The sequence below is a fragment of the Enterobacter cloacae complex sp. 2024EL-00227 genome (genome assembly GCF_043945315.1).
Classification (GTDB): Bacteria; Pseudomonadota; Gammaproteobacteria; order Enterobacterales; family Enterobacteriaceae; genus Enterobacter; species Enterobacter roggenkampii.
On the sequence record NZ_JBIMQP010000001.1, the window covers coordinates 515,040 to 604,107 of the forward strand.

The 89,068-nt window shown below is 52.0% G+C and carries 118 protein-coding genes, 5 tRNA genes and 1 pseudogene (1 of these 124 running past the window's edge); 94 read left to right on the top strand and 30 right to left on the bottom strand.

Annotation, left to right across the window (positions count from 1 at the left end):
* The 7 genes in view from ACHH0Z_RS02340 to ACHH0Z_RS02370 are tightly spaced (at most 46 nt apart) and all read right to left on the bottom strand, a layout consistent with a single transcriptional unit that may run on beyond the window.
* Positions 1 to 522: the 5' end (the start) of an AAA family ATPase gene (locus ACHH0Z_RS02340; RefSeq protein WP_023294199.1), read on the bottom strand. The gene continues 582 nt to the left of window position 1, outside the view; only the first 522 of its 1,104 coding nucleotides appear in the window; its start codon is at positions 520 to 522; the stop codon falls past the left edge of the window.
* A gap of 17 nt (positions 523 to 539) precedes the next feature.
* Positions 540 to 824: a host nuclease inhibitor GamL gene (gene gamL / locus ACHH0Z_RS02345; protein WP_045407503.1), complete on the bottom strand. Its 285-nt coding sequence runs from the start codon at positions 822 to 824 to the stop codon at positions 540 to 542.
* Positions 821 to 1,330: an HNH endonuclease gene (locus ACHH0Z_RS02350; RefSeq protein WP_045407500.1), complete on the bottom strand. Its 510-nt coding sequence runs from the start codon at positions 1,328 to 1,330 to the stop codon at positions 821 to 823. Before ACHH0Z_RS02350 ends, gamL begins: the two co-directional genes overlap by 4 nt.
* A 46-nt stretch (positions 1,331 to 1,376) precedes the next feature.
* A complete protein-coding gene (locus tag ACHH0Z_RS02355; RefSeq protein ID WP_131622775.1) occupies positions 1,377 to 1,823 on the bottom strand; it encodes a hypothetical protein in 447 nt (148 codons plus the stop codon).
* Positions 1,810 to 1,980 carry a host cell division inhibitory peptide Kil gene (locus ACHH0Z_RS02360; RefSeq protein WP_045407497.1) on the bottom strand — a complete coding sequence of 57 codons (171 nt, stop codon included), beginning with the start codon at positions 1,978 to 1,980 and terminating at the stop codon, positions 1,810 to 1,812. Before ACHH0Z_RS02360 ends, ACHH0Z_RS02355 begins: the two co-directional genes overlap by 14 nt.
* Entirely contained in the window at positions 1,977 to 2,135 is a 159-nt protein-coding gene (locus ACHH0Z_RS02365) for a hypothetical protein (RefSeq protein ID WP_045407494.1), read from the bottom strand. The genes ACHH0Z_RS02360 and ACHH0Z_RS02365 overlap by 4 nt, the downstream gene beginning before the upstream one ends.
* A gap of 1 nt (position 2,136) precedes the next feature.
* Positions 2,137 to 2,346, bottom strand: coding sequence for a hypothetical protein (locus ACHH0Z_RS02370; RefSeq protein ID WP_001281305.1), 210 nt, complete (start codon positions 2,344 to 2,346; stop codon positions 2,137 to 2,139).
* Positions 2,347 to 2,617: 271 nt separating this feature from the next.
* Between ACHH0Z_RS02370 and ghoS the strand changes: the two genes are divergently transcribed.
* Entirely contained in the window at positions 2,618 to 2,896 is a 279-nt protein-coding gene (gene ghoS / locus ACHH0Z_RS02375) for a type V toxin-antitoxin system endoribonuclease antitoxin GhoS (protein WP_045407492.1), read from the top strand.
* Here the strand turns inward: ghoS and ACHH0Z_RS02380 are convergent.
* A complete protein-coding gene (locus ACHH0Z_RS02380) occupies positions 2,886 to 3,059 on the bottom strand; it encodes a hypothetical protein (RefSeq protein WP_157916909.1) in 174 nt (57 codons plus the stop codon). The genes ghoS and ACHH0Z_RS02380 overlap by 11 nt on opposite strands.
* 348 nt (positions 3,060 to 3,407) lie before the next feature.
* Here ACHH0Z_RS02380 and ACHH0Z_RS02385 point away from each other — a divergent pair, with 348 nt between their 5' ends.
* Positions 3,408 to 3,605, top strand: a complete 198-nt coding sequence (locus tag ACHH0Z_RS02385; protein WP_032665526.1) for a hypothetical protein — start codon at positions 3,408 to 3,410, stop codon at positions 3,603 to 3,605.
* A 151-nt stretch (positions 3,606 to 3,756) separates the two neighbouring features.
* On the opposite strand, the gene ACHH0Z_RS02390 is transcribed toward ACHH0Z_RS02385, so the two are convergent.
* Together ACHH0Z_RS02390 and ACHH0Z_RS02395 are read right to left on the bottom strand one after the other, a co-directional pair.
* The gene (locus ACHH0Z_RS02390; RefSeq protein ID WP_045407489.1) at positions 3,757 to 4,599 is read right to left on the bottom strand and encodes a BRO family protein; all 843 of its coding nucleotides are present in this window, start codon (positions 4,597 to 4,599) and stop codon (positions 3,757 to 3,759) included.
* A 149-nt stretch (positions 4,600 to 4,748) separates the two neighbouring features.
* Positions 4,749 to 5,438: a helix-turn-helix transcriptional regulator gene (locus ACHH0Z_RS02395; RefSeq protein WP_016042178.1), complete on the bottom strand. Its 690-nt coding sequence runs from the start codon at positions 5,436 to 5,438 to the stop codon at positions 4,749 to 4,751.
* 110 nt (positions 5,439 to 5,548) lie between these two features.
* Between ACHH0Z_RS02395 and ACHH0Z_RS02400 the strand changes: the two genes are divergently transcribed.
* The 39 genes from ACHH0Z_RS02400 (at position 5,549) to ACHH0Z_RS02590 (ending at position 33,620) form a co-directional block, all read left to right on the top strand.
* Positions 5,549 to 5,776: a helix-turn-helix domain-containing protein gene (locus ACHH0Z_RS02400; protein WP_016042179.1), complete on the top strand. Its 228-nt coding sequence runs from the start codon at positions 5,549 to 5,551 to the stop codon at positions 5,774 to 5,776.
* Between the two features lie 39 nt (positions 5,777 to 5,815).
* Positions 5,816 to 6,037: a CII family transcriptional regulator gene (locus ACHH0Z_RS02405; protein WP_045407486.1), complete on the top strand. Its 222-nt coding sequence runs from the start codon at positions 5,816 to 5,818 to the stop codon at positions 6,035 to 6,037.
* Positions 6,038 to 6,163: 126 nt separating this feature from the next.
* On the top strand, positions 6,164 to 6,901 hold the full coding sequence (locus tag ACHH0Z_RS02410; RefSeq protein WP_395149489.1) for a helix-turn-helix domain-containing protein: 738 nt from the start codon (positions 6,164 to 6,166) through the stop codon (positions 6,899 to 6,901).
* Positions 6,902 to 6,903: 2 nt separating this feature from the next.
* Positions 6,904 to 7,674 carry a replication protein P gene (locus ACHH0Z_RS02415; protein ID WP_045407481.1) on the top strand — a complete coding sequence of 257 codons (771 nt, stop codon included), beginning with the start codon at positions 6,904 to 6,906 and terminating at the stop codon, positions 7,672 to 7,674.
* A complete protein-coding gene (locus ACHH0Z_RS02420) occupies positions 7,671 to 8,015 on the top strand; it encodes a winged helix-turn-helix transcriptional regulator (protein ID WP_045407478.1) in 345 nt (114 codons plus the stop codon). Before ACHH0Z_RS02415 ends, ACHH0Z_RS02420 begins: the two co-directional genes overlap by 4 nt.
* Complete coding sequence (locus ACHH0Z_RS02425; protein ID WP_032655972.1) at positions 8,012 to 8,290, top strand: hypothetical protein; 279 nt, start codon at positions 8,012 to 8,014, stop codon at positions 8,288 to 8,290. Before ACHH0Z_RS02420 ends, ACHH0Z_RS02425 begins: the two co-directional genes overlap by 4 nt.
* On the top strand, positions 8,287 to 9,324 hold the full coding sequence (locus tag ACHH0Z_RS02430) for a hypothetical protein (protein WP_239519681.1): 1,038 nt from the start codon (positions 8,287 to 8,289) through the stop codon (positions 9,322 to 9,324). Before ACHH0Z_RS02425 ends, ACHH0Z_RS02430 begins: the two co-directional genes overlap by 4 nt.
* Positions 9,325 to 9,885: 561 nt before the next feature.
* Positions 9,886 to 10,341 carry a YbcN family protein gene (locus ACHH0Z_RS02435; RefSeq protein WP_032619423.1) on the top strand — a complete coding sequence of 152 codons (456 nt, stop codon included), beginning with the start codon at positions 9,886 to 9,888 and terminating at the stop codon, positions 10,339 to 10,341.
* Complete coding sequence (locus ACHH0Z_RS02440; RefSeq protein ID WP_045407476.1) at positions 10,341 to 10,511, top strand: NinE family protein; 171 nt, start codon at positions 10,341 to 10,343, stop codon at positions 10,509 to 10,511. Before ACHH0Z_RS02435 ends, ACHH0Z_RS02440 begins: the two co-directional genes overlap by 1 nt.
* A complete protein-coding gene (locus tag ACHH0Z_RS02445) occupies positions 10,504 to 11,136 on the top strand; it encodes a recombination protein NinG (RefSeq protein WP_045407473.1) in 633 nt (210 codons plus the stop codon). The genes ACHH0Z_RS02440 and ACHH0Z_RS02445 overlap by 8 nt, the downstream gene beginning before the upstream one ends.
* Before the next feature lie 112 nt (positions 11,137 to 11,248).
* Positions 11,249 to 11,746, top strand: a complete 498-nt coding sequence (locus tag ACHH0Z_RS02450) for an antiterminator Q family protein (RefSeq protein ID WP_045407471.1) — start codon at positions 11,249 to 11,251, stop codon at positions 11,744 to 11,746.
* Positions 11,747 to 11,843: 97 nt separating this feature from the next.
* Positions 11,844 to 11,918, top strand: a tRNA-Asn gene (locus ACHH0Z_RS02455).
* 5 nt (positions 11,919 to 11,923) lie between these two features.
* Positions 11,924 to 11,998: transfer RNA gene (locus ACHH0Z_RS02460), tRNA-Thr, on the top strand.
* Between the two features lie 182 nt (positions 11,999 to 12,180).
* Entirely contained in the window at positions 12,181 to 12,429 is a 249-nt protein-coding gene (locus ACHH0Z_RS02465; RefSeq protein WP_008499363.1) for a class II holin family protein, read from the top strand.
* 1 nt (position 12,430) lies between these two features.
* Complete coding sequence (locus ACHH0Z_RS02470) at positions 12,431 to 12,970, top strand: lysozyme (protein ID WP_045407469.1); 540 nt, start codon at positions 12,431 to 12,433, stop codon at positions 12,968 to 12,970.
* On the top strand, positions 12,967 to 13,356 hold the full coding sequence (locus tag ACHH0Z_RS02475; RefSeq protein WP_045407466.1) for a DUF2570 domain-containing protein: 390 nt from the start codon (positions 12,967 to 12,969) through the stop codon (positions 13,354 to 13,356). Before ACHH0Z_RS02470 ends, ACHH0Z_RS02475 begins: the two co-directional genes overlap by 4 nt.
* The gene (locus ACHH0Z_RS02480) at positions 13,244 to 13,492 is read left to right on the top strand and encodes a hypothetical protein (RefSeq protein ID WP_239519682.1); all 249 of its coding nucleotides are present in this window, start codon (positions 13,244 to 13,246) and stop codon (positions 13,490 to 13,492) included. Before ACHH0Z_RS02475 ends, ACHH0Z_RS02480 begins: the two co-directional genes overlap by 113 nt.
* 64 nt (positions 13,493 to 13,556) lie before the next feature.
* A complete protein-coding gene (locus tag ACHH0Z_RS02485) occupies positions 13,557 to 14,600 on the top strand; it encodes a terminase small subunit (RefSeq protein WP_045407464.1) in 1,044 nt (347 codons plus the stop codon).
* Position 14,601: 1 nt separating this feature from the next.
* Positions 14,602 to 15,933: a terminase large subunit domain-containing protein gene (locus tag ACHH0Z_RS02490; RefSeq protein WP_045407463.1), complete on the top strand. Its 1,332-nt coding sequence runs from the start codon at positions 14,602 to 14,604 to the stop codon at positions 15,931 to 15,933.
* Positions 15,934 to 15,944: 11 nt separating this feature from the next.
* Positions 15,945 to 17,366, top strand: a complete 1,422-nt coding sequence (locus ACHH0Z_RS02495; protein ID WP_045407460.1) for an anti-CBASS protein Acb1 family protein — start codon at positions 15,945 to 15,947, stop codon at positions 17,364 to 17,366.
* Positions 17,363 to 18,187: a hypothetical protein gene (locus tag ACHH0Z_RS02500; RefSeq protein WP_045407458.1), complete on the top strand. Its 825-nt coding sequence runs from the start codon at positions 17,363 to 17,365 to the stop codon at positions 18,185 to 18,187. Before ACHH0Z_RS02495 ends, ACHH0Z_RS02500 begins: the two co-directional genes overlap by 4 nt.
* Before the next feature lie 12 nt (positions 18,188 to 18,199).
* Positions 18,200 to 19,804, top strand: coding sequence for an NUDIX domain-containing protein (locus tag ACHH0Z_RS02505; RefSeq protein WP_045407455.1), 1,605 nt, complete (start codon positions 18,200 to 18,202; stop codon positions 19,802 to 19,804).
* A gap of 15 nt (positions 19,805 to 19,819) precedes the next feature.
* A complete protein-coding gene (locus ACHH0Z_RS02510) occupies positions 19,820 to 20,680 on the top strand; it encodes a hypothetical protein (RefSeq protein WP_045407452.1) in 861 nt (286 codons plus the stop codon).
* A 16-nt stretch (positions 20,681 to 20,696) separates the two neighbouring features.
* Positions 20,697 to 21,728, top strand: a complete 1,032-nt coding sequence (locus tag ACHH0Z_RS02515; RefSeq protein ID WP_045407450.1) for a hypothetical protein — start codon at positions 20,697 to 20,699, stop codon at positions 21,726 to 21,728.
* Between the two features lie 68 nt (positions 21,729 to 21,796).
* Positions 21,797 to 22,279 (top strand): hypothetical protein, encoded by a 483-nt coding sequence (locus ACHH0Z_RS02520; protein WP_032656017.1) that lies wholly within the window; start codon positions 21,797 to 21,799, stop codon positions 22,277 to 22,279.
* A complete protein-coding gene (locus ACHH0Z_RS02525) occupies positions 22,276 to 22,704 on the top strand; it encodes a hypothetical protein (protein ID WP_045407447.1) in 429 nt (142 codons plus the stop codon). Before ACHH0Z_RS02520 ends, ACHH0Z_RS02525 begins: the two co-directional genes overlap by 4 nt.
* Complete coding sequence (locus tag ACHH0Z_RS02530) at positions 22,701 to 23,135, top strand: hypothetical protein (protein WP_045407444.1); 435 nt, start codon at positions 22,701 to 22,703, stop codon at positions 23,133 to 23,135. Before ACHH0Z_RS02525 ends, ACHH0Z_RS02530 begins: the two co-directional genes overlap by 4 nt.
* Entirely contained in the window at positions 23,119 to 24,060 is a 942-nt protein-coding gene (locus ACHH0Z_RS02535) for a hypothetical protein (RefSeq protein ID WP_045407439.1), read from the top strand. Before ACHH0Z_RS02530 ends, ACHH0Z_RS02535 begins: the two co-directional genes overlap by 17 nt.
* Positions 24,061 to 24,064: 4 nt before the next feature.
* Positions 24,065 to 25,459, top strand: a complete 1,395-nt coding sequence (locus ACHH0Z_RS02540; protein ID WP_045407437.1) for a hypothetical protein — start codon at positions 24,065 to 24,067, stop codon at positions 25,457 to 25,459.
* A gap of 4 nt (positions 25,460 to 25,463) precedes the next feature.
* Positions 25,464 to 25,901 (top strand): hypothetical protein, encoded by a 438-nt coding sequence (locus ACHH0Z_RS02545; RefSeq protein WP_023327272.1) that lies wholly within the window; start codon positions 25,464 to 25,466, stop codon positions 25,899 to 25,901.
* Positions 25,902 to 25,903: 2 nt separating this feature from the next.
* Positions 25,904 to 26,506: a hypothetical protein gene (locus ACHH0Z_RS02550; RefSeq protein ID WP_045407740.1), complete on the top strand. Its 603-nt coding sequence runs from the start codon at positions 25,904 to 25,906 to the stop codon at positions 26,504 to 26,506.
* A gap of 123 nt (positions 26,507 to 26,629) precedes the next feature.
* Positions 26,630 to 28,450: a hypothetical protein gene (locus ACHH0Z_RS02555; protein WP_045407434.1), complete on the top strand. Its 1,821-nt coding sequence runs from the start codon at positions 26,630 to 26,632 to the stop codon at positions 28,448 to 28,450.
* Positions 28,450 to 29,166, top strand: coding sequence for a hypothetical protein (locus tag ACHH0Z_RS02560; RefSeq protein WP_045407429.1), 717 nt, complete (start codon positions 28,450 to 28,452; stop codon positions 29,164 to 29,166). The genes ACHH0Z_RS02555 and ACHH0Z_RS02560 overlap by 1 nt, the downstream gene beginning before the upstream one ends.
* Positions 29,163 to 29,438, top strand: coding sequence for a phage baseplate plug protein (locus ACHH0Z_RS02565; protein ID WP_032656038.1), 276 nt, complete (start codon positions 29,163 to 29,165; stop codon positions 29,436 to 29,438). Before ACHH0Z_RS02560 ends, ACHH0Z_RS02565 begins: the two co-directional genes overlap by 4 nt.
* Complete coding sequence (locus tag ACHH0Z_RS02570; protein WP_045407426.1) at positions 29,438 to 30,457, top strand: hypothetical protein; 1,020 nt, start codon at positions 29,438 to 29,440, stop codon at positions 30,455 to 30,457. The genes ACHH0Z_RS02565 and ACHH0Z_RS02570 overlap by 1 nt, the downstream gene beginning before the upstream one ends.
* Positions 30,454 to 31,170 carry a hypothetical protein gene (locus ACHH0Z_RS02575; protein WP_045407424.1) on the top strand — a complete coding sequence of 239 codons (717 nt, stop codon included), beginning with the start codon at positions 30,454 to 30,456 and terminating at the stop codon, positions 31,168 to 31,170. The genes ACHH0Z_RS02570 and ACHH0Z_RS02575 overlap by 4 nt, the downstream gene beginning before the upstream one ends.
* Complete coding sequence (locus ACHH0Z_RS02580) at positions 31,167 to 31,499, top strand: hypothetical protein (RefSeq protein ID WP_045407421.1); 333 nt, start codon at positions 31,167 to 31,169, stop codon at positions 31,497 to 31,499. Before ACHH0Z_RS02575 ends, ACHH0Z_RS02580 begins: the two co-directional genes overlap by 4 nt.
* The gene (locus ACHH0Z_RS02585) at positions 31,496 to 32,914 is read left to right on the top strand and encodes a ubiquitin-activating E1 FCCH domain-containing protein (RefSeq protein WP_045407418.1); all 1,419 of its coding nucleotides are present in this window, start codon (positions 31,496 to 31,498) and stop codon (positions 32,912 to 32,914) included. The genes ACHH0Z_RS02580 and ACHH0Z_RS02585 overlap by 4 nt, the downstream gene beginning before the upstream one ends.
* A 1-nt stretch (position 32,915) precedes the next feature.
* Positions 32,916 to 33,620 carry a hypothetical protein gene (locus tag ACHH0Z_RS02590; protein WP_045407415.1) on the top strand — a complete coding sequence of 235 codons (705 nt, stop codon included), beginning with the start codon at positions 32,916 to 32,918 and terminating at the stop codon, positions 33,618 to 33,620.
* Between the two features lie 4 nt (positions 33,621 to 33,624).
* On the opposite strand, the gene ACHH0Z_RS02595 is transcribed toward ACHH0Z_RS02590, so the two are convergent.
* A complete protein-coding gene (locus ACHH0Z_RS02595; protein WP_145974675.1) occupies positions 33,625 to 34,059 on the bottom strand; it encodes a hypothetical protein in 435 nt (144 codons plus the stop codon).
* Between ACHH0Z_RS02595 and ACHH0Z_RS02600 the strand changes: the two genes are divergently transcribed.
* From ACHH0Z_RS02600 to yedD, 5 genes are all read left to right on the top strand, one after another.
* A complete protein-coding gene (locus tag ACHH0Z_RS02600; RefSeq protein ID WP_239519683.1) occupies positions 34,058 to 34,696 on the top strand; it encodes a hypothetical protein in 639 nt (212 codons plus the stop codon). The two genes, ACHH0Z_RS02595 and ACHH0Z_RS02600, sit on opposite strands and share 2 nt — an antisense overlap.
* Positions 34,697 to 34,698: 2 nt before the next feature.
* Positions 34,699 to 35,112, top strand: coding sequence for a tail fiber assembly protein (locus tag ACHH0Z_RS02605; protein ID WP_052672909.1), 414 nt, complete (start codon positions 34,699 to 34,701; stop codon positions 35,110 to 35,112).
* Between the two features lie 909 nt (positions 35,113 to 36,021).
* Positions 36,022 to 36,411, top strand: coding sequence for a S24 family peptidase (locus tag ACHH0Z_RS02610; protein WP_045407407.1), 390 nt, complete (start codon positions 36,022 to 36,024; stop codon positions 36,409 to 36,411).
* 400 nt (positions 36,412 to 36,811) lie between these two features.
* Positions 36,812 to 37,324, top strand: a complete 513-nt coding sequence (locus ACHH0Z_RS02615; protein WP_072050655.1) for a DUF4823 domain-containing protein — start codon at positions 36,812 to 36,814, stop codon at positions 37,322 to 37,324.
* Between the two features lie 173 nt (positions 37,325 to 37,497).
* Entirely contained in the window at positions 37,498 to 37,911 is a 414-nt protein-coding gene (gene yedD / locus ACHH0Z_RS02620) for a lipoprotein YedD (RefSeq protein WP_023293875.1), read from the top strand.
* A gap of 93 nt (positions 37,912 to 38,004) precedes the next feature.
* Here yedD and amyA read toward each other — a convergent pair whose 3' ends face one another.
* From amyA to fliD, 4 genes are read right to left on the bottom strand one after another with little or no spacing between them, the layout of a single operon-like run.
* Positions 38,005 to 39,492, bottom strand: a complete 1,488-nt coding sequence (gene amyA, locus ACHH0Z_RS02625; protein WP_021241382.1) for an alpha-amylase — start codon at positions 39,490 to 39,492, stop codon at positions 38,005 to 38,007.
* 51 nt (positions 39,493 to 39,543) lie between these two features.
* Positions 39,544 to 39,918, bottom strand: coding sequence for a flagella biosynthesis regulatory protein FliT (gene fliT / locus ACHH0Z_RS02630; protein ID WP_008500332.1), 375 nt, complete (start codon positions 39,916 to 39,918; stop codon positions 39,544 to 39,546).
* A 5-nt stretch (positions 39,919 to 39,923) separates the two neighbouring features.
* Positions 39,924 to 40,328, bottom strand: coding sequence for a flagellar export chaperone FliS (gene fliS / locus ACHH0Z_RS02635; protein ID WP_025912252.1), 405 nt, complete (start codon positions 40,326 to 40,328; stop codon positions 39,924 to 39,926).
* 21 nt (positions 40,329 to 40,349) lie between these two features.
* Positions 40,350 to 41,774, bottom strand: a complete 1,425-nt coding sequence (fliD, locus tag ACHH0Z_RS02640) for a flagellar filament capping protein FliD (RefSeq protein WP_025912253.1) — start codon at positions 41,772 to 41,774, stop codon at positions 40,350 to 40,352.
* 401 nt (positions 41,775 to 42,175) lie between these two features.
* Here fliD and ACHH0Z_RS02645 point away from each other — a divergent pair, with 401 nt between their 5' ends.
* From ACHH0Z_RS02645 to sdiA, 9 genes are all read left to right on the top strand, one after another.
* A complete protein-coding gene (locus ACHH0Z_RS02645; protein ID WP_045407404.1) occupies positions 42,176 to 43,000 on the top strand; it encodes a flagellin in 825 nt (274 codons plus the stop codon).
* A gap of 62 nt (positions 43,001 to 43,062) precedes the next feature.
* Complete coding sequence (gene fliB, locus ACHH0Z_RS02650; RefSeq protein ID WP_045407402.1) at positions 43,063 to 44,268, top strand: flagellin lysine-N-methylase; 1,206 nt, start codon at positions 43,063 to 43,065, stop codon at positions 44,266 to 44,268.
* A gap of 129 nt (positions 44,269 to 44,397) precedes the next feature.
* Complete coding sequence (locus tag ACHH0Z_RS02655; protein WP_008500338.1) at positions 44,398 to 45,117, top strand: RNA polymerase sigma factor FliA; 720 nt, start codon at positions 44,398 to 44,400, stop codon at positions 45,115 to 45,117.
* Positions 45,118 to 45,171: 54 nt separating this feature from the next.
* Entirely contained in the window at positions 45,172 to 45,723 is a 552-nt protein-coding gene (fliZ, locus tag ACHH0Z_RS02660) for a flagella biosynthesis regulatory protein FliZ (protein ID WP_008500339.1), read from the top strand.
* Positions 45,724 to 45,809: 86 nt separating this feature from the next.
* A complete protein-coding gene (gene tcyJ / locus ACHH0Z_RS02665; protein WP_021240470.1) occupies positions 45,810 to 46,610 on the top strand; it encodes a cystine ABC transporter substrate-binding protein in 801 nt (266 codons plus the stop codon).
* A 106-nt stretch (positions 46,611 to 46,716) separates the two neighbouring features.
* Positions 46,717 to 47,703, top strand: coding sequence for a D-cysteine desulfhydrase (dcyD, locus tag ACHH0Z_RS02670; protein ID WP_045407399.1), 987 nt, complete (start codon positions 46,717 to 46,719; stop codon positions 47,701 to 47,703).
* 21 nt (positions 47,704 to 47,724) lie between these two features.
* Positions 47,725 to 48,393, top strand: a complete 669-nt coding sequence (tcyL, locus tag ACHH0Z_RS02675; protein WP_008500342.1) for a cystine ABC transporter permease — start codon at positions 47,725 to 47,727, stop codon at positions 48,391 to 48,393.
* A complete protein-coding gene (gene tcyN / locus ACHH0Z_RS02680; protein ID WP_008500343.1) occupies positions 48,390 to 49,142 on the top strand; it encodes an L-cystine ABC transporter ATP-binding protein TcyN in 753 nt (250 codons plus the stop codon). The genes tcyL and tcyN overlap by 4 nt, the downstream gene beginning before the upstream one ends.
* Before the next feature lie 221 nt (positions 49,143 to 49,363).
* Entirely contained in the window at positions 49,364 to 50,086 is a 723-nt protein-coding gene (gene sdiA / locus ACHH0Z_RS02685; RefSeq protein ID WP_045407396.1) for a transcriptional regulator SdiA, read from the top strand.
* A gap of 66 nt (positions 50,087 to 50,152) precedes the next feature.
* Here sdiA and ACHH0Z_RS02690 read toward each other — a convergent pair whose 3' ends face one another.
* A complete protein-coding gene (locus tag ACHH0Z_RS02690; protein WP_008500345.1) occupies positions 50,153 to 50,377 on the bottom strand; it encodes a DUF2594 family protein in 225 nt (74 codons plus the stop codon).
* Between the two features lie 465 nt (positions 50,378 to 50,842).
* On the opposite strand from ACHH0Z_RS02690, the gene uvrY reads away from it, so the two are divergent.
* The 6 genes from uvrY to ACHH0Z_RS02720 all read left to right on the top strand — a co-directional run bounded on the left by uvrY (position 50,843) and on the right by ACHH0Z_RS02720 (position 54,379).
* Entirely contained in the window at positions 50,843 to 51,499 is a 657-nt protein-coding gene (uvrY, locus tag ACHH0Z_RS02695; protein WP_008500346.1) for a UvrY/SirA/GacA family response regulator transcription factor, read from the top strand.
* Positions 51,496 to 53,328: an excinuclease ABC subunit UvrC gene (gene uvrC, locus ACHH0Z_RS02700; protein ID WP_045407394.1), complete on the top strand. Its 1,833-nt coding sequence runs from the start codon at positions 51,496 to 51,498 to the stop codon at positions 53,326 to 53,328. The genes uvrY and uvrC overlap by 4 nt, the downstream gene beginning before the upstream one ends.
* Positions 53,329 to 53,384: 56 nt before the next feature.
* Positions 53,385 to 53,933, top strand: coding sequence for a CDP-diacylglycerol--glycerol-3-phosphate 3-phosphatidyltransferase (gene pgsA / locus ACHH0Z_RS02705; RefSeq protein ID WP_008500348.1), 549 nt, complete (start codon positions 53,385 to 53,387; stop codon positions 53,931 to 53,933).
* Positions 53,934 to 54,085: 152 nt separating this feature from the next.
* Positions 54,086 to 54,161 (top strand) — tRNA-Gly (locus ACHH0Z_RS02710).
* Between the two features lie 46 nt (positions 54,162 to 54,207).
* Positions 54,208 to 54,281: transfer RNA gene (locus ACHH0Z_RS02715), tRNA-Cys, on the top strand.
* 11 nt (positions 54,282 to 54,292) lie between these two features.
* Positions 54,293 to 54,379: transfer RNA gene (locus tag ACHH0Z_RS02720), tRNA-Leu, on the top strand.
* Between the two features lie 107 nt (positions 54,380 to 54,486).
* On the opposite strand, the gene ACHH0Z_RS02725 is transcribed toward ACHH0Z_RS02720, so the two are convergent.
* The 13 genes from ACHH0Z_RS02725 to ACHH0Z_RS02785 form a co-directional block, all read right to left on the bottom strand.
* Positions 54,487 to 55,497, bottom strand: a complete 1,011-nt coding sequence (locus tag ACHH0Z_RS02725) for a tyrosine-type recombinase/integrase (protein ID WP_045407392.1) — start codon at positions 55,495 to 55,497, stop codon at positions 54,487 to 54,489.
* Positions 55,497 to 55,724, bottom strand: a complete 228-nt coding sequence (locus ACHH0Z_RS02730; RefSeq protein ID WP_045407390.1) for a DUF4224 domain-containing protein — start codon at positions 55,722 to 55,724, stop codon at positions 55,497 to 55,499. The genes ACHH0Z_RS02725 and ACHH0Z_RS02730 overlap by 1 nt, the downstream gene beginning before the upstream one ends.
* Positions 55,725 to 55,962: 238 nt before the next feature.
* A complete protein-coding gene (locus ACHH0Z_RS02735) occupies positions 55,963 to 56,295 on the bottom strand; it encodes a hypothetical protein (RefSeq protein WP_045407385.1) in 333 nt (110 codons plus the stop codon).
* Entirely contained in the window at positions 56,288 to 56,644 is a 357-nt protein-coding gene (locus tag ACHH0Z_RS02740; RefSeq protein ID WP_045407383.1) for a hypothetical protein, read from the bottom strand. Before ACHH0Z_RS02740 ends, ACHH0Z_RS02735 begins: the two co-directional genes overlap by 8 nt.
* Positions 56,641 to 57,063, bottom strand: coding sequence for a hypothetical protein (locus ACHH0Z_RS02745; protein ID WP_223861872.1), 423 nt, complete (start codon positions 57,061 to 57,063; stop codon positions 56,641 to 56,643). Before ACHH0Z_RS02745 ends, ACHH0Z_RS02740 begins: the two co-directional genes overlap by 4 nt.
* On the bottom strand, positions 57,053 to 57,460 hold the full coding sequence (locus ACHH0Z_RS02750) for a Lar family restriction alleviation protein (RefSeq protein WP_223861873.1): 408 nt from the start codon (positions 57,458 to 57,460) through the stop codon (positions 57,053 to 57,055). Before ACHH0Z_RS02750 ends, ACHH0Z_RS02745 begins: the two co-directional genes overlap by 11 nt.
* Entirely contained in the window at positions 57,460 to 58,257 is a 798-nt protein-coding gene (locus ACHH0Z_RS02755) for an ORF6N domain-containing protein (RefSeq protein ID WP_045407379.1), read from the bottom strand. Before ACHH0Z_RS02755 ends, ACHH0Z_RS02750 begins: the two co-directional genes overlap by 1 nt.
* Positions 58,258 to 58,269: 12 nt before the next feature.
* Complete coding sequence (locus ACHH0Z_RS02760; RefSeq protein WP_045407377.1) at positions 58,270 to 58,773, bottom strand: hypothetical protein; 504 nt, start codon at positions 58,771 to 58,773, stop codon at positions 58,270 to 58,272.
* Positions 58,773 to 59,129, bottom strand: coding sequence for a hypothetical protein (locus ACHH0Z_RS02765; RefSeq protein WP_045407375.1), 357 nt, complete (start codon positions 59,127 to 59,129; stop codon positions 58,773 to 58,775). Before ACHH0Z_RS02765 ends, ACHH0Z_RS02760 begins: the two co-directional genes overlap by 1 nt.
* Positions 59,122 to 59,346 (bottom strand): hypothetical protein, encoded by a 225-nt coding sequence (locus ACHH0Z_RS02770; protein WP_045407373.1) that lies wholly within the window; start codon positions 59,344 to 59,346, stop codon positions 59,122 to 59,124. The genes ACHH0Z_RS02765 and ACHH0Z_RS02770 overlap by 8 nt, the downstream gene beginning before the upstream one ends.
* Positions 59,347 to 59,452: 106 nt before the next feature.
* Positions 59,453 to 59,839, bottom strand: coding sequence for a S24 family peptidase (locus ACHH0Z_RS02775; RefSeq protein WP_045407370.1), 387 nt, complete (start codon positions 59,837 to 59,839; stop codon positions 59,453 to 59,455).
* 66 nt (positions 59,840 to 59,905) lie between these two features.
* Positions 59,906 to 60,337 (bottom strand): helix-turn-helix domain-containing protein, encoded by a 432-nt coding sequence (locus tag ACHH0Z_RS02780; RefSeq protein WP_045407368.1) that lies wholly within the window; start codon positions 60,335 to 60,337, stop codon positions 59,906 to 59,908.
* Between the two features lie 201 nt (positions 60,338 to 60,538).
* Positions 60,539 to 61,237 (bottom strand): helix-turn-helix transcriptional regulator, encoded by a 699-nt coding sequence (locus ACHH0Z_RS02785; RefSeq protein WP_023150198.1) that lies wholly within the window; start codon positions 61,235 to 61,237, stop codon positions 60,539 to 60,541.
* On the opposite strand from ACHH0Z_RS02785, the gene ACHH0Z_RS02790 reads away from it, so the two are divergent.
* From ACHH0Z_RS02790 to ACHH0Z_RS02810, 5 genes are all read left to right on the top strand, one after another.
* A complete protein-coding gene (locus tag ACHH0Z_RS02790) occupies positions 61,230 to 61,574 on the top strand; it encodes a helix-turn-helix domain-containing protein (RefSeq protein WP_023150197.1) in 345 nt (114 codons plus the stop codon). The two genes, ACHH0Z_RS02785 and ACHH0Z_RS02790, sit on opposite strands and share 8 nt — an antisense overlap.
* 1 nt (position 61,575) lies before the next feature.
* The gene (locus ACHH0Z_RS02795; protein WP_044901834.1) at positions 61,576 to 61,773 is read left to right on the top strand and encodes a DUF4222 domain-containing protein; all 198 of its coding nucleotides are present in this window, start codon (positions 61,576 to 61,578) and stop codon (positions 61,771 to 61,773) included.
* Positions 61,770 to 62,702, top strand: coding sequence for a hypothetical protein (locus tag ACHH0Z_RS02800; protein ID WP_032621743.1), 933 nt, complete (start codon positions 61,770 to 61,772; stop codon positions 62,700 to 62,702). The genes ACHH0Z_RS02795 and ACHH0Z_RS02800 overlap by 4 nt, the downstream gene beginning before the upstream one ends.
* Before the next feature lie 107 nt (positions 62,703 to 62,809).
* The gene (locus ACHH0Z_RS02805) at positions 62,810 to 64,681 is read left to right on the top strand and encodes a toprim domain-containing protein (protein ID WP_045407364.1); all 1,872 of its coding nucleotides are present in this window, start codon (positions 62,810 to 62,812) and stop codon (positions 64,679 to 64,681) included.
* A 3-nt stretch (positions 64,682 to 64,684) separates the two neighbouring features.
* Complete coding sequence (locus ACHH0Z_RS02810) at positions 64,685 to 65,521, top strand: antitermination protein (RefSeq protein ID WP_045407361.1); 837 nt, start codon at positions 64,685 to 64,687, stop codon at positions 65,519 to 65,521.
* 111 nt (positions 65,522 to 65,632) lie between these two features.
* Here the strand turns inward: ACHH0Z_RS02810 and ACHH0Z_RS02815 are convergent, their stop codons facing one another.
* Complete coding sequence (locus ACHH0Z_RS02815) at positions 65,633 to 66,553, bottom strand: hypothetical protein (RefSeq protein WP_045407358.1); 921 nt, start codon at positions 66,551 to 66,553, stop codon at positions 65,633 to 65,635.
* Positions 66,554 to 66,697: 144 nt separating this feature from the next.
* Here ACHH0Z_RS02815 and ACHH0Z_RS02820 point away from each other — a divergent pair, with 144 nt between their 5' ends.
* The 28 genes and pseudogenes from ACHH0Z_RS02820 to ACHH0Z_RS02955 all read left to right on the top strand — a co-directional run.
* Positions 66,698 to 67,084 carry a phage holin family protein gene (locus ACHH0Z_RS02820; RefSeq protein WP_001283165.1) on the top strand — a complete coding sequence of 129 codons (387 nt, stop codon included), beginning with the start codon at positions 66,698 to 66,700 and terminating at the stop codon, positions 67,082 to 67,084.
* The gene (locus ACHH0Z_RS02825) at positions 67,071 to 67,352 is read left to right on the top strand and encodes a phage holin family protein (RefSeq protein WP_065187067.1); all 282 of its coding nucleotides are present in this window, start codon (positions 67,071 to 67,073) and stop codon (positions 67,350 to 67,352) included. The genes ACHH0Z_RS02820 and ACHH0Z_RS02825 overlap by 14 nt, the downstream gene beginning before the upstream one ends.
* Positions 67,352 to 67,894 (top strand): glycoside hydrolase family 108 protein, encoded by a 543-nt coding sequence (locus tag ACHH0Z_RS02830; protein ID WP_023315880.1) that lies wholly within the window; start codon positions 67,352 to 67,354, stop codon positions 67,892 to 67,894. The genes ACHH0Z_RS02825 and ACHH0Z_RS02830 overlap by 1 nt, the downstream gene beginning before the upstream one ends.
* The gene (locus tag ACHH0Z_RS02835; RefSeq protein ID WP_045407354.1) at positions 67,891 to 68,160 is read left to right on the top strand and encodes a hypothetical protein; all 270 of its coding nucleotides are present in this window, start codon (positions 67,891 to 67,893) and stop codon (positions 68,158 to 68,160) included. The genes ACHH0Z_RS02830 and ACHH0Z_RS02835 overlap by 4 nt, the downstream gene beginning before the upstream one ends.
* Before the next feature lie 345 nt (positions 68,161 to 68,505).
* Positions 68,506 to 69,963 (top strand): glycosyltransferase family 2 protein, encoded by a 1,458-nt coding sequence (locus tag ACHH0Z_RS02840; protein WP_045407349.1) that lies wholly within the window; start codon positions 68,506 to 68,508, stop codon positions 69,961 to 69,963.
* Positions 69,945 to 70,535 carry a hypothetical protein gene (locus tag ACHH0Z_RS02845; protein ID WP_045407343.1) on the top strand — a complete coding sequence of 197 codons (591 nt, stop codon included), beginning with the start codon at positions 69,945 to 69,947 and terminating at the stop codon, positions 70,533 to 70,535. Before ACHH0Z_RS02840 ends, ACHH0Z_RS02845 begins: the two co-directional genes overlap by 19 nt.
* On the top strand, positions 70,532 to 70,873 hold the full coding sequence (locus tag ACHH0Z_RS02850) for an HNH endonuclease signature motif containing protein (protein WP_045407336.1): 342 nt from the start codon (positions 70,532 to 70,534) through the stop codon (positions 70,871 to 70,873). The genes ACHH0Z_RS02845 and ACHH0Z_RS02850 overlap by 4 nt, the downstream gene beginning before the upstream one ends.
* On the top strand, positions 70,873 to 71,076 hold the full coding sequence (locus ACHH0Z_RS02855) for a hypothetical protein (RefSeq protein WP_045407334.1): 204 nt from the start codon (positions 70,873 to 70,875) through the stop codon (positions 71,074 to 71,076). The genes ACHH0Z_RS02850 and ACHH0Z_RS02855 overlap by 1 nt, the downstream gene beginning before the upstream one ends.
* Positions 71,077 to 71,260: 184 nt before the next feature.
* Complete coding sequence (locus ACHH0Z_RS02860; protein ID WP_045407331.1) at positions 71,261 to 71,746, top strand: hypothetical protein; 486 nt, start codon at positions 71,261 to 71,263, stop codon at positions 71,744 to 71,746.
* Positions 71,747 to 71,752: 6 nt separating this feature from the next.
* Positions 71,753 to 73,267, top strand: a complete 1,515-nt coding sequence (locus ACHH0Z_RS02865) for a terminase large subunit (RefSeq protein ID WP_045407329.1) — start codon at positions 71,753 to 71,755, stop codon at positions 73,265 to 73,267.
* A complete protein-coding gene (locus ACHH0Z_RS02870; RefSeq protein ID WP_045407327.1) occupies positions 73,267 to 74,541 on the top strand; it encodes a phage portal protein in 1,275 nt (424 codons plus the stop codon). Before ACHH0Z_RS02865 ends, ACHH0Z_RS02870 begins: the two co-directional genes overlap by 1 nt.
* 17 nt (positions 74,542 to 74,558) lie before the next feature.
* A complete protein-coding gene (locus ACHH0Z_RS02875) occupies positions 74,559 to 75,236 on the top strand; it encodes an HK97 family phage prohead protease (RefSeq protein ID WP_016063561.1) in 678 nt (225 codons plus the stop codon).
* A 2-nt stretch (positions 75,237 to 75,238) separates the two neighbouring features.
* Positions 75,239 to 76,396: a phage major capsid protein gene (locus ACHH0Z_RS02880; protein ID WP_047747470.1), complete on the top strand. Its 1,158-nt coding sequence runs from the start codon at positions 75,239 to 75,241 to the stop codon at positions 76,394 to 76,396.
* Between the two features lie 34 nt (positions 76,397 to 76,430).
* Positions 76,431 to 76,757 carry a head-tail connector protein gene (locus ACHH0Z_RS02885; protein ID WP_084832237.1) on the top strand — a complete coding sequence of 109 codons (327 nt, stop codon included), beginning with the start codon at positions 76,431 to 76,433 and terminating at the stop codon, positions 76,755 to 76,757.
* Positions 76,757 to 77,095, top strand: a complete 339-nt coding sequence (locus ACHH0Z_RS02890; RefSeq protein WP_016042205.1) for a phage head closure protein — start codon at positions 76,757 to 76,759, stop codon at positions 77,093 to 77,095. Before ACHH0Z_RS02885 ends, ACHH0Z_RS02890 begins: the two co-directional genes overlap by 1 nt.
* Entirely contained in the window at positions 77,092 to 77,541 is a 450-nt protein-coding gene (locus ACHH0Z_RS02895) for an HK97-gp10 family putative phage morphogenesis protein (RefSeq protein WP_006809157.1), read from the top strand. The genes ACHH0Z_RS02890 and ACHH0Z_RS02895 overlap by 4 nt, the downstream gene beginning before the upstream one ends.
* Complete coding sequence (locus ACHH0Z_RS02900; protein WP_045407322.1) at positions 77,538 to 77,885, top strand: DUF3168 domain-containing protein; 348 nt, start codon at positions 77,538 to 77,540, stop codon at positions 77,883 to 77,885. Before ACHH0Z_RS02895 ends, ACHH0Z_RS02900 begins: the two co-directional genes overlap by 4 nt.
* A gap of 59 nt (positions 77,886 to 77,944) precedes the next feature.
* Positions 77,945 to 78,364 (top strand): annotated as a pseudogene (locus ACHH0Z_RS02905) (phage tail tube protein); the annotation flags it as partial.
* Between the two features lie 32 nt (positions 78,365 to 78,396).
* Positions 78,397 to 78,780 (top strand): phage tail assembly chaperone, encoded by a 384-nt coding sequence (locus tag ACHH0Z_RS02910; protein ID WP_001549114.1) that lies wholly within the window; start codon positions 78,397 to 78,399, stop codon positions 78,778 to 78,780.
* An 8-nt stretch (positions 78,781 to 78,788) separates the two neighbouring features.
* Positions 78,789 to 79,067: a DUF4035 domain-containing protein gene (locus tag ACHH0Z_RS02915; RefSeq protein ID WP_006809154.1), complete on the top strand. Its 279-nt coding sequence runs from the start codon at positions 78,789 to 78,791 to the stop codon at positions 79,065 to 79,067.
* 55 nt (positions 79,068 to 79,122) lie between these two features.
* A complete protein-coding gene (locus ACHH0Z_RS02920) occupies positions 79,123 to 79,458 on the top strand; it encodes a zinc ribbon domain-containing protein (protein ID WP_032665364.1) in 336 nt (111 codons plus the stop codon).
* A 46-nt stretch (positions 79,459 to 79,504) separates the two neighbouring features.
* Positions 79,505 to 83,008 carry a phage tail tape measure protein gene (locus ACHH0Z_RS02925; protein WP_395149490.1) on the top strand — a complete coding sequence of 1,168 codons (3,504 nt, stop codon included), beginning with the start codon at positions 79,505 to 79,507 and terminating at the stop codon, positions 83,006 to 83,008.
* A 2-nt stretch (positions 83,009 to 83,010) separates the two neighbouring features.
* Positions 83,011 to 83,349: a phage tail protein gene (locus ACHH0Z_RS02930; protein WP_000963855.1), complete on the top strand. Its 339-nt coding sequence runs from the start codon at positions 83,011 to 83,013 to the stop codon at positions 83,347 to 83,349.
* Positions 83,346 to 84,104, top strand: a complete 759-nt coding sequence (locus ACHH0Z_RS02935) for a phage minor tail protein L (RefSeq protein WP_045407314.1) — start codon at positions 83,346 to 83,348, stop codon at positions 84,102 to 84,104. Before ACHH0Z_RS02930 ends, ACHH0Z_RS02935 begins: the two co-directional genes overlap by 4 nt.
* Position 84,105: 1 nt before the next feature.
* Complete coding sequence (locus tag ACHH0Z_RS02940) at positions 84,106 to 84,816, top strand: C40 family peptidase (protein ID WP_045407310.1); 711 nt, start codon at positions 84,106 to 84,108, stop codon at positions 84,814 to 84,816.
* A gap of 29 nt (positions 84,817 to 84,845) precedes the next feature.
* Positions 84,846 to 85,187, top strand: a complete 342-nt coding sequence (locus ACHH0Z_RS02945; RefSeq protein WP_032624416.1) for a hypothetical protein — start codon at positions 84,846 to 84,848, stop codon at positions 85,185 to 85,187.
* Positions 85,188 to 85,230: 43 nt separating this feature from the next.
* The gene (locus ACHH0Z_RS02950) at positions 85,231 to 85,836 is read left to right on the top strand and encodes a tail assembly protein (protein WP_045407307.1); all 606 of its coding nucleotides are present in this window, start codon (positions 85,231 to 85,233) and stop codon (positions 85,834 to 85,836) included.
* A gap of 53 nt (positions 85,837 to 85,889) precedes the next feature.
* Positions 85,890 to 89,068 (top strand): host specificity protein J (locus ACHH0Z_RS02955; protein WP_395149491.1); only part of this gene is annotated, 3,179 nt, incomplete at its 3' end.

Genomic DNA, 89,068 nt, shown 5'->3' on the forward strand with positions numbered 1-89,068 from the left:
TTGTTTCTTGCCGTCATCGCCTTCAAAGAAGTCGTATTCATACCCGGCTCGGCCGCACATGATGATATGCGCCTGGCTGTTAACAAATCTGTCTGTAAACCGCCGCCATTCCTGCTTGAGCCATGCCCAGTCCGAGAACTCAAGCCCGCGCTTGCGATTGCGTCGTTTGGCGTATTCGTCGCATAACCCCGTCCAAAAGTGGCTAATGGAGTCAATAATCATCACAGAGCCATTGGCTTCTGCTTCGTTGACAGCTTCAAGAAGATCGACGAATGAGCGGGTTTTTGCAGTAAACAGTTCGATGTTTTCAGCGTCAAATCTTGGCTTAACCCAGTCAGAACCTGTTTCTGTATCAAGGAACATGACCGGTCGATCACCTGCCGCAATACCACGCTGTCGCATCAGCAGCACAAGGCCAATTGCTAACTCGCTGGCTGTGTAGGTCTTGCCGTCACCGGCAAAACCCATAATTCCGGCCTTGAGAAAAGCCTGTGTATTGGTGGCGCGTTGGAATAATGCCATTGTTCAATCCTCAGTATTCAGAACGGGCAGCCGGTCCGGTGTTCCCAGTCGTATTCCGCCTGGGCATAAGCAACTGCCGAAATGAAATCGTTGTAGGCCTTACCAGCGTCATCGCTGCGAAGTCCTTCGTATGGGCTGGAGTCAATCGGGACCGAGAAGTGGAAGAGGCCGGACGGCTCTTTTGGCATCATGTCGATGATTTGCTGTGCCCGGTCGTCGATCCACTTTTCTTTCTCGTCTGTGAGTTGCTGTTCAACCCAGCGCCGATCTTCGATGCGGTCGTAAGTGAGGTATGCGTTCATAGATTCTCCGGTTTTCTTTCTTCATGAACGGCATGCTTGCCGTGCATGCGCTCTCTTGCTGCAACGACAACGGCCCTGGCCTCATTAAGGTCGGTGAAATTGCCAAGGTGGTATTTTTTGCCGTCGATAGAGCAGCGTGCGTGCCAGCGTTTATCTTTCTTATTCCAATAAACGCCTTTGACGCCGCTTGTGTTGTTTTTTGGAGAGAGCTTATTTAGCTGATTAATGCAGTGAGGAACGTCCCTGAGGTTGCATAACCTGTTGTCAGTTCTTATGCCGTTTATGTGGTCTATTTCGTGCTCGGGCCATGAACCATAGGAATAAAACCATGCAAGCCGGTGGCACAAATATCTTTCGTGGTCGATTGAGATACGAAGATAGCCAAAGGGATTTAATGATCCGGCTATAGTTCCAGGAACCATTCCACCTGCTGTTTTGAGCCTGGTGAAAATCCCTGTCTCTGCATCGTAGTGAAACAATTCCTTTAACCTCTGAATTGAAAGCATGGCAATGCCTCCCGGTTAGGCCAGGCCGATCGGTTGAATAGGGTGGTTACTTAGAAAGTTTTGAGTTCCATGACTCTATGGCTGTGATTGGTGAATCGAAGGTGACAGGAGCTATCCAACCACAGCACTTCAATTGGAACTGATTTAGGATGTATGGCTCAGGAGCAATCCTGCATCCGCGATTCCATTCGAACGCTTTAATTACTGGCTGTCGTTTGCAAAATGGACATTCTGTTGCTTCAGGGAGATTTTCGAAAGAAATGTCAGGTAGCGAGCCATCATCATCAGACCATTGAAGTTCGCCTGGCACAATAACGGAATATCCATCCCAACGGTCAAATTCAGGTGAGAGAACATCTTCATAACCAGCGCCGCGAAGGCGAAATTTCGCCCGGGCAATAACCGTAAGACCTTTAACTTTTCGGCTACCCATTCGCCACATATAAACGCCGGCGGAATCAGGCTTGCGTTCAGAGTATTTAACCCATTGCATGCTCACCTCCACGCTGATTCGACTTTCCCCGATGCCACGGATAACCGATGGCGACCTTCATTTCGTCGTAGGCTGCCATCCACATGGCGCCATCACCGATAAACAGAGCGATGGCTGCTTTGCTCTGCGCGGCGCGCAGCAAGTGATGATTGATCATACCTTCACCTCAACCTGTTTCAGGAGGCCAGCGATATTCATCTGTTGGCGGTTAAGCGTCATCTTTTCACGCGGGTTCGATACCGACGTCAGCTGCCACTCGTTATCGTTGAGCTTTTTGGCGGTGTACTGCTTGCCGTTGTGGGTGACTGTCATCTCACACCACCTTGAATAAGAACCAGCCCATACCGCACACAATCAGGCCCACAATGGTTATTGCGGAAGACATGCGTACATGGTCAATGGCTAGTTTTGAAAGTGGCTGGCGATGCTCTTTTTTCGTCAGCGAGTTGATTGCTATGTCGAGCAGAAACGTCCCGACAAACCATAATGCGTATATCTTTAAGCCCAACTCCAAATCACTCATAAATCCTCTTGGCCTTATCGCGGCGAACGGAACGGTTAATACAAGACTTCAACGCATTTATTCAGTGTTTTAATGGGCGGTGGATGGCCGCCGTCTCATAACTTAGAAACCTCTGCGAAGTTTCTTAGGTATGAAAAAAGCCGCTCAGGTGGCGGCTTTGCGATGGTTGGTGCCGGGATTTTTATCCACGCCCGGCCCGTGTCCCTTTGCTTTCCACAGTCAAAGGAAACTGATATGTTGCTCATTCCACAGTCAATATAGGAATCTTCTTATGGCAAGATATATTGTTCGAGTTGAGTTGCGCGGCGCTGATTCTGAAGACTATGAAAATCTTCATGAAAAGATGAAAGCAAAGGGTTATTCGCGTGAGATACAGGATGGTAATGGCACTTGGTTTAACCTCCCAACAGCTGAATATACAACCGTAAAAACATCAACTGCATATAACGTTAGAGAGGAAGTCAGAGGTATAGCTAGTAGTGTAAAGCAAAGCTATTACGTACTGGTTTCCGAAGCCGCAGACACCTCTTGGTACTTGGCTAAGAAGTAATTGCAGAGCCATCACAAGCAGCTTCACCGTTAAACGATTTTCTGCGCTCTACCTCATAACGCAGCGCTTTAATCGAAACATCTAGGGCATCGGAAAAGCTGATGCCTTCTTCATCAGCAAGTTCCTGAACAACCTTTCTTAACTCATTATCCTGATTATCCATATACCGTCTCTTTTAAATAAGTGGAGTAGATTTGCCGTCAGCCCCTCGCAAAGAGCTGCCGGTAAATCGTTTAGCCATAATTGCCGCTCTTCCTGAGCCCGCCTATGGTCCGACGCATGGTTTACTGTCGCGCCGTTCGACTGACCGAATCTCCACTTCGCCGCTGGCTAACTTCGCTCAGCTGTCGATGTTTCGTTTCGATGGATTAAAGATAACCTTAGTTATGAGTGATGGCAATAACCTAATTTATAATATCAATCACATAAGTTATAAATTAATGATAACTAAATGAATTTATTTTTGTAAATCATGAGTGCTATGCTTAAAAAAACAGCAGGAGGGATGTGCATGGTTCTGGATGAAGAGCGTATAAGCATGAAAATTCAGGCGATGGGGCGGGCGGTGATGGAATTGTCACTGGCTGATTTACCCATGACCCAGCAAAACATCATCGACAAGCTGGAGCAGTACCGGAAGGAAACAGGAAACGTGACAGGGAAGGGAGCTAACAGGGATGCTGCGGAGTTGGTGAGGAAGGGGCAATAAAAAAGCCCGCACGGGCGGGCAGGTCGTGTTGCGATAGTTATTGTTATCAGCTTCAGGCTGAATAGTTATCGGCAGAATGGCGGATAGCTTTATGGGTGGGCAATAAAAAACCCGGCGCGGGGCCGGGTGTTTAGGCTATTCTACTGTAGGATTAAGGCTTGTTTTTGTCGTGCTTTACAAGCGCCTTGTGTGTTTTTTTAATGCTGCTTCTAACTTTCTGGATTTTGTCCTGGGAAAGCTTAATATTTTCAGGTGCTGTACCGGTGTTGGATATCATTACATTGCGAACCGATCTACCAACGATCTCAGCAGCATTTTCTAACTGGCCCTGACCCTGAAGGTTCTGGTTCCTGATTCTGGCTTCAGTTTGCGTGATGCGGAATATATTAGCCGCCAACTCTTCACTTCCCATAAAATCAAGCATGGTGCCATCTTTGTCAGAAAGACCTTTCTTGGCCTTCAGTTGTCGTAAGTTCATGTTATACATGCCCCGATAACCGGCATTCTGGAACAGTCCATAATCTACAACCCCATGCTTATGGGCTACGTGGCTAAGAGTTTTTTCTCGTGATGTGATTTCGCCACGTAAATATACACGGTTGACGGCGTCATGGTTATGGTACGCCGCTTGTATCTCAGCTGCTAGCCCAGCAAAATATGCTTGTGCATTAGCGACTTTACTGTTTCCAATGTCACCATTCATAACAGTCAGATAGCATGCAAACCTTGTGAGCTTAAAATCATTGACCGCATTTTCAGATGGCATCTGGATAAAGTTGTCATACACGGGAATGTCGAGATTCACGCATACTGACGTGGCCTTATTAATGGCTTTGAGGATTTGATCCATCCCATTGTAACCAAGCATCATAGCCAAATCTGATGCGAGCCAGTAGGTAACTCCATTTTCCCTGGCGAAGTCATCAAAAGTCATGGGTGATGTTTCATCGAAAACGGTAAGTTGCCTGCTCATATCACATCCAAATTTGCTCATTTTAGATCCTTTATTTTAACATACTTAAGCATTTCACATGCTTTTTTGTGCTGTGTTTTTATCGAGGTGCTTGTGTCTTTTTATGTGAACCTTAAAGCAGTCATTACCAGCTATGCGCCGACCAGAACACCTTGCAGAAGCCCCAGCTGTCAAAGCTTGTTGTAAGCAATGGACTCATGGATCAGCGCCTTACCCATGATGTACAACTGGTCCTGATTTTCTTCTGTCACATACCAGTCTTTGTAAGCTGGATTGTCAGATAGCACAGCCAGTTGCAAACCTTGCATTTGCAAGCGTTTAACATGGAAGTGTTGGCCGAAAACAAAAGCGTACACCCCGTCAACTTTGAAGTTCCTCACTGAAACGTCAAAGAAGAGGCGATCGCCAGACTGTATTGTCGGGCACATGCTGTCGCCGTCTACGGTCATCACCTTCACATCATTTTGAGTGCGGTTCCCGAAAAGAGATCTGGCATGCTCAGTTGTGAACTCAATAGCATGCAGGACCTCAACAAATTCAGAAATCATAAAAGACCCCGGACCAGCGCTTACTTTCAGGTCTAAAACATCAACCCGAAAGACATCAATTGTTTCCGAGACCGGTTGGGCCGCCGATGGCACATTACCATCAATCCGCATTTCCCCCACTCCAGAACTAAGCCATTCCGGCCTTACACCCAGAGCATGAGCTAGCTCGACCATCTTACGGCTGCCGCTCGTTTTACCTGACGTCATCTTTTGAATTGCAGGCTGGGATATACCGACTTTATCAGCCAACTGTCCTTGAGATATGTCAGCGGCCGACATAGCCGCGTTCAGTCGTTCTGCAAATGTTTTCATCTTATCAATATATAACCGAGGTTATGCAGAGTAAAATAACAAAGGTTATGGACAATGCCCATAACTTGGGTTATCTTTTCATTAATCCAGTAATCGGATAGGTAAAATCCATGAACAAAGTTATTCAACGAGCTTTAGAAATCGTTGGCAGCCAGAAGCGACTCGCAGATATTTGCGGAGTTAGCCAGCCAGCGGTTCACAAGTGGCTTAACGGTGGTTCCGTATCTCCGGAAAAAGTAACAGCCATCGTAAACGCTACTGGTGGCGAGATTAAGGCACACGAAATTCGACCTGATCTTCCCGACCTGTTTCCACACCCAGAGAACCATGCCGCTTAACGGCGGCCATAACCAATTACATGAGAGGAAGTATCGCAAATGGAAACCTTAACGACACGCAACAAAGCGGAGGCACGACGAATTGAGAGCTGGGTGCAGCGGCAAATCGCAGATCTTGGGACAACCAAGATCGCTGAAGTAGCTGGCGTGAACAAATCAACCGTAAGCCGGTGGCGGGAGAACCTGGTGCCGAGCATGTCGCTGCTGCTGGCCATCCTGATTTCTAACAGGGATGGAGTGAAGGGAGATTTTGAAGCATGAACGCAGAAAGGGCGAAAGCCGCGCTGTTGGTAGCAGCAACGGCTTTCAAGACACTGTGTTACGCCAAGTAACGGGAGTAATTATGCCGGGCAATTTCAAATATGTAAATCCTCAGGAGGACAACAAGTGAGCATGTCATTAATGGTCAGAGTGATGGGGATGAAAGTAGGGAACCCATTGCGCAAGCTTGTTCTCCTGAAGTTAGCTGACAACGCCAGCGACGCAGGTGAGTGCTGGCCGTCATACCAATACATAGCTGATCAGTGTGAAATCAGCCGCCGAACAGTAATGACTCATATCGAAGCCCTCTGCGACTGTAGGTTGCTCAAAAAGGAGACAAGGAAGGGGCCAAAAGGAAATTCCAGCAATGTCTACATCCTCAATCTTGATGGTGCGGCAGATTCACTAGGGGGTGCGGCAGATTCACTAGGGGGTGCGGCAGATTCACTAGGGGGTGCGGCAGATTCACTAGGGGGTAGTGAAGGAGATTCACCCGGAATCAGTCACTCTTTTGAACCAGTCAAAGAACCTAACTCTCTCTCTGGGCGCGATGGTTTTGTGAGCGAAGCAGCGAAGACCAGAATGGGTCTGCCAACAGGTAGCGGAATTCCTTTCCCCGCTCAATTCAAACCCTCTGCAGAGCATATCTCCATGGCTGCCGAGAAAGGGGTAAGCATCGAAACCGAGCTGCTCAACTTCCGTGACTACCACACAGCGCGAGGCACAACCCTGATTGACTGGAATTCAGCCTTCCGTGTCTGGATCCGAAACGCCCGCGTTAACCCCCTGGCATCAAAGCGCAGCCGCAGTGAGCCAGAAACCCCGCACTGGAATAGCCGTGAAGGCTGGGAGGACTTCCTGTGACAATGCAACTGATGGCAGCAATTCAGAACCGTGACGGCGAGGCGTTTGCCCGGATGTCCGGTAGTTACGACCCCAAAAACGTAATCAACATCGAAGCTGAGAACCTGGTCGATTCGCTGTTTCGCCAACTGAAGCAGATCTTCCCGGCGGCATCTCAGACCAACCTGAAGACCGACGCTGACGAGAAGACGGCAAAGCGTCAGTGGATCGCGGCGTTCTCCGAAAACGGCATCAGAACCAGAGAGCAGCTATCGGCTGGCGTTCGGCATGCCCGAGCAAGCGCCACGCCGTTCTGGCCGTCTCCTGGGCAGTTCATCAAGTGGTGCAAAGATAGCGGCACGGTGCTTGGCATTGGCCTGGCTGACGTGATGAATGAGTTCCATCGGTATAGCCGCGAAAAAGGGCTGCATACCGGCGGAGCAGAAGCTTTCCCGTGGTCTCATGACGTCATGTACTGGATTGTTACCGACACGCGCAGAGCCATGTACCAGCGCCAGCTGAGCGAAGCTGAAACTGAAAAATACGCGTCAAAAAAACTTGAGGAATGGGCGCTGAAAGTTGCTGGTGGGGAAAAAATACCGTCTCCCGTCCTGGCGCTCGAGAATTCTGATGAAGTGATCCCGACGAATCACGTGAGCCGTCAGGCCGGTTATCACCCGGAAGGAAAAAGCTTCGGGTGCATGCCAAACGCAGCGACTCTCGGGGCTCTGACCCCAGCCCAATGGCTCTGGGAAGAGTATCAGCGCGGGAAAGATAGAGGGCTTATCCAATGACCATAACAATCCGTGAGCAGGTACTGGCCGCCCTGCGCAACAACCCAGGGCTGAACAACGCCAAACTGGCAGCGCTTATCGGCATGGACACCAAAAAGATATCCGGGACGGTTAGCACGCTGCTGGCCGATGGGCTGATCAGCTGCGAAGGCAAATACGGCCAGCGCCTTTACAGTCTGACCAGCTATGGAATGCGCTTCGCCCCTGACACGATACCGGGCATGAAACAGGGCAAGTCGAAGTTAATTCAGCGGACGGACACAAACGTGATCTGCCAGGAGTGCCGGAACAGTCCGGCGATGAAGCGAGTATTGATGGTTTGGGGGAGGGTAGGGGTATGAGCAATCAAGAGTTAACTGAAATTATCGTAACAAAGTACGCGCTTTCAAGTGGTCCGTTTAAAATTATGGCCGATGTATCACATGGCGGAACAATGGCTTCGTACAGGCTTCCTGGGTGCTATTTAACGACAGCTCACGGTAAGGATTTTTGGCTGAATGAGGCTGATGCTTTAGCTGATTGCGAGCGTCGTCGATTGGCGAAAATAAAGTCTCTTGAGAAGCAAAAAAAGAAACTCGAAAGCATGACTTTCCTCATTGAAGGAGCCGACCAATGAGCGACATCGACAAACATGCCGTCCAAGCAGTTGCCGATTTGAAAGCTGGTTACACCCTCGGTCACGCTGATGTGGCAATCCTGAATGAACTGGCGCGTATTGCGCTGGCATCGCTCGAAGCGGAGGCTGTGTGCGTTATCGACCAGTCCAATCTTGATTATCTCAAATCTGGCGCTGATGCAGATGTATGGCCAGCATCCAGAAAAGAGATGGGTGATGTGCTTCTGTATCGCACCGCCCCTCCAGCGCCAGCAAAAGCAGAACCCGTAGCGTGGCTGTGGTCACACAGAAAACACCCGAGTGAAGTTTCTCTCATTAGGCCGGAAGATGATGAGAGGGCTGAAGGTGCCCACTGGTCCGGTTGGAGTTGTCAGGCGCTTTATGCAGCACCGCCAGCGCCGGTATCTGTGCCGGATGGATACAGGTTGCAGCCAATTTCTGAATATGACGCAATGTGCGCCGCCATGCTTCAGGGTGCAGATGGTACCCTCACCAATGAAGGTACCATACCAGTCACGCAATTTAAGCCGGTAGCAGACCTGTACGGCTTAACCTCACCAACTGGCGGTGAAACATCGTTCACTTTCGACGCTGTTGAAGCGCGCGATTTTATTGATGGCGGGTGGTCATGTCAGGAGTACGTGGAACTTGGACGCTATCAGGAAGCGCTAACGGACCATTCCGAGGGTGATCTCGACATGGTTCGACCGGTAATGTTTATCGACGGTAATCTCTTGCCGGGTGATGCAGAAAAGCTGAAGGCGGCGATTGAAGAATTCAACCATTCCGGTGAACCCACCATTATGATCGCTGGCAACTCTCCGGTGATTCCGGATGGTTGGGTTCTGGTGCCGATTGAGCCTACAGAAGACATGATCGTCAATGGGTTCGAATCAGAGCCTGATGAGAGCTTCAGTGACGAGAAGGAGTGGGAAGCATACGACGCCATGAGTGGGTGCCAGCAAGCAGCGCACCGGGCGAAACTTTGCTGGGAGGCGATGATTTCAGCAGCGCCAAAGCCAACTGTGCGGTAATTCCTATCAATAATCACTGCATGTGCGATAACCGCGTTTAAACAATATTATACTATTGAAATAAAAAGATTATTTTGTAAATGAGCTTTCCCTCCGGATTTGAATTGGTACCATCATAATGCAGTTAAATTCTAACCGGAGGGTGTTATGGTCTGTCCTGATTGTGGTTCAATCGCTATCGGAAAAGAAGTTACTCGCAGAGGGTGGAGTGGCGACTACGTTTGCCATCAATGCGGATGCAACAATGCAAAAGATGCATTTGAAAGTGAGAATAAATCGAAGGAGAAAGGCCCCAAGTGGAAGTTAAAAAAAGCGTCCGCCATTTAATTTTGTCGAACCATCCCTAAGTAGCCATTCGACGCATAACTAAACGTCAAGCAACGTTTGATTTCCAATAATCATCCATCCATAATTAAGTCATCGGAGCCTGAACAACTCCGGTGACTTCTTCGCATTTAAGGGGACTTAAATGCGACAACAATCTGAACTCCTCACCTTGTCACAGATGCAGAAATGCACCTGCGATTTTCTGCATCCTGCGGTTTCCGTTAGGGAGGCCGTATGACTCTTCCAGTAGACGGCATCAAACTCCATCGCGGCAACTTCGCGGCCATAGGTCAGCAGATTCAGCCATTGCTGGATGCCGGCCAATGCTTCCGCCTGCAGGTTAAGCCGTGGCGCGAGAAACGCAGCCTGTCGCAGAACGCGCTCAGCCACATGTGGTACACGGAAATTAGCGAGTACCTCATCGCCCGCGGCAAGACCTTCGCCACGCCTGAGTGGGTCAAGGACGCGATGAAGCACACCTATCTCGGATACGAAAGCAAAGACCGGGTAGACGTCGTGTCCGGAGAGGTCACCACCGTCCAATCCCTCCGCCATACCGCCGATCTTGAAACCGGCGAGATGTACATCTTCCTGTGCAAAGTCGAAGCCTGGGCGATGAATATTGGATGCCACCTGACCATTCCGCAGAGCTGTGAATACCAGCAGCTGCGCGATAAGCAGGAGGCCTGATGTCTACTCCACTTTCCCGCGTCATCACCAATGAAATCTTCCGCGTTCCGGCGCGCCGCCAGAGCAAGCCAGCGGTTAAGCCGTCCGACGTCCCGACCCTGAAAGACTACACCGCCCGTCTGGTGGATCAGAAATGGCTGCGCCTAGCGGCACGGAGGAGCCATGCGTAAGCCATCCCGCCGTAAGTGCAAAGTATGCGGTGAATACTTCGTGCCGAAATTCCACGACATCCGGATCCGCTGGTGCTGCCCGGAGCACGGCGCAATCCTCGCGATGGAAGAGCGTCAAAAGGAGAAGGTGAAAGCCGCGGCTAAGCGCATCAAGGAGAGCAAAGATAAAGAGCGCGCGGAACGCCGGGATCTGAAAGCGAGAAAGGTGGCGCTAAAAACGAAACCGCAGTGGAGATCGGAAGCGCAGGCGGCATTCAACCGGTATGTCCGTCTGAGGGATGCCGGTAAGCCATGCATCAGCTGCGGCAGGCTGCCGGAGCAGAAGTTTGGTGGAACGATGGACTGCGGCCACTACCGCACCCGCGGCGCAGCTGCGCACCTGGCTTTCAACCTTCACAATACCGCTGCCCAGTGTGTCTATTGCAACCGGGATCGGGACGGCGCGCAAAAAGCATTTGAACAGGGCCTTATTGAGCGCATCGGTGCCGAAAAAGTCGAGGCGATAAACAACGATAACTCTGTCCGCCGATTCGACATCCCATACCTGCAGCGCATCAAATCCATCTTCACCCGTAAAGCCCGCGCGGTGGAAAAACGCCGGGCCCGCCGACAGGAGGCCGCATGAACCATACCGACTTCCTCCGGTACCAGGCAGAAAGCGTTAAGCGCGCCAACCTGCCGCCAGTAGCAAAGCACAGCAAGACCAAAACCAATCAGCCACAGAAGGAAGCCGCATAATGAAACTGGAATTAACCAACGACCAGCATCAATGGGTAGACCAGTGGCTCCAGTTGTGGGGCGCATGGTGCCAGACCGGCAAGATTGATAAAGCGATGATCAACATGATTGCCAGATTCATGGCTACCGTCGAGCCCCAGCAAGCATCACGGCCGGTATGTAGTGATGATGACGGGATGCTCATTGATGCTGTCATTCGCCACTACCTGAAGAATGTGGATGAAAATGCCTGGCGGGTTATCTTCGCCTACTACGTCTGCAACTCCAGCGAGATCCGAATTGCATCATGGCAGCATGCAGTAAGTAAGCCTCGCCTGATGAAGACTCGTGGCGGCAACCAGTATAAACACCCAAGCATCTCGACAATCCGGAGAGAGGTGAAGCAAATCATCAATGCTTCACTGTTCTGTTTATACCAGCCTCTGCAAAATGCGTTTATCGATCGCGAAAATGTGAGGAAAATTGCAAATAAATCACACAACGTGCTTGCAATTTAATGAACAAATGAGCAAACTAATTCGTATATGTTGCCAGTGTTGTGTGTAACATGAATGAATTCGAAGCCTCGCCATCGTGCGGGGCTTTTTCTTTTCAGGGTCAGAAGCACAGCGGTTGTGCGTTCGGCTGTTAACCGAATGGTCGAAGGTTCGAATCCTTCCTGTCCCGCCAGATTCGCCGGTCTAGTTCAGTGGCAGAACGGCAGCCTTGTAAGCTGCGCGTCAGAGGTTCGATTCCTTTGCCCGGCACCAGAACCCACTGCCTGGGACCCTTCGGCCAACGAGCCGACATTGCCTTACCCCCATATTGCCCGCCTGTCGCGGGCTTTTTTATTTCAGGCTCCGGGAACCATCCTCGACATGCCTTCTTGTTAAATCGTCCCGAGGGCCTGACCCATTACACACAGCTCCCGCCAATACGCGAGGAGAAAGAGATGATCCGATATATGCCTGACAAAATCGCATCCGCAGTCTCGTATTGCGTGTCTGGCAGTCTTATTTGTGGAGGCGGCATTTTGCAATGGTTGCACGACCTCGACTGGAACAAGGTTGCAGTGATTGGCGGTTTTCTTATCGGTATAGCCACTTACCTTACCAACCTCTACTTCAAAAGACGCCAGACCAAGGCATACGAGAAGGCCCTCAAGAAGGGCTACATTACCGCTCCACCACAGGATAATTAACATGGCATCGACAAGAGCAAAACTCAGCGCCGCCATGCTATCCCTGCTCGCCGCTGGAGCATCAGCGCCAGTCCTGTTTGACCAGTTCATTAGTGAGAAGGAAGGCAATGCTCTCGTGGCCGTCATGGATCCTGGTGGAGTCTGGTCGCTATGCCATGGCGTGACGGTTATTGACGGCAAGCGTGTCGTGAAGGGCATGACCGCCACCGAAGCGCAATGCAAAAAAGTGAACGCTATTGAGCGTGACAAAGCACTTGCCTGGGTCGACCGGAATATCAAAGTGCCTCTGACAGAGCCGCAGAAAGTTGGCATCGCATCGTTTTGTCCGTACAACATCGGCCCCGGAAAGTGCTATCCATCCACCTTTTACCAGCGAATCAACGCCGGAGACCGGAAAGGTGCCTGTGAGGCTATCCGCTGGTGGATTAAAGACGGCGGACGGGATTGTCGCCTTACCAAAGGCCAAAAGAATGGATGTTACGGTCAGGTTGAGCGTCGTGATCAGGAAAGTGCGCTGGCGTGCTGGGGGATTGATCAGTGAGCCGCCTTACCGCCATCATCGCCGCGGTTGTGGTTTGCCTGATTGTCTGCCTTAGTTGGCTGGCAATGCACTACCACAACGCCGCCAGTAAGCAGCAGACTCGCGCTGAAACCGCTGAGCAGCAGATTACCGCTGCTGAGTCAGTGACCTCTAACGTCCTGACCACCATGACCATCTTCAACACCATCTCCGAGGCAAATCAGCATGCAAAAGAGCAGATCGCACTGGACGCATCGGGAGCCTCGGAAGATATCAAGGTTGCTGTTGCGAACGATGACTGTGCTCGCCGTCCTGTTCCTGATGGCGCAGTTAAGCGGATGCAACAATACGCGGACAGTTTACGTCAGGGTGCCGGTGGTGCCGCTCCCGGCAAACCTGACAGCTGAGACGCCTTACCCGGCAATCCCGGATCCGATGTCATGGAGGCAAAGCCTGGACTTGAATGTCAGCCTGCTGTCTGCTCTGGGGCAGTGCAATCGCGACAAGGCCGACATCCGGGAAGCGGAGGCGAAGAGGCAGTAGCTAAGCGGCATTACAGGAGCCCTTCACTGAGGGGCTTCGATAATGTCAACGTGAGGTAAGTATTATGGCAAAACCGGACTGGGGAGCACTGCAAGACCAGTTCCTCGCCGAGCATGCCAGAACAGGTATTTCCCCCAAAGACTGGTGCCAGGCTCAGGGACTGAATTACGCATCTGCGAAACGCTACATCAAGGTAACCTCGTATGGTGCGAAATCGCAGAAAGAAGCTGCGAAAAAAAATGCGAATTCGCAAAAGGGAAAGGGCGAGAAAGAGACCGTAAAGCCAGAGCCTGAAGTGCAAAAAAAAACTGCACAAGAGCGCTCAGTTGCTCCGTTGTCAGCACCAGATGATTTCGGACTTTCTGACCAACAGATGATATTTGCGCAGCATGTCGTCGAAGGGAAAACTCGCGTCGAGGCATATCGCCTGGCCGGTTATACGGGTACGGGAAATGCTGCCTATGTGACAGCCAGCCAGCTCCTCAGAAACCCTAAGGTTTCACGCTATGTGCATCACCTGCGCAATGAGCGACAGAGACGATACGCAGCAGAGCTTGATGATGTGATCGGGCAGCTGACAGCAATCATCAACGCGGACCCTAACGAGATAGCTCAGTATCGACGTGTTAACTGCCGGTACTGCTGGGGGAGCGAGCACAAATATCAGTGGCGGGATATTGCCGAGCAACTTGTCGCTGAGCGCAAAGCTGAGGCTGACGGTGCGCATCCCCCGGATACATCGGGAGGTATTGGATTTGTCGATAACGGCGACCCAAACCCAGAATGCCCGCGCTGTAATGGCGAAGGTGTGGGAGAGCCATTCTTTGCCGATACACGGGATCTGGAAGGTGATGCTCGCTATTTGCTGCAGGGTGTGAAGCTTGGCAAATTCGGTATTGAAATCCTGACTGCTGACAAAGACAGCGCTCGAAAAGAGCTGTCCCGACTAATCCTCTTGCGGAATACAAGCGAGCGTCAATCGCTGCTCGATGTAGAGCGTCTCGAGTTGCAGAACGAGAAACTACGTCACGAAATTAGTGCCCTGAGAGACGGCGACAAAGATAACGCGATCGTCGTACACAACACCCTGCAGATACCTGGAAGATGATATGGCCGACATTTACCTCCCGACGCTGCATGACGGGCAGTTAAAGGTCTGGTCCGATTCCTGGGAAGGTCAGCTGCATGCGGTCCGGTGTGGCCGCCGCTGGGGTAAGACCTTCATGCTGTCCAGCGCTGCCGTGACCTACGCTACAGCGCCGTTTAAGCGCCCGGGCATGGACATTGAGCTCGGCGGCCGCGTCGGTATCTTCACTGCGGAGTATCGCCAGTATCAGGAGATCTACGACAAGCTCGAAGAAATCCTGCTGCCGCTGAAGAAAAGCTTTAGCCGTCAGGAGAAGCGCCTGCTGCTGAAAAATGGCGGGAAGATCGACTTCTGGGTCACCAATGACAACAAACTCGCTGGCCGTGGACGTGAGTACGAAATCATCCTGATAGACGAGGCGGCGTTTACCAAGTCGCCGGAGATGCTGAGGGAGATCTGGCCGAAGTCGATTAAGCCAACGCTGCTGACGACGAAAGGCCGGGCCTACGTGTTTTCAACGCCGGACGGGGTGGACGAAGAGAACTTCTTCTACGCCATCTGCCACGATAAAAGCCTTGGCTTTATTGAGCATCACGCGCCGACATCTTCCAACCCGTTCGTTCCGCCGGAAGAACTGGAGAAGGAGAAGGCCAACAACGACCCGCGCGTGTTCCGCCAGGAGTTTCTGGCCGAGTTTGTAGACTGGTCCGCCGCTTCGCTGTTCGACGTCCGCAAATGGTTCGAGGGTGAGAATCAGGATCAGCCTGTTGATTACCCTGAGATGTGCCAGGCCGTCTTCGCTGTCATGGATACCGCCGTCAAAGGTGGCTCTGAGCATGACGGTACGGCGGTGGTGTATTACGCCGTCGACACCCGGCCCGGGATTCAGCGACTCACCATTCTCGACTGGGATGTGGTGCAGATTGACGGCGCGCTGCTGGAAACGTGGATGCCGTCGGTATTCGACCGGCTCAACGAGCTTTCCGGGCAGTGTGTTGCCATTAACGGCAGCCTGGGCGTGTTCATCGAAGACGCCGGCATGGGCAGCATCCTCCTGCAGAAAGGCGAAAGCCTGGGATGGCCGGTCAACAAAATAGAGTCCGCCCTGACCAGCAAAGGAAAGGACGAGCGCGCCATTATGGCCTCCGGTTACCACTACCGCGGCCTGGCAAAAATATCCCGACACGCCTACGAGAAGACAGCCGTCTTCAAGGGCGAGACAGCAAACCATCTGCATAAGCAGGTTTCCCGATTCCACCTTGCCGACAAGAAAGCGCATAAGCGCGCCGATGACCTGCTCGATGATTACACCTACGGGCTGATCATCGCCTTCGGCAGCGGCGACGCAATCTGACGAGAGAACCAATGAACGAAGACGATTTCGAAATCGGCAGCTGCTCTCACTCAGAGTTGATGGCATTGCTGGACAGCGACGACATCCAGCCCGGCTCCACGGCTGGCTATCAGACCTGCAAAACGGTTTACCTCTACCACCCACTGGGCGGTAAGATGGTCGATCGCCCGATTAAAATGGCGATGAACGAGCCGCGCACCGTGCATGTTGCCCAGTCCTATGGTCTTGAGCAGCGCCTGCGCGACGCGTTCGAACGCGAATGGAAAGCGATGGGCGCTAACCAGCACATCGCCAACGCCGCGCGCATCGCCCGAATTTATGGCGTATCAGCGATCGCAATGCTGGTGGATAACCAGGAACCGAATGAATCGCTGGATTACCGCACGCTGTACAAGCACAACGTCAGCTTTAACATCCTGGACCCGCTTAACACCGCGGGCAGCATCGTATTGAATCAGGACCCGAACGCCCAGGACTTCCAGAAAGTCGACGGCATTCGGGTGGCGGGCAAGCCGTATCACAAATCACGCTGTGTCGTCGTGCAGAACGAGGATCCGATTTACCTTGCCTACAACCCGGCGGCGTTCGGCTTTACCGGGCGCAGCGTATACCAGCGCGCGCTCTACCCGCTGAAGTCTTTCATCCAGACCATGCGCACAGACGACATGGTTGCGGTGAAAGGCGGCCTGCTGGTGACGAAAATCAAGGGGCCAAGCTCCGTCGTCAACAACATGATGCAGAAGCTCAGCGGCATCAAGCGCATGATGCTTAAGCGCGGGAAAACAGGGGAAGTCCTGCAGATCGGCGAACTCGACAACATCGAGTCAATCGACCTGAGCAACCTGGAAAAGCCTCTCGACTCCGCACGTAAGCATATTCTGGAGAACACGGCCGCCGCCGCCGACATGCCAGCGATCATCCTCAACTCCGAGACGTTCGCCCAGGGCTTCGGTGAAGGCACGGAAGATGCCCGCGCCGTGGCGGTGTACATCGACAACATCCGCGAGTGGCTTGACCCGCTTTACGCGTTCTTCATCCGCGTATGCCAGTACCGCGCCTGGAGCATTGAATTCTTCCAGTCGCTACGTGCTGACTTCCCGGAGCTGAAAAACACCTACAGCCTGTATTTCTCGAGCTGGATAAACAACTTCGAATATCGCTGGCCGTCCTCCCTGAAAGAGCCGGAAAGCGAGAAGGTGAAGGTCGACGAGATACGCTTTAAGGCTATCGTCAGCATGCTGGAAACGGTGCTTCCGCAGCTCACGGCGGATCCGGAAAACCGCGCGACGCTGATCGAGTGGGCGTGCGAAAACGCCAATGCCAACGAGAGCCTATTCCCTCAGCGGCTTAACCTTGATTACGACTCGCTGAAAGATAACCCACCGCCGGAGCCGCCGAAAGCTGAAGAGCCTGGCGGCGGGATGATGCTATGAACACTTTCACCAGAACAGTGAGAGATGCGGTGAAGTTCTTTCTCCGCAACGGCTACTCGTCCCGGGAAGAGCTGGAACGCTGGCAGGCGATTATCCGCCAGGCCGCCGAAAGCGAAACAGCCGATGACTACATGGCGATGGTCACCCGCAACCTGACGAAGGCATACGACATGCAGGTGGGCCGCGCTGGCGCGCTGAAGCGCCATCATGGCATATCCCGGTTCACGCTCAACTACCTTGAGCCGAAGCTGAGGACGGAGCTCGACAGGCGGATCCTCGCCAGCGCCGACCTAATCCAGCTCAACCGCCAAAAAGCCATCGACACCACGTTGTCACGGTTTAGCGGCTGGGCCAGCAGCATCCCTTCAGCCGACAGCATTGCGCTGACCGGCATTCAGGGAACGATGCGGGAGACGGCAGCGCACATTCAGAAGGCCGCAGAGAAGGTGGACTATGAAGCGCGCCGGGTGATGATCGACCAGAACCATAAGCTGATAGCCAACATCGACAACGTGATCGCAACGAGCAATAACGCGATTGCAGCGATATGGCACAGCCACTGGCGGCGGCCGGGTTATGACTTCCGCGAGGACCACAAGGAACGCGATCAGCTTTATTACCTGATCCGCGGAAACTGGGCGCAAAAAAACGGGTACGTGAAATCCGGGCCTGCCGGTTACCTCGACGAAATCACCCAGCCTGGCGAAGAGGTTTTTTGCCAGTGCTACGTGACCTACATCTACAACATCCGAAGCATTCCAGAATACATGCTGACCCAGAAGGGGCAGAAGTTCATGGAGTCGATGAAGAAAGCAGCATAGGAGCGTTAAAACGTGGCTATTTTTGGCAGCGGGATAATGTTCCGTCAGGGTAAGTTCGTCTTCCTGATCCAGCGCTCGGATGATGGCACATGGTGCCAGCCTGGCGGAACGGTAGAGCCGGGCGAGCTGCCCATTGATGCCGCGCGCCGCGAGGTGCTGGAAGAGGTGGGCTATCAGTACGATGGCCCGCTCACTCCACACAGCGTATACGGCGATTATCTGACGTTTCGCGCTGAGGTGCCGGAGAGGTTCGAGGCGAAGCTTAACGACGAATCGCTGGCCGCCGGATGGTTCCACATTGACGATCTGCCCAAGCCGCTTCATCAGCCCTTCGCTGAGATGCTGGCGCAGCAGGCGCTCAATGAAACCGAAGTGGCCGCGCTAATCGCTGACGGGACGCTAAGCAGCCCGCAATTCTTTATCAACATGTGGATGTTCGCCATCCGGGTAACCGGAACAGGGGTTACCTGGCGCTCTGCAGATCAACAGATGGCCTTCCGTAACCCGGACGACTATCTCACCCCAGAGTTTCTCCAGCGAGTTGCCGGTGTACCGCTTATCTGGCTGCACCCGGAGAAAAACAAGCTCGATAGCGATGAATTTGCGAAGCGTGTTATCGGCACCCTGACGAACAGTTGGGTTGCAGATAATGGCGAAGTCTGGGCTATTGCCCGGGTGTACGACGCTGAAGCCGCCGAAATTATGGCGACACAACAGTTGAGTACCTCGCCAACCGTCACGTACAGCGAAGCGCAGGACTCAATCATCAAAATCGACGGTCAGCCTCTATTGGTGGAAGGTTCCCCGGTATTGCTCGACCACGTTGCAATTTGTGAACAGGGCGTATGGGACAAGCTCCTTGCCCCTACTGGTGTTAAATCTGATTCCATTCCAAACGAGGCTGAAAAGATGGACAAAGAGGAATTGAAGGCCCTAATGCGTGAGTGCTTGGCAGACATGCAGAAAGAAAAGGCCGACTCCGACGCGAAAGAAAAAGCTGACGCAGAAGAGCGCGAAGCTAAAGAGAAAGCTGACGCTGAGGAAAAAGAAAAAGCGGATGCAGCTGAAGCTGAAGAAAAGGCTGCCAAAGAAAAAGCAGACGCCGACGCCAAAGAGAAGGCCGACGCGGAAGAGGCTGAACGCATGCAGAAAGAAAAGGCTGACTCTCAGCTGCGCCAGGAGATCGCCGACCTGCGCTCCCGCATCCCAACCGAGTTGAGCGATGAAGAGCGCAACGAAGTCGCCGACGCACAGGTGAAGGCCGATAGCGTGTTCTCCTGCTTCGGCAAGCGCGCTCCGGTGCCGCTGTCTGGTGAAAAGCCGCTGGCATATCGCCGCCGCCTGATGATCCAGTTGCAGGAGCATTCTCCTGACTTCAAATCCGTCGACCTGTCCTCTATCGCTGACTCAGCCCTGCTGAGCGTGGCCGAAAAGACCATCTACGCCGACGCGCAGAAATCAGCAAGCCTGTCTGTTGGCCCTGGCATGCTGCGCGAAATTAAACGCGCTGATGCGACCGGTCGCCAGATCAGCACCTTCGAAGGCGATCCTGCTGCCACCTGGGCTCCGTTCCAGTCCGGCAAGCGTCAGGTCACCAGTTTCAACAACCAGGCTTAACGGGAGCTCTCAAGCATGGCTACTTTATCTCTTAACCCGATGGCAACCACGAACGCGCTGGGCTCCTTCGGTGTGCAGTCCGACGGTTATATTCAGGGCGTGGCGCTCGATGACCCGGCCAACCGCTTTAACCTGGCGGCGGGCACCGTGGCGGCAACGGAAACCAAACCCCTGTGGGGCGGCCTGCCGGTTGCCGAGCTTCTGCCTGGCACCAGCTCAAGCCCTCGCGGTTCTTATATCCGTCGCGCTGTGTCTGTTGCCGAGCTGGAAGGCTTCACCGTCTTCAATCAGGCTCATAACGGTCTGACCACTCCTCAGTCACCGGTCCCGCTGTACGCATCAGGCATGAGCGTTTCGTACTATCGCCTGGGCTCTAACATGCGCGTGCCGCTGAAAGCCTCTGCACAGGTTGTTGCGCTGGGCACTTCCGGCGCGTCGGTTAAAACGCCGCTGGCCTGGGATTTTGTGAACAACCAGATCACCACCGCGGCGGCGGCCGGTTTCACCGGTTCTGATATTGCGACAACTGCAGTGACCTATGCCAATGGTGTGGCGACAGCGGTAACCGATTCAGCTCATGGCCTGACTGCTGGTCAGTACGTGAAAATCAGCGGCGTTGTTCCTGCGGCGTACAACGGCACTGTGGTCGTGCTGTCTGTTCCGAGCTCAACGACCTTCACCTATGCCCCGGCAACTGCACCAGGCGGCGCTGCAACAACGCAGGGCACCATCGGCGCAGTTACGCTTTCCGACATCACGCTGCCGGTAAAAGTGCTCGCCATCGAATCAGGCAACTCCAAGACTGTCAGCTATGACAGCGCGACTGGTTTCCTGACCTGGAACAACACCGACAGCTGCGCGCTGGTCTTACTTTAATCGGGAGCTGAATTAAATGGCTGCAATTACCCCCAGCTACACCATCGTCAATCCGTCGTACATCGCGCCGGAGATGATCATTGGTTACCAGCAGGCGTCAGGTGCGTTTGAAACCATCGCCAGCGGTAACCCGCAAGTCCGTCTCGGCGTAGGCGATCAGTACGTCTACATGCGCCGTCTGGACATTCGCACCCAGACCACTTCCAGCCAGTCCGGTAACGGTAACCAGCTGCCGAGCGTGGCGCTGGATGCGAAGATGATTTCCACCCCAACCTATCTGTTCCGCTGCCGTGGTATCTACGATCACCATGACATGGCTGCTGCCGGTAACTGGAACTTTGCACTGCCGGAAGCTCAGCGCCTGGGCATGCGTCAGGGCATTTTCCAGCAGCTGCGTTCTGCTCTGCTGTACGGAATGAACCCTGCTGGCGGTGAAGGCCTGCTGAACACCGCTGGCGCGACTACTGAGTCTCTGCCTCCGGACAGCAACGGCAACACCACTGTGCTGACCTATGACCACGGCCAGATGGCGGTATATCTGCTGGGACACGTACAGGCCGCACTGACCCGCACCATGCAGCTGGGCCGCCAGCAGCGCGTCGTTATCCTGGGGCCGCAGCGCGTCCTCGGCGCCATGGAGATTCAGCAGATCGTTCAGCTGACTTCTTATCAGCGTCCTGGTGGTGGTACTGACACCGTCGGCGGCACGGTGAAAGAAGTGCTGAAAGGCGCAAACGTCCAGGTTGACTGGGTGTATGACGACACTCTGATCGGCGCAGGCGCTGGTGGTACAGACGCGGTGGTAATCACCATCCCTGAGGTCGAAGTGCCAATGGTCAACTCGACTGTGAACACTAACGAATTCGCCAAGTTGACTCCGTCTCTTGCCGCGAACGCGCTGATGTTTACCGACATGGCCGCGCCGCGTGAGATTCCGACGCCGATCGCTGGTGGTGCCATCGATGTTCTGTCCGAAATGCGTTCTACCGCAGGCTGGGCAGTTCGTCCGGAAGCAATCACCATCCTGTCCATGGCGTACAGCGCCTGATCCATTCTTTGAAGTGGTTAAGCCTCTGCCGGGGAAACTCAGCAGGGGCTTTTTTACGAGGGTAACCAATGAAACTCTATATCGCTAACACCACCAAGCAGCGCCAGATTTTCGCCTATCGCAAGCTCGAGACCGGCCGCCTTATTCAGATCCCGATTAACCACGGCGACCAGATGATGGTACTGGATGGCACAACTGAAGAGATTGAAGCGGTGGTGCAGCACCATCAGGTTTATGGTCTGGTTGACTCGACAAAAATCGACCAGAGCCAGGCGTTTGTCGGCCTGTGCTACAGCCTGAACAAGCCTGTATCAGCGTCGGTAATCGAAAAAGCAATCCGCGATAACGATATTCACCTGACCCGTGGCGCCCACGGCCGCCGCCAGGCATCCGTAGCGGCTTTGGACAGCTCTCTGCGCGAAAGCGGTACCGGCTATTCCGGCGAGATGGAAGTCAGCGCTGAGCAAGCGAAAGGCCGCGAAGACAGCGAAGACACCCCAACGGTTAACGAAACAATCGTGACTGAAAAATCCGGGAGCAAGAAAAAATGACAACGAGCCTGTCGGGATTTATCGAATTCGTTCGAACTGACATGGGCGTGACCGCCGCGCAGGTTCCCGACGACTCGCCGTCTTTCACCCTAGCGTATGGCGGCGCGGTTGAGTGGGTAAACCCTGATATCGCGTGCGTCACGCCGAATCTGTACACCGTTGCCGTGTACAACCTGGGCGCGTCTTTCCTTGTCAACTACGGTACCGAATCGGTATTCGCCGAGTTCAGGAAAGAGTATGGCCTGAATAATTTCAAGGCTGGCGTAATTACTGGCGTCGGGGATAACTCAACCAGCGCTCAGCGCCTGGTTCCGGACTTCTTCAAAGACCTGTCGCTGGCTGACCTGCAGATGTTGCAGGACCCGTGGGGGCGCCGGTACCTGATGATTGCCCAGCAGTTCGGCAGCCTGTGGGGGCTGTCATGATCACCTTCCACCTGGGGGTGATTGATGTCCCGTATGAGGACGAAAACACCACGACCGGAGACGTCGCCGAGTATCTGGAGGAAAAGTACCAGATCATGCAGACGTTTTTCGACAGGTACAGCAAAGACATCGCTGACCTGATGGCGAATGACATGGCCGCGTCGCTTGAAAACATGATGGCCGGCGCGCCGCCAGCCAAAGACCCTCTGGCAGAGTCGATGTCCCGGATCCATGACCTGTTTGTCGCCTTCCTCGACAACACCGAAATGAACGGATTGCCGGGCGTGCCTACGCGCCGCGCGCTGGAGGGTATATCCAAGCGATTCAAAAACAAAAAAGGGCCACCGCGTCCGTCATTCATTGATACCGGAACCTATCAGGCCGCGATGCGCGCCTGGGTAAGCGGGGTGCTGAATGCCTTCCCTGAGTGAGTTGCAGCAGACTGCAAAAACAGAGCTTAACGCCACGCTGACGCAGGGTCTTGATGACCTGAGCCGCTTTCAGGTGGTCACGTTCACGAAGTATATCCGCAAGGTGCTGCCCCTCGATGGTTTCGTCTTCTGGGTGAAAGCCTCTGTTCTGTCAGACGACCCCAGCAGCGAGCCGGATACAGTTGACGTTAAGGGCTATCTGCACCTGACGACCGAAACCATTCAGGACGATGAGCAGTTATACGACCGGAACGTCGTAACGTTTACCGCGCAGGCGGACATCGACCCGTTCAACGATATCGGATCTGATGTCCTGTATATCGGCGAGTTCTTTGGCCTTCAGTTTTCCTTCTCCCGGCGCACCGGGCTGAACGAACCGGCCAACCTCTACCACTACACAGGGGAGGCAATCTTCCCCTACATGCGTTCGCAGATCATCAACTCTGCAGATGACATCGATCTGGCTGATGTGGTGGTTTCGAGTTCATTGCCGGTATGGCTGACGCTGAGCCAGTACATGCCAATGTTCCCGGCCATGCTGTCGACGCAGAACCTGTCTCCGCCGTATGCAACGGTGAAGTGCAGCAACACCGCGCCGATTGCCGGGAGCTTTTACCTCGATGAGCAGCAGAACCAGTATCAGCTGGTTTCCGAGGATGTGACGATCTCCATCACTGGCCTGCGCAATGCCGGAGTTGAAGATTTCCTGAGGTACGTACAGCAGTACACGCTCGGCGATGACGCGGAAATGGGCGTGATGAATATCCCGGTCGTTCAGGACGAGCGCGTCACGCAGAACGAGCTGAACATCATCGCCATGAGAAAAACCATCAAGTTCAAAGTCAACTATTACCAGCAGCGCATGCGGAATGTCGCGCGCAGGCTGATCACGTCAGCGATTCCGTCCATTTACCCGGAGAAATAAATAAATGGCAATTGTTAACATTAACGTATCGGTGACCAATCCACCGAAGCCCTCTCAGCTGCTTAAATCCGGCGCGATGATCTCCATGGGCGGAACGACCCTGGCGGCAGGAGAATATCAACTCCTCACTACCAAGGACGATCTCAAAGCAATCACATCCCCGGGCAAAACTATCGCATCAATCGCGTGGGCTACCGGCGTTGTGACAGTGACGCTGTCAGAGGCGCATGGCTGGAACGTTGGCAACACTATCCCGCTGGTTGTCTCTGGTGTTACTCCAGCAGCTTATAACCGCGCCGTAACCGCCACTGTGACCACTTCTACCGCCTTCACTTATCCGTTGGCTACAGACCCAGGAACGGCAACAGTTATGGGTACGGTGAAAACCGTAGCGGCAAACGAAATCATCGAGATGAACACCACGTTCTGGTCCCAGGGCACCACCCGCGCGGTCTATGTGCTGGAACTGGGCGACGTGTCTGTTGCTGCTGCTGTTGCTGCTCTGGCCGACTTCATCGATGAGGATATCTCTCTGGGCAACACCTACCAGAAATTCTTCTCGTACCTGGTGCCGCGCGAATGGGATGGAGAAACGACGTTTAAAACCCTGACAGGTCTGTATACCAGCCCGGCGTCACTGGTTTATTTCTTCGTTACCACCACGATCGCCACCTATTCGGCCTGGGTCGCCACCAAAAACAAATCTGTGTTTGCAGGTGTGGAGTCGACAAACATCCCGGCTGGTGAGTTTTCCATGGCGTTCCCGTTCCAGTCATCTCTGGCAAACGATCCTGGCTCATCAAACATGGTGCCGCCAATGGCGTACCGCTTTGGTTACGGGGTTACAGAATACCCTGTAGAAGGAAATGGCACGCTGCTGAAGCAGCTCCAGGACAACAGCATCAACTACGTCGGCACCGCCGCGGAAGGTGGGCTGAGCAACAAAATGCTGGTGGCTGGCCACATGCTGGACGGCAATCCGTTCAACTACTGGTATTCAGTGGCGTGGACTGCAATCAACCTCGAGCTCGATCTGGCCAACGAAATCATCAACGGTTCAAACACCACGGTTAACCCGCTGTACTACGAGCAGAACGGCATAGACCGCCTGCAACGCCGCGCGCTGAAGACGCTGCGCAACGGTATCAGTTACGGCCTGATCCTGGGGCGTGTAATTGGTACCGGACTGACGCAGCAGGATTTCAATACCGAGTACGAGAAAGGCACGTATGCCGGGAACGCGGTGATTAACGCCGTGCCGTTCGCGAATTACACCAGCCTGAATCCGTCCGATTACGCCGATGGCAAGTATAACGGCCTGAGCGCCGTAATGACGCCGCGCCGCGGCTTCGAATCCATCACGTTTAACGTGAACGTAACCAACTTTGTAGGGGCGTAAAAAAATGGCAAACCCATTAGTACCGCAGGGATTCCTCAATCGTGTACGCGGCGCGGTGTCGGTAACTGACGTGCCAGCGCTGAACATCACCGCCTCTTATCTTGGCAAGGACGCCATCAGCATGCGTCCTGATGGCCCTGCGACGGACATTATCCCGACGCTGACCGGCACCGTAGGTAGCCAGGCGCCATATCAGCAGGTGACCGTCACCGTCCATCTGCTGCGCACCCAGGGCCTGAGTGACAGCTACAAAAACCGCTTCGCCACCGATACGGCACTGGGCGAGGTTGTAATCACCCCGGACGCGAACACGCTGAGCAATTTCACCGTGCTTAACGCTTATCTGGTGAACTTCAACGAACTGCCGTTTACCGGTATGGATGCCGGGTACGTGGTTACCATCAGCGGCTACATCCTGGCTAACGACAACATGTGGGTCTGATTGTGAAAATAGACAAAAAGCTCAACCTGGTAACAAACATCACCCGGGAAGACGGGTCAATCGTGTACCTGCATGTGACCCCGTTCCCGTATGAGGTGGTGGAGGAGCATTGCCTGCTGCTGGGCAACCTCTTTACCAACTTCATCTCACAGGTCGGCGGCCTTGGCGCGGCGCGCGTTGCCGCGATGATGCTCCGTAAAAAGCTTCAGCGCGAGCAGGAGTTGAGGGAAGAGGCTAACCAGCAGGCCCAGCAGGCCCAGCAGGCTCCAACCATCGTAGACGAAATCCAGCGCCTTACTTCAGTGGTGTGGAATGACGGCGGTACATGGAAAACCACATCTTTCGAAGTCGCGATGAAGCAGGGGATTATCTCTCCTGACGAATACCGCGAAGTTGAAGGTGAGGTGGTTTTTTTTATGGTTTCCTCTGCCATTCAGAAAGCTCACCTGATCGCCCCGACGGTGGGCTCAGTGATCGGCATGTTCGGTGGGCAACTCGTATCATCGAGCGTTACGGCGTTCCGCGATTCGTTGCTGACGTCGAATCAGCCTACCGATACCCAGACCCAGAGTGCCCAGCCGGAAACGTCATACATACCCTCCTAGACTGGGCGTCTAACGAGGGTTTCTGGCGGGTGATCAGGGAAATTACCGGCGAAGAGTTCGCCAGCCCGGCGCAGTACCGCCAGCGTTACATTATTTCCGCGCTAAAAGACAGGGGTTCCTTCAATGGTGGCTAAGTCTATTGTCGATATTGACGTAAATGACGACAAGTTTGTCGCGTTTATGGAGAAGTTCAAAGAATATCAGGCTGCACTTGAGGGACTTCCTGAAGCATGGCGCGGGCTGGCGCATGGCGCCACTGATGCCACCAAAGAGACGGCGAAAGCGAAAACAGAGGGCGACCTACTGGCTAAAGCCTTTTCTGAGGGGGCAAGCGCGATTCTGTCGATAAACAGCGGCCTTGAGCGGCTTACCGACAGTCTGGACAGGGCCAACAAGAGTCAGGAAGACTTCAACAAGAAAACTCGCTCATCAAAGGGGTTTTTGAGTGACGCCACGAAGGACGCGAAATCGCTGGCCGGGCACATAAGGGATGCAACCACAAGCCTGCTGTCATGGGGTGGTATCGTCGGCCTGTTCACTGGCGTGCTTGGCGTCGGCGGTCTCTTCGGGCTTAACCGCCTGGCGGCCACAACCGGATCCCAGCGTTTCACCTCTCTCGGGATCGGGACGAGCATCGGCGCGCTGGACTCCACAGCCATTAACTACCAGAAAGCACTAGGCAACCCGACAGGGACGCTGGGGGCCATCCGAGACAGCCAGATGGATCTGTCAAAGCGCTGGCAGTTTCAGGCTCTCGGGATCAATAACCCCGACCAGGACCCGGCGAAACTCCTGCCGCAGCTGATTCGCAATGCGCGTGACATTTTTGTCAAAAACGGCAGCACCCTGCAGGGGGCCAACGCCTATGGCCTGACGAACTTTTTCAGCCTTGACGACCTGAATCGCTTTAAAAATATGAGCGATGAAGAAATCGATGCGATGGAGCGCCGGGCGCAGAAGGATGCGAAGTTACTGCAGATCACCGATCAGCAGGCGCGGCAGTGGCAGGACTTCAACGTCCAGTTGGATTACAGCGGACAGAGCATCCGTAACACGTTTGTGCGCGGGCTTGGACCGCTCACACCGCAACTGAGCAAGCTTTCTGACGCGCTGGCTGGTGCCATTGATACTGTGCTGCAGTCTCCAGAGTTGGGTAAATGGATTGACGGGCTGGCGGGCGGTATTGAGCGCTTCGGGAATTACCTGGCATCGCCAGAGTTCACCAAGGACGTTGACAGCTTCATGGCTGGCATTGAAAAGCTTGGGGCGCTCATCGGGAAGGTTTACGACTGGGTTGTGGGTAAAACCGACATCTCAGTATCGGATGTGACTTCCGGATCCTCAATACTGAGCGACAAGAAGGTCACGGACCCGAAGACTGGACAGACTTACACGCCGGGTTCAGAAGATGACCCGCGGGTGTGGGGATGGCTGAAGGGCGTTAAGAGATTCTTCTCCAGTGGCGATGTTAAACCTGTCGACCCAACTCCTGCGGATGTCTCCGCTAAAGGACGGACGATCGCTGACAGGTTCAATAACCCGACCAATCTGCGCTGGGCTGAGGGGTACGGTACGCACAACACGAAGAGCGGGAAATTTGCTGTCTTTCCTACTCTCGATGAGGGCGTGCTGGCATCGGCGAAACAGCTGCAAATTTATGGCACCCGCGGCATCAACACAGTCAGCGAAATAGCGAAAAAATGGGCGCCGTCGAACGAGAACGACACAGCGGAGTACATCCGGCATGTCGTTAAAACGACCGGGCTTGGCGCTAACGACAGGCTGAACCTCAACGACCCTGCAATTCTGGCAAAACTCATCTCCGCTATGTCCACGAAAGAGGGGGCCGGAAACCGGGTTAGCGAGGGCGCGGTTATCCAGATATTCAACAACACAGGCGGCAATGCCATCGTTTCATCATCACAGCTTGGAGTGACTGGATAATGGCATTTACTCGCGAACTCTACCGGCTTGGCTTCGAAATATCCCCTGTTATCCTCTGCAATGGAGTTGCGGAGGCTATCCCCGGCGGCATGCTGCCAATAGTGGCATTAACCCAGAGCGCCAGCTTTGTAACCGGGCTGATCGGCGGGGCAATCAGCCTTACCGATCTGGACAAATATTTCTGTCACTGGCGGCCAGTTCAGGGCGCAACGATGGTTGACTATGACATCGCTCGCTATCCGTTCGCTAACCAGACTGTCGCAGCTAACGCGCTTCTTGCACAGCCGCTGAGGGTCAGCCTGATGATGGATGCGCCAGTGAACGAGAATACCGGCGCCATGACCAAGCTGGTAACGCTGAGCGCGCTGCAGGCGGTGCTTCAGGCGCATGCCAACCTGGGCGGGACTTACATCGTGGCCACGCCGTCAATCATCTACAACAACTGCATCCTGAAAACTGTTAAGGACAGCTCAACCGGTAATGATCCGCTTCCGCAGCGGTCCTGGCTCTGGGATTTCGAGCAGCCGCTGATTAGCGAAACTGCAGCTGATCAGGCAGTAAACAGCTTCCTCAGCAAAATTGATGGTGGTGACCAGAACAACAGCAGCGCATGGACAAACACTGTCAGTGCACTGGGTAACACATCGCTTGGCGGTTCGGTTACAGAGGCGATAACGGGCGTGATCGGCAAGCTGCAGGGGGTATTTGGCATATGAGCACCGTCAATTACCCGTTTACCGGGCTTGAGAGGAAGAGCATGACGTTCTCGCCGGTTCTCGACGGGACGGTATACACCTGCCAGATGAAATGGAACATCGCCGCGCAGCGCTGGTATTTGCTGATCACCAACAGCGCCGGCAACCCGGTGCTGAATACTGCCGTTGTTGGGTCGACATCATCAGGTGGAATAAACCTCCTGAATGGGGTGTTCACATCGACGACCATGATCTGGCGTGAAAAAAACGGGCAGATTGAGGTAACGAGCTGATGCGCTATTACGAAATTAACATTTTTGATGGCGACACCTTAATTCAGCAATATTCCAGCCTGAAGAACGGAGTCTATAACCCAGGCGCGCTGATGGTCGAATTCGACATCATGCGCTTTGGTGAATCAACGCCAGCAGGGGAAACCCATCTCACTGTGTGGGGCATCGGCCCTAAAGATATGCAGCAGGCCAGACAGAACCTATACGGTAAGCGAATTCAGATCTTTGCCGGAATGTCGAAGGGGTTGCCGCTAGCGGGAGTGTGGGACAAAAAGCTTGCCATAGAGGGGACCATTTTCCAGGTGTTCGGCAACTGGCAGGGCACAGAGCTACGGCTTGACTTCATCATTGTTGCGGGCCCTGTTAACACCACGGCCCGCGGGCAGATGGTGCCTCTTCAGGTGACCATGCCATGGTCTATGGGGCAGAAACTCTCCGTTGCGCTGACACAATGTGTCATGACGATGGGGGGATTTACACCGAACATAAGCATCAGCGACAGGCTGACGCTGAATTACGATCGCCCCATGTTTTGCGGCTCCCTCACTGAGCTGGCAAAAAACCTGAGGGCGTTTTCGCTATCCCGCATCAAAGACCCCGGCTATACGGGGGTGGAAATTGCCGTGGTCAATGGCAACGAAATCCGGGTGTGGGATAACGACTACGCCAACCACCCGGATCAGGGTTCAAAAACCAGCGCGACGGAAAGGAGCAAAAACCCTGTCCAGATAAATTTCAATGACCTGATAGGTCAGCCAACGTGGATCAGCTTTGGTGTCGTCAGCGTCATCTGCGTTATGCGAGCTGACCTTCAGACCGGCGATCACATCCTGATGCCGGAAAAGGCCAGGCCGATGATTCAGGCATCCTCTTACTCGCAGTTTCGCGATGACTCAGCGTTTAACGGCGAATTTGTCGTTCAGTCGGTGAGGTTGCTGGGTAACAGCAGGCAGCCGACAGCAGAGGCGTGGATCACGGTGATTGAGGCATACCCGGCGGAGGCGGTTAAGACAAAATGAGTGTTGACCAGAAGCTTAATTTCGGCCGGAACATGAACCGGTTCGCGGAGCAGAAATTTAATGAGGCGTTTCAGGCGGCCGGGAAAATACTGCCTGCCAGCATTGTTGAGCAGAAAGGAAATATGGTCACGGTAGCTTTCGAGCTACATGACACGCCATACGTTTTCCCTAATGTCACGATCCCACTCTTCGGGCCGCAGTACATTCGATATCCGATGCAGCCAGGAGATAAAGGGATTGTTATTCCTGCAGACACCTATCTTGGCGGCGTCAGCGGGCAGGGCGGTGGTATCGCCGACCTAACCCCCCCCGCCAACCTTAGCGCCCTGGTATACCTGCCGATAAGCAACACCGAATGGGAGGCCGTCGACGGGAACGTTGTCACCATTTACGGGCCTGAGGGAGTGACCATTCGGGATCAGGGTAGCAACACGACGTTTCTGCTGACGCCTGACAGCGTAACAATCGCTGCCGTGGACCAGTTCAAGGTCACTGTCGGCAGCACGGTGCTAACTCTTACGCAGGGAATGTGGAGCATCACCGGAGAGACCGGGAATCTGCAGGACTCAACCGCCAGTACCAGCCCGGCGATTATGCATACCGGTTGGGCCGCCCTGGTTGCATGGTTGAATGCTCATCAGCATTCAAACGGTAATGGCGGTTCAAACACCGGAGCCCCAATCACGACTTTCAACGGGAATATCACGCAATGAGAACCTACGGAAGAGAAGCGGGCGGCAAGTGGGTGCTGGTGGTGCCGGATGAAAATGGCTTTAACGACTCCATCTATCTTACGACGCTGATCCAGAATCTGAAGCTGGCGCCGCAGGAGTCGCCGTTTTTTGCAAACAACGGAATCCCGGCTCAGAGCTCGGTCATTCAGCAGGTGCTGCCTACCTACTATGTCGACAGGCTTCAAAGGCAATTTAGCCAGTATTTTTCATCGCTGCAGATAGCCATGGTAAGTGATGACCCGCCCGTATACAACATTTCGGCGATAACTAACGCCGGTTCTAAAATTATCACAACGGTGAACGTATGAGTGATTTGTCCGTTAGCTATGACGCAGTCGGGCCCGTGCCGAAAACATCCGAAGAACTGCGCGCAGATTTAGTTTCCAGAGCCACTGAGTTATCACCGGGCATCACTACGGACCTTCCTGGATCGCTGATTGAGGATATCGTCGGTACCGACGTTGGCGCGCTGCTTATTGCTGATCAGATCCGCGTCGACCTCATAAACTCTGTTGGCCCGCTGAAAGCGAATATGTACATGCTGAACCTCCTGGCGCAGCAGGCAGGAATTAGCGCACAAAAAACGGAGGGATCGACTACCGTTCCTGTGACGTTTAGCGGTCCAGCAGGATTCGTCATACCGCAGGGGTTTCTGGTCAGCGACGGCACTTATACCTACCAGATCGCTGATGCGACAGTGGTCCTGTCTTCAGGCGTCAGCTCGATGGTAACAGCTGTTGCGACAAACACCGGTTCGTGGGCCGTTCCGGTCGGTTCTGTTAACCAGATCCTCACCAGTCTGCCGTCTGACATTGCCCTGACCTGCACCAACCCGGTTGCCGGCACCCCTGGTGGAGCGCCTGAAACTAACTTCGAGTTTCGCGAGCGCGTCTGGGAAGCTCAGATGTCGACTGTGCAGGGATATCCTGGCTTTATCCGCCAGAAGTTAACCGACCTGAGTGATGTTCAGGCTCGTCTTGTTTCCGTAGTTCAGAGCGGTAATGCATGGATTGTGATGTGCGGTGGCGGTGATATCTATGAAATGGCCGGGGCAATTTATAAGTCAGCTGGCGATATCAGCAGGCTCAAGGGAGCAGACCTGAATGTCACCGGGATCACCAATGCGAACCCTGGGGTTGTCACGACTGACATCACTCATGGTTTCAGCTCAGGCCAGGTGATTCGTATCGCCGGCGTAACAGGGATGAGTGGCGTCAATAACGTTGACCTTACCATTACCGTACTGAGCCCCCACACTTTCTCTATTGGCATAAATACCACTGCCTCAGGGGCATGGACAGGCGGCGGAATTGTAACTCCGAACCTGAGGAATAACGTTGTAACGATCAACGACTGGCCTGATGACTACCTTATTCCTTTTGTAATTCCGCTGCAGCAGCTGGTAACGATAAAATTTGAATGGGCAACAGAGAGCGTGAATTATCTCACGGATGCGACTATCGCCTCACTGGTGTCTCAACCTGTAATCAACTACGTAAACGGGATATTCGCTGGCAAGCCGATGAACATCAACAACGTCAAGGATGTTTTCCTTCAGGCCATTAACGGTACGCTGGACATGAGCCTGATCTCAACCTTGAACGTTATTGTTACTGTGAATGGCATTATCACAGACGTGGACGCCGGGACAAATATCATCAGCGGTGACCCATACAGTTACTGGTATATAGCCTCAAATGGGGTGATTGTCGACGGGATATAACATGCTTGAAGATATCATTAAATCATACTTGTATACGCAGTATAAAGACGATGATGACCTCCAGGCATTCGTCAGCGCATATAACGCCATGGCTCAGGAAATTTATTCATGGATGATTAACGCTAATCTGCCGATTTTTGTCGGTGGTTATAATGTTGGTGATCAGCTGAAATGGACAGCCAGAGGGATATACGGCGTGAAGCCACCAGTGCTGGTTAGCGGAAAGCAGAGCACATTTGGCCCATTCAATGCCGTAATGTTTAATCAGTTGCCTTTTAACGGAAGAAAGGTAGTCAACCAGTCAGAGCAGGTTGTTGTGTCAGACGATCTTTTCAAGCGCATAATGACATGGAATTTCTATAAAGGTGACGGATATTACTTCACAATCCCATGGCTGAAGCGTCGCATAATCCGATTCCTGACGGGCATTGATGGCATGGATGTTGTTAATGATCAGCGATGGAGTGTTTCAGTTTTATTCTCTGGTTCTGGCGCCAGCATCTCTATAATCAAAGGATACCGACGACTTACTAACTCTTCCCTTTACAATTCATTTGGATTTAACAACAGAGTTTTCAATCAGAAAACTAGCGGCGTGATAAAGAGTACGAAATATGAATATGCAGAATTATTCAAGCAGGCCTTTGATAGCGGCCTGCTCCACATGCCTTTTTATCAACCCGTTTCAGTCACAATAGTTGGCTAGCGATTCATTGGTGGACTGAAGAGTTTCCTTTGATTAGAATTTTATAATTCCTGCTGCTAACTACCATATCCAGGAATATTTTCAGGCATAAAGAAATTGTCAAAAGCATAATAACTACAAAAAACAACATCACAACAAACTTGATGTTCTCAAGTGGCGGGACTCCTTCCTGCGCCCACATTTGAATAGCAAGAGTGATAAGAAATGCAGAAAGAAAAATAGTTAGCGTTGCAACTCCAGAGAGGATTGTGCGGAAAAAGGCTACAGATAAATTAATCATAGAGAACTCCTGTTTATAAGATTCAGCAATCATAACACTGCCAGCAACCAATAGCGGCAGATAATACCATCCCGGAGGAATAATGGCACTTTTACTGTTGGCTGCTAATAACGCCCAAAGCGTTCTGGCTGCCGGGATAAGCGCGTCCGCAACAACCATGACGCTGAATACTGGTACTGGTGCTCTTTTCCCTGCGCCAGTTTCCGGTACCAGTTTCTTCAAGTTAACGTTGATTGATGCTGCAACAGGTCAGATAAGCGAGATCGTGCATGTCACCGCCAGAACAGGAGACACGCTTACGATTGTGAGAGCCCAGGAGGGCACGCTGGCTCGCGCGTGGTCTGTAAACGACATTGCTGCCAACATGATGACTGCTGGCACGTTGAGCTATATTTTCGATAACTACGCAACAATTGCCAGTCTCGGAACAGCAGCAGAAAGGAACGTAGGTACCGGTTCTGGTCAAATCCCCGACATGTCATTTTTTGCAGGAACCAGTGCTAGTAGCGGATATCAATATTTCCCAAATGGGAAATTGATCCAGTGGGGTACTATCGGCCTTAACTCTTCACCCTCAGGAACTACTATTGGAGTATTCCCTATAGCATTTCCCTCAACTGGCTACCAGATAGTCGTAACACATGACAACCCACTCGATGGTACGCTTGCGTATGGAGCCGCAAGCATTATTAGCCCGACACAATTTAGAGTGAACGCATGCGCAATTAACACGAGCACATTTACCCTGAATCCAGGCTATGCAATGACACTTCGCTGGTTTGCTATCGGAAAATAAAAATGAACAGATATCTGTATGATGCGGTAACTAATGCCTTTTATCCATTAGCATTGAAGTCCATCTACCAAGAAAGTGGCTCCTGGCCTGCTAAGGGAGTAGATGTTGACGAAGAAACTTACGAAGAGTTTCAAAATCCTCCGACCGGGAAAGTGAGAGCGCCTGATAGCGAAGGCAACCCATCTTGGGTAGATATTCCGCCCGCTCCTAATGAAGATTTACGAAAAGCAGCTCTTTCTATGCTAAGCAATACCTATCAGGATGATATAGAAAAACTCAACAGGGCGTGGCTGGCTGCTGCCGTTAATGATGGTGTAAATGAAACGACAAAAAAAGATGCAGTTTTAGTGCAGATTAATGCAAGAAAATCGCAGTATGCAACAGACAGGGCAGCAATTATTGCTCAATACCCATAGCTGAGTGGAGAAACGCATGCAAGACAATGAATCCTCACAAACTAACGAAGTACAGTCATCTTCTGAAATAACTGAAGTTAGATTCTGCCCTATTTGTGGAACACAAATGTATCAAGGGATGCGCTATGGATTCCTTTGTTGGATTTGTCCTGAGTGTGACTTTGATGAGCCTGTGTGAACAATAGCATTTTTAAAGAAAGTTAAGCCCACTTCGGTGGGCTAATTGAATTTTACCGGAACTTATCAATCTGAAGGTATCTCATTAGCCCTAATCTAGACGCCTCTTCTGATGCGTCATCATTTGCTTTCAGATAAAAAGAACGTGCTACTGGGTATGGTGCCATCTCGGATGGTAAAACAGAATATGTAAATGACTTGCCTTTATCTTTTATATTACATTTTATGCTCCACTGATGTTCGTTGCTTACAGCGCCGGAGCATTCGGTTGGGCCATAATAACTCGATAGGTATGAACTTAGTCGAGTAACAGCATCCTGAACATAATCAGGTTTGCTCTGCATATAGCCGATAGAACCCATAGAAAGTACAACAAACGAAATTGCTGATGCTGATAAAATTAGATTCCGATTCATACAAAGAATTCCTAGCAATGTGAATATGAAAAGCCGCTGATGAGCATTCGCAGATCGTAGCTATATACATTTTAATGGCTTGATAATAGCCACCAATGACTTCGTACTTAAAGTTGGTTTTGCTGATCAATCACCTTCCATTGATCGTTAAAAGCTATCACGCTTAAGAAGAAGACAAACTTAATGAGCGGTTAAACCCAGGACGGGAGAGGAGGATAGTGAAAATCCAGCTTGGGATTTTTTTCTGTCTGCATATTGATCACCGCCACCGATCAATAATACTGTATTTACATACAGTAACTATCGGAGGTGCATCATGGGATTCCCGAGCCCGGCAGCAGACTACGTTGAAGAACGCATATCACTCGACAAGCGCATCATAACCAGGCCATCGGCTACGTACTTCATGCGTGCAGGTGCTACATACTATCGCGAAGGCATACTCAGCGGGGCGATTCTCGTTGTCGACGCATCACTTAGCCCGTGTGATGGTTCATTGCTGGTTTGTGCTGATGAAGGAGAGTTCAGAATTAAGCGATACAGAACGCACCCGCAACCCCATCTTGAGAATCTGGAAAATGGTAAGCGAGAGAGTCTGCCGGATAAGAACGAAGCATCAGACACATCGCGTCAGGTGTTCGGAGTGATAACGTACATCATCAACGATGCGCGTTCTGGAGAGTTCGATGACTGCCCGGTGATGTGATGGGGCATGGGTGGGACACAAAACAGCACTCGCTCTAAGGTGAACTTAGACGACTGATGTTTTCGACGACTCTAACCATCTGTTATTTGGTGCGCTCTTGGACGATCTTTGTCGATTATGAAAAATGTATGCTCATATCATGGGGATGCAGGTCTAGGTTTTCTAACCTGATGCTATTAATAGTTGATTAACAACCTTACCCCCGATGCGGGGCATGAGCGGGACAAATCCGCTTACGTTTTGGTTCTGGAAAGGTGCTTTACCTGTTCATTTTCCGCCTTCCAGAACCGAACTCTCTGATTCATATCACGCGATATGTTGCGTCTTCATGATGCAGACATAGGTTTTAACAGGACTGCCCTGATAAAATGTAACTTCTTTATTTTACAGGGATAGAAAAGTGAACAGAGTATTTCTGGTTTTTTCTGCAATTTTCCTGGCAGGTTGTTCTGCCAAATACAGCACAAATAATATTCAGGAGCGTACAGAGCACCTGATAAAAGATGTCCCGGTTGTGATATCCCAGCCAACTGATGGCGTTTATGAGACACACACCTATTCAGGTTCTGGCAAAGCAACGGCAGATGCAGCAAAAGCAGCATTTTTACGGCATTCCGATAATGTTATTGTTTTTGCTGACTGCGATGATGTTGCATGTCTTAAAACTAACCATTCAATCAATCGCGGGTATTATGTGGTACCGCAGATACTGCATTGGGAAGATCGCGCAACTGAGTGGTCTGGAATACCTGACAAGATTGAAGTAAAAATCACAGTTTATAATGCTGAATCCAATAATCGGGTTGCATCAACCATTATCAATGGCAAAAGCAAGTGGGCTACCTTCGGTGGCGATCACCCGCAGGATCTGTTGCCGGAGCCGATAAACACCTTCGTCTCAAGCCTCTATTAATTATCTATCAGACCTCTTGCAAAAATCCCGTACAACCGCGTTTTTGTCTGCACGTTGTAGAACGGGGCATCAGAAGAATGCTTGATAGTTATAGTTTCAGACCTGTCGATCTTCGCTGGCAGCCACAGCGCTTTAATGCCACAATATTTTTTTCTTCGAATGCAGGAAAGATGATGAAAAAAATAGCAATTGCTGGCGCGCTGCTGGCACTGACCGGGTGCGTTCAGGTCGATAATTATAAAGAGGTGATCAAGCATCCTGTCCCGGCGCATCTGGCGGGATACTGGCAGTCAAAAGGGCCGCAGAGCAAAATGGTCAGCCCTGAAGCGATTGCCACGCTGGTGGTGACGGAAGAAGGCGATACGCTGGACTGCCGTCAGTGGCAGCGCGTGATTGCCGTGCCGGGTAAAATCATGCTGCGTTCAGACAGTTATTACAACGTGACGCGCAAGCTGGATATCTATCCGCTGGAGCGCGATGGCTCGACGCTTGAGTACGACGGGCTGGAGCTGCAGAAGGTCGATCGCCCAACGGTTGAGTGTGCCGATTACCTGAGCAAGCATCCGCTGGAGAGTAAACTACCGTAGCCGTTTGTTGCCGGGTGGCGCTGACGCTTACCCGGCCTACAAAAGTGCCTTCCCGTAGGCCGGGTAAGGCGAAGCCGCCACCCGGCATGGTTTCTACAGCGCATCCTCAATTACCCACACGCTCACGCTTCCGCCTTTGCAGGTAAAAGTCCCTTCGCCATCCGCCGCCGTGGTGACCGTTTCTTCGCGATTGCCGAGAAAATCACGCCACGTTTTGTTGCCGTAGTTTTCCCCAAGACAAATTACCTTCTCGCCGTCGTCCCCGTTCGACATCACCACCACGCAGCCGGGATCGTCTTCCGTGCCGCTGCGGCTGAAGGCGATGCAGTTAGGATGGTCAAAAAAGAGCGTCTGCACGCCGTGGGCAAATCGCTGGCGCGCGAGGATCAGCTCGTGGAGCTGCTCAATCACAGGCATATCAATATGGTACGTTTCACCGTCTCCACCCGTATCGTCATAGCTGGCGCCAAAGAGGTCAGGATAAAAGACGCTCGGCACGCCATTTTCCCGCAGCAGGATCAACGCATACGCCAGCGGTTTAAACCAGGCTTCGACCGGGGCTTCCAGCGCCTGCAAAGGCTGGGTGTCATGGTTTGCGACGAGGGTGACCGCATGAAACGGATCGGCTTCCACCAGCGTGCCGGTAAAGATTTGGCTCATGTCGTAATCCCGGCCCTGACGTGACGCCTCGTGGAATTTCATCTGCAGGGGGGCATCAAACAGCATGGTTTTGCCTTCGACCTGGTCGATATAGGCCTGAAGTTTATCCACCTCGTGAGACCAGTATTCCGCCACGATAAACAGCGGCTGGTCGGCGACCTCCTGGACGTGCTCAATCCACTCTTTGTAGAACCAGGCGGGAATATGCTTGACGGCGTCCAGGCGAAAACCGTCGCAGCGCGTCTGTTCCATGACCCAGCGGGCCCAGTATTTGATCTCCTCGGTCACGGCGTGATTGCGAAAGTCGATATTTTCGCCCATCAGATAGTCGAAGTTACCCATCTCATCATCAACCTGATCGTTCCACCCTTCGCCGGTGTAGTCGTTGACGATTTTAAAAATGCCGTCTTCATCGGGGTTTTCAATGTGGTCGACGCCGCTGAAGCATTTGTAGTCCCAGATAAACTGGGAATATTGCCCGGCGCGGGCAGGGAAGGTATAGCGGGTCCAGGCTTCGCACTCGATGACCTCGTCATCGATTTGCGTGCGATCCTGCTCGTTCACGCGCTGAACGCGGACAGGCTCTTTTTCATCGGCACCCATTTTGTGGTTGACCACTACGTCCAGCAGCACGGCAATGTCGTTGCGCTTGAGGGCGTCGATGGCTTCCAGAAGCTGCGCTTTGTCACCGTATTTCGTGGCGATACTGCCTTTCTGGTCAAACTCGCCCAGATCGAACAGGTCATAGGAGTCATAGCCGACAGAATACCCGCCTGACGCGCCTTTATAGGCGGGCGGGAGCCAGATCATGTTAATGCCGATTTCGTTAAGATTGGGGGCTAACGCCGTGACCTCTCGCCACAATTCACCGCCAGCAGGGTAGTACCAGTGAAAACATTGTAACAGGGTGGGGTTTTTCATCATCCTTGCTCCAGAAGCCATTGGCAGACTTCTGGAGTATGGATGAAGAAATCATAGTTGTGTGTCGCGGGTAAAACTTTCTGGGTAAAGAATATTCCCTGACAGCTTTCCATAGGTAGACGTGATGGATTGCTGTTTGCCGGTTTGATCGATCAGATTGCGCAGTTCGTCCATTCGGACTTTCAGCAGCGCTTTTAGCGCATTCTCATTTTCAAGGATCATTTCCAGCAGCGCACGCGCTTGCTCAACCTGAGCCGGAGGGCATGACATAATGGGTGTTTGAGAAATCCTCTCCACCAGTTGTACATAATGCATTTCCTGCTCGATAAGCGCATCCCATTGACCAGAATGTGCGAGATTTAGCATAGCAATGCTCTGAGCATGTAACGCCTGCCAGTGGCTAAGCGCTGCGCTGGGATTATTCATCAAAATTATCCTGAAATAGAGGACGCATTGGGGCCGATTTGCTTCCACGCATCCGCAATGTTGTTTAATAAACCCTCGACTTCAACAATTGCGTCTACGTCATTACTGACATTCGCCAGTAACAAACGTCGAACCATATATTCGTACAAGGAGGCAAGGTTACCGGACAACTCGCTCTCAACCTCCATGTTCAGTCCTGCTTTTAAACCGTTGTCGATGATGTTGATGGCTTTGGATAACGCTTCGCCTTTTTCACGAATTTGTCCGGCTTCCAGGAACAAACGCGCGCGGACAAGGGCGCTATGCGCCCCGTCGAACAACATGACAATCAGCTGGTGTGGACTGGCATTCATCACTGCGCTTTCGACTCCTATCTGCTGATAGGATTGAACACCAGAGGTGTTATACATATCCACTCCTCAATGCGACGACTATTTCTGTGAGAACTGTTGGGTCAGGTAGTTGGCTGTATTGGTCATTTTGGTGACTAATACGTCCAGGCTGGTGAACTGGGTTTTGTAACGCGCCATGGTGGCTTCAATTTGGGCATCCATGGCATCGTAACGTTCACCCAGAGTTTTCAGCGTTTTGTTGATCCCGTCTTTCGCGTTCTGGATCACACCGGCGCTGCCGGTACTGGTGCTGAGCATGGAGGTCAGCGTGTTATTCATCTGAGTCGCCATGCCGGTTTTCTTCCCGTCACCGACAAAATACTGCTGTACGGCGTTCGGGTTTTCGGTCAGCGCTTTTTTCAGCTTGTCGGTATCGACCTTCAGGTTACCGACGGTACCGTCTGCGCCTTTTACCGGGTCCTGGGTAATCCCCAGTTGGGCCATGATTTGAACAGAGCCGGCCTGCACTTCGGTCAGCAGACCGCGCAGCTGAGACTGGATCCCACGCACGTTCGCATCACCGACCAGCGCGCCGTTGCTGGTAGACTGGCTGCCAGAGCCTGCATCGACCGGCACATATTTTGTCAGGCTGTTAATGGTGGACTGCAGCGAGTTGTACGCCGTGACCCAGTCCGTAATCGCCTTCTGGTTAGCATCCGTTGCGCGAGTCACCTCTAGTGTTTCATCTGCCTTGCTTTCTGCTTTCAGCGAGAAAGTCACGCCAGGCAGCGCATCGGTAATGGTATTCGACTGGCGCTCGATAGAGATGTTGTTCACCACCACAATCGCGTTCTGCGCGTCGGTGTTCACCGTCAGCGCGCCCGTTTTGGTGGTTGAATCGTAGCCAATTGCGCTTTGCAGCTTGGCGTCGCCGGTGACGCTGACGGTCATCGCACCATCGGTACCGGTGGTTTTTGATGACAGCATCAGGCGGTAATCACCGTCTTTCGCTTTAATAACGCTGGCGGTGACGTTGCCGTTCGCTTTGTTAATAGCGCTCGCGATCCCGGCCAGCGACGTATCACCATCGGCCAGTGTGACCTCTAAAGGCGTTTTCGTGCCCGGCTGGGTGATGGTGATTTTACGGGTCGTACCTGTCGTATCGCCTAACAAATCCGTGTTGTTTGCATAGGAGCCGGTTGTGAGCGCCTGTGCCTTTGCAACCTGGTTGACGTTAACCACAAAGGAACCCACGGAGGCGTCAGCCGTCGTCGTGGCGGTAAAGGCCGTGTTGGTGCTGCTCACGGACGTTGAGTTCCAGGTGGTGGCTTTACCCAGTGCAGCGGTGGCAGTCTGCAGCGATGTCATGGCGCTCTGCAGCTTGCCGTAAGCGCTTAACTGTGCGTTATACGTTGATTGCTGGGAAGTAATCGTCGTCAGCTTGGTTTTCTCTGCCGCTTCCAACTGATTATATAAATCCCCGAGTCCTGCAGAACCTATCCCGAGGTTACTGATAGTAGCCATGCATATTTTCCTTAAAATACGAAAGTAGTTCAGGACTCTTATCGGCCTCTTAACGCAAAAGTTTACGATGGTGAGAAAAAAATAATCCAAAGAATAGGCACGTCCTGGCGGGGTTAATGAAAGGATTGCACTTTAGGATCATTATCCGCGCATTTAAAACATGAATAAGTGTGTGCCCTTTTGGTCATCTGTTTGCGCGTTAAAAAAGCGTAAATAATAACGCTTTGGCAAACCTTAATTGATTTTTTAAAAATAAATCTGTTAGTAATCAGCTGGTTGTAATTTTTTCAAAATTGATTCTAAAGTCTTTTGGGGACCCGTCGATAACCTTGTTGACGGTGAGAGACGCTGTGAGTGTTAGGCACCGGACCTAAAACCCAATTTTTGAAGGAAAGAAAATTATGGCAGTTATCAATACTAACCTGTTGTCCCTGACCACTCAGAACAACCTGAACAAATCTCAGTCTTCTCTGGGCACTGCTATTGAGCGTCTGTCTTCAGGTCTGCGTATCAACAGCGCGAAAGACGATGCCGCTGGCCAGGCGATTGCAAACCGCATGACCTCCCAGATCAAGGGGATGAATCAGGCAGCACGTAACGCCAACGACGGTATCTCCATGGCGCAGACTGCTGAAGGCTCCCTGAACGAAATCAACAACAACCTGCAGCGCGTTCGTGAACTGGCTGTTCAGGCAAGCAACGGCACCAACAGCACCTCTGACCTGGCTTCTCTGCAGGATGAAGTAACCGCTCGTCTGGCTGAAATCAACCGCGTTGCGGGCAAAACTGACTTCAACGGCATCAAACTGCTGGATGGTTCTGCTGGTGCAGCTGGCGTAGTTAAAATTCAGGTTGGCGTGAACGACGGCGACACCATCGATCTGGACCTGAGCGGTGCTAAAGCTGACACCACCACCCTGGGCGTGAACGCTATCGACCTGAAAAGCGTACAACCTACCGACCTGGCAACTATCGACGCAGCTATCGCTAAAGTTGATAAAGCACGTTCAGGCCTGGGTGCTGTGCAGAACCGCTTCACTTCTGCCATCAACAACCTGAACAACACCTCTAACAACCTGTCTGCTGCTCAGTCCCGTATCCAGGACGCTGACTACGCAACTGAAGTTTCCAACATGTCTCGCGCGCAGATCCTGCAGCAGGCTGGTACTTCTGTTCTGTCTCAGGCAAACCAGGTTCCACAGACCGTTCTGTCTCTGCTGCGTTAATTTTACGCGTGAAACCCCGCTTCGGCGGGGTTTTTTTATCTCTGCTATTTGAGAATCCGCCTGTGAAACAAATCAGTGTCACTCAACCAAAGCTGGTCGCAGATTTTTCATGTGTCGGTGGGGAATGCCGTGAACATTGTTGTCAGGGCTGGACCATCGCGTTTGATAAATCCTCCGTTAACCGCTATCTGAACAGTAAAAATGCCGCCATTCGTCAGACTGCAAAAACGGCGATAAAAGTCACCAAAAAAAACTATGACCACTGGGGTGAAGTGATTTTCCATACGGAAAGTAAAAACTGCCCGTTTATGGATACGGAAAAACTCTGTTCTGTTCATGGCGCCATGGGCGTCCAGGCCTTAAGCCCAACCTGTTCGACATTTCCACGGACAAGCCGGGTCTATAAAAATGAAATCGAAAAATCGCTGAACCTCTCGTGTCCGGAAGTGACCCGACTTCTGTTGAACGATCGGGAGTCTATGTCGATGATGGAATCGGTTATTGTCCAGCAGGACGTCAATAACGCGCCAATGATTGATTTGAAGGCCAAGGTCATCAATCTCTTCTGCCAGAATATATTCAGCGTTGAAGGTGTTAGCGTTGAAGAACAGGTTTACGCCGTGGTGAAATTCCTCATGGTGGCTGAAAAGCTCGATAATCTCGAAGAGAATATCGGCACGCTCGAAACAGTCTATTTCTCGCTGGTTAACGAGCTGGTGAGCGGTAAAATCAAGACGGAGCTTGGCGGGTTTAATCAGAACTACAGCCTGAAATTCGCGCTAATTTCGCTCATCCAGAGCTATTTTACGAAGAAAGCGACAGCCCGCGGCGGTGCGGTATTAAATCGTTATTTTACCCAGCTTTATCAACAGTTTGAGTCTACTGGTGACACCGTTCCGGCAGAGAAGGTCATGGAAAACATCGAGTCCGTCTGGCGCGATGTGGCAAGCGGTTACCTGGCGACCAATGACCATTTATTTAAGAACTTTTTTAAATACAAACTCTGGGAGCAGGCCTTTCCGCAGAACAACGGCCGCAGCATGCTGAATAACCTTTATTTAATCGTCGCGGAGTACTATTTCCTGAAAACGTTACTTGCCGGTCAGGCTATCGTGGCGGGGAAAATTGAACAAGATAATATCATTGATGTTATTTACAGCTTCCACTCCCTTAGCCAGCATAATCAGGAAGCGGGAAAGCTCTTTCATCAACATATAGATAGCGTCAAACTGGGCGACGATCTTTCATTGTTGCAACTGTTAATTTAGGCAGAAAAGTTGCCCCGGTTGTGGGCAACCTCAGAATAACCTCACTTTATCCCGCTTTTTCATCCAATTGAACGCCCTGCAGAATCGGATAATCATGCCGATAACTCAACTAACGCAGGGCTGTTTATCGTGAATTCACTCTATACCGCTGAAGGTGTAATGGATAAACACTCGCTGTGGCAGCGTTATGTCCCGCTGGTGCGTCACGAAGCATTGCGCCTCCAGGTGCGCTTGCCGGCGAGCGTGGAACTCGACGATCTGCTACAGGCGGGCGGTATCGGGTTATTGAATGCAGTTGACCGATACGACGCTCTGCAAGGAACGGCATTTACGACTTACGCAGTTCAGCGTATTCGTGGTGCGATGCTGGATGAGCTGCGCAGCCGTGACTGGGTACCGCGCAGTGTTCGCCGCAACGCACGCGAAGTGGCGCATGCGATGGGGCAGCTGGAACAGGAACTGGGACGCAACGCAACGGAAACCGAAGTGGCGGATCGTCTTGGCATTGCTGTTGAAGAGTATCGTCAGATGTTGCTCGATACCAATAATAGCCAACTCTTCTCTTATGACGAGTGGCGAGAAGAGCATGGCGATAGCATCGAGCTGGTGACGGATGAGCACCAGCAAGAAAACCCGTTACACCATTTAATGGAAGGGAATTTACGCCAGCGCGTCATGGAAGCTATTGAAGCTCTGCCTGAACGCGAACAGCTGGTATTGACCCTTTATTACCAGGAAGAGCTTAACCTCAAAGAGATTGGCGCTGTTCTGGAGGTGGGAGAGTCGCGGGTGAGCCAGCTGCACAGCCAGGCCATTAAACGCTTACGAACCAAGCTGGGTAAGTTATAGGTGATTGATTCACCTTAAAAATGCCGCACAACGTATTGACAACCAGGAGTTATCATGACGGTGCAGCAATCTAAAAGACGGCCTTTAAGCCGCTACCTGAAAGACTTTAAACACAGCCAGACGCATTGCGCCCACTGTAACAAGTTACTCGATCGTATCACGCTGGTTCGCCGCGGCGAAATCGTCAATAAGATCGCGATTTCTCGCCTCGACACGTTGATGGACGAAGCAGCATGGCTCGAAGAGCAAAAAGAGTGGGTGGCGCTTTGCCGTTTCTGTGGCGATCTCCACTGCAAAGAGCAAAGCGACTTCTTCGACATTATCGGCTTCAAGCAGTTCCTGTTTGAACAAACGGAGATGAGCCACGGCACCGTTCGCGAATACGTGGTTCGCCTGCGCCGCCTCGGGCAACATCTGACCGTGAACAACATTTCCCGCGATCTGCTCAAAACCGGTTATCTCGACGAGAACCTGGAGCCGTGGTTGCCTGCGACCAGCACCAACAACTACCGGATTGCGCTGCGCAAGTACGCACAATATAAGGTACAAATGCCGGGTGCCATAAAGCAGAAAGCCCACGCCGGAACAACTTCTGATATATATTAAAAAAGAATAAGATGTAGCGCAGTCGCCTTTGACGTTGCAGGCGATTTCTCTACACTACGTAAAAATTCCACTATATCGGGGTATTTATGAAATTTGCACTTCTGGGTCGTCAGGCGCTGATGGGTGTTATGGCCGTTGCGCTGGTTGCGGGCATGAGCGTGAAAACGTTCGCCGCAGAAAACCTGCTGAATAAAGTAAAAGAGCGCGGTACGCTGCTGGTCGGGCTGGAAGGAACCTATCCTCCGTTCAGCTTCCAGGGCGATGACGGCAAGCTGACCGGTTTTGAAGTGGAGTTTGCTGAAGAGCTGGCGAAACACCTCGGCGTGAAAGCGTCCCTGAAACCGACCAAATGGGACGGTATGCTGGCGTCGCTGGATTCGAAACGCATTGACGTGGTCATCAACCAGGTCACCATCTCTGACGAGCGTAAGAAGAAGTATGACTTCTCCACCCCGTATACCGTGTCCGGTATTCAGGCGCTGGTGAAGAAAGGCAACGAAGGCACCATCAAAACGGCTGCGGACCTGAAAGGGAAGAAAGTCGGTGTCGGTCTGGGAACCAACTACGAAGAGTGGCTGCGCCAGAACGTTCAGGGCGTGGATATCCGCACCTATGATGATGACCCGACGAAATACCAGGATCTGCGCGTGGGCCGCACCGACGCCATTCTGGTTGATCGCCTGGCAGCACTGGATCTGGTCAAGAAAACCAACAACACCCTGGCGGTAGCGGGTGATGCGTTCTCTCGTCAGGAATCCGGCGTGGCCGTTCGTAAAGGTAACGAAGACCTGGTGAAAGCGATTGATTCCGCGATTGCTGACATGCAAAAAGACGGTAGCCTGAAGGCGCTTTCCGAGAAGTGGTTCGGGGCAGACGTCACGAAATAAGTTTCTGACGTAAAAAAAGGCGCTTTTAAAAGCGCCTTTTTTATTTCTTACGCGTCTGCGTGCATAATGAAAAATATCACATTTTGTCTGAGTTACCGGAGCATCCATGTCACTACAGAATTTAACGCGCTTTCCCCGCCTGGAGTTCATCGGCGCGCCGACGCCGCTGGAGTATCTCCCGCGATTTTCTGATTATTTAGGGCGCGATATTTTTATTAAGCGTGATGACGTGACGCCCATGGCGATGGGGGGCAACAAGCTGCGCAAGCTGGAGTTTCTGGCGGCGGACGCCCTGCGCGAAGGCGCGGATACGCTCATCACTGCCGGGGCCATCCAGTCCAACCACGTTCGCCAGACGGCGGCCGTGGCGGCAAAACTTGGGCTTCACTGCGTGGCATTGCTGGAAAACCCGATTGGCACGCGGGCTGAAAACTATCTCACCAACGGTAACCGCCTGCTGTTAGACCTGTTTAACGTGCAGGTTGAGATGGTTGACGCGCTGACCGACCCGACCGCCCAGCTCGATGAGCTGGCGACGCGTCTGGAAGCGCAGGGTTTTCGCCCCTACGTTATTCCCGTCGGCGGGTCGAATGCGCTGGGCGCGCTGGGGTACGTGGAAAGTGCGCTGGAAATCGCGCAGCAGTGCGAGGGGGCGGTGAGTCTCTCCTCCGTCGTGGTCGCGTCCGGCAGTGCGGGCACCCATGCCGGGCTGGCGGTGGGGCTGGAGCAACTGCTTCCGGAGGTCGAACTGATTGGCGTGACGGTGTCCCGCAGCGTGGCGGATCAGAAGCCGAAAGTGGTTACGCTACAGCAGGCGGTTGCAGAGCAGCTGGAGCTGAAGGCCACGGCCGATATTCTGCTCTGGGATGACTATTTTGCGCCGGGTTACGGCACGCCGAACGAAGAGGGAATGGAAGCGGTGAAACTGCTGGCGAGCCTCGAGGGCATACTGCTCGATCCGGTCTATACCGGCAAAGCGATGGCCGGACTGATCGACGGCATTGCGCAAAAACGCTTTAAGGATGAAGGGCCGATTTTATTTGTCCATACCGGCGGAGCGCCTGCGCTGTTTGCCTACCATCCTCACGTTTAAAAATCAGGTCGAAAAATAATAATGCAAGAAAGTATTCAACTGGTTATTGATTCTCTGCCGTATCTGCTGAAAGGTGCGGTATTTACGTTGCAGCTCAGTATCGGCGGGATGTTCTTTGGGCTGGTACTGGGATTTATACTGGCCTTAATGCGCTTGTCGCCTGTCCTGCCGGTGCGCTGGCTGGCGCGCTTTTATATCTCCGTGTTTCGCGGTACGCCGCTTATCGCCCAGCTCTTTATGATCTACTACGGCTTACCGCAGTTCGGAATCGAGCTGGATCCGATTCCGGCGGCGATGATTGGCCTGTCGCTCAATACCGCGGCGTACACCTCCGAAACCCTGCGTGCGGCCATCTCCTCCATTGACAAAGGGCAGTGGGAAGCGGCGGCCAGTATCGGGATGACGCCCTGGCAGACGCTGCGCCGGGCCATCCTGCCGCAGGCGGCGCGCGTGGCGCTTCCGCCGCTCAGCAACAGCTTTATCAGCCTGGTGAAAGATACCTCCCTGGCGGCAACGATTCAGGTTCCGGAGCTTTTCCGTCAGGCACAGCTCATTACCTCCCGTACGCTTGAGGTCTTTACCATGTATCTGGCCGCCTCGCTGATTTACTGGGTGATGGCGACGGTGCTGTCTGCTCTGCAAAACTACTTCGAAAACCAGCTTAACCGCCAGGAGCGTGATCCAAAATGAGTGCAATTGACGTCAAAAACCTGGTGAAGAAATTCCACGGTCAAACGGTGCTCCACGGGATCGATCTGGAAGTCGAGCAGGGCGAAGTGGTGGCGATTATTGGACCGAGCGGTTCGGGTAAGACGACGCTGCTGCGCAGCATTAACCTGCTTGAACAGCCGGAAGGCGGTACCATCCGGGTCGGGGAGATCACGATTGATACCGGGAAATCCATCAGCCAACAGAAAGGGTTGATTCGCCGCCTGCGCCAGCATGTCGGCTTTGTTTTCCAGAACTTTAACCTTTTCCCGCATCGTACTGTGCTGGAGAACATCATCGAAGGGCCGGTGATCGTTAAAGGTGAGCCAAAAGAAGAAGCGACGGCGCGGGCTCGCGAACTGCTCGCCAAAGTCGGGCTGGCGGGGAAAGAGACCAGCTATCCGCGTCGCCTGTCGGGCGGGCAGCAGCAGCGCGTGGCGATTGCGCGCGCGCTGGCGATGCGCCCGGACGTGATCCTGTTTGATGAACCGACCTCTGCGCTCGATCCGGAACTGGTGGGCGAGGTGCTGAACACCATTCGCCAGCTGGCACAGGAGAAACGTACGATGGTGATCGTGACCCATGAAATGAGCTTTGCGCGCGATGTCGCTGACAGAGCCATCTTTATGGATCAGGGACGGATCGTGGAGCAGGGGCCAGCGAAAAGCCTGTTCGCTAACCCTCAACAGCCGCGAACCCGTCAATTCCTTGAAAAATTCCTTATGCAGTAGCATTTTTGCACGCATTTGCTCCAGAAATTGACTCTGGAGCAAATTATTCTCCCTCTGCGCGAGGGCTTCTGTTTTTTTATTCCATCCAGATCGGATAAACCTTATCGATAGTAAAGTTAATTGTGCTATTGCCGATATTTTGTGGCTAGAAAAAAGTTTTATGTGTTAGCTTATATTCACCATAATAATGATTATCTGTTCAGAGGCTTCATTTAGTAAGTATGAAGGATTTAGACTTTTTCACCTGGCGACGGGATTGCTCCCTCCGGTTTCAGGAATTGACCTGTGCCGCCGAGGTATATCAGGAGCTGGAGCGACAAACTCAGGCGCTGGAATTCGATTATTACGCGCTCTGCGTGCGCCATCCCGTGCCATTTACCCGCCCTAAGATCTCCCTGCAAACCACTTACCCAAAGTTGTGGATGGCGCAATATCAATCCGCGAACTATTTCGCGATTGATCCGGTTTTAAAACCGGAGAATTTCATTCAGGGCCATCTCCCCTGGACAGATGCATTATTCGCCGAGGCGCAGGAATTATGGCACAGCGCCCAGGATCACGGTTTACGCTCGGGAATAACGCAGTGCCTGATGCTGCCAAATCATGCGCTTGGTTTCCTGTCCGTGTCTCGTACGCGTGTACAGGAAGGGCCATTAGACCATGAAGAAATAGAGCTGCGGTTGCAAATGCTGGTGCAAATGGCCTTAACCTCGCTGATGCGTTTTGACGATGAGATGGTCATGCCGCCGGAAATGAAATTCAGCAAGCGCGAGCGTGAAATTCTGAAATGGACTGCGGAAGGGAAGACGTCAGCGGAAATAGCGATCATTCTCTCGATCTCAGAGAATACCGTTAACTTCCATCAGAAGAATATGCAGAAGAAATTCAACGCGCCCAACAAGACGCAGATCGCGTGCTATGCGGCGGCAACGGGACTGATTTGACGCAGTAAAACGTTCTGCGTGACAGACGAGCGAACGGCTGAATGCACTGCATCCAGCCGTTTTTTGTTACTGACGGTACGCTTGCTTGATTTGCTTAACGGTGTTAGCAAATACCGCTGATTCAGCCTGGTCTTCCATCTCCGCGATTTGTTTTTCCATTTTAATGATCACACGACCGGCATCAGCCTGGCCCATCGCCTGCAGCATCAGCGTTAGCAGCGCTTTCAGGCAGTTTACTTCCTGTGCCAGTTCCTGGTTATTCTCCGCAGTGGCAAATTCAGGTGTGCTCATTTATTTTCCTCATTATTAAACGGCGCTAAAGCGCGACGACGAAAGTCAAGGCGGCGGAGTATACCACAAGCTGAAGCAAAAAATGCAGCGGTTGTTTTTCGTACTTTTACGCCGATGTTTAATTGCGTAAACAGATCGTACCGGTAAACTCAACCCGCTTAATGATTATTAATTGTTTAGGTCGGGTTCGCTGGCCGTTAATTATTGTTACAAAAAGTTGAACCCTGTTTTTGCGCAGGTTAAGCCAGCCCGTTTTTTGTAACTTTTTGAATACAGATGGTTAAAAAAAGCTGCAAGAGCCCAGAATGCACGGGCTCTCTTTCCACCGCCTGTACAGCCTAATTTCCAAAAACGAGAGCAAAATCGAATAGCCGGTTTTTTAACGTTTTAATCTTGTCAGGAAAACCGTTAATATAAACCAAATTATCACACAGTAGCGTTATCCCTATTCTGGAGACATTTCCTTTGATCAACGTCCTTCTTGTTGATGACCACGAACTGGTGCGCGCAGGGATACGACGCATTCTTGAAGATATTAAAGGTATTAAAGTTGCCGGTGAGGCATGCTGTGGCGAAGATGCGGTAAAATGGTGCCGTACCCACTCCGCCGATGTGGTGCTGATGGATATGAACATGCCCGGTATCGGTGGTCTTGAAGCAACACGCAAAATCGCGCGTACCTTTGTAGACACCAAAGTCATCATGCTGACTGTGCATACCGAAAATCCACTGCCCGCGAAAGTGATGCAGGCGGGGGCCGCGGGTTACCTGAGTAAAGGTGCTGCACCGCAGGAAGTCGTCAATGCTATCCGTTCCGTGTTTGCCGGACAGCGTTATATTGCGTCCGACATCGCTCAGCAGATGGCGCTGAGTCAGATCGAGCCCGAGAAAACCGAATCACCCTTTGCCAGTTTGTCCGAGCGTGAATTGCAGATTATGCTGATGATCACCAAAGGTCAGAAGGTGAATGAGATCTCGGAACAGCTGAATCTCAGCCCGAAAACGGTAAACAGCTATCGTTATCGGATGTTCAGTAAACTGAACATTCATGGTGACGTCGAACTGACGCATCTGGCCATCCGACATGGTTTGTGTAATGCGGAGACGTTGTTAAGTCAGTGAGGGATGTGTTCGATTCAAAAGCATTTCTGAAAACCGTAACCAGCCAGCCTGGCGTCTATCGCATGTATGACGCTGGCGGTACGGTTATCTATGTGGGGAAGGCAAAAGATCTTAAAAAACGTCTCTCCAGCTATTTTCGCAGTAACCTGGCCTCCCGTAAGACCGAAGCGCTGGTCTCACTCATTCAGAATATTGATGTTACCGTCACGCATACAGAGACAGAAGCGCTGCTGCTTGAGCACAACTATATTAAGCTCTACCAGCCGCGCTACAACGTCCTGCTGCGTGATGATAAATCCTATCCGTTTATCTTTCTGAGCGGCGACACCCATCCGCGCCTCGCTATGCACCGTGGTGCAAAACATGCGAAGGGTGAATATTTCGGGCCGTTCCCCAACGGCTATGCCGTGCGAGAAACGCTGGCGCTGCTGCAAAAAATCTTCCCGATCCGCCAGTGTGAAAACAGCGTTTACCGTAACCGTTCGCGCCCGTGCCTGCAGTACCAGATTGGCCGCTGCCTGGGGCCGTGCGTGGCCGGGCTGGTCAGTGAAGACGAGTATGCCCAGCAGGTGGAGTATGTGCGCCTGTTCTTAGCCGGCAAGGACGATCAGGTCTTAACCCAGCTGATTGCGCGGATGGAAAAAGCCAGCGCCGCACTCGAGTTCGAAGAGGCCGCGCGTATCCGCGACCAAATCCAGGCGGTGCGCAGAGTGACTGAGAAACAGTTTGTCTCAAATACCGGTGACGATCTCGACGTCATCGGCGTGGCCTTTGACGCCGGAATGGCCTGCGTGCACGTGCTGTTTATTCGCCAGGGCAAAGTGCTCGGCAGCCGCAGCTATTTCCCGAAGGTCCCTGGCGGTACCGAACTGGGCGAAGTGGTGGAAACCTTTGTCGGCCAGTTCTATCTGCAGGGGAGCCAGATGCGCACGCTGCCTTCTGAAATCCTGCTCGATTTTAATCTTGACGATAAAACCCTGCTGGCCGATTCGCTCTCTGAACTGGCGGGGCGCCGGGTCAATGTTCAAACCAAACCGCGCGGCGATCGCGCGCGTTATCTGAAGCTGGCGCGGACCAACGCGGCAACGGCACTCACCACTAAGCTGTCGCAGCAGTCGACGGTGCACCAGCGTTTAACGGCCCTGGCGGCGCTGCTGAAGCTGCCGGAAGTGAAACGGATGGAGTGTTTCGACATCAGCCATACGATGGGTGAACAGACGGTCGCGTCCTGCGTGGTGTTTGATGCTAACGGTCCGCTGCGCGCCGAGTATCGCCGCTATAACATCACCGGCATCACGCCGGGCGATGACTATGCGGCGATGAATCAGGTGCTGCGTCGTCGCTATGGTAAAGCCATAGAAGAGAGCAAGATCCCCGATGTGATCCTGATTGACGGCGGGAAAGGGCAGCTCGGCCAGGCGAAAGCGGTATTTGAATCGCTTGATGTCAGCTGGGATAAAAACCATCCGCTGCTGCTGGGCGTCGCAAAAGGGGCCGATCGTAAGGCCGGTCTGGAGACACTGTTCTTCGAGCCGGAAGGTGAGGGCTTCAGCCTGCCGCCGGACTCTCCGGCGCTGCACGTCATTCAGCATATTCGCGATGAATCGCACGATCACGCCATCAGCGGTCACCGCAAAAAACGGGCGAAGGTGAAAAACACCAGCTCACTCGAGACGATCGAAGGCGTGGGGCCAAAACGTCGCCAGATGCTGCTGAAGTATATGGGCGGATTGCAAGGATTACTCAACGCCAGCATGGAGGAAATTGCAAAAGTGCCGGGTATTTCGCAAGGGCTGGCAGAAAAGATCTACTACTCGTTGAAACATTGAGGGCTCTGTAGCAACATAGAGCTAAATTTTACTGACAACAAATAGTTACCGTCATTATGCAATATAACATCCCTACGTTGCTCACTCTTTTTCGTGTCGTACTCATCCCGTTCTTTGTGCTGGCGTTTTACCTGCCAGTTGTCTGGGCACCCTTTGCCTGCGCATTGATCTTCCTTATTGCAGCGGTAACAGACTGGTTTGATGGCTATCTGGCGCGCCGCTGGAATCAAAGCACCCGTTTCGGTGCCTTCCTCGATCCGGTGGCGGATAAAGTGATGGTCGCGATTGCGATGGTGCTGGTGGCTGAGCACTATCATACCTGGTGGGTAACGCTGCCTGCGGCAACCATGATTGGCCGTGAGATTATCATCTCCGCGCTGCGCGAGTGGATGGCGGAGCTGGGAAAACGCAGCAGCGTGGCGGTCTCCTGGATTGGGAAAGTGAAAACGACGGCGCAGATGGCGGCGCTGGTCTGGATGCTCTGGCGTCCAAACGCCTGGGTTGAGTGGGCGGGGATTGGCCTCCTGTGGGTGGCGGCGGTGCTGACGCTGTGGTCCATGCTGCAATATTTGAACGCTGCGCGCGGGGATTTGCTTGATCAGTGATCGTTTCGACGTAATTTTCAGCAAACGATCCGGGGATGCAAAAAATAACGTTGACTCATAACGTCATATCAGTAGAATGCAACGCATCGAACGGCGGCACAGCAAGCCGGACGATAATGAAATCAAGTGGTTAGACATTTACTTGATGACATGCGGGAATAGCTCAGTTGGTAGAGCACGACCTTGCCAAGGTCGGGGTCGCGAGTTCGAGTCTCGTTTCCCGCTCCAGATTAAAGACATGCGCAGTAGCGGGTGTCAGTTTGAAAAGTTTTACGGCGCGTTAGCAAAGCGGTTATGTAGCGGATTGCAAATCCGTCTAGTCCGGTTCGACTCCGGAACGCGCCTCCACTTTCTTCCCTGGCCGGATGGTGGAATCGGTAGACACAAGGGATTTAAAATCCCTCGGCGTTCGCGCTGTGTGGGTTCAAGTCCCACTCCGGCTACCATGGGAAAACTAGAATAAAATCAATGATAAGCAGTGTCGTATAAACCACCGAAAGGTGGTTTTTTTATGCCCGAAATCTGCTGTTTCATAATATCACTTCATAATATTTTATTGACCGCCGACAACCGGAACGACTGCAATTTTGCGATCATATCGTGCTGTTTGCTCCACGTTTTTGTGTCCTGAGATAGCCTGTTTCTCGTAAATGTTCCCCTGCAGGTCTGAGATACCTTTCGCTTTCAGGTCATGAAATGTGAAGTCAAAACTCAAATGGGGGTATTTAACCCGCGCTTCTTCTTTGGCTTTTCTCCATCGACTGTTGAAGCCATCCCTGGTGTATTTGTGCCCGGTGGATTGATGAAGAATAAACAGACTACTCATCCCTTCGTTGAGAGGGAGGGCTTTAGCAAGTTCAATTGCTGCCTTCAACCGGTCTGACCATGCTTTAATTTGTGCTACTGCTGTTTTGCTCTGCTTAATCAGTATTCCTTCAGTCATAAGTTGGCTTTTCTTCATCTCAAGTACATCGTTTTGACGTGCGCAGCACAGATAAGCCAGCTCCATTGCGACACGTACGACATCAGGCGAAACGCTGTATAAGGCGTTGTACTCTTCGTGCGTGATATAGCGATCCCTGCCAGTCTCTTTAAATTGCTTAACGCCTTTTGTGGGGTTGCTATTGGCATACCCGCGTTCGTAAGCCCAGCGATACACGCGCGACATAAAAGCCTTTTCCCGGTTGGCCTGGGTGCGACTCTTTACGCCACGCTTATCGAGGTATTTACGCACGTGCTCAGGCTTAATGCTGTCTGGTGGCATCTGCCCGAAAACATCGATTATCTTTTTGGAGTATTTGCGGTAATCCTTCTGTGTTTCAGAGGCCAGTTCGAAAAAATCTCCCGACTGGAAAAATTTTTCAACCAGTCCAGAAAGTGTTGATTCATCCGGCCTGTCATTAATCAGTGCTTCCCATGCTGTCCAGACCTGCGCCTGTGTGCAGGTCTTATCACAAAGGCGGATGTTTCCGCCTCCTTTTGGGTGATACTCATAGGCTGAACGTCCGAGGTAAACCCTCGGGGGCATCCAGGCATCGTCTTTGTTTTTACGTGCGCGTGGCATTAGTCAAGAGCTCCAAAGTTAGGCTGAGGACCGTTAGCATCAATAGCTTTCTGTCGGTGAGAAAGCGGATTGTTGAAATGAGCCCACGTTGTGCGAGGGCGTCCATCGCGCCTGGTTATAAAAAATATCCCGGCATCACGCAAGCTTTCGCATTGCTTTGAAGGAATTTTATAACCGGTCAACTTTTCAATATCGGCGTCAGAGATAATGTCTGTTTCGTTGTTCATACTTCCACCTCACACTGAACCAATCGCTTTCTGAACTACCCGATAACCCCGTTTCCGGGGCTTTCTCTTCGCTTCAACTCGCACTGCTGAAACCTTTGGCGCTGGAGGGATCGGTACTGAAACGCCATTACGCATATCTCTGCGTTTACCCATCCTCCATACCAGTTGGGCGGTATAGTCCCGGCCATCGTCAACGGTGACGACTGAGCGAACCAGTTCGTCGTTTATGTCAACCATTTCACCCATTTGCCGCCTCCTTGCTGAATCCCGCGCTGATTACGTTTTTAGCGATGATTACCGCATCAGCGCCGTCAAGCTCACCATCCTCACCGATAACTGCTTTCATCAGTTCATTCTGGAGAACGCTGTCATAATTGCGCGGCCAGAATTCCGTGGGCATATCGTAGGAGTTGCAGTAGAAGAACGTGTCAATAGTTATCTGAGCGGCTTCCTCGGCAGTCCGCTCAGGCTGGCGATAACCAGCCTCCCAGATAGCATCTGTCATTGCCGATGGATCACCGGCAGCAGATTTAATCAATTGAACCAACTCAAACAGATTCGATTCAGTCACCACACACCTCCATTTCCCTTTCCACAGACTCACAGCAGCGGCGAAAAACTTCAGCTGATACCTCATTTCTCAGGGCTCTGATGAGCAATTCATCCCGCGATTTTTGACGCTCAATATTTTTCTCTCGCTCCAGTTGACGCAGTACGGCCAGGCGGGAAGTAATGCGTTTCCGTGTGTTCTTCCACTTAACCAGAGCTACGTTTGCCCTGTGCCGCCAGCCATATTCGTTATCGATAACGTTTTCAAGTTGCGAGCTGATACTGGCAATGACATCTTCAGCCGTGACCAGAGCCTGCAGGTGGTCGCTTATGGTTACCAGTTGGTTAACATCAATGGATTCAGCTTTCATCCGTTCACCTTCCTGTCTGCCAATGTTTCAACGTAATCCCAACCACCACAGGCATTAACCATTTCTCCCAGTCTTGAAAAACAGGCATTCATCCAGCGCAGCCCGCGAGGTGTTAGTGATGGCACCGTTCCCCAGTCGATGAAGTCCGAATTGCTGCGATGCATATATTTGATAAGGTCCAGAATGTTGATGTAATGGGCCCGGCGTTTTTCCATATCCCAGCCTTTGTTTTCCAGATACGAATCGATGAATTCCTGTAATGCTGGCTGATTAAGCGAAATATCACCGTACTGGTGGCGATAAACCGGGCGGCGGTGCAGGCTGACCAGATAAAACAGATACGCATCGCATACCCATGTCAGAGCTTGCTGGTGGGCCAGCTCAACAGAGCCAGCCGGTACGAATGCGCTAATTTCCACTGCTGCTCTCCATGTCACGCTGGTTCCAGTCATGGATGGCTCGCTGTTTGCTGTCAGGCAACTGGGAAGCGTTGCAACAGCCACAGTTAACGAGGTACATATTTTCGTCACCATCTTCAGGCAGGGTTTCGACCAGGCTCACGTTTGGGTTGCCGCAGAAGGGACAGGGCTTGAGCAATCCGTCGCTGTTCATATTGTCTGTGGCTGGAGGATACGAATCAGGGACAACGGAGATCAGCACCAAGTTGGTTGCCTCTATACGGTCATCAACGATAGATTCAGTTGCAGCACAAATAGCACCTGACACATCAAAGGAGTTTGTTTTTACTGTAAGCGGATGGCGGCCACCGCAGGGGTAATCCCCCATAAATGTCACGATGTAGTCAACTTTCTGCATTATTTTTTCTCCCCGAAGAGTGATTTGAGTTCGATCCCATAAACAGCCAGCCATGCACCCGCAGGCCATGACTTCACGCTACCGTAGCGTTCGTCAGGAACGTTCTTGGCTTCAATGCCTTTATCTCGGCACCAGCGACGCAGTGGGGCGAATTTAAATTCACCTTTGCGACCTGTTGCCTTTTCTACTTTGGTAATGGTTGCGTGTTTTTCGCTTTCACCGAGTTGTTCTTCCAGATCTCGGCAGCGTCGTGTTGCGGCGCTGAGCTTTCCGAGAGCTGAGGCTTCGCGTTTGCGGCTAATCTGGGCTTTGGTTCTTTCGGCATGATCTGCGCGTTCTTTTTCTGCCAGTCGCCCCTCTTCGGACTCTATTGCCATTTTGAGGATTTCGAGCTTTGAAAGCTCAGTTGGGGCAGGCAGATAAGTTGCCTCCCTATAGCTGAAATAAAACTCAGTAAGATCGTTGAAGTAATTCCACGCCTGATCGGTTTCCAGCATCTTTGCGTGGTTAGCCGCTCCACGTTCCGTCCACAAAATCAGAGAGCGGGCATTCTTTCCAACTAACCCACTTAAAGAGGGTCTGTTCTTCAACCCCCGCAGCTCTTCACCCTCAACCTTGAAGTAGTGTTTACCTTCAACGAAGCGGGATTCGTTACGAGAATAGTTATTACTGATCATCTTCTCGGTCGCACCATATCCGGCCGCCAGCTGCTCAGTGGTCACTACGCGTTGACCGCGATACTCGATGATCTGCAAGTCGCGAGCCGCTACTGGTGCTAATTCAGTTTTCATTGCCATTTTCGTTTCTCCTTAATGCAAAATTGGTTTTACTGGAGGCTTTTCACCGGCACGCAACCGGCGCGCGACATCTAAAAAAATCCCATCCAGGAATTCGTTGAACCATGACGCTTCACCTGCTTGAACGCGCTGCTCATTTGCCCAGTAGAACTGGAACACGGCCATATAGCGCTCTGTTGGCTTGTGCAGGAGAAGGTCTTCTTCCACGTACTTGATTAGTACGTTCTCAATCAGCGCTCTTGTAAGGCCTAAGACTCTCTCTTCACTTCTGAACACATACTCACCCTCACGCAGCCCCCAGCGCTTTTCGCATTCAATCAGGTAGAGGAGGGCGACAGTTCCGCGCATGGACTCACAGATGATTTCAGCCCATTCATGCTGCTCGGCAGCACTAAGCTCGTGGTCTCCGCTGCGATTTTCATCCATCATCCATGCAGGGAAATTCATACCTGTCCTTTCGTGGATATCTTTCAGCCTGGCGACAAGCCGCTTGATGCTGTCGTTATTTTCTGCCATCAGTTAATTCCTCTGCTTACATGTTTCTGCTTCACGTAATCAACAACCTCGTTCAGAAGTTCGTCGATAATTAATTTCCCTGAATCTGTCAGATATTCGGTGTGTTTATTAATTCCTATTGCATTTTGATATGCGGTTTTGATAGTAGCGTCACCCTCATATCGGTTAAGCCCTCCGCGAGTTAATCCTTCAAACCGTAATAACAGCTGATTCATGAAATGCTCTTTTACTTCTACGGTTTCAATTTTGTTATCTGGCAGTTTTATAATGAGTAGGTTTCCACCAGTCTTACGTTTGAGTCGCGCCAATGCCGCGTTTGCAATTCTGCGTCGATAGGTGTTGATTAAATTATCCATTGCGGCGCGCCTCCTCCTCTAAGCTCATAACAATTTCCTCTTCTTTTTCTGTCCAGTTATGAATGTCAGAAGCAATGTCATAAACAAGAGCGCAAATCGTTTTAAGTTGAAAGTGGTCGAGATTGTCTCGATGTTCAAATAATGTTTGAGATAGGCCCGCCAGTTGCTCAGCTTTGATATTCACACACTGAATATCATGTCTTTTAAATACGCCCATAATTAACGTCCATATGCCTTTTTAAGATACAAGCGCGCAATTACCTCATAACCACTAGCGGCATAAAGGCATGCTGTTCTATATGCCGATTTATCAATGATGAAAGTCATACGAAGCGCCTCACGGCCAAAGAAGCGACCACCCGACCGTGAATTTTGATTTCTTTCTGTTCATCGGTGTTAAGGGTGAAAGTTTCGTAATGATGGTTATCAGAGATGATTTTTAATGAGCCATCAGCTAATGGCTCAATTCTCTTAATGAAAAGGCATGGGCGACCAAAAGCATCCATTGTGTAAACATAAATGCCAGAGGTAAGCGCATGTCCACCGCAATCAACGAAAGCCACAACCTCACATGGTTCGATGGTCGGCTGCATTGAATCACCTTCCATCCGGCAGCTTTGAACGCGGTTGCCAAAGTCATTAATGTTGTCAGATCCGAACAGCATCTGAGGCGTTTTAATTGGCTTATTAATTGCGACGGAATTTTGCATTTTCATTTCCTCAGGGTGAGTTTGGCCCCACCAAGAAAGGTGTTAATTAAATAATGTTAATTAATTTTAAATCTTGTCGGCTTGCTTGCAGATGGTTTCTTGCAAGTCGTCTAATTTTTCATAAACGATAGTTAGCGTACCGATAGCCGACAATTCCTGAGGCATACAATCCATAGCGTTGGATAAAGCCATTCTGCAATTGCCAATATCCGCAGACCATGAATTAAGTTGATTGGAAGTTATAATGCTTGTTGGCTCTGTAAATTCACCACACTGCTCGTTTCCTGAAATGAGCCACAGAACATCAGAATGAAGAATGTTAGCCAATTGGATTAACTGGTCAGCAAACGGAACAGTTTTTTCCGTTTCCCAGTTGTTAATGGTTTCAGTTGTTAAACCAAGATGATCAGCCAAAAAATCCTGAGACAGTCGAAGCGAAGATCTTTGATTTAATATTCTTTTGCCGATGGTTTTGGCTACGGTGATTTGAGTATTCATTTCATTGGCTCCGTTGTTTGCCGATGAATGAACTTTAAGTCATGCAATAACTTATTGCAATAACAAAACTTATTTTTCTTTTGCGATTTAGTTTAATGCATTGATTTTTTTGATTAAATTTTGTTATTAAACTGCATGCTTACAGCTACAGACAAAGAAAAAGCCGCTTTTAAGCGGCTTCAAAAGGTGGGGTGTTGAAGGTTAGAGCCTATTGTAATTGATTGATTCATGCATTATGGCTTTACCCATCACGTAAAGGTCATCTTGGTTTTCTTCCGTGATATACCATTTCTCATATGCCGGATTATCCGATAAGACTGCCAGCCTGTTTCCCTGCATCTGGAGACGTTTTAGGTGAAATGTTTTACCAAAAACAAACACATACACACCATCCGTTAGAAAGTGTCGGACGGAAATGTCTACGAAGACACGATCACCGGAATTGAACGTGCTGGCCATGCTGTCGCCATTGACGGTCATTACTTTTACGACATCTTCACTACGATTCCCGAAGAGGGATTTTGCATGTTGAGTCGTGAACTCAATAGCGTGTAAAACCTCCACATATTCTGAAAGCATGAACGTGCCAGGCCCTGCACTCACTGAAAGGTCAAGAACCTCGACCCTGAATATGCCAGCGTTATCCTTTACCTCCCTTTCGGGCATGGTCTCTATCACATAGCCCTGTCTATGAGGCACATGATTTTTTCCAGTTGATAGCCACTCAGGGCTCACACCCAGCGCATTAGCAATCTCAACCAACTTACGTGTTGTGTTGGTTTTTCCTGCAACAAGACGCCAGATAGCTGGTTGCGAAACCCCAACTTTCATCGCTAATTCTGCCTGTGTAAGGCCTGCGTCAACCATCGCTTTTTGAAGACGATCTGAGAATGTGTTCATACCAATAAGCCTATACAAAAAGTTATTAAGTGGCAAATACGATAAGTTATTGCATAAAGTTATTCAAGGCTATACTCTTTCCCTATGTTCAATAACTTTTGGTATTTTTATGATCAATCAACATGTCAAGAGAGCTATCGATATTCTCGGCGGCCAAGCTGCATTAGCAAGGGCGTGCGGGGTTACTCAACCGGCTGTATTTCGCTGGCTTAATGGTAGCCGGGTTAAGGCTGATCATGTCATGTCCATTGTTAAAGCTACTGGTGGCGAAGTTAAAGCCTACCAGATCCGCCCAGACCTTCCAGATACATTCCCTCACCCGGGCAATGAGGTGTGATATGTCGCACTCAATCACTACCGAAAACCAAATTAAGCCATTGGATATCGATTATCGCGATCCGCGCGGTGTGATTGTGCATGTCACCGGCTGGAATCGGGATAAGCAGCAGGTGTATTTCACCAGGCAGAATTATCCGCATGAATGCATGCAGCCTGTCTGGAAGTTTCAAAATTATTTCAGGAGGGTTGTGGAGTGAGCAATTTCTTACAGCTCGTTGATCGTCCAATAGCCTTTCAACGGTCCTTCGTTCGCCTTGGCGTGGGTATTACAGGTGCATTGCTATTGTCACAGATTGTCTATTGGCAGAACCGCATGGAAGGGAATTGGTTCTACAAAACCCAGTCAGATCTCGAAGAAGAGACTGGATTAACGCGTTACGAACAAGAGGGAGCGCGTAAAAAGCTGGTTTCCTGTGGCGTACTGGAAGAAGCAAAACGTGGCATCCCAGCAAAATTATATTTCAGAGTAAACCAGGAGCGCTTGGAAGAACTTCTACTCGGCGAAAACCAGCATGCAGGTATGGGGAAAACCAACAAACAAGGATGCGGAATTTCCGCAAACAGTGATGCGGAAAACCAGCATGCAGGTATGGGTAAAACCAACGAGCAGTCATGTGGAAATTCCGCATCCATTCATACAGTAGATTACCAGGAGACTACACAGAAGATTAATACAGAGAATAAATATCTTGGTGCATCGGCTGAAGCCGACACACCGAAAGTGAAATCTTCAACTGATTATTCTCCTGCATTTGAAGAAGCCTGGCAGGCATACCCAAAACGTAGCGGTGGAAATAACAAGCTAAGCGCATTCAAAGCCTGGAACGCACGTATTAAACAGGGCGTAAAACCAGAGACGATGCTGGAAGGGGTTAAGCGCTACGCAGCTTTCATGGCCTCTGAGGGAAAGATCGGTACTTCGTTCGTCAAGCAGGCGGCGACGTTCTTCGGGCCGGATAAACATTTCGATGAACCGTGGCTGGTAGAGACCCAGGAAAACAAAGTCCCTACCCGACAAGACCAGTCCCGCTACGAGTGGTACGCAAAGTCTGATGACGGCTCTGCCGAAGTGTTTATCAATCAGTCAGCGATCGATCGCATGAACCGTGGCGGGTATCGCCCATGAAAATACTCCTCAAGCGTTTGCTGGTGGCCGGATATAACCACGGCGTTCTGTGCGAGGGATTTGTGAGATGGTTTTTTGTTAAATTCGATTTACGGAGTTTGTGAGTTATGAGCCCAGCTGAAATATCAGAAAAACTATGGGATAACGCTGAACGCGTCGCTAAGTTTCTCCTTCCGAAAGGACATCTGGAGGGGAAGGAGTGGTGTGCTGGCAATACGAACGGTGACTCAGGCAAAAGCCTCAAGGTCAATATCGGCGGTAAAAAATCATGGGCTGACTTTGCCAGCGGAGACAGTGGTGACCTGCTGGATCTCTGGGTGCTGGTGCGTAATTGCCAACTGCACGATGCAATGCGAGAGGCGAAAGAGTTTCTTGGCCTGAAAGATGACGATCACCACTTCGAAGCGAAGAAAAAAACGTTCTCTCGCCCGACGAAGAAGGGCGTTAAATCGGCCAGCAAATGCTACGACTATCTTGCTTCACGTGGCATTACCCGTGAAACGGCCGATCGTTTTAAAGTGACAGATGCGGTGGTCTGGTACCACGACGAAAACCGAGAGGTGCCTGCCGTGGCATTTCCGTATATCCGGAACGGCGAACTGCTTCAGGTAAAACGTATCGGTACCGAACGGCCAAACGGCAAAAAGCTAATTATGGCTGAAGCTGATTGTGAACCATGCCTGTTTGGCTGGCAGGCGCTGGATAAAAATACCCGCCTGGTAGTGCTGTGCGAGGGGGAGATTGACTGCATGACCTTCACGCAGCTTGGCTATGATGCCCTGTCTGTTCCCTTTGGCGGCGGTAAGGGTGCCAAACAGCAGTGGATTGAATATGAATACCATAACCTCGATCGCTTCCAGGAAATTTGGCTGTGCCTGGACAACGACGATGTAGGCCGTGAAGCTGCAAAAGAAATCGCCAGACGTCTTGGGGAACATCGTTGCCGCATGGTTGAACTTCCCCACAAAGATATCAACGATTGCCTGATGAACGGCATGGACAGCGACTCCATTCTGGAATACATGGAGCGCGCCAAATTCTTCGATCCCGATGAGCTTTGCTCAGCAGGTGACTTGCTTCAGGAAACTATCGAGGCATTCGAACATCGGGATACCGGTCTGTTTACAAGCCCATGGGCTTCGCTGAACAACAACTTTAAGTTCCGTGCCGGTGAACTGACCCTCGTCAATGGGGTGAATGGACATGGAAAAACAGAGCTCGTTGGACATATCGCGATTGATGCGATGAGTCAGGGCGTCAGGACGTGTATTGCTTCTCTGGAGCTTAAACCAGGCAAAATGCTTGCCCGACTCACGCGGCAAACCATCTGCACTTCCTCACCGAAACGTGAAGAAATCATTATGACCAACGAATGGTTTTCTGACCGCCTTTGGGTATTCAAACTTACCGGAACGGCCAAAGCAGACCGGCTTCTTGAGATTTTTGCCTATGCCCGGCGCCGCTATGGCATTGAGCTGTTCGTCATAGATAACCTGGCTAAATGTGGCTTAGACGAAGAAGACTACACAGGTCAGAAGGACTTCATCGATACGCTGTGCGACTTCAAGAACGAGCATAACTGTCACGTCCTGCTGGTTACCCACGCCAGAAAAACAAACGACTCCGCTCCAACCGGAAAGATGGACGTAAAAGGCACTGGCGCCTTAACCGACATGCCCGACAACGTTATGGCCGTCTGGCGCAACATTCCCCGTGAGCTGGCGCAGAGAAAAGCGGATCGTATGGGTTATGAGAGCCTCGACAAAGACGAACAGGCCGCGATCAATCTCCCCGCCTCAATGATTCGTTTGTTGAAGCAACGAGAAGGCGAAGGGTGGATCGGAGACATCGGAGCTAATTTCGACTCTCGCTCTCACCAGTTCCTGGAAGGCGAGAAAAAACCATTTAACTACCTGGTCGGTAAGCCGCAAAGCGAGCTTGATCTCGAGTGGGAAGCCAGCAACGTAACGAGGGTTTGAGATATGGAACTTGAAGCATCACTAAAACACTTTAGCCCTCAGGGTATGCACATCAGCGACGACGTGAAAGGAACCTCTCCGGACCGCCTTACAGGAACAGATGTAATGGCGGCGATTGGCACCACCAGCAGCCGTGCGCGCTTCGGCCTGGCGGCGTTCTTCGGTAAAGCGGGAATCAGCAAAACCGATGAACAGCTCGCAGTTCAGGCGCTGGCGCGATATGCGATGGATGTCGCACCGAAGAATGTTCGCAAAGCAGCTGGTGGCCAGTTCGGATGGTGTATGCAGATATTGGCACAATTTGCCTTTGCTGATTACTCACGTTCTGCGGCTACCAGCGTGACGTGTCACAGTTGCAGTGGTACCGGACGAACAACCCGCGAGCAGATTATCCGCAAGGTTTCGTACCCATGGGGTAAAGCTCCATACTGGGCCTGCCGCTCTCGTGCTGTTCGACCGTCTGACTGGGAGCAGTGGACGGAGGTAACAGAGGTTGTACCGGCGGTCTGTGATGCTTGCGAAGGCAAGGGAACGATCAGCGCCCGTTGTCGTTGCGGCGGTAAAGGCGAGGTTCTAGACCGCAAGGCCACAAGCGAGCGCGGCGCTCCGGTGTTTAAAACCTGCGAGCGCTGCAGCGGAAATGGATTTTCTGCGGTGCCGTCTACCGCAGCCTATAAAGTGATACTGAAGCGCGTTCCGGATCTGCACGTCAGAACATGGACTCGCAACTGGAAACCGTTTCTTGAGGCGTTGGTGAGCATTTGCCAGCAAGAGGAGGGGAAGGCGGCAAGGGAATTTCAGGCTGTAACCAGTAGCTGTGAAGAAAGCAGCAAAGTTTAGTTTTTTCACTACATAAAGCTTGATTTTGTCCGAACTTGTCATGTATGCTTCTAATCATGCGGAGTAACGCCTAAAAGATTTCAACATGAAGCCCCTCTCGGGGCTTTTTTATTACTTAAGCCAACCTAAAAAGCCCATAAAGTTTTTAAGCTCGATTTCTTCTGCTGTCGAAGAGTATTTTATTTTATTTGCTATAGGTAATAGGTTCTTTTTAGTTAAGAACTTACCGGCTTGATGTTTTAGGTTTTTTAGTTGTTTGATTCGTTCTTCAATTGTGGCCGCGATTCTGGCAGTTTCAGCAATCTCAGGGCTTGGTGCTGTCGATAGGTCAATGGTACGAATTTTTTTGATGTCTTCACTTATAGATACAAATAAATTTCGAAGATTATTTTCGGGTAGCAGCACATGGGTAAATGATACTTTCCCCATGTCGTACTCGCTTGTTGCCTCTCCAGAATCCCGCATATGCTTATTCATTGCAAAAAGAATGGTTCTTGTCTTCTTATCAGTTTCAACTTCTGAAAGAGTCACAAAGCCACTCTGATTTTTTTCTAATAGACGGATTTCTGCAGCCCCAAGCCTGCCAGAAAAATTGGAGTTTTTACTTTTTTCAATAGCAAACGACAGATAATCGATAGTGGGCTTGACGCTTCGTAGCGCTTCAATATTTTTTTTCCATGCATCACACTTATCTTTTGCGGTGCTAATAATTTCTCGGTTTGTTTCGATCTCCATGAATTTATTGAAACTGAGAACGTTTTCACCAAACTCAACTCCAAATTCGTTTTTTCCACATTTGTTGCCGATGTTGGTTTCTATACCTCTTGAGGTTTTGACGATGTAACCCATTTGGTGTGGCTGGTTGCATCCAGTTAAACCACAGTGGATTTCTTCCTTAAATTTATAGTAACCAATAATCTCCTCAAACTGATGATCGCCTTTTGCTATTTTGGCAACAAAATTTGGTCTTGAAGTGATTAGCTCCCAGTCGTCAACTTTTTCGCTGCCATTTTCTGTTCGAAGAAAAATCATGAATCGCTCCATTCGATAGTGGACCGTTTATTTTATCGCCATGCAATTGAGATCACCATATCTTAGTTTCACTTTTGAAATTGATTCGTTTGGCTGCCTTACTTCCCCTCATATTGAGAGGATTCACAGCATTGAGGGGGACCGATGTCCGATCCGATTTCCGGCACTGGCTTAGCCGGTGGCGCTCTGACGGGTGCCAGTATCTATGGCCTGCTTACAGGCACCGATTATGGTGTGGTATTTGGCGCATTTGCAGGTGCCGTATTCTATATCGCCACAGCAGCTGATCTGAGTGCAACCCGCCGGCTGGCATATTTCATAGTGTCGTATATCGCCGGGATCTTATGCTCCGGGCTGGTAGGCTCAAAGTTATCTGCCTGGACCGGTTACAGTGATAAACCTCTGGACGCCATCGGTGCCGTAATCATTTCTGCATTAGCCGTCAAAATCCTGACGTTCCTGAATAACCAGGATGTCGGCTCGCTGGTGGCGCTGATAACGCGCCGGGGAGGTTCAGGTGGTACTAAATGACCCAACTGCAACATTAAATGCTCTGCTCTGCGCCGGGGTGGTGATTACCCTGATGTTTTATCGTCGTGGCGATTCCCGGCATCGCCCGTGGGTTTCCCGTTTAGCCTGGCTGATTACTGTCACGTACAGCGCTGTGCCGTTGGCCTACCTGTGCGGGATTTATCCTCATTCGTCATGGGCCACTATTGGGGCCAACATCATTTTCCTTTCCGTGCTGGTGGCCGTCAGAGGCAACGTTGCGCGCCTGGTTGATCATCTGAGGCACTAATGACCAAAGACGAAATTTTTAATGCCATCCTCGGCAAAGAGGGCGGGTATGTTAATCACCCCGACGACAAAGGCGGCCCAACAAACTGGGGAATCACACAAGCGGTAGCTCGCGCCCACGGATTCACCGGAGATATGCGAAACCTTACCCGCCAGCAGGCGCTGGATATCCTGACGGCTGACTACTGGACAGGGCCACGCTTCGACCTTGTTTCAGAGGTATCACCAGCTATCGCTGCAGAACTCTGCGACACTGGTGTAAACATGGGCCCATCGGTTCAGACCAAATGGTTCCAGCGCTGGCTGAACGTGTTCAACATTCAGGGCACGCTCTATCCCGATCTGATTGCAGATGGTTTTATTGGTCCGCGAACTATCAGCGCGTTAAAAAGCTATCTTTCCCGGCGCGGAAAAGAGGGTGAGCTGGTTATGCTTCGGGCCCTGAATTGTAGCCAAGGTCAGCGTTATCTTGAGCTGGCAGAACAGCGCAGCGCGAACGAAACGTTTGTTTATGGCTGGGTAAAGGAGCGGGTAGTTATATGACGCTTGAGATGATTACCGGACTCGTTGTCGCGGTTTTTGCTGCTATTGCCGCCGCGTTTGGCCTAGGTCATTCACGCGGCACCAGCAAAGCGGAAGCCAAAGCAGAGCAGCAGCGCACCGAAGAAAAGGCCGCAGCCACTGAAGCAGTAGCCGAACGCCGGGTAGAAGCAACCAAAGAGGCCAGCAATGTACAGCAGACTGTTAACCATATGTCTGGCGACGATGTTGATCGCGAGCTGCGGGACAACTGGACCCGTAAAGGTTGAGGTAGTGGACACGGCTTGCGACTGGGTTAAACCCATCTACGGAACGGATCACGACTGGGATGTACTGGACCCCCAGACGAAGAAAGACATCCTGACGCATAACAAAGCGTGGCAGGCAAACTGCCAGAAAGAAACCAGATCCTCGCAATAGTTCTGATTATCCCCTTCAGCGGATAAGACAACGCTTATCCCCTACAAGGTATAAAACGGCCTCGCACCCGCGGGGCTTTTTAATGCGCATCGCACGCGCACATCAAAGAAAGTCTTTCAGCTGTGAGCCTGGGCAAACCGTTAACTTTCGGCGGCTTCGCCGTGCGACAGGCTCACGCCTAAAAGGAAAATCATATGCAGGTCACTATTGATGGTGTCCCGTATGTGCCTGCCTGCGCCTCAGCGACTCGGATCGGCATTGCCATCTCTACCCACAATAGAGCCGACGTTCTGAAGCGGGTGCTTGAGCAGCACATGAAGCATTTGCCCGCCGGCGCGCTGGTGGTTGTTATAGATGATGGTTCTAAACCTTCCGCAGTCGTTCCGAACGGCGTGCAGCTGGTACGCCATGAAACATCACTCGGCATTGTTGCTTCGAAGAATGCCAGCATGTCAGCGTTAATGGATGCCGGATGCGAGCATCTTTTCTTATGGGATGACGATGCTTATCCAATCGCCGATAACTGGCATCTTCCCTACATCGAATCACCCGAGCCACATCTGGCTTACCAGTTTCTCGATCTGGCTGGCCGCAACAAGTTGAATGACCTTTCGGTGCTTTACCGTGACGATCAGCATGTGGCGTATACCGGGCAGCGCGGCGTGATGCTGTATTACCACTGTAGCGCTATCGAGATGGTTGGCGGTTTCGATCCGGTTTACGGTCGCGGCATGTACGAACACAGCGACCTTGCCCTGCGCATCCATAACGCTGGCCTGACGACCTGGGCTTACGCTGATGTCGTCGGTTCAGAAAAGCTGATTCATTCTCTCGATGAGCATGAGGCCGTAGAGCGTTCAGTACCGAGGCCCGACCGCCAGGCGCTGGTGGAACGTAACGTGAAGATCCACAACGAACGACGTGATGCCGGGTTTACCGGTTACGTTGAATACCGCAAGCGGCGCGACGTGGTTATCACTACGCTACTGACCAGCCAGCCCGACCCGCAGCGCGGCAAGAAAATGGTGGCTTCGCCTGACATGCTGAGCAAATGGGCGGCCTCGCTTCAGAATTGTGGTCGTATCGCGCTGGTGGATGAACTGCAGACAGCCCCGGCAGACGTTGAGCTGTACCGCGTGCCTGACGTGAAGATGAATGTTTACTTTCGGCGCTGGCTTCACATCTGGCAGCATCTACGCGATCACCCAGAATACCGGTTCGTCTGGTGTACCGATGGTACTGATGTCGAAATGCTGCGCGCGCCATGGGATGAAATGCAGCCCGGGAATGTTTACGTCGGTTCTGAACCGAAGACGTACTCCGACACTTGGGCAAAGCAGAATCATCCGGAGCGTATCTATCAGGATTTCATTGAAGCGCACAGAAATCATGTGATGCTTAACGCTGGCCTGCTGGGCGGTACCCGCGCTGATGTAATGGCGTTTGCTCACGGCATCATCCGTCTTTACTACCGGATCGAGAGTTATCGTTTCTGGAAGAAAGAACAGGCTGGCGCCGCGGTGGGTGACATGCTGGCGTTCGGTATTGTCGCTCATTCATTCGCAGGAAAGGTTATTACCGGACCTCATGTGCATACTGTTTTCAAAACTGATGGGATCGGTAAGGAGGTCGCATGGTGGAAACACAAGTGAAGTATGTCGTGGTTGGTCACCATTCCCGTTATGCCTCAGCTGCATTGCTTGCTGGCGAACTTGGCGCGCACCTGCTTATCGATGAAGGGAATCACGGTGCTAACTGGAATCATCGGCGCGCTATCGAGTGGGCAGCCGAGCAGCCTTGCCGTGTAGTGGTGTTGGAAGACGACGCGCTGCCGGTACATGGATTCACCGAAAAGGTCACTGACTGGCTGACTCGTTTTCCTGACGACATGTTGAGCTTTTATCTCGGTACCGGCCGACCGCCGCAGTATCAGAAAGAGATTGCCGGAATGCTGTTGGAATCAGACAGAGTAAACGCTGATTACCTTGTTCTTAGCAAACTGATTCATGGCGTATGTTATAGCCCTCCTCAGGGCAGGCTGGCGCGCATGCTTAACGCATGGAATAAAACGCTGGCAGCTGATTACGCCGTAGGTGAGGCATTCGGTGGCCGGGTGATTTATCCGTGTTACTCGCTGGTGGATCACGCTGACCTCCCGACGGTTGAGCGTCACCCTGACAACGAACCGAGGACGGAACGCCGCCGCGCATGGAGACTGGCATGAACAAAGAGCCCCGCGTATATAGCAGCCGATGGGATAAGGCCCGTCTGCGTTTCCTGCAGCAGCACCCACTATGTGTGATGTGCGAGCAGCAGGGGCGCATAACCCCAGCAACGGTGGTTGACCATATCGAGCCCCACAAACTCAAAGATGCGCTTAAGTCAGGTAACCCGCTGGCCATATCGAAAGCACAGCTCCTGTTCTGGAGTAAAGAAAACTGGCAGCCACTGTGCAAAGCGCATCATGACTCAACGAAACAGAGAATGGAGAAGAGCGGCGCGGTAATAGGCTGTGATGCCAACGGCTACCCGCTCGATCCTGCGTCTCACTGGAGCACGTAATGAAAGACCTCATCATTGAATACCGAGACGGTAAGTTTGTTCAGCTGGCGATTGATGGCGTGGAGATGAAGAGCGTGACATCCATTCAGTTCTCGCACGCTGTAGGGCAAGAGGTGCCGACAGTGACCGTCTCAGGGCATGTTGTCTCCGGGCGTGGGAAAGGCACTCAGAAACTCGAACAGGTAGACAAACATTCGGCATAGCGCGGCGGCGGCAAGTCGATTACCTATCATGTGAAATCATTTCAAATGCAATGATATCAAATGAGAATGAATCGCATCAGGGCAGGGGGGGGCATCAAATCTTCAAAACCTTTGCCCCAAATGACCGCCGCCAAAGTTTGATTTTAACGCTAACCCGATTTTTTTAGTTTTAAGGTGTTGACATATGGCAGATAAACGAACCCGTTCCGACAGTTCGGCGGCAGCGGTTCAGGCCATGAAAAATGCAGCAGTGGACACCATCGATCCTCCGTCCCATGCAGGTTTGGAGAAAAAAGCCGAACCATTCTGGCATGACAATATCAGATCGAAAGCTCTGGACAGCTGGACGCCAGCCGACCTTTTGGCCGCCGTAGAACTGGCAAATAATCAGCTCTATATCACCGTTTTACGCAAGGATTTGCGCAAAGAAGAGCGAATTCGCGGAGAGGGCCGTGACGAAGGGCTTATCAAAGACCTACGCAAGCAGATTGTTGAGCTGCAGCGAACTATTCTGGCTCAGCGCCGTGACCTCCAGATCCATTCCCACGCAACCAACGGCGAAAGCCGCGACCAGAAGAAACGCAATCAGAATGATCGTGATGCACGAAATACCAAAAACGAGCATCAGGACCAGGACGACAACCTGATCGCCTTTCCCAAGCACGGATAAAAGACTATGACGCGAGGTGAGCGTGTAATAGCGTTCATTGAGCGCTTTTGCATCGTGCCGGAAGGCAAGCTTATCGGCCAGCCAATGAGGCTGGACCCCTTTCAGAAAGAATTCATCCTGGCGGTTTACGACAATCCAGCCGGAACGGATATGGCGATCCTCAGCATCGCCCGAAAAAATGGTAAGACTGGCCTAATTGCCGGAATTCTGCTGGCTCACCTGGTGGGGCCTGAAGCCGTGCAGAACACGCAGATTGTCAGCGGTGCACTCAGCCGGGAACAGGCGGCCATCGTTTTTAACCTTGCGGTGAAGATGGTTAACCTAAACCCCAAGCTGCAGGAGATTGTGCACATTACGCCAAGCGGCAAAAAGCTGATCGGCCTGCCGTGTAACGTCGAATACAAGGCCTTATCCGCAGAAGGTAAGACGACGCACGGCCTTTCCCCCATTCTGGCCATTCTCGATGAAACCGGGCAGGTTAGGGGACCACAGGATGATTTTATCGATGCAATAACTACGGCGCAGGGGGCCCACGAAAGCCCGCTGCTGATTGTTATCAGTACGCAGGCAGCAAACGATGCTGATCTGCTGAGCATCTGGATTGATGATGCGGTCAAATCGAAAGATCCGCACATCGTGTGCCACGTTTATGAAGCGCCAAAAGACGCTGATATCAGTAAACGCGAGTCCTGGCTGGCTGCGAACCCGGCGCTGGGAACATTCAGGTCAGAAAAAGACATGGCGCGCCAGGCTGAGAAAGCTGGCCGAATGCCAAGCTTCGAAAACACCTTCCGAAACCTCAACCTCAATCAGCGCGTTTCTACCGTATCGCCGTTTATCTCCCGCAGCGTGTGGGAGCTGTGCGGAGATATGCCGATTAACACGCCGAGGAAGTGGTACGCGGGGCTGGATCTGTCAGCCAGGAACGACTTAACGGCGCTGGTTATTGCTGGTGAAGCAGATGATGGTGTCTGGGATGTTTTCCCCTTCTTCTGGACACCGCAAAAGACTCTTGAAGAGCGAACCAAAACGGACCGCGCACCCTATGACGTCTGGGTGAGAGAGGGGTTGCTGCGCACCACGCCAGGCGCTTCGGTGGATTACTCATTCGTCGTTGCGGATATCGCTGAAATTATCGGTGATTTCGACCTTACGTCGATGGCTTTTGACCGCTGGCGCATTGACCAGTTCAGGAAGGATGCCGATGCCATTGGGCTGAGCCTCCCGCTGGTCGAGTTCGGCCAGGGCTTTAAGGATATGGGGCCAGCTGTAGACACACTGGAGTCTCTGATGCTTAACGGGCGTGTGAGGCATGGCATGCACCCCGTATTAACGATGTGTGCTGTGAATGCGGTGGTGGTGAAAGATGCTGCTGGCAACCGCAAGCTCGATAAATCCAAAGCAACGGGCCGTATTGATGGCATGGTCGCAATGACAATGTCCGTTGGTGCTGCTAATGGGGAAGTTACCGAACCGGGTGGTGACTTCGACGACTTTATTTTCCGACCGCTGAGCATGTGATGGAAGAACCTAAATACACGATTGACCTGCGAACCAATAACGGCTGGTGGGCAAGGCTGCAGTCCTGGTTTGTCGGCGGGCGTTTAGTCACCCCAAATCAGGGCTCACAGACGGGACCTGTTTCGGCCCACGGACACCTGGGCGATTCATCCATTAACGATGAACGGATACTGCAAATTTCGACGGTTTGGCGCTGCGTGAGCCTGATTTCAACGCTCACGGCATGCTTACCGCTTGATGTCTTCGAAACAGACGAGAATGACAACCGCAAAAAAGTGGGTTTGAGCAATCCGCTGGCGCGACTGCTGCGCTACTCACCGAATCAGTACATGACCGCCCAGGAATTCAGGGAGGCCATGACGATGCAGCTTTGTTTCTACGGTAACGCATATGCACTGGTGGACCGCAACAGCGCGGGTGACGTGATCAGCCTTCTCCCGCTTCAGTCTGCCAATATGGATGTGAAACTCGTCGGAAAAAAATTGGTTTATCGCTATCAACGCGACAGCGAATACGCCGACTTTTCGCAGAGAGAGATTTTTCACCTTAAAGGCTTCGGATTCACCGGGCTGGTCGGCCTGTCACCCATTGCTTTTGCCTGTAAATCAGCAGGTGTTGCAGTTGCGATGGAGGACCAGCAGCGAGATTTCTTTGCCAACGGCGCCAAGTCTCCGCAAATCCTCTCAACCGGCGAAAAAGTGCTGACTGAACAGCAGCGTTCGCAGGTCGAAGAGAACTTTAAAGAGATAGCCGGCGGCCCGGTAAAAAAACGCCTCTGGATTCTGGAAGCGGGCTTTTCTACCTCAGCAATTGGCGTAACGCCACAGGATGCCGAAATGATGGCGTCCCGAAAATTTCAGGTCAGCGAGCTGGCGCGGTTCTTTGGCGTACCGCCTCACCTTGTCGGCGACGTTGAGAAGTCAACGAGCTGGGGATCGGGTATCGAGCAGCAGAATCTCGGCTTCCTGCAGTACACGCTGCAGCCCTATATCTCCCGGTGGGAAAACAGCATTCAGCGATGGCTGATCCCGTCTAATGATGTCGGTCGCCTGCATGCTGAGCACAATCTTGATGGTCTGCTGAGGGGCGATTCTGCCTCCCGTGCCGCGTTCATGAAGGCAATGGGAGAGTCCGGCCTCCGTACCATCAACGAAATGCGCCGAACGGACAACATGCCGCCATTACCTGGTGGCGATGTGGCGATGCGACAGGCGCAGTATGTGCCAATTACCGACTTAGGAACCAACAAAGAGCCCCGTAATGACGGGGCTTAATTTTTATGGGGGCCGTGATGCCTGAAATCGTAAAAACGCTGTCTTTCGACGAGACAGAAATCAAGTTCACCGGTGACGGGAAGCAGGGGATTTTCGAAGGCTATGCCTCAGTTTTCAATAACACCGATTCCGATGGCGACATCATTCTGCCCGGGGCGTTTAAGAACGCACTGGCGAACCAGACCCGCAAAGTGGCGATGTTTTTCAACCACAAGACGTGGGAGCTGCCGGTTGGTAAATGGGACAGCCTGGCCGAAGACGAAAAAGGCCTGTATGTGCGCGGTCAACTTACCCCAGGGCACAGCGGCGCCGCCGACCTGAAAGCTGCAATGCAGCACGGTACGGTTGAGGGTATGTCGGTTGGCTTTTCCGTTGCGAAAGACGATTACACCATCATTCCAACAGGCCGCATTTTTAAGAATATCCAGGCTCTGCGCGAAATCAGCGTCTGCACTTTCCCCGCCAACGAACAGGCTGGCATCGCAGCCATGAAAAGTGTCGATGGCATTGAAACGATTCGTGATGTGGAGAACTGGCTGAGGGATTCAGTCGGGCTCACCAAATCACAGGCAGTTGGGTTAATAGCCCGGTTTAAGTCAGCGATTCGGAGCGAGTCCGAGGGCGACGGAAACGAAGCACAAATCAACGCTCTGCTTCAGAGCATTAAATCTTTCCCTTCCAATTTAGGTAATTAATTATGTCTGAACTCGCTCTCATTCAAAAAGCAATCGAAGAATCCCAGCAGAAAATGACCCAGCTGTTCGATGCGCAGAAAGCTGAAATCGAAAGCACGGGCCAGGTTTCCAAACAGCTGCAGTCCGACCTGGCAAAAGTACAGGAAGAACTGTCCAAATCCGGTACCCGCCTCTTCGATCTGGAACAGAAACTGGCTTCCGGTGCTGAAAATCCGGGTGAGAAGAAATCCTTCTCTGAACGTGCTGCTGAAGAGCTCATCAAGTCATGGGACGGTAAACAGGGCACCTTCGACGCGAAGACGTTTAACAAGTCTCTCGGCAGTGACGCTGATTCTGCTGGCTCACTGATCCAGCCGATGCAGATCCCTGGCATCATCATGCCGGGCCTGCGCCGTCTGACTATTCGTGACCTGCTGGCTCAGGGCCGCATTTCCAGCAACGCTCTCGAATACGTGCGTGAAGAGGTGTTTACCAATAACGCCGACGTAGTGGCAGAGAAGGCGCTTAAGCCAGAGTCGGATATCACCTTCAGCAAACAGACCGCGAACGTAAAGACCATCGCGCACTGGGTGCAGGCATCACGTCAGGTGATGGACGATGCGCCAATGCTGCAGTCATACGTCAACAACCGCCTCATGTACGGTCTGGCGCTGAAGGAAGAAGGCCAGCTGCTGAACGGCGACGGCACCGGGGATAACCTGGAAGGTCTGAACAAAGTGGCAACCGCCTACGACACCTCGCTGAACGCCACCGGCGACACCCGCGCTGACATTATCGCTCACGCCATTTATCAGGTGACCGAATCTGAGTTTAGCGCTTCCGGTATCGTCCTGAACCCGCGCGACTGGCACAACATTGCGCTGCTGAAAGACAATGAAGGCCGTTATATTTTCGGCGGCCCTCAGGCGTTTACCAGCAACATCATGTGGGGGCTGCCGGTAGTTCCGACTAAGGCACAGGCCGCCGGTACCTTTACGGTGGGCGGTTTCGATATGGCCTCTCAGGTGTGGGATCGCATGGATGCCACCGTGGAAGTAAGCCGTGAAGACCGCGATAACTTCGTGAAAAACATGCTGACCATCCTGTGCGAAGAGCGCCTGGCGCTGGCGCACTATCGCCCGACGGCAATCATCAAGGGCACTTTCTCTTCTGGCTCATGATGGAGGAGGGCGGGGTAACCCGCCCTTTTAACGTATGGCGATAGAAGTTTTGGATGTAATTAGCCTCCCCCTTTTCAAACAGCAGATTGAGTTTGAGGAGGATGACAGGGACGAGCTGATCACGCTGTACGCACAGGCAGCCTTTGACTACTGCTACCGGTGGTGTGATGAACCGGCATGGAAAGCGGCAACTGACATTCCTGCAGCAGTGAAGGGCGCCGTACTGCTGGTGTTTGCGGACATGTTCGAGCACAGGACCGCGCAGAGTGAAGTACAGCTTTATGAGAACGCCGCCGCAGAACGGATGATGTTCATCCATCGCAACTGGCGCGGTAAATCTGAACCTGAGGAGGGCTCCTGATGGAACCTGGACGATTCAGGCACCGGGTAAAAATTCTCACCTTCACGACTTCGCGCGATCCATCTGGTCAGCCGGTTGAATCGTGGACTGGTGGCAACCCGGTCCCGGCTGAGGTAAAGGGGATCAGCGGCAGAGAGCAGCTTTCAGGCGGCGCGGAAACGGCGCAGGCAACCATTCGCGTCTGGATGCGCTTCAGGTCAGAGCTGAACGCCTCTTCTCGTCTGGAAGTGCTCAGCGGCCCGTATAAAGGTCAGGTGCTAAATATCATCGGTCCTCCTGTAGCAAATGCGACTGGCACTCGCCTGGAAATTCTTTGCAAAACGGGAGCTGAAAAATGATTGAGACGAGCCTCGATTTTTCCGGGCTGAATGACATCGCAAAGGATCTGGAGGCGCTTAGCCGCGCTGAAAACAACAAGGTTCTGCGAGATGCTACGCGCGCCGGCGCCGAAGTGCTTAAGGAAGAAGTGATCGCCCGCGCGCCGGTGCGTACCGGGAAACTGAAAAAAAACGTGGTGGTGGTGACCCAAAAAAGCCGCCGCCGCGGGGAGATTTCTTCCGGCGTCCATATTCGTGGCGTTAACCCGCGCACCGGCAACAGCGATAACACGATGAAGGCGAATAACCCGAGAAACGCCTTTTACTGGCGATTCGTTGAACTGGGCACCGCGAACATGCCTGCACATCCGTTTGTGCGACCCGCTTACGATACGCGCGAGGAAGAGGCCGCCAGCGTCGCCATTGCCAGGATGAATCAGGCTATTGATGAGGTACTGAGCAAGTGAATGAAGATAATATCTACGCCTTGCTTTCTACCCTGGCAGAGGGAAGGGTATACCCCTATGTTGCGCCATTAGGTAGTGACGGGAAACCGTCTGTCTCTCCACCCTGGATTATCTTTTCCATCGTCGATGATGTTTCCGCTGACGTGCTGTGTGGCCAGGCAGAGAGCAGGGTTTCCGTTCAGGTCGATGTGTATTCCACTTCGATCGCTGAATCACGATCCCTGAGAGATTTGGCGCTCGCTTCGCTTGAGCCGTTAAATCCTACAGAGGTGGTAAAAATCCCCGGGTACGAGCCAGATTATCGGCTCTACCGTGCCACCCTGGATTTTAAAGTTACCCCCTGACAATTAATTCACCCAACGAACCCGCCTGATGGCGGGTTTTCTTTTTCCAGGAGACAGCTATGTCTGCACTTTATGAAAAATCGCAGCTGACGAAGATCCTTATTTCCTCCCTGCCAGCCACCAAAGAAACGATGGATTCCGCAACCTTCCTCGATCTGAGTTGCACCATCAAAGAAATTCAGTTCACCGGTGGTCAGAAGCAGGATATCGACGTAACAACACTTTGCTCTACCGAGCAGGAGAACATCAACGGCCTGCCTTCTCCGTCAGAAATCTCTCTGTCCGGCAACTTCTACAAGAATCCGGCGCAGGACGCCTTGCGTGAGGCGTATGACAACGATACGACCTACGCTTTCCAGGTTATCTTCCCGTCCGGCAAGGGCTTTAAGTTCCTGGCTGAAATCCGCCAGCACACCTGGTCTTCCGGTACCAACGGCGTAGTGGCGGCAACGTTCTCCCTGCGCCTGAAAGGTAAGCCTGAAAACATCGAGTCTGGCTCCTGAGAGGTCTCATGAAGAATATTAAAAATCTCGCCCTGGCTAAGATGTCGGGATTTCGTCATAAGACGGTCGCCGTTCCTGAGTGGGAAGGCGTCAAAGTGGTTCTCCGTGAGCCGTCAGGTGAAGCCTGGCTGCGCTGGCAGGAAGTGGTGAAAGCGGGTGCTGATGATGAAAATGTGTCGGTATCGGAAAAGGCACACCGTAATCTTTGCGCTGACGTGGTGCTCTTCATTGACGTTCTGTGTGACACCGATAAGCAACCGGTATTCAGCGTAGACGAAGAAGAGCAGGTGCGTGAAATCTACGGCCCCGTCCATTCACGCCTGCTCAAACAGGCGCTTGACCTGATCAACAACGCGGACGAAGCGCGGGAAAAGTCTCAACCCCCGGCGTAAAGTTTCTGATGTCGCTTGCGCTCCGGATGGGGCGCACGCTCTCAGAGCTTCGGCAGAATATGACGGCAAGCGAGCTTCTGATGTGGATTGAGTACGACAGGCAAAGTCCGGTTGGCGATATTCGTGGTGACATTCAGGCCGCCCAGCTCGTCTCTGCCATCTACGGCTCGCAGGGGGCAAAAGTACCGCTGGACGATGCGATCCTGCGCTGGGGTGGTGACGAGCAATCAGAACCGAAGGACCCGTTTGCAGGGCTTGAGGCTGCACTTACAGCTGCAACTCAGTGACTTTTTACCCAGAAAACATTAGGATTTTAGCCACTAATAATTCTGGGGATAGAAAATGGAAATTTTACTTGTTTCAATTGTAATAGGCTTAGTTCCAGCCTTAATAGCTCAAAGCAAAGGCCGCTCTTTCTTTGCTTGGTGGGTTTATGGTGCATTGCTGTTTATTATTGCCTTTGTACACTCGCTGGTAATTAAAAAAGATGTTGCAGCTGAAGAAAAAGACTTAATTGAAAATGAGGGTATGAAAAAGTGTCCGTTCTGTGCGGAAATAATCAAAAACGCAGCCATTAAATGTAAACATTGTGGCAGTGATTTGATGGCCGAATCACCTCCGGCTAAAACCGATGAAGAATACCTTGAAGAAGCCAGGCAAAAGGTCTGGAAACAATAAAAATAAAACCGCTTCGGCGGTTTTTTTACGTCTGGAGTTTGGATAAATGGCAACCTTACGCGAATTAATAATCAAAATTTCCGCCAATTCTCAATCTTTCCAGACGGAAATTTCCCGCGCCTCACGAATGGGGCAGGATTATTACCGCACCATGCAGAATGGCGGTCGGCAGGCCGCCGCTGCTGCCAGAGAGAGCGAAAGGGCGCTCTCTGATTTGACCGCCGGATTTGCATCTGCTGGAAGGGCTGCCGCCGCAGCTACGGCAGCCTTTGCAACGGGTAAAATTGTGCAGATTGCTGATGAATGGAACTCCGTAAACGCTCGTCTCAAACAGGCATCATCTTCTGCTGATGATTTTGCCGCTTCACAGCGTCAGTTAATGGAAATCAGCCAAAGAACCGGCACGGCATTTTCAGATAACGCAAACCTTTTTTCCCGCGCAGCAGCCTCAATGCGCGAGTACGGCTATAGCTCTGACGAAGTTCTGAAAATTACAGAAGCTGTCTCTACCGGCCTAAAACTTTCTGGGGCTAACACTCAGGAGGCGAGTTCTGTTATCACTCAGTTCAGCCAGGCGCTCGCACAAGGCGTTCTTCGCGGTGAAGAATTTAATGCCGTTAACGAAGCCGGTGATCGGGTAATCCGCGCTCTGGCTGCGGGAATGGGTGTAGCCCGCAAAGACCTGAAGAGCATGGCTGACCAGGGACAGCTTACGATTGATAAGGTTGTCCCAGCTTTAATGAGCCAGTTAGGAGCGTTGCAGGGCGAATTTGCCAGCATGCCACAAACGGTTTCCGGGTCACTTCAAAAAGTAACTAACTCATTCATGGCCTGGGTTGGCGGTGTAAACCAGGCTACCGGTGCTACTGATGCGTTGTCTGGCGGATTGGATAATGTTGCCCAGACGCTTGATTCTTTTACCTCATCAGCAGTGAGCGGCACACTGAATGACGTTGCTGACAACATGTCCACAATAACAACAGTGGCTGGGGCGCTAGTTGGCGTGGGGCTTGCACGCTATCTAAGCGGAGTTGTAACCAGCGCCACGAGTGCAACAGGTGCGCTAATTTCAGCCGCTAAGTCAGAGGTTGCACTTGCTGTTGCGCAGGATAAAGCAGCTCAGTCTGCTGTTGCAGCTTCAAGGGCAGAAGTTTATCGAGCCCAGCAAGCTGTTCAGCGATCGCGAAGCGCAGATGTTCAGGCCGCCCAGCAAGAGAAAATTGCGGCGGCAGAGGCAAAAGTTACAGCAGCTCAAGCCAGGCTGAATACCGCTCTTGCAAGTGGCACCGCCACAGAAAAAGTCAGGGCCAGAACTGCGCTTGAGCGTGCGCAGGCAGGTCTGGTGGCTGCAAAAAATGCCGACGCTCAGGCTATTGCTGAAAGACGACTGGCTTCTGCGGAGGCGGCCAGAGACAGGAATCTGGCAAATCGCGTCTCCACCCAGCGAAATCTCAACAATGTAACATCAGTTGGTACTCGCCTGATGAGTGGTGCGCTTGGCCTGATTGGCGGCGTGCCGGGTCTGGTGATGCTGGGAGCAGGAGCCTGGTATGCGATGTATCAGAATCAGGAGCAGGCCCGTCGTTCGGCGCAGGAATACGCCACCACGATTGATGAAGTCAGTAAAAAGTCGAAGGCAATGTCTTTGCCTGAAGCTTCAGACAATGCTGAGAAGACGCGCGCAGCATTGAATGAGCAGAACAGGCTGATAGATGAACAAAAGAGCAAGATCGAAAATCTGAAAGAGCAGATAGCTGGTTATCAGTCAGTGATCAGTAATCCCGGTCCAACGACCAGCGGTGGTTTCATGATTAACCACCTTACATCTTTGGATACCGTGACCCGTGGACTGGCTACAGCCACTGAACAGTTATCTGTTGAGCAGGAAAGACTTGCTCAGATGCAGGAGAAATCTGCATCTATCCAACAGGTTCTTGAAGGTCTTGAGCATCGGCGTGTGACGTTAATTCGGGAGGAGGCGGCAAATCAGAACCGGGCTTATCAATCACTTCTGTTGATGAATGGGCAGCACGATGAACTTAATCGATTGCTCGGTCTGGGTAACCAACTCCTTATGGCCCGGCAAGGGCTGGCTAACGTCCCGCTCAGACTCCCTCAGGCCGACCTCGACAAAAAACAAACCGATGCCCTCGAAAAGAGCCGCCGGGATCTGGAGTTGTCACGCCTGAAGGGTGAAGCAAAAGAGCGCCTGAGACTGAGTTATGCAGCCGATGACCTGGGGTTAACCAGTGATCCGCAATTCCAGACAGGCCGTCAGGAGTTGATTAATAACGGTCTTGCTGAATGGCGGAATAATGAGGCCAACAAACCTAAGGCGAAGGGCGGTAAAACCGAAGGCGAGAAAACCGAGGATGTGTATAAGCGCCTTATCAAGCAGCAAAAAGAGCAGATTGCCCTGCAAGGCCAGAATACTGAACTGGCGAAGGTTAAATACCAGGTCAGCCAAGGCGAACTTGCTTCTCTGACAGAAGCCCAGAAAAAGACGGTATTGCAGAATGCTGCGCTGATTGACCAGGTTAAATTACGTGAGCAACTGCGAAATTACGAAGCCAACCTTGCTGACAGTAACGCAAGCGCCCGCGCAGCCAATGAAGCGCAACTGCTGGGCTACGGGCAGGGAACCAGGTTCCGTGAAAGACTTCAGGAGCAGTTCAATCTGCGTAAGGAGTTTGAGCAGAAGAATACCGATCTTCTCCGCCAGCGTCAGGCTGGTGAAATCGACGAGACGTTCTATCAGCATGGGCTGGCACTTAATAAGCGCTACCTCGAAGAGCGCCTGCGCGACCAGGAGGGATATTACGCAGCTTCTGATGCGCAGCGTGACGACTGGATGACGGAACTGTCTGAGGGTTATGCGAACTGGGTGGACGAAGCTACTGATTATTCTTCCATGGCCGCTGACGGCATGAAGCAGGCCATGGGTGGCGCGGTCACCACGATCACCGACATGCTCAATGGCAACGTTGACAGCTGGAAGGACTGGGGCGTGAGCGTACTGAAGATTATCCAGAACGTTCTGGTGAACATGGCTGTTGCTAATGGCGTCAGCTCAATTGGATCACTGTTCAGTTTTGGTGCCTCGTCAGCCGCAACCGCCAGCAGCGGTACCGCTATTCAGAATGCTGGCGCGAACTTTACCTTTAATGCGAAGGGTAATGTTTACGACTCTCCGTCCCTGAGCGCTTACAGCAATGGCGTTTTCCAGACGCCTCAGCTGTTTGCTTTTGCCAAAGGCGCAGGGGTTTTTGCCGAGGCTGGTCCGGAAGCCATTATGCCGCTTACGCGCGCCGCTGATGGTTCTCTCGGCGTTCGTGCGGTCGGAGGTGGCGGAGGTCAGTCCGTATCGTCGGCGCCACAGGTTTATATCACCATCGATGGTAACGGCAACACTCAAACTCAGGCCTCGCCAGGCCTTGAGCAATTTGGTGCCGAGGTCGGGGAATTTGTTGATCGTCGTTATAAGCAGAATGTGATGCGTGACATTCGTCCCGGCGGCGACATCTGGAACGCAATGAAAGGAACCCGATAATTATGGCCATTGAAACTTTCACCTGGTGCCCACGAATTAACGCTGAGGCTGATACAAGTTTCCGCGTCAGGAAAGCCCAATTTGGCGATGGATATGAGCAGGTTTCAGGGGATGGATTGAACACCAGAACTCAGCAGTGGACGCTTAACTTCACTGGCAACGAAACCTACATTTCTGCCATTAAATCTTTTCTCGACAGGCATGAAGGAACGAAAGCCTTTCAATGGAAGCCACCGCTCGAACCTTTGGGTTTGTATCGTTGCGAAACGTATAAACCCACCGGGCTTGGCGCGGGGAAATTCAACCTTGAAGCAACATTCATCCAGGCATTTAAACCATGAGCTTAAACGCAGATTATCAGAAGCTGGAATCCGGAAACGATGTTCGTCTGATTGAGGTGGACGGTTCTTCCTTTGGGCTAACGGACGTTCTCCGCTTTCACAATTACAGCATTCCCCACACGGAAGCGGAAATCATCGCCGCTGGTGGGGATGAGTCCAAGCTTCCGGCGAAACCAATCTGGTGGCAGGGAAATGAATACGCCGCCTGGCCGTATCAGCTGGAAGGCCTGGAAAAATCAACCAGTGGGAGCAATGCAACGCCATCACTGACGGTTGCGAACATCGAAAGCTCTATTTCTGCCCTGTGTCTTGCCTATGACGATCTGCTGCAGGCGAAAGTCACTATTCACGACACAAAAGAGAAATATCTCGATGCCAGAAATTTCGCGGACGGCAACCCCACAGCAGACCCGACTCAGGAAAAGCTGCAGGTCTGGTATATCGACGGGAAAACGGGCGAGCTTGCCGGTGAAACCGTTGAATTTGTTCTGTCCAGCCCGATGGACCTGCAGGGGCAAATGATCCCGACGCGACAGCTTCATTCCCTGTGTACCTGGTGCATCCGGAATAAATATCGTACCGGCGACGGCTGCGACTATGCCGGCACCCGCTATTTCGACAAAAACAACAACCCGGTAAGCGATCCGTCGCTGGATGAATGCAACGGCACGCTGACGGCCTGCAAACTCCGATTCGGCGAAAATAACGAACTCTCGTTTGGTGGCTTCCCGGGCACGTCTTTGATCAGGAGTTGATATGCGTCAGAAAACCATCGATGAGATTATGGCGCATGCTGCAGCTGAATACCCTCTTGAGTGTTGCGGCGTGGTGGCGCAGAAAAGCCGCGTTGAACGTTATTTCCCGTGCCGGAATCTTGCCACGGCGCCGGAGGAAAATTTTGTCCTTTGCCCCGAAGACTACGCAGCTGCTGAGGACTGGGGAACGGTGATCGCCATCGTTCACAGTCACCCTGACGCCACAACGCAACCGAGCGAACTGGATAAAGCGCAATGCGACGCAACGCTTTTACCCTGGCATATTGTGAGCTGGCCGGAGGGTGATTTACGCACCATCCAGCCGCGCGGAGAACTGCCGCTGCTGGAGCGTCCGTTTGTGCTTGGACATTTCGACTGCTGGGGGCTGGTAATGAGCTATTTCCGGCAAACGCATGGTATCGAGCTCCACGATTACCGTGTGGATTATCCCTGGTGGGAAAACGACTATCCGGACAACTTCTATCATGATTGCTGGTATGAGTGCGGATTCCGTGAATTCGACGGACCACCGAAACCCGGTGATATGGTGATCATGCAGGTCCAGGCCGATAAGTGGAATCACGCGGGAATTCTGCTGGAGGGAAATATGCTGCTGCACCACCTGTACGGACATCTGAGCCAGCGCGTGCCGTATGGTGGCTACTGGCAGGAAAGGACGATGAAGATTCTACGTTACAAATCTCTGTGCTAACCTTTTGTAAAACCAAAGGGGATAGGGATATGAAAAAAACATTATTGGCACTTTCTTTGTTAATCATGGCTGGTTGTTCCAGTATGCAGGATCTCCGGAAGGAGCCAGCGTCAAATACTTTTCAATCGAAGAAACAAATTGACGCAGTAGCTGAATGCATACTCGCTGGATGGCAAGAAGAAAGCCAAAAATATGGAAGCGTTTTTATTCAGCCTTATGACGGTGGTAAAACTGTATTTACACAATCTCAACTTGAGATGGTTGATTTAATATCGGACGGCGGAATTACCAAGATTGAATTCCGTCATCAAGGTGGCCTATTTGCTTATCGAATCAACAGCCGGATTAAAGTAATAGAACGCTGTATCTAACCAAGACTTAACCCGCTTCGGCGGGTTTTTTTATGGTGAGAATATGAAAGAAGTAATGACAACAATTCAGCTCGGCGGAGTGTTAGGAAAGACCTTCGGTAGAACCCATCAAAGACTGATAGCGCGAACTGGTGAAGCTGCTATTGCTTTAAGTAAAACATTGCCCGGTTTCGAAAGCTTCATGATCAGCAGTAAACGTCGCGGATTAACTTTCGCGGTATTCAAAGGGAAAAAAAATATTGCAGCAGATGAGATGGGTTTTCCCTCTGAAGGCGATGTAGTAAGGATTATGCCTGTAATTATCGGTAGTAAACGCGCTGGTCTTTTTCAGACGATATTAGGAGCAGTTTTGATAGCTGCTGCTGTCTTTGTTTCTGGCGGAGTTGGCGCTGCGTTCGCTGCTGGTGGATTAACTGGGTTTGCTGCAGCAACTGGCGCCTCGTTGGTCCTCGGTGGGGTTATTCAGCTTCTTTCACCACAGCCATCAGGCATAGCCAGCAAACAAAGTGCAGATAACCGCGCATCCTACGCATTCGGTGGTGTAACAAACACCGCGGCGCAAGGCTACCCGGTACCGCTCCTTTATGGTCGCCGGCGGATAGGCGGAGCGATTATTTCTGCCGGAATTTATGTCGAAGATCAGCAGTAGATAACTAACCTTTTTTCTGGCCACCTTCGGGTGGCTTTTTTTATGGGCGCAATATGGCTACAGATAAAGTGTTAAAGGGCCGCAAGGGCGGCAGCTCAAGTTCCCGAACCCCTACCGAACAGCCTGATGATCTGCAATCTGTAGCGAAGGCAAAAATCCTCGTTGCGCTTGGGGAAGGGGAGTTTGCAGGGCAGCTAACCGGCAAAGATATCTACCTGGACGGAACAGCCCTGGAGAATGCTGACGGCTCCCAAAACTTCAGCGGCGTGACGTGGGAGTTTCGCGCTGGAACGCAGGCGCAAAAATATATTCAGGGTATTCCCGGTACCGAAAACGAAATCAGCGTGGGAACTGAGGTATCAAGCGCTACAGCCTGGACGCGCACGTTTACCAATACGCAGCTTTCAGCAGTTCGCCTGCGCCTGAAATGGCCCTCGCTTTTCAAACAGGAGGACGACGGCGATCTGGTGGGTTACTCGGTCAATTATGCGATTGACCTGCAGACGGACGGCGGGACATGGCAGACAGTCCTCAATACCAGTGTGACCGGGAAAACGACCTCAGGTTATGAACGTAGCCACCGTATTGATTTACCTCAGGCGGGCAGCACCTGGACAATCAGACTACGCAAAATTACCGCTGACGCCAACAGCGCGAAAATCGGCGACACGATGACGCTACAGAGCTTCACTGAGGTGATTGATGCGAAATTGCGATATCCGAATACCGCGCTGCTCTACATTGAATTCGACTCCAGCCAGTTTAATGGCTCTATACCTCAGATCTCCTGTGAGCCTCGTGGCCGCGTTATTCGGGTTCCTGATACTTACGACCCGGAAACCCGCTCTTACAGCGGGACATGGACCGGGGCGTTTAAGTGGGCATGGACGGATAACCCTGCGTGGATATTTTACGATCTGGTTGTTTCTGACCGGTTCGGCCTCGGTCACCGTTTGACTGCTGCTAACATCGATAAATGGACGCTTTATCAGGTCGCCCAGTATTGCGATCAGATGGTTCCGGACGGTAAGGGTGGCGATGGAACAGAACCACGCTATACCTGCAACGTGTACATCCAGGACCGAAACGACGCTTATACAGTCCTGCGTGATTTTGCGGCCATATTCCGTGGCATGACGTACTGGGGTGGCGATCAGATCGTTGCTCTGGCCGATATGCCCCGTGATGTGGATTACAGCTACACGCGCGCTAACGTTGTTGGCGGTCGCTTCACCTATTCGAGCAGCACCACGAAAAGCCGCTACACCACAGCGCTGGTTTCATGGTCAGACCCGGGAAACGCTTATGCCGACGCGATGGAGCCGGTATTTGAGCAGGCGCTGGTGGCGCGATACGGCTTCAATCAGCTGGAAATGACAGCCATCGGCTGCACCAGGCAGTCAGAAGCGAACCGAAAGGGGCGCTGGGGTATTCTCACCAACAACAAGGATCGCGTTGTTTCGTTTGATGTCGGGCTGGACGGCAACATTCCGCAGCCGGGCTATATCATCGCCGTGGCAGACGAGCTGCTTTCCGGAAAGGTTATGGGCGGCCGCATCAGCGCCGTTAACGGTCGCGTTATCAAACTAGACCGCGTGGCAGATGCAGCTGCAGGTGATCGCCTTATTCTCAACCTACCTTCCGGAGCATCGCAGAGCAGGACCATTCAGGCCGTGAACGGTGAATCAGTCACAGTCACCACGGCATACAGTGAGACGCCACAGGCCGAAGCTGTTTGGGTGGTTGAATCTGACGAGCTTTACGCGCAGCAGTATCGTGTTGTCAGCGTTTCTGATAACGATGATGGCACCTTCTCGATTACCGCCGCATGGCACGACCCGGATAAATATGACCGTATTGATACCGGAGCCATCATTGACCAGCGGCCGGTGAGTGTGATCCCGCCGGGTAACCAGTCGCCACCTTCGAACATAGTGATCAGCTCGTTTTCCGTGGTGCAACAAAATATCAGCGTTGAGACCATGCGCGTGAGCTGGGACCAGGCGCAGAACGCTATCGCCTATGAAGCGCAATGGCGCCGCAACGACGGGAACTGGGTTAACGTGCCGCGCAGCTCCACCACGTCATTCGATGTCCCGGGGATTTATGCCGGGCGCTACCTGGTGCGCGTGCGCGCAATTAATGCCGCTGAAATTTCCTCAGGATGGGGATATTCAGAAGAGAAGACACTGACCGGCAAAGTAGGTAATCCGCCTAAGCCAGTAGGATTCACAGCCACGGGCATTAACTGGGGGATTCGTCTTAACTGGGGTTTCCCGGCAAACACCGGCGATACGCTAAAAACGGAAATTCAGTACACTGCCAACAGTGACTTTTCAGATCCACTCTTGCTCTCAGACGTGCCTTATCCATCTGCGGAATACACCCAGCTCGGCCTTAAAGCAGGGCAGGAATTCTGGTACCGCGCGCAGCTGGTCGACAGAACGGGTAACGAGTCTGGGTATACCGACTGGATCAGGGGGATGTCTAACGATAACGCCGATGATTATCTTGGAGATATCGCAGACGATTTCCTAACCTCTGCCGACGGGGAACGCCTCACCGGTGACATCGATACCAACATTGAGGGAATTCTACAGAACGCCCTGGCGAACCACGGAACTGTTGAGCACCAGTGGGCACAATACGGAGAAGTGCGTGCCGATATTCTGGTGGTTAAAACGACGATTGCTGAAGTTGATAATGCAATGGCCGAACTGTCAACGCAGGTGCAGGCGCAGATTGATGATGTTACTGCAGCACTGGAGGACAAACTTACCGCCGTCGTTGATGCCTCTGGCGCTTCGGCTATCTACACCCTCAAAACAGGCGTGAGGATAAACGGCATCATGTATAACGCCGGGATGTCGATTGCCGTTCTGGCGCAGGCAGGGCAGCCGATTGTTACCCGAGTAGGTTTCAACGCTAACCAGTTCGTGCTGATGAGTGGCAGTGGCGATACCCAGTATTCGCCGTTCGCTGTGGTTAATGGACAGGTCTTTATCAGCTCAGCGTTTATTCAGGATGGCACGATCACCAATGCCAAAATCGGTAACTTTATCCAGTCCAACAATTATGTTGCAGGGTCTGTCGGATGGAGGCTGGATAAATCAGGAACATTTGAGAACTACGGTTCGACAGCTGGAGAGGGAGCCATGAAACAGACAAACCAGACAATCAGTGTGCGTGACGCCAACAATGTGTTGAGGGTGCAGATCGGGAGAATCACGGG

Coding starts and splice junctions, on each gene's coding strand:
- ACHH0Z_RS02950 (WP_045407307.1), top strand. CDS start 85,231: ATGAAAGAAGTAATGACAACAATTCAGCTCGGCGGAGTGTTAGGAAAG.
- ACHH0Z_RS02510 (WP_045407452.1), top strand. CDS start 19,820: ATGGCTACTTTATCTCTTAACCCGATGGCAACCACGAACGCGCTGGGC.
- ACHH0Z_RS02725 (WP_045407392.1), bottom strand. CDS start 55,497: ATGCCACGCGCACGTAAAAACAAAGACGATGCCTGGATGCCCCCGAGG.
- ACHH0Z_RS02370 (WP_001281305.1), bottom strand. CDS start 2,346: ATGAGTGATTTGGAGTTGGGCTTAAAGATATACGCATTATGGTTTGTC.
- ACHH0Z_RS02570 (WP_045407426.1), top strand. CDS start 29,438: ATGCGCTATTACGAAATTAACATTTTTGATGGCGACACCTTAATTCAG.
- ACHH0Z_RS02750 (WP_223861873.1), bottom strand. CDS start 57,460: ATGCAGAAAGTTGACTACATCGTGACATTTATGGGGGATTACCCCTGC.
- ACHH0Z_RS02605 (WP_052672909.1), top strand. CDS start 34,699: ATGAACAGATATCTGTATGATGCGGTAACTAATGCCTTTTATCCATTA.
- ACHH0Z_RS02940 (WP_045407310.1), top strand. CDS start 84,106: ATGCGTCAGAAAACCATCGATGAGATTATGGCGCATGCTGCAGCTGAA.
- ACHH0Z_RS02600 (WP_239519683.1), top strand. CDS start 34,058: ATGACGCTGAATACTGGTACTGGTGCTCTTTTCCCTGCGCCAGTTTCC.
- ACHH0Z_RS02440 (WP_045407476.1), top strand. CDS start 10,341: ATGTCTACTCCACTTTCCCGCGTCATCACCAATGAAATCTTCCGCGTT.
- ACHH0Z_RS02835 (WP_045407354.1), top strand. CDS start 67,891: ATGACGCTTGAGATGATTACCGGACTCGTTGTCGCGGTTTTTGCTGCT.
- tcyN (WP_008500343.1), top strand. CDS start 48,390: ATGAGTGCAATTGACGTCAAAAACCTGGTGAAGAAATTCCACGGTCAA.
- ACHH0Z_RS02435 (WP_032619423.1), top strand. CDS start 9,886: ATGACTCTTCCAGTAGACGGCATCAAACTCCATCGCGGCAACTTCGCG.
- ACHH0Z_RS02445 (WP_045407473.1), top strand. CDS start 10,504: ATGCGTAAGCCATCCCGCCGTAAGTGCAAAGTATGCGGTGAATACTTC.
- ACHH0Z_RS02690 (WP_008500345.1), bottom strand. CDS start 50,377: ATGAGCACACCTGAATTTGCCACTGCGGAGAATAACCAGGAACTGGCA.
- ghoS (WP_045407492.1), top strand. CDS start 2,618: ATGGCAAGATATATTGTTCGAGTTGAGTTGCGCGGCGCTGATTCTGAA.
- ACHH0Z_RS02890 (WP_016042205.1), top strand. CDS start 76,757: ATGGAACCTGGACGATTCAGGCACCGGGTAAAAATTCTCACCTTCACG.
- ACHH0Z_RS02850 (WP_045407336.1), top strand. CDS start 70,532: ATGAACAAAGAGCCCCGCGTATATAGCAGCCGATGGGATAAGGCCCGT.
- ACHH0Z_RS02575 (WP_045407424.1), top strand. CDS start 30,454: ATGAGTGTTGACCAGAAGCTTAATTTCGGCCGGAACATGAACCGGTTC.
- ACHH0Z_RS02780 (WP_045407368.1), bottom strand. CDS start 60,337: ATGAATACTCAAATCACCGTAGCCAAAACCATCGGCAAAAGAATATTA.
- ACHH0Z_RS02425 (WP_032655972.1), top strand. CDS start 8,012: ATGAGCAATCAAGAGTTAACTGAAATTATCGTAACAAAGTACGCGCTT.
- ACHH0Z_RS02530 (WP_045407444.1), top strand. CDS start 22,701: ATGATCACCTTCCACCTGGGGGTGATTGATGTCCCGTATGAGGACGAA.
- ACHH0Z_RS02560 (WP_045407429.1), top strand. CDS start 28,450: ATGGCATTTACTCGCGAACTCTACCGGCTTGGCTTCGAAATATCCCCT.
- ACHH0Z_RS02565 (WP_032656038.1), top strand. CDS start 29,163: ATGAGCACCGTCAATTACCCGTTTACCGGGCTTGAGAGGAAGAGCATG.
- ACHH0Z_RS02880 (WP_047747470.1), top strand. CDS start 75,239: ATGTCTGAACTCGCTCTCATTCAAAAAGCAATCGAAGAATCCCAGCAG.
- ACHH0Z_RS02405 (WP_045407486.1), top strand. CDS start 5,816: ATGGAAACCTTAACGACACGCAACAAAGCGGAGGCACGACGAATTGAG.
- yedD (WP_023293875.1), top strand. CDS start 37,498: ATGAAAAAAATAGCAATTGCTGGCGCGCTGCTGGCACTGACCGGGTGC.
- fliZ (WP_008500339.1), top strand. CDS start 45,172: ATGACGGTGCAGCAATCTAAAAGACGGCCTTTAAGCCGCTACCTGAAA.
- ACHH0Z_RS02810 (WP_045407361.1), top strand. CDS start 64,685: ATGGAACTTGAAGCATCACTAAAACACTTTAGCCCTCAGGGTATGCAC.
- ACHH0Z_RS02525 (WP_045407447.1), top strand. CDS start 22,276: ATGACAACGAGCCTGTCGGGATTTATCGAATTCGTTCGAACTGACATG.
- ACHH0Z_RS02540 (WP_045407437.1), top strand. CDS start 24,065: ATGGCAATTGTTAACATTAACGTATCGGTGACCAATCCACCGAAGCCC.
- ACHH0Z_RS02485 (WP_045407464.1), top strand. CDS start 13,557: ATGGCAAAACCGGACTGGGGAGCACTGCAAGACCAGTTCCTCGCCGAG.
- ACHH0Z_RS02775 (WP_045407370.1), bottom strand. CDS start 59,839: ATGCAAAATTCCGTCGCAATTAATAAGCCAATTAAAACGCCTCAGATG.
- ACHH0Z_RS02830 (WP_023315880.1), top strand. CDS start 67,352: ATGACCAAAGACGAAATTTTTAATGCCATCCTCGGCAAAGAGGGCGGG.
- ACHH0Z_RS02740 (WP_045407383.1), bottom strand. CDS start 56,644: ATGAAAGCTGAATCCATTGATGTTAACCAACTGGTAACCATAAGCGAC.
- ACHH0Z_RS02885 (WP_084832237.1), top strand. CDS start 76,431: ATGGCGATAGAAGTTTTGGATGTAATTAGCCTCCCCCTTTTCAAACAG.
- ACHH0Z_RS02870 (WP_045407327.1), top strand. CDS start 73,267: ATGGAAGAACCTAAATACACGATTGACCTGCGAACCAATAACGGCTGG.
- ACHH0Z_RS02500 (WP_045407458.1), top strand. CDS start 17,363: ATGAACACTTTCACCAGAACAGTGAGAGATGCGGTGAAGTTCTTTCTC.
- ACHH0Z_RS02595 (WP_145974675.1), bottom strand. CDS start 34,059: ATGGTTGTTGCGGACGCGCTTATCCCGGCAGCCAGAACGCTTTGGGCG.
- fliT (WP_008500332.1), bottom strand. CDS start 39,918: ATGAATAATCCCAGCGCAGCGCTTAGCCACTGGCAGGCGTTACATGCT.
- tcyL (WP_008500342.1), top strand. CDS start 47,725: ATGCAAGAAAGTATTCAACTGGTTATTGATTCTCTGCCGTATCTGCTG.
- ACHH0Z_RS02490 (WP_045407463.1), top strand. CDS start 14,602: ATGGCCGACATTTACCTCCCGACGCTGCATGACGGGCAGTTAAAGGTC.
- ACHH0Z_RS02555 (WP_045407434.1), top strand. CDS start 26,630: ATGGTGGCTAAGTCTATTGTCGATATTGACGTAAATGACGACAAGTTT.
- amyA (WP_021241382.1), bottom strand. CDS start 39,492: ATGAAAAACCCCACCCTGTTACAATGTTTTCACTGGTACTACCCTGCT.
- ACHH0Z_RS02910 (WP_001549114.1), top strand. CDS start 78,397: ATGAAGAATATTAAAAATCTCGCCCTGGCTAAGATGTCGGGATTTCGT.
- ACHH0Z_RS02875 (WP_016063561.1), top strand. CDS start 74,559: ATGCCTGAAATCGTAAAAACGCTGTCTTTCGACGAGACAGAAATCAAG.
- ACHH0Z_RS02760 (WP_045407377.1), bottom strand. CDS start 58,773: ATGGCAGAAAATAACGACAGCATCAAGCGGCTTGTCGCCAGGCTGAAA.
- ACHH0Z_RS02590 (WP_045407415.1), top strand. CDS start 32,916: ATGCTTGAAGATATCATTAAATCATACTTGTATACGCAGTATAAAGAC.
- ACHH0Z_RS02365 (WP_045407494.1), bottom strand. CDS start 2,135: ATGACAGTCACCCACAACGGCAAGCAGTACACCGCCAAAAAGCTCAAC.
- ACHH0Z_RS02480 (WP_239519682.1), top strand. CDS start 13,244: ATGACTGTGCTCGCCGTCCTGTTCCTGATGGCGCAGTTAAGCGGATGC.
- ACHH0Z_RS02855 (WP_045407334.1), top strand. CDS start 70,873: ATGAAAGACCTCATCATTGAATACCGAGACGGTAAGTTTGTTCAGCTG.
- ACHH0Z_RS02350 (WP_045407500.1), bottom strand. CDS start 1,330: ATGCTTTCAATTCAGAGGTTAAAGGAATTGTTTCACTACGATGCAGAG.
- ACHH0Z_RS02895 (WP_006809157.1), top strand. CDS start 77,092: ATGATTGAGACGAGCCTCGATTTTTCCGGGCTGAATGACATCGCAAAG.
- ACHH0Z_RS02545 (WP_023327272.1), top strand. CDS start 25,464: ATGGCAAACCCATTAGTACCGCAGGGATTCCTCAATCGTGTACGCGGC.
- ACHH0Z_RS02915 (WP_006809154.1), top strand. CDS start 78,789: ATGTCGCTTGCGCTCCGGATGGGGCGCACGCTCTCAGAGCTTCGGCAG.
- dcyD (WP_045407399.1), top strand. CDS start 46,717: ATGTCACTACAGAATTTAACGCGCTTTCCCCGCCTGGAGTTCATCGGC.
- ACHH0Z_RS02465 (WP_008499363.1), top strand. CDS start 12,181: ATGATCCGATATATGCCTGACAAAATCGCATCCGCAGTCTCGTATTGC.
- ACHH0Z_RS02795 (WP_044901834.1), top strand. CDS start 61,576: ATGTCGCACTCAATCACTACCGAAAACCAAATTAAGCCATTGGATATC.
- ACHH0Z_RS02585 (WP_045407418.1), top strand. CDS start 31,496: ATGAGTGATTTGTCCGTTAGCTATGACGCAGTCGGGCCCGTGCCGAAA.
- pgsA (WP_008500348.1), top strand. CDS start 53,385: ATGCAATATAACATCCCTACGTTGCTCACTCTTTTTCGTGTCGTACTC.
- ACHH0Z_RS02765 (WP_045407375.1), bottom strand. CDS start 59,129: ATGGATAATTTAATCAACACCTATCGACGCAGAATTGCAAACGCGGCA.
- ACHH0Z_RS02945 (WP_032624416.1), top strand. CDS start 84,846: ATGAAAAAAACATTATTGGCACTTTCTTTGTTAATCATGGCTGGTTGT.
- ACHH0Z_RS02645 (WP_045407404.1), top strand. CDS start 42,176: ATGGCAGTTATCAATACTAACCTGTTGTCCCTGACCACTCAGAACAAC.
- ACHH0Z_RS02755 (WP_045407379.1), bottom strand. CDS start 58,257: ATGGCAATGAAAACTGAATTAGCACCAGTAGCGGCTCGCGACTTGCAG.
- ACHH0Z_RS02935 (WP_045407314.1), top strand. CDS start 83,346: ATGAGCTTAAACGCAGATTATCAGAAGCTGGAATCCGGAAACGATGTT.
- ACHH0Z_RS02865 (WP_045407329.1), top strand. CDS start 71,753: ATGACGCGAGGTGAGCGTGTAATAGCGTTCATTGAGCGCTTTTGCATC.
- ACHH0Z_RS02860 (WP_045407331.1), top strand. CDS start 71,261: ATGGCAGATAAACGAACCCGTTCCGACAGTTCGGCGGCAGCGGTTCAG.
- ACHH0Z_RS02450 (WP_045407471.1), top strand. CDS start 11,249: ATGAAACTGGAATTAACCAACGACCAGCATCAATGGGTAGACCAGTGG.
- sdiA (WP_045407396.1), top strand. CDS start 49,364: ATGAAGGATTTAGACTTTTTCACCTGGCGACGGGATTGCTCCCTCCGG.
- ACHH0Z_RS02920 (WP_032665364.1), top strand. CDS start 79,123: ATGGAAATTTTACTTGTTTCAATTGTAATAGGCTTAGTTCCAGCCTTA.
- ACHH0Z_RS02395 (WP_016042178.1), bottom strand. CDS start 5,438: ATGAAAACATTTGCAGAACGACTGAACGCGGCTATGTCGGCCGCTGAC.
- ACHH0Z_RS02815 (WP_045407358.1), bottom strand. CDS start 66,553: ATGATTTTTCTTCGAACAGAAAATGGCAGCGAAAAAGTTGACGACTGG.
- ACHH0Z_RS02360 (WP_045407497.1), bottom strand. CDS start 1,980: ATGATCAATCATCACTTGCTGCGCGCCGCGCAGAGCAAAGCAGCCATC.
- ACHH0Z_RS02535 (WP_045407439.1), top strand. CDS start 23,119: ATGCCTTCCCTGAGTGAGTTGCAGCAGACTGCAAAAACAGAGCTTAAC.
- ACHH0Z_RS02400 (WP_016042179.1), top strand. CDS start 5,549: ATGAACAAAGTTATTCAACGAGCTTTAGAAATCGTTGGCAGCCAGAAG.
- ACHH0Z_RS02390 (WP_045407489.1), bottom strand. CDS start 4,599: ATGAGCAAATTTGGATGTGATATGAGCAGGCAACTTACCGTTTTCGAT.
- ACHH0Z_RS02925 (WP_395149490.1), top strand. CDS start 79,505: ATGGCAACCTTACGCGAATTAATAATCAAAATTTCCGCCAATTCTCAA.
- ACHH0Z_RS02730 (WP_045407390.1), bottom strand. CDS start 55,724: ATGAACAACGAAACAGACATTATCTCTGACGCCGATATTGAAAAGTTG.
- ACHH0Z_RS02385 (WP_032665526.1), top strand. CDS start 3,408: ATGGTTCTGGATGAAGAGCGTATAAGCATGAAAATTCAGGCGATGGGG.
- ACHH0Z_RS02355 (WP_131622775.1), bottom strand. CDS start 1,823: ATGCAATGGGTTAAATACTCTGAACGCAAGCCTGATTCCGCCGGCGTT.
- ACHH0Z_RS02420 (WP_045407478.1), top strand. CDS start 7,671: ATGACCATAACAATCCGTGAGCAGGTACTGGCCGCCCTGCGCAACAAC.
- ACHH0Z_RS02470 (WP_045407469.1), top strand. CDS start 12,431: ATGGCATCGACAAGAGCAAAACTCAGCGCCGCCATGCTATCCCTGCTC.
- ACHH0Z_RS02380 (WP_157916909.1), bottom strand. CDS start 3,059: ATGGATAATCAGGATAATGAGTTAAGAAAGGTTGTTCAGGAACTTGCT.
- tcyJ (WP_021240470.1), top strand. CDS start 45,810: ATGAAATTTGCACTTCTGGGTCGTCAGGCGCTGATGGGTGTTATGGCC.
- ACHH0Z_RS02840 (WP_045407349.1), top strand. CDS start 68,506: ATGCAGGTCACTATTGATGGTGTCCCGTATGTGCCTGCCTGCGCCTCA.
- ACHH0Z_RS02520 (WP_032656017.1), top strand. CDS start 21,797: ATGAAACTCTATATCGCTAACACCACCAAGCAGCGCCAGATTTTCGCC.
- ACHH0Z_RS02805 (WP_045407364.1), top strand. CDS start 62,810: ATGAGCCCAGCTGAAATATCAGAAAAACTATGGGATAACGCTGAACGC.
- ACHH0Z_RS02610 (WP_045407407.1), top strand. CDS start 36,022: ATGGGATTCCCGAGCCCGGCAGCAGACTACGTTGAAGAACGCATATCA.
- ACHH0Z_RS02785 (WP_023150198.1), bottom strand. CDS start 61,237: ATGAACACATTCTCAGATCGTCTTCAAAAAGCGATGGTTGACGCAGGC.
- ACHH0Z_RS02580 (WP_045407421.1), top strand. CDS start 31,167: ATGAGAACCTACGGAAGAGAAGCGGGCGGCAAGTGGGTGCTGGTGGTG.
- ACHH0Z_RS02415 (WP_045407481.1), top strand. CDS start 6,904: ATGCAACTGATGGCAGCAATTCAGAACCGTGACGGCGAGGCGTTTGCC.
- ACHH0Z_RS02515 (WP_045407450.1), top strand. CDS start 20,697: ATGGCTGCAATTACCCCCAGCTACACCATCGTCAATCCGTCGTACATC.
- fliS (WP_025912252.1), bottom strand. CDS start 40,328: ATGTATAACACCTCTGGTGTTCAATCCTATCAGCAGATAGGAGTCGAA.
- ACHH0Z_RS02770 (WP_045407373.1), bottom strand. CDS start 59,346: ATGGGCGTATTTAAAAGACATGATATTCAGTGTGTGAATATCAAAGCT.
- ACHH0Z_RS02430 (WP_239519681.1), top strand. CDS start 8,287: ATGAGCGACATCGACAAACATGCCGTCCAAGCAGTTGCCGATTTGAAA.
- ACHH0Z_RS02820 (WP_001283165.1), top strand. CDS start 66,698: ATGTCCGATCCGATTTCCGGCACTGGCTTAGCCGGTGGCGCTCTGACG.
- ACHH0Z_RS02930 (WP_000963855.1), top strand. CDS start 83,011: ATGGCCATTGAAACTTTCACCTGGTGCCCACGAATTAACGCTGAGGCT.
- ACHH0Z_RS02495 (WP_045407460.1), top strand. CDS start 15,945: ATGAACGAAGACGATTTCGAAATCGGCAGCTGCTCTCACTCAGAGTTG.
- ACHH0Z_RS02845 (WP_045407343.1), top strand. CDS start 69,945: ATGGTGGAAACACAAGTGAAGTATGTCGTGGTTGGTCACCATTCCCGT.
- fliD (WP_025912253.1), bottom strand. CDS start 41,774: ATGGCTACTATCAGTAACCTCGGGATAGGTTCTGCAGGACTCGGGGAT.
- gamL (WP_045407503.1), bottom strand. CDS start 824: ATGAACGCATACCTCACTTACGACCGCATCGAAGATCGGCGCTGGGTT.